The sequence below is a fragment of the Neoaquamicrobium microcysteis genome (assembly GCF_008180155.1).
GTDB lineage: Bacteria > Pseudomonadota > Alphaproteobacteria > Rhizobiales > Rhizobiaceae > Aerobium > Aerobium microcysteis.
Map to the genome: position 1 here is coordinate 56,806 of NZ_VSZS01000055.1, position 98,167 is coordinate 154,972.

The 98,167-nt window shown below is 64.3% G+C and carries 107 protein-coding genes, 1 tRNA gene, 1 other RNA gene and 1 riboswitch (1 of these 110 cut by a window edge); of the genes, 63 read left to right on the forward strand and 46 right to left on the reverse strand.

Annotated features, from left to right (window positions below):
- The 6 genes from tolQ to rcdA all read right to left on the reverse strand — a co-directional run.
- Positions 1-442 carry the 5' portion of a protein TolQ gene (gene tolQ, locus FY036_RS04220; RefSeq protein WP_148913460.1) on the reverse strand. 275 nt of this gene lie to the left of the window's left edge, so 442 of the gene's 717 nt are visible here — the first part of the coding sequence; its start codon is at positions 440-442; its stop codon lies beyond the left edge, outside the window.
- 226 nt (positions 443-668) lie between these two features.
- The gene (gene ybgC / locus FY036_RS04225) at positions 669-1,121 is read right to left on the reverse strand and encodes a tol-pal system-associated acyl-CoA thioesterase (protein WP_148913461.1); all 453 of its coding nucleotides are present in this window, start codon (positions 1,119-1,121) and stop codon (positions 669-671) included.
- Positions 1,122-2,159 carry a Holliday junction branch migration DNA helicase RuvB gene (gene ruvB, locus FY036_RS04230; protein ID WP_148913462.1) on the reverse strand — a complete coding sequence of 346 codons (1,038 nt, stop codon included), beginning with the start codon at positions 2,157-2,159 and terminating at the stop codon, positions 1,122-1,124.
- Positions 2,160-2,200: 41 nt separating this feature from the next.
- The gene (ruvA, locus tag FY036_RS04235) at positions 2,201-2,818 is read right to left on the reverse strand and encodes a Holliday junction branch migration protein RuvA (RefSeq protein WP_148913463.1); all 618 of its coding nucleotides are present in this window, start codon (positions 2,816-2,818) and stop codon (positions 2,201-2,203) included.
- A gap of 15 nt (positions 2,819-2,833) precedes the next feature.
- A complete protein-coding gene (gene ruvC, locus FY036_RS04240; RefSeq protein WP_148913464.1) occupies positions 2,834-3,361 on the reverse strand; it encodes a crossover junction endodeoxyribonuclease RuvC in 528 nt (175 codons plus the stop codon).
- A gap of 91 nt (positions 3,362-3,452) precedes the next feature.
- Entirely contained in the window at positions 3,453-3,986 is a 534-nt protein-coding gene (rcdA, locus tag FY036_RS04245; protein ID WP_148913465.1) for a protease adaptor protein RcdA, read from the reverse strand.
- A gap of 427 nt (positions 3,987-4,413) precedes the next feature.
- On the opposite strand from rcdA, the gene FY036_RS04250 reads away from it, so the two are divergent.
- Positions 4,414-4,815 carry a hypothetical protein gene (locus tag FY036_RS04250; RefSeq protein WP_148913466.1) on the forward strand — a complete coding sequence of 134 codons (402 nt, stop codon included), beginning with the start codon at positions 4,414-4,416 and terminating at the stop codon, positions 4,813-4,815.
- Here FY036_RS04250 and FY036_RS04255 read toward each other — a convergent pair.
- Entirely contained in the window at positions 4,812-5,243 is a 432-nt protein-coding gene (locus tag FY036_RS04255) for a GlcG/HbpS family heme-binding protein (RefSeq protein WP_148913467.1), read from the reverse strand. The two genes, FY036_RS04250 and FY036_RS04255, sit on opposite strands and share 4 nt — an antisense overlap.
- A gap of 111 nt (positions 5,244-5,354) precedes the next feature.
- Between FY036_RS04255 and FY036_RS04260 the strand changes: the two genes are divergently transcribed.
- Positions 5,355-6,941: a gamma-glutamyltransferase family protein gene (locus FY036_RS04260; protein ID WP_235897515.1), complete on the forward strand. Its 1,587-nt coding sequence runs from the start codon at positions 5,355-5,357 to the stop codon at positions 6,939-6,941.
- 30 nt (positions 6,942-6,971) lie between these two features.
- Entirely contained in the window at positions 6,972-7,334 is a 363-nt protein-coding gene (locus tag FY036_RS04265) for an ASCH domain-containing protein (RefSeq protein ID WP_148913468.1), read from the forward strand.
- A 15-nt stretch (positions 7,335-7,349) separates the two neighbouring features.
- Here FY036_RS04265 and phaR read toward each other — a convergent pair whose 3' ends face one another.
- Positions 7,350-7,943 (reverse strand): polyhydroxyalkanoate synthesis repressor PhaR, encoded by a 594-nt coding sequence (phaR, locus tag FY036_RS04270; RefSeq protein WP_148913469.1) that lies wholly within the window; start codon positions 7,941-7,943, stop codon positions 7,350-7,352.
- Positions 7,944-8,156: 213 nt separating this feature from the next.
- Here phaR and FY036_RS04275 point away from each other — a divergent pair, with 213 nt between their 5' ends.
- The 7 genes from FY036_RS04275 (at position 8,157) to FY036_RS04305 (ending at position 16,884) form a co-directional block, all read left to right on the forward strand.
- Positions 8,157-9,341, forward strand: coding sequence for an acetyl-CoA C-acetyltransferase (locus FY036_RS04275; RefSeq protein ID WP_148913470.1), 1,185 nt, complete (start codon positions 8,157-8,159; stop codon positions 9,339-9,341).
- A gap of 77 nt (positions 9,342-9,418) precedes the next feature.
- Positions 9,419-10,144 carry an acetoacetyl-CoA reductase gene (gene phbB, locus FY036_RS04280; RefSeq protein WP_148913471.1) on the forward strand — a complete coding sequence of 242 codons (726 nt, stop codon included), beginning with the start codon at positions 9,419-9,421 and terminating at the stop codon, positions 10,142-10,144.
- A gap of 671 nt (positions 10,145-10,815) precedes the next feature.
- The gene (locus FY036_RS04285) at positions 10,816-13,989 is read left to right on the forward strand and encodes a helicase-related protein (protein WP_148913472.1); all 3,174 of its coding nucleotides are present in this window, start codon (positions 10,816-10,818) and stop codon (positions 13,987-13,989) included.
- Positions 13,990-14,376, forward strand: a complete 387-nt coding sequence (locus tag FY036_RS04290) for an RNA-binding S4 domain-containing protein (RefSeq protein WP_148913473.1) — start codon at positions 13,990-13,992, stop codon at positions 14,374-14,376.
- Positions 14,377-14,506: 130 nt separating this feature from the next.
- A complete protein-coding gene (gene fdxA, locus FY036_RS04295) occupies positions 14,507-14,845 on the forward strand; it encodes a ferredoxin FdxA (RefSeq protein WP_148913474.1) in 339 nt (112 codons plus the stop codon).
- Between the two features lie 360 nt (positions 14,846-15,205).
- A complete protein-coding gene (locus FY036_RS04300) occupies positions 15,206-15,778 on the forward strand; it encodes a CarD family transcriptional regulator (protein ID WP_148913475.1) in 573 nt (190 codons plus the stop codon).
- Positions 15,779-16,020: 242 nt separating this feature from the next.
- On the forward strand, positions 16,021-16,884 hold the full coding sequence (locus tag FY036_RS04305; protein ID WP_148913476.1) for an RNA polymerase factor sigma-32: 864 nt from the start codon (positions 16,021-16,023) through the stop codon (positions 16,882-16,884).
- Between the two features lie 2 nt (positions 16,885-16,886).
- Here FY036_RS04305 and FY036_RS04310 read toward each other — a convergent pair whose 3' ends face one another.
- The 4 genes from FY036_RS04310 to thiB all read right to left on the reverse strand — a co-directional run bounded on the left by FY036_RS04310 (position 16,887) and on the right by thiB (position 21,916).
- Positions 16,887-18,365 (reverse strand): M48 family metalloprotease, encoded by a 1,479-nt coding sequence (locus FY036_RS04310; protein WP_148913477.1) that lies wholly within the window; start codon positions 18,363-18,365, stop codon positions 16,887-16,889.
- A 203-nt stretch (positions 18,366-18,568) separates the two neighbouring features.
- Complete coding sequence (gene thiQ / locus FY036_RS04315; RefSeq protein WP_148913478.1) at positions 18,569-19,279, reverse strand: thiamine ABC transporter ATP-binding protein; 711 nt, start codon at positions 19,277-19,279, stop codon at positions 18,569-18,571.
- The gene (thiP, locus tag FY036_RS04320) at positions 19,276-20,883 is read right to left on the reverse strand and encodes a thiamine/thiamine pyrophosphate ABC transporter permease (protein ID WP_148913479.1); all 1,608 of its coding nucleotides are present in this window, start codon (positions 20,881-20,883) and stop codon (positions 19,276-19,278) included. Before thiP ends, thiQ begins: the two co-directional genes overlap by 4 nt.
- Positions 20,884-20,914: 31 nt before the next feature.
- Positions 20,915-21,916, reverse strand: coding sequence for a thiamine ABC transporter substrate binding subunit (gene thiB / locus FY036_RS04325; RefSeq protein WP_148913480.1), 1,002 nt, complete (start codon positions 21,914-21,916; stop codon positions 20,915-20,917).
- Positions 21,917-21,957: 41 nt separating this feature from the next.
- A riboswitch (TPP riboswitch) is annotated at positions 21,958-22,080 on the reverse strand.
- Positions 22,081-22,154: 74 nt separating this feature from the next.
- Here thiB and FY036_RS04330 point away from each other — a divergent pair.
- The 4 genes from FY036_RS04330 to FY036_RS04345 are packed head-to-tail and all read left to right on the forward strand — an operon-like array spanning position 22,155 to position 25,201.
- Positions 22,155-22,799 (forward strand): thiamine diphosphokinase, encoded by a 645-nt coding sequence (locus FY036_RS04330; protein ID WP_148913481.1) that lies wholly within the window; start codon positions 22,155-22,157, stop codon positions 22,797-22,799.
- Between the two features lie 2 nt (positions 22,800-22,801).
- Complete coding sequence (locus tag FY036_RS04335) at positions 22,802-24,613, forward strand: ABC-F family ATP-binding cassette domain-containing protein (protein WP_148913482.1); 1,812 nt, start codon at positions 22,802-22,804, stop codon at positions 24,611-24,613.
- 49 nt (positions 24,614-24,662) lie between these two features.
- Complete coding sequence (locus FY036_RS04340; protein WP_148913483.1) at positions 24,663-24,899, forward strand: type II toxin-antitoxin system CcdA family antitoxin; 237 nt, start codon at positions 24,663-24,665, stop codon at positions 24,897-24,899.
- Entirely contained in the window at positions 24,899-25,201 is a 303-nt protein-coding gene (locus FY036_RS04345; RefSeq protein ID WP_148913484.1) for a CcdB family protein, read from the forward strand. The genes FY036_RS04340 and FY036_RS04345 overlap by 1 nt, the downstream gene beginning before the upstream one ends.
- 5 nt (positions 25,202-25,206) lie before the next feature.
- Here the strand turns inward: FY036_RS04345 and FY036_RS04350 are convergent, their stop codons facing one another.
- Positions 25,207-25,578, reverse strand: a complete 372-nt coding sequence (locus tag FY036_RS04350; RefSeq protein ID WP_148913485.1) for a cell division protein ZapA — start codon at positions 25,576-25,578, stop codon at positions 25,207-25,209.
- An 11-nt stretch (positions 25,579-25,589) separates the two neighbouring features.
- Positions 25,590-25,862 (reverse strand): DUF4164 domain-containing protein, encoded by a 273-nt coding sequence (locus tag FY036_RS04355; RefSeq protein WP_148913486.1) that lies wholly within the window; start codon positions 25,860-25,862, stop codon positions 25,590-25,592.
- Positions 25,863-26,119: 257 nt separating this feature from the next.
- Between FY036_RS04355 and tkt the strand changes: the two genes are divergently transcribed.
- The 4 genes from tkt to FY036_RS04375 all read left to right on the forward strand — a co-directional run bounded on the left by tkt (position 26,120) and on the right by FY036_RS04375 (position 31,536).
- Positions 26,120-28,111 carry a transketolase gene (gene tkt, locus FY036_RS04360; RefSeq protein ID WP_148913487.1) on the forward strand — a complete coding sequence of 664 codons (1,992 nt, stop codon included), beginning with the start codon at positions 26,120-26,122 and terminating at the stop codon, positions 28,109-28,111.
- A gap of 156 nt (positions 28,112-28,267) precedes the next feature.
- Entirely contained in the window at positions 28,268-29,275 is a 1,008-nt protein-coding gene (gene gap, locus FY036_RS04365; RefSeq protein ID WP_148913488.1) for a type I glyceraldehyde-3-phosphate dehydrogenase, read from the forward strand.
- Between the two features lie 23 nt (positions 29,276-29,298).
- Positions 29,299-30,492 carry a phosphoglycerate kinase gene (locus FY036_RS04370; protein ID WP_148913489.1) on the forward strand — a complete coding sequence of 398 codons (1,194 nt, stop codon included), beginning with the start codon at positions 29,299-29,301 and terminating at the stop codon, positions 30,490-30,492.
- Between the two features lie 132 nt (positions 30,493-30,624).
- Complete coding sequence (locus FY036_RS04375; RefSeq protein WP_268932159.1) at positions 30,625-31,536, forward strand: fructose bisphosphate aldolase; 912 nt, start codon at positions 30,625-30,627, stop codon at positions 31,534-31,536.
- A 38-nt stretch (positions 31,537-31,574) separates the two neighbouring features.
- Here FY036_RS04375 and FY036_RS23880 read toward each other — a convergent pair whose 3' ends face one another.
- A complete protein-coding gene (locus FY036_RS23880) occupies positions 31,575-31,742 on the reverse strand; it encodes a hypothetical protein (RefSeq protein ID WP_201744692.1) in 168 nt (55 codons plus the stop codon).
- Between the two features lie 156 nt (positions 31,743-31,898).
- Here FY036_RS23880 and FY036_RS04380 point away from each other — a divergent pair, with 156 nt between their 5' ends.
- The 5 genes from FY036_RS04380 to FY036_RS04400 all read left to right on the forward strand — a co-directional run bounded on the left by FY036_RS04380 (position 31,899) and on the right by FY036_RS04400 (position 36,552).
- Positions 31,899-33,806 (forward strand): propionyl-CoA synthetase, encoded by a 1,908-nt coding sequence (locus tag FY036_RS04380; protein ID WP_148913490.1) that lies wholly within the window; start codon positions 31,899-31,901, stop codon positions 33,804-33,806.
- Between the two features lie 126 nt (positions 33,807-33,932).
- Positions 33,933-35,192: an Hsp70 family protein gene (locus FY036_RS04385; RefSeq protein WP_148913491.1), complete on the forward strand. Its 1,260-nt coding sequence runs from the start codon at positions 33,933-33,935 to the stop codon at positions 35,190-35,192.
- Positions 35,193-35,280: 88 nt separating this feature from the next.
- The gene (locus FY036_RS04390) at positions 35,281-35,448 is read left to right on the forward strand and encodes a DUF1127 domain-containing protein (protein ID WP_148913492.1); all 168 of its coding nucleotides are present in this window, start codon (positions 35,281-35,283) and stop codon (positions 35,446-35,448) included.
- Positions 35,449-35,565: 117 nt separating this feature from the next.
- Entirely contained in the window at positions 35,566-36,255 is a 690-nt protein-coding gene (locus tag FY036_RS04395; RefSeq protein WP_148913493.1) for a helix-turn-helix transcriptional regulator, read from the forward strand.
- Between the two features lie 69 nt (positions 36,256-36,324).
- Positions 36,325-36,552 carry an NINE protein gene (locus tag FY036_RS04400; protein ID WP_148913494.1) on the forward strand — a complete coding sequence of 76 codons (228 nt, stop codon included), beginning with the start codon at positions 36,325-36,327 and terminating at the stop codon, positions 36,550-36,552.
- Positions 36,553-36,573: 21 nt separating this feature from the next.
- Here FY036_RS04400 and FY036_RS04405 read toward each other — a convergent pair whose 3' ends face one another.
- From FY036_RS04405 to FY036_RS04415, 3 genes are all read right to left on the reverse strand, one after another.
- Entirely contained in the window at positions 36,574-37,269 is a 696-nt protein-coding gene (locus FY036_RS04405; protein ID WP_148913495.1) for a DUF1013 domain-containing protein, read from the reverse strand.
- Positions 37,270-37,415: 146 nt separating this feature from the next.
- Positions 37,416-37,847 (reverse strand): SAM-dependent methyltransferase, encoded by a 432-nt coding sequence (locus FY036_RS04410; RefSeq protein WP_148913496.1) that lies wholly within the window; start codon positions 37,845-37,847, stop codon positions 37,416-37,418.
- Between the two features lie 6 nt (positions 37,848-37,853).
- The gene (locus FY036_RS04415) at positions 37,854-38,861 is read right to left on the reverse strand and encodes an NAD(P)H-quinone oxidoreductase (RefSeq protein ID WP_235897517.1); all 1,008 of its coding nucleotides are present in this window, start codon (positions 38,859-38,861) and stop codon (positions 37,854-37,856) included.
- A 102-nt stretch (positions 38,862-38,963) separates the two neighbouring features.
- Between FY036_RS04415 and FY036_RS04420 the strand changes: the two genes are divergently transcribed.
- From FY036_RS04420 to FY036_RS04430, 3 genes are all read left to right on the forward strand, one after another.
- Positions 38,964-39,158, forward strand: a complete 195-nt coding sequence (locus tag FY036_RS04420; protein ID WP_148913497.1) for a DUF1192 domain-containing protein — start codon at positions 38,964-38,966, stop codon at positions 39,156-39,158.
- A 101-nt stretch (positions 39,159-39,259) separates the two neighbouring features.
- Positions 39,260-40,582, forward strand: coding sequence for an MFS transporter (locus FY036_RS04425; protein WP_148913498.1), 1,323 nt, complete (start codon positions 39,260-39,262; stop codon positions 40,580-40,582).
- Positions 40,583-40,611: 29 nt separating this feature from the next.
- Positions 40,612-40,875 carry an ArsR/SmtB family transcription factor gene (locus tag FY036_RS04430; RefSeq protein ID WP_148913564.1) on the forward strand — a complete coding sequence of 88 codons (264 nt, stop codon included), beginning with the start codon at positions 40,612-40,614 and terminating at the stop codon, positions 40,873-40,875.
- A gap of 64 nt (positions 40,876-40,939) precedes the next feature.
- Here the strand turns inward: FY036_RS04430 and FY036_RS04435 are convergent, their stop codons facing one another.
- Positions 40,940-41,116, reverse strand: a complete 177-nt coding sequence (locus tag FY036_RS04435; RefSeq protein ID WP_148913499.1) for a YdcH family protein — start codon at positions 41,114-41,116, stop codon at positions 40,940-40,942.
- A gap of 232 nt (positions 41,117-41,348) precedes the next feature.
- Between FY036_RS04435 and FY036_RS04440 the strand changes: the two genes are divergently transcribed.
- From FY036_RS04440 to FY036_RS04470, 7 genes are all read left to right on the forward strand, one after another.
- Positions 41,349-41,552: a YdcH family protein gene (locus FY036_RS04440; RefSeq protein WP_148913500.1), complete on the forward strand. Its 204-nt coding sequence runs from the start codon at positions 41,349-41,351 to the stop codon at positions 41,550-41,552.
- A gap of 4 nt (positions 41,553-41,556) precedes the next feature.
- Positions 41,557-42,054: a 5-(carboxyamino)imidazole ribonucleotide mutase gene (gene purE, locus FY036_RS04445; RefSeq protein WP_148913501.1), complete on the forward strand. Its 498-nt coding sequence runs from the start codon at positions 41,557-41,559 to the stop codon at positions 42,052-42,054.
- Positions 42,051-43,127 carry a 5-(carboxyamino)imidazole ribonucleotide synthase gene (locus FY036_RS04450; RefSeq protein WP_148913502.1) on the forward strand — a complete coding sequence of 359 codons (1,077 nt, stop codon included), beginning with the start codon at positions 42,051-42,053 and terminating at the stop codon, positions 43,125-43,127. The genes purE and FY036_RS04450 overlap by 4 nt, the downstream gene beginning before the upstream one ends.
- 26 nt (positions 43,128-43,153) lie before the next feature.
- On the forward strand, positions 43,154-43,771 hold the full coding sequence (locus FY036_RS04455) for a BA14K family protein (protein ID WP_407941125.1): 618 nt from the start codon (positions 43,154-43,156) through the stop codon (positions 43,769-43,771).
- Between the two features lie 190 nt (positions 43,772-43,961).
- Positions 43,962-44,087, forward strand: a complete 126-nt coding sequence (gene ykgO / locus FY036_RS04460; RefSeq protein ID WP_148913503.1) for a type B 50S ribosomal protein L36 — start codon at positions 43,962-43,964, stop codon at positions 44,085-44,087.
- 65 nt (positions 44,088-44,152) lie between these two features.
- Positions 44,153-44,740, forward strand: a complete 588-nt coding sequence (locus FY036_RS04465; RefSeq protein ID WP_148913504.1) for a tetratricopeptide repeat protein — start codon at positions 44,153-44,155, stop codon at positions 44,738-44,740.
- Between the two features lie 54 nt (positions 44,741-44,794).
- A complete protein-coding gene (locus FY036_RS04470; RefSeq protein ID WP_148913505.1) occupies positions 44,795-45,850 on the forward strand; it encodes an alpha/beta fold hydrolase in 1,056 nt (351 codons plus the stop codon).
- A 107-nt stretch (positions 45,851-45,957) separates the two neighbouring features.
- Here the strand turns inward: FY036_RS04470 and pyk are convergent, their stop codons facing one another.
- Positions 45,958-47,394 carry a pyruvate kinase gene (gene pyk, locus FY036_RS04475; RefSeq protein ID WP_148913506.1) on the reverse strand — a complete coding sequence of 479 codons (1,437 nt, stop codon included), beginning with the start codon at positions 47,392-47,394 and terminating at the stop codon, positions 45,958-45,960.
- Positions 47,391-47,876: a DUF1036 domain-containing protein gene (locus FY036_RS04480; protein WP_148913507.1), complete on the reverse strand. Its 486-nt coding sequence runs from the start codon at positions 47,874-47,876 to the stop codon at positions 47,391-47,393. Before FY036_RS04480 ends, pyk begins: the two co-directional genes overlap by 4 nt.
- 222 nt (positions 47,877-48,098) lie before the next feature.
- Between FY036_RS04480 and FY036_RS04485 the strand changes: the two genes are divergently transcribed.
- The 4 genes from FY036_RS04485 (at position 48,099) to FY036_RS04500 (ending at position 50,817) form a co-directional block, all read left to right on the forward strand.
- On the forward strand, positions 48,099-48,896 hold the full coding sequence (locus FY036_RS04485) for an N-formylglutamate amidohydrolase (protein ID WP_148913508.1): 798 nt from the start codon (positions 48,099-48,101) through the stop codon (positions 48,894-48,896).
- Between the two features lie 21 nt (positions 48,897-48,917).
- A complete protein-coding gene (locus FY036_RS04490) occupies positions 48,918-49,226 on the forward strand; it encodes a DUF1244 domain-containing protein (protein WP_148913509.1) in 309 nt (102 codons plus the stop codon).
- A gap of 79 nt (positions 49,227-49,305) precedes the next feature.
- The gene (locus FY036_RS04495; RefSeq protein ID WP_148913510.1) at positions 49,306-49,569 is read left to right on the forward strand and encodes a DUF2312 domain-containing protein; all 264 of its coding nucleotides are present in this window, start codon (positions 49,306-49,308) and stop codon (positions 49,567-49,569) included.
- An 87-nt stretch (positions 49,570-49,656) separates the two neighbouring features.
- Positions 49,657-50,817, forward strand: a complete 1,161-nt coding sequence (locus tag FY036_RS04500) for a M20 aminoacylase family protein (protein ID WP_148913511.1) — start codon at positions 49,657-49,659, stop codon at positions 50,815-50,817.
- A gap of 40 nt (positions 50,818-50,857) precedes the next feature.
- On the opposite strand, the gene msrB is transcribed toward FY036_RS04500, so the two are convergent.
- Both msrB and FY036_RS04510 read right to left on the reverse strand, forming a co-directional pair.
- Positions 50,858-51,259 carry a peptide-methionine (R)-S-oxide reductase MsrB gene (gene msrB / locus FY036_RS04505; RefSeq protein WP_148913512.1) on the reverse strand — a complete coding sequence of 134 codons (402 nt, stop codon included), beginning with the start codon at positions 51,257-51,259 and terminating at the stop codon, positions 50,858-50,860.
- A gap of 54 nt (positions 51,260-51,313) precedes the next feature.
- Positions 51,314-52,504, reverse strand: coding sequence for a vWA domain-containing protein (locus tag FY036_RS04510; RefSeq protein ID WP_148913513.1), 1,191 nt, complete (start codon positions 52,502-52,504; stop codon positions 51,314-51,316).
- Between the two features lie 62 nt (positions 52,505-52,566).
- On the opposite strand from FY036_RS04510, the gene FY036_RS24265 reads away from it, so the two are divergent.
- The gene (locus FY036_RS24265; protein ID WP_148913514.1) at positions 52,567-52,995 is read left to right on the forward strand and encodes an HNH endonuclease; all 429 of its coding nucleotides are present in this window, start codon (positions 52,567-52,569) and stop codon (positions 52,993-52,995) included.
- Here FY036_RS24265 and FY036_RS04520 read toward each other — a convergent pair.
- Genes FY036_RS04520 through FY036_RS04530 form a run of 3 tightly spaced genes read right to left on the reverse strand, consistent with a single transcriptional unit; the run spans position 52,973 to position 54,679 of the window.
- Positions 52,973-53,404, reverse strand: coding sequence for a GNAT family N-acetyltransferase (locus tag FY036_RS04520; protein WP_148913566.1), 432 nt, complete (start codon positions 53,402-53,404; stop codon positions 52,973-52,975). The two genes, FY036_RS24265 and FY036_RS04520, sit on opposite strands and share 23 nt — an antisense overlap.
- Positions 53,405-53,429: 25 nt before the next feature.
- Complete coding sequence (locus FY036_RS04525; RefSeq protein WP_148913515.1) at positions 53,430-53,840, reverse strand: hypothetical protein; 411 nt, start codon at positions 53,838-53,840, stop codon at positions 53,430-53,432.
- Positions 53,841-53,842: 2 nt separating this feature from the next.
- A complete protein-coding gene (locus tag FY036_RS04530) occupies positions 53,843-54,679 on the reverse strand; it encodes an AAA family ATPase (protein WP_148913516.1) in 837 nt (278 codons plus the stop codon).
- 170 nt (positions 54,680-54,849) lie between these two features.
- Here FY036_RS04530 and ssrS point away from each other — a divergent pair.
- The 4 genes from ssrS to FY036_RS04550 all read left to right on the forward strand — a co-directional run bounded on the left by ssrS (position 54,850) and on the right by FY036_RS04550 (position 57,470).
- A non-coding RNA gene (ssrS, locus tag FY036_RS04535) (6S RNA) lies at positions 54,850-55,006 on the forward strand.
- Positions 55,007-55,102: 96 nt separating this feature from the next.
- Positions 55,103-55,675, forward strand: a complete 573-nt coding sequence (locus FY036_RS04540) for a 5-formyltetrahydrofolate cyclo-ligase (protein ID WP_148913517.1) — start codon at positions 55,103-55,105, stop codon at positions 55,673-55,675.
- 61 nt (positions 55,676-55,736) lie between these two features.
- Positions 55,737-56,561: a TIGR00282 family metallophosphoesterase gene (locus FY036_RS04545; protein WP_148913518.1), complete on the forward strand. Its 825-nt coding sequence runs from the start codon at positions 55,737-55,739 to the stop codon at positions 56,559-56,561.
- A 138-nt stretch (positions 56,562-56,699) separates the two neighbouring features.
- Positions 56,700-57,470 carry a TerC family protein gene (locus tag FY036_RS04550; RefSeq protein WP_148913519.1) on the forward strand — a complete coding sequence of 257 codons (771 nt, stop codon included), beginning with the start codon at positions 56,700-56,702 and terminating at the stop codon, positions 57,468-57,470.
- 20 nt (positions 57,471-57,490) lie between these two features.
- Here FY036_RS04550 and FY036_RS04555 read toward each other — a convergent pair whose 3' ends face one another.
- Both FY036_RS04555 and FY036_RS04560 read right to left on the reverse strand, forming a co-directional pair.
- The gene (locus FY036_RS04555; protein ID WP_148913520.1) at positions 57,491-58,330 is read right to left on the reverse strand and encodes an MBL fold metallo-hydrolase; all 840 of its coding nucleotides are present in this window, start codon (positions 58,328-58,330) and stop codon (positions 57,491-57,493) included.
- A 117-nt stretch (positions 58,331-58,447) separates the two neighbouring features.
- On the reverse strand, positions 58,448-59,059 hold the full coding sequence (locus FY036_RS04560; RefSeq protein WP_148913521.1) for a hypothetical protein: 612 nt from the start codon (positions 59,057-59,059) through the stop codon (positions 58,448-58,450).
- A 179-nt stretch (positions 59,060-59,238) separates the two neighbouring features.
- Here FY036_RS04560 and FY036_RS04565 point away from each other — a divergent pair, with 179 nt between their 5' ends.
- Both FY036_RS04565 and FY036_RS04570 read left to right on the forward strand, forming a co-directional pair.
- Positions 59,239-59,988 carry a YebC/PmpR family DNA-binding transcriptional regulator gene (locus FY036_RS04565; protein WP_148913522.1) on the forward strand — a complete coding sequence of 250 codons (750 nt, stop codon included), beginning with the start codon at positions 59,239-59,241 and terminating at the stop codon, positions 59,986-59,988.
- A complete protein-coding gene (locus FY036_RS04570; protein ID WP_148913523.1) occupies positions 59,985-60,275 on the forward strand; it encodes a SelT/SelW/SelH family protein in 291 nt (96 codons plus the stop codon). Before FY036_RS04565 ends, FY036_RS04570 begins: the two co-directional genes overlap by 4 nt.
- Here FY036_RS04570 and FY036_RS23885 read toward each other — a convergent pair.
- Together FY036_RS23885 and rpmE are read right to left on the reverse strand one after the other, a co-directional pair.
- On the reverse strand, positions 60,272-60,430 hold the full coding sequence (locus tag FY036_RS23885) for a hypothetical protein (RefSeq protein WP_201744694.1): 159 nt from the start codon (positions 60,428-60,430) through the stop codon (positions 60,272-60,274). The genes FY036_RS04570 and FY036_RS23885 overlap by 4 nt on opposite strands.
- A gap of 116 nt (positions 60,431-60,546) precedes the next feature.
- Positions 60,547-60,768: a 50S ribosomal protein L31 gene (gene rpmE / locus FY036_RS04575; protein WP_148913524.1), complete on the reverse strand. Its 222-nt coding sequence runs from the start codon at positions 60,766-60,768 to the stop codon at positions 60,547-60,549.
- 197 nt (positions 60,769-60,965) lie between these two features.
- Here rpmE and FY036_RS04580 point away from each other — a divergent pair, with 197 nt between their 5' ends.
- Positions 60,966-62,768 carry an ABC transporter transmembrane domain-containing protein gene (locus FY036_RS04580; RefSeq protein WP_148913525.1) on the forward strand — a complete coding sequence of 601 codons (1,803 nt, stop codon included), beginning with the start codon at positions 60,966-60,968 and terminating at the stop codon, positions 62,766-62,768.
- Between the two features lie 6 nt (positions 62,769-62,774).
- Here FY036_RS04580 and FY036_RS04585 read toward each other — a convergent pair whose 3' ends face one another.
- The 5 genes from FY036_RS04585 to FY036_RS04605 form a co-directional block, all read right to left on the reverse strand.
- A complete protein-coding gene (locus FY036_RS04585) occupies positions 62,775-63,923 on the reverse strand; it encodes an amidohydrolase (RefSeq protein WP_148913526.1) in 1,149 nt (382 codons plus the stop codon).
- A 10-nt stretch (positions 63,924-63,933) separates the two neighbouring features.
- Positions 63,934-65,592 carry an FAD-binding dehydrogenase gene (locus FY036_RS04590; RefSeq protein ID WP_148913527.1) on the reverse strand — a complete coding sequence of 553 codons (1,659 nt, stop codon included), beginning with the start codon at positions 65,590-65,592 and terminating at the stop codon, positions 63,934-63,936.
- 128 nt (positions 65,593-65,720) lie between these two features.
- Positions 65,721-66,131, reverse strand: coding sequence for a hypothetical protein (locus FY036_RS04595; protein ID WP_148913528.1), 411 nt, complete (start codon positions 66,129-66,131; stop codon positions 65,721-65,723).
- Positions 66,132-66,529: 398 nt separating this feature from the next.
- The gene (locus tag FY036_RS04600; RefSeq protein WP_148913529.1) at positions 66,530-66,937 is read right to left on the reverse strand and encodes a hypothetical protein; all 408 of its coding nucleotides are present in this window, start codon (positions 66,935-66,937) and stop codon (positions 66,530-66,532) included.
- 260 nt (positions 66,938-67,197) lie between these two features.
- A complete protein-coding gene (locus FY036_RS04605) occupies positions 67,198-68,682 on the reverse strand; it encodes a carboxypeptidase M32 (RefSeq protein ID WP_148913530.1) in 1,485 nt (494 codons plus the stop codon).
- A gap of 145 nt (positions 68,683-68,827) precedes the next feature.
- Here FY036_RS04605 and FY036_RS04610 point away from each other — a divergent pair, with 145 nt between their 5' ends.
- On the forward strand, positions 68,828-69,181 hold the full coding sequence (locus FY036_RS04610; RefSeq protein WP_148913531.1) for a DUF1304 domain-containing protein: 354 nt from the start codon (positions 68,828-68,830) through the stop codon (positions 69,179-69,181).
- A gap of 41 nt (positions 69,182-69,222) precedes the next feature.
- Here the strand turns inward: FY036_RS04610 and FY036_RS04615 are convergent, their stop codons facing one another.
- The 8 genes from FY036_RS04615 to FY036_RS04650 all read right to left on the reverse strand — a co-directional run bounded on the left by FY036_RS04615 (position 69,223) and on the right by FY036_RS04650 (position 76,042).
- Positions 69,223-70,251 carry a peptidoglycan -binding protein gene (locus FY036_RS04615; RefSeq protein WP_148913532.1) on the reverse strand — a complete coding sequence of 343 codons (1,029 nt, stop codon included), beginning with the start codon at positions 70,249-70,251 and terminating at the stop codon, positions 69,223-69,225.
- A gap of 1 nt (position 70,252) precedes the next feature.
- Positions 70,253-71,278 carry a MotA/TolQ/ExbB proton channel family protein gene (locus FY036_RS04620; RefSeq protein WP_148913533.1) on the reverse strand — a complete coding sequence of 342 codons (1,026 nt, stop codon included), beginning with the start codon at positions 71,276-71,278 and terminating at the stop codon, positions 70,253-70,255.
- A 97-nt stretch (positions 71,279-71,375) separates the two neighbouring features.
- Positions 71,376-72,206, reverse strand: coding sequence for a GNAT family N-acetyltransferase (locus FY036_RS04625; RefSeq protein WP_161601090.1), 831 nt, complete (start codon positions 72,204-72,206; stop codon positions 71,376-71,378).
- Between the two features lie 28 nt (positions 72,207-72,234).
- Positions 72,235-73,026, reverse strand: a complete 792-nt coding sequence (locus tag FY036_RS04630; RefSeq protein ID WP_148913535.1) for an inositol monophosphatase family protein — start codon at positions 73,024-73,026, stop codon at positions 72,235-72,237.
- A gap of 30 nt (positions 73,027-73,056) precedes the next feature.
- On the reverse strand, positions 73,057-73,620 hold the full coding sequence (gene efp / locus FY036_RS04635; RefSeq protein WP_148913536.1) for an elongation factor P: 564 nt from the start codon (positions 73,618-73,620) through the stop codon (positions 73,057-73,059).
- Positions 73,621-73,727: 107 nt separating this feature from the next.
- Positions 73,728-74,684 (reverse strand): tetratricopeptide repeat protein, encoded by a 957-nt coding sequence (locus FY036_RS04640; RefSeq protein WP_148913537.1) that lies wholly within the window; start codon positions 74,682-74,684, stop codon positions 73,728-73,730.
- A 3-nt stretch (positions 74,685-74,687) separates the two neighbouring features.
- Positions 74,688-75,335 carry a thiamine phosphate synthase gene (locus FY036_RS04645; RefSeq protein ID WP_148913538.1) on the reverse strand — a complete coding sequence of 216 codons (648 nt, stop codon included), beginning with the start codon at positions 75,333-75,335 and terminating at the stop codon, positions 74,688-74,690.
- An 89-nt stretch (positions 75,336-75,424) separates the two neighbouring features.
- Entirely contained in the window at positions 75,425-76,042 is a 618-nt protein-coding gene (locus tag FY036_RS04650; RefSeq protein ID WP_161601091.1) for a TetR/AcrR family transcriptional regulator, read from the reverse strand.
- Positions 76,043-76,117: 75 nt separating this feature from the next.
- Between FY036_RS04650 and FY036_RS04655 the strand changes: the two genes are divergently transcribed.
- The 8 genes from FY036_RS04655 to FY036_RS04690 all read left to right on the forward strand — a co-directional run bounded on the left by FY036_RS04655 (position 76,118) and on the right by FY036_RS04690 (position 86,564).
- Positions 76,118-77,353 carry a parallel beta-helix domain-containing protein gene (locus FY036_RS04655; protein ID WP_148913540.1) on the forward strand — a complete coding sequence of 412 codons (1,236 nt, stop codon included), beginning with the start codon at positions 76,118-76,120 and terminating at the stop codon, positions 77,351-77,353.
- On the forward strand, positions 77,350-78,408 hold the full coding sequence (locus FY036_RS04660) for an SO2930 family diheme c-type cytochrome (RefSeq protein ID WP_161601092.1): 1,059 nt from the start codon (positions 77,350-77,352) through the stop codon (positions 78,406-78,408). The genes FY036_RS04655 and FY036_RS04660 overlap by 4 nt, the downstream gene beginning before the upstream one ends.
- Positions 78,409-78,613: 205 nt before the next feature.
- Positions 78,614-79,966 carry a phosphoglucosamine mutase gene (gene glmM, locus FY036_RS04665; RefSeq protein WP_148913542.1) on the forward strand — a complete coding sequence of 451 codons (1,353 nt, stop codon included), beginning with the start codon at positions 78,614-78,616 and terminating at the stop codon, positions 79,964-79,966.
- 192 nt (positions 79,967-80,158) lie between these two features.
- The gene (locus FY036_RS04670; protein ID WP_148913543.1) at positions 80,159-80,956 is read left to right on the forward strand and encodes an outer membrane protein; all 798 of its coding nucleotides are present in this window, start codon (positions 80,159-80,161) and stop codon (positions 80,954-80,956) included.
- A 186-nt stretch (positions 80,957-81,142) separates the two neighbouring features.
- A complete protein-coding gene (locus tag FY036_RS04675) occupies positions 81,143-81,841 on the forward strand; it encodes an outer membrane protein (RefSeq protein WP_235897519.1) in 699 nt (232 codons plus the stop codon).
- 163 nt (positions 81,842-82,004) lie between these two features.
- Positions 82,005-83,180 carry a phosphoserine transaminase gene (locus tag FY036_RS04680; RefSeq protein ID WP_148913544.1) on the forward strand — a complete coding sequence of 392 codons (1,176 nt, stop codon included), beginning with the start codon at positions 82,005-82,007 and terminating at the stop codon, positions 83,178-83,180.
- 71 nt (positions 83,181-83,251) lie between these two features.
- On the forward strand, positions 83,252-84,850 hold the full coding sequence (gene serA / locus FY036_RS04685) for a phosphoglycerate dehydrogenase (RefSeq protein WP_148913545.1): 1,599 nt from the start codon (positions 83,252-83,254) through the stop codon (positions 84,848-84,850).
- 76 nt (positions 84,851-84,926) lie between these two features.
- Positions 84,927-86,564 (forward strand): FAD/NAD(P)-binding protein, encoded by a 1,638-nt coding sequence (locus FY036_RS04690; RefSeq protein ID WP_161601093.1) that lies wholly within the window; start codon positions 84,927-84,929, stop codon positions 86,562-86,564.
- A gap of 2 nt (positions 86,565-86,566) precedes the next feature.
- Here FY036_RS04690 and FY036_RS04695 read toward each other — a convergent pair whose 3' ends face one another.
- Complete coding sequence (locus FY036_RS04695; protein ID WP_148913568.1) at positions 86,567-87,463, reverse strand: DMT family transporter; 897 nt, start codon at positions 87,461-87,463, stop codon at positions 86,567-86,569.
- A 197-nt stretch (positions 87,464-87,660) separates the two neighbouring features.
- Between FY036_RS04695 and FY036_RS04700 the strand changes: the two genes are divergently transcribed.
- Both FY036_RS04700 and FY036_RS04705 read left to right on the forward strand, forming a co-directional pair.
- Positions 87,661-88,959, forward strand: coding sequence for an adenylosuccinate synthase (locus FY036_RS04700; RefSeq protein WP_148913547.1), 1,299 nt, complete (start codon positions 87,661-87,663; stop codon positions 88,957-88,959).
- A gap of 73 nt (positions 88,960-89,032) precedes the next feature.
- Positions 89,033-90,604, forward strand: a complete 1,572-nt coding sequence (locus FY036_RS04705) for a hypothetical protein (protein WP_148913548.1) — start codon at positions 89,033-89,035, stop codon at positions 90,602-90,604.
- Positions 90,605-90,661: 57 nt separating this feature from the next.
- On the opposite strand, the gene rpoH is transcribed toward FY036_RS04705, so the two are convergent.
- Together rpoH and FY036_RS04715 are read right to left on the reverse strand one after the other, a co-directional pair.
- On the reverse strand, positions 90,662-91,573 hold the full coding sequence (rpoH, locus tag FY036_RS04710) for an RNA polymerase sigma factor RpoH (RefSeq protein ID WP_148913549.1): 912 nt from the start codon (positions 91,571-91,573) through the stop codon (positions 90,662-90,664).
- Positions 91,574-91,743: 170 nt separating this feature from the next.
- Positions 91,744-92,793 carry an RluA family pseudouridine synthase gene (locus FY036_RS04715; RefSeq protein WP_148913550.1) on the reverse strand — a complete coding sequence of 350 codons (1,050 nt, stop codon included), beginning with the start codon at positions 92,791-92,793 and terminating at the stop codon, positions 91,744-91,746.
- Positions 92,794-92,816: 23 nt separating this feature from the next.
- Here FY036_RS04715 and FY036_RS04720 point away from each other — a divergent pair, with 23 nt between their 5' ends.
- The 7 genes from FY036_RS04720 to FY036_RS04750 all read left to right on the forward strand — a co-directional run.
- Positions 92,817-93,200 carry a fimbrial protein gene (locus tag FY036_RS04720; protein ID WP_148913551.1) on the forward strand — a complete coding sequence of 128 codons (384 nt, stop codon included), beginning with the start codon at positions 92,817-92,819 and terminating at the stop codon, positions 93,198-93,200.
- Complete coding sequence (locus tag FY036_RS04725) at positions 93,197-93,613, forward strand: VOC family protein (RefSeq protein ID WP_148913552.1); 417 nt, start codon at positions 93,197-93,199, stop codon at positions 93,611-93,613. The genes FY036_RS04720 and FY036_RS04725 overlap by 4 nt, the downstream gene beginning before the upstream one ends.
- Positions 93,614-93,697: 84 nt before the next feature.
- Positions 93,698-93,772: transfer RNA gene (locus FY036_RS04730), tRNA-Glu, on the forward strand.
- Between the two features lie 197 nt (positions 93,773-93,969).
- Positions 93,970-95,292 (forward strand): NAD(P)H-dependent oxidoreductase, encoded by a 1,323-nt coding sequence (locus tag FY036_RS04735; protein ID WP_148913553.1) that lies wholly within the window; start codon positions 93,970-93,972, stop codon positions 95,290-95,292.
- A 2-nt stretch (positions 95,293-95,294) separates the two neighbouring features.
- On the forward strand, positions 95,295-96,332 hold the full coding sequence (locus tag FY036_RS04740) for a thiamine pyrophosphate-dependent dehydrogenase E1 component subunit alpha (protein ID WP_148913554.1): 1,038 nt from the start codon (positions 95,295-95,297) through the stop codon (positions 96,330-96,332).
- Positions 96,332-97,330, forward strand: coding sequence for an alpha-ketoacid dehydrogenase subunit beta (locus FY036_RS04745; protein ID WP_148913555.1), 999 nt, complete (start codon positions 96,332-96,334; stop codon positions 97,328-97,330). Before FY036_RS04740 ends, FY036_RS04745 begins: the two co-directional genes overlap by 1 nt.
- Positions 97,331-97,333: 3 nt before the next feature.
- Positions 97,334-98,167, forward strand: an 834-nt coding sequence (locus FY036_RS04750) for a biotin/lipoyl-containing protein (protein WP_148913556.1), incomplete at its 3' end; no start/stop codon positions are given.

Genomic DNA, 98,167 nt, shown 5'->3' on the forward strand with positions numbered 1-98,167 from the left:
CGATGAACGGAGCGGCCGAGCCAACGGAGGCGAGGAAGCCCAGCCGGGCCTCCAGCCTCTCCATCTCGCGGGTGAGGGCCAGGTCCATGGCCTTGTCGATACGGTTCTGAAGGCCGATCGGCGACTTGACGCCCTTCTCGAAGCTCTTCTTCCATTCGCGCATCGCCGCGACGAAGATGGAGCCCATGCCGCTCGTCTTGCGGTCCGCAAGCGTGCGATAAAGCTCTTCGAGCGACTGTCCGGACCAAAACACTTCCTCGAACCGCGACAGCGAAGAGCGCATGCGGGCATAAGAGAGAAGCTTGTCGACGATGATGGCCCACGTCCATACAGACGCGACGAGCAGGCCGATCATCACAAGCTTGACGACCCAGCCAGCCTGCATGAACAGGCCCCATATCGAGTGGTCGCCGCCGGGCGCGGCAAGAGCGATTTGTTCCATGAATCCTTAGTCCCTAAGAATATCGGGCGTTTGCCATGGCAGCCCGCTCGCGCACATTCCCATCGATCCCGGCCCTGTCGGACCCGAACACGCCCTCAATGCGCTGGTACGGGCCTTTTCAGAGCGAAATTTGGTAAAACGAAGGCGTGTCGGATTCACGCTTTCTTCACCACGATCTTGATGGACCGTTAAGGTTAAGGATCAGTTAGGATGCGTGAGTGCTGGATTAGCGATCGCGCATGAAGGCGGCGATCCATTCGCGGGGGAAGCGACGCGGCTTGCCGCTCTGCGAAATGATGGCCGCCTCGACCCTGGCCTCGACCAGCAATTCGTCACCGCGCTTCAACTGCTGCGCCATGAAAATTCGCGCACCGGACACGCTCTCCGTGCGGGTCTCCACGGTGAGAATGTCGTCTATGCGCGCCGGTGCCCGGAAATCGATCTCCATGCGCCGGACGACCCAGACCAGCTTCTCGCCATGCTTGCCGTCGGCAAGTTCGGTGTGGTGAACGCCGGCCAGCCGCAGGAAATCTGAACGGCCACGCTCGAAGAACTCCAGATAGCGCGCATGGTAGACAACGCCGGAAAAGTCGGTGTCGGCATAGTAGACACGCGCAAGCAGGCGATGGCCGTATGGCGTCAGTTCGCCGGCGAGGGGAGTGCTTTCAGGCGTAGACATTCACTCGTCTTCAAACAAAGCGATCTGCTGCTGCGCGATATCCTTAGGCGCCTCCAGCCCAAGATGCCGCCAGGCATTGGCGGTCAGCACCCGTCCGCGCGGGGTACGCTGGATGAAACCCTGCTGGATCAGATAGGGCTCGATGATGTCCTCGATGGCGTCGCGCGGCTCCGAGAGGCCCGCCGCGATGGTCTCGATGCCGACCGGGCCTCCACCGAAGTTGCGCGCGATCATGTTGAGATAGCGCCGGTCGAGACTGTCCAGTCCCAGCGAGTCCACTTCAAGCCGTGAAAGCGCTGCGTCGGCCACCTTGCGATCGACAATCTCGGCGCTCGCGACGGAGGCGAAGTCGCGCACCCGGCGTAGCAGGCGTCCGGCGATGCGTGGCGTGCCACGCGCACGCCGTGCGATTTCGATCGCGCCATCGTCGCTCATCGGCAAAGAAAGGATGCGCGCGCCGCGCCGCACGATCAGTTCCAGTTCATCGACGGTGTAGAAGTCCAGCCGTGTGGGTATGCCGAAGCGGTCGCGCAGCGGGTTGGTGATGAGGCCGAGGCGCGTGGTGGCGGCAACCAGCGTGAAGCGTGCGAGGTCGATCTTGACCGAGCGCGCAGCCGGCCCCTCGCCGATGATGAGGTCAAGCTGGAAATCCTCCATCGCCGGATAGAGAATTTCTTCCACTGCCGGGTTGAGGCGATGAATCTCGTCAATGAACAGGACGTCGCGGTCTTCGAGGTTGGTCAAGAGGGCGGCCAGATCGCCGGCCTTCGCAATGACCGGGCCGGAGGTCGAGCGGAAGTTGACGCCCAACTCGCGTGCCATGATCTGCGCGAGTGTCGTCTTGCCGAGGCCGGGCGGGCCCACAAACAGAACGTGGTCCAGCGCCTCGCCGCGATTGCGCGCTGCCTCGATGAAGACCTTGAGATTGGCCCGCGCGGCAGCCTGCCCGACGAAATCGTCGAGCGTCTGAGGGCGCAGCGTGACATCGACGTCCTCGCCGCGCTTTTCCGACGAGATGAGACGGGGTGCGGTGCTCATGTGCCGTTCATTTCATGGCCGCGACGCGCTTGCAAGGACGCTCACCGGGCCAGTTCCTTCAGGCCCAGGCGGATAAGCTGGGAGGAATCGGCCTCGCTGCCCGCCGCCTTGAGCGCCGCTGCGACCGCGTTGGCCGCGATGTCACGCGAATAGCCCAGATTGGTGAGCGCGGAGACGGCGTCCGCCACGGGTGCGGGGGCGACACCTTCGCCCAGTTCCTGCTTGAGACCGATCGTGCCGGTCGCCTCGCCCGCGAATGCGGGAGCCTTGGTCTTGAGTTCGGTGACGATGCGCTCGGCGACCTTCTTGCCGACACCGGGGGCACGGGCGACCATGGCGATGTCGCGCAGCGCGATCGCGTTGGCGAGATCGGACGGGGCCAGCGTGGAAAGCACGGCCAGCGCCACCTTCGCGCCGACGCCCTGCACGCTCTGGAGCAGGCGGAACCACTCGCGCTCCAGCGCCGTGCCGAAGCCGTAAAGCCGGATCATGTCCTCGCGCACATAGGTTTCGATGAACAGGACCGCCGCCTCGCCAGGGCCTGAAAGGCCTGCCAGCGTTCGCGCCGGGCAGAAGGCGACATAGCCGACGCCGTGAACGTCGATGACGCAGTGGTCTTCGCCGATCTCGTCAACCGTGCCCTTCAGCTTGCCGATCATGCCAGTCGTCCCCGGTTACAAGGCAGCCGCCGCGATGGCCGCAGCCGCCAGCCGCCCCGTCGCGCTCTGTCGGTGATGCGCGTGGCAGATGGCGATGGCAAGCGCGTCGGCGGCATCGTCGGTGTCGAACGAGGCCTTCGGCATCAGCACCCGCACCATCATGTGGATCTGCTTCTTGTCGCCATGGCCGACGCCGATGACAGCCTTCTTGACCGCGTTCGGCGCATATTCGGCGACCCGCAATCCCGCCAGCGCGGGCACCAGCATGGCGACGCCGCGCGCCTGGCCGAGCTTCAGCGTCGCGGTGGCGTCCTTGTTGACGAATGTCTGCTCGACCGCCGCCTCCTGCGGCATCTGGCCATGCACGACGGCACTCAGGCCGTCATGGATCTGGCAGAGGCGGGATGCGAGGTCGGCCTTGTCGTTGGAGCGCACGGTGCCGGCGGCCACGAAACGCAGCGCGTTGCCCTGCGCTTCCACGATGCCCCAGCCGGTGCGTCGTAGGCCGGGATCGATGCCGATGATGCGAATCGTCTCGTTCATGACCCCACACTATTCAGACGGCAATCAAATGCCATCGAAATGTGAACAAAGCAGAAACGAATTGACAGATCGCTGTCGATGTCGGGGCGGGTCAGCCGCGCGCGAAAGCGGTGTGGAGCAGATTGATCTGGTCGGAAACCGGGTTGCCCGTGCGCAGGTGCGCAGGTGCTCGACGGTCGGCCGTTTCGCCGTAAATCTGGTCGTCCATGCGGCGCACCAGCGACTGCAGGCGGAGCGAATGATCGACGATAGACCGGAAATGCTCAGGCAGTTCGCTCCAGCCGACGGTGTCGCCGGGGGCGGACGCCGTGTCGAGCCGGACCTTGGCTTTTTCGGCCGCGACCTGGTCTCGGGTCATCTCGCCGGAATTGGCAGCGCGCTGCAGCAGCAGCCAGGAGGCGATCTGCATCAGGCGTGTGGTGAGGCGCATCGATTCGGCGGCGTAGAGCGTGGCGCCTATGCGCGAAAGAGATTTGGCAGCGGCACGGCCTTCGCCGTCCAGATATTCCGCAGCCTGCTCAACGAGGCTCATGCCTTCATTATAGAGAGGCTTAAAGGAATTGGAGAATACGCGCCTTTCGGCGAGCTTGATCGTGTTCGTTGCCTCGTGACCCTGCTCGTGCATGCCGCTACCCCGCAAATTACTGACGCCGCTTCGATCGAGACGGGCGCCGGCTCTCGGACGCCGGTGCCTAAACGATGTGGAGCGGACTTTGATCCCTCCGCCTGTCGAAGGCAAGCGCGTGTTTAACGAAAGGTTAACGGCCGAAATTGCGGTGCTCGGGAAGCGCCAGACAAAAAAAGAGCCGCAAACGCGGCTCTCAGGAGTTAAACAGGGAGGCGTCAAACGGAGTGGCCCAGCCACTCGGTAAGAATCCAGATCACTGGATGCACACAGTAATGACATGTAAAGCTTAACCGAAGCTTAACACAGTGGTTAATTTTGCCTGAAATTGTGCCGATACGAGACAGTTTCGGTTCGTGCTATCGCATCGAAAAGCAAAACGAATCAGAACCCGCATCGGATACGGTGCGCCTGCCGGAGGTACTTCATGCTTGCCCACGTCCCGCTGATGATCGTGCCGCTGGCGCTCTACAATCTGGGCCTTGCCGGACTGTTCGGCGACATCGCCGATCCGTGGCAGACGGAACTGTTCTCATTGACCATGCTGTCGGGCGGAACCTGGACGCTTAGCCTTGCGGACCTGCTGGTGCTCGTGGCGCTGCTACTCCTCTTCGCCGAGGTGCTGAAGGCCACGCGCACCTCCAACGCCTCGGTGCTGGATCACCTGCTTTCGACGCTGGTATTCGTGGCGTTTCTGGTCGAGTTCCTGCTGGTGCGGCGCGCGGCAAGCTCGCTGTTCTTCATCCTGATGGCGATTGCGCTGGTGGATGTGCTGGCCGGCTTCGCCGTATCGCTCCGCGCGGCATCGCGCGACGTGAATTTCCGCTAACCGCCGTCGCCGACGAAGCCCGCCGCCTCGATGCCGGCGATCGCGCAGGCTTCGTCGTTGTCGGCGGTGTCGCCGGATATACCTACCGCACCGAGGATGCCGCCTTCGCGCGTTCTCACCAGCGCGCCGCCGGCGACCGGAACCACCTTGCCGCCACTGGCCACGGAAAGGGCTGCGGCGAAATGGGGACGGTCGATAGCCACGCCCTGCAGCCAGCGCGAGCCGGCACCCATGCCCAGAGCGCCGTAGGCCTTGCCGCTGGCCACCTGCAGCCGCAGGAACGAGGCGCCGTCCTGACGCTGATAGGCGATCAGGTGCCCGCCGGCATCCAGCACGGCAACGCCCAAAGGCTTCAATCCGAGTTCGCCCGCTCTTGCGAATGCCGCGTCGATGATGGCGTTGGCCTGTGCCAGTCCCAAAGTCGTCATGAAGGTCGTCCTCCGTTGATTGATCCCTGCCGCAAGCCTATGGCATCAGGTTGCATCTGGTAATAGGCGGCAAGGGCAAGTTGCCCGCTTGCCGAGAGAGGGGAAAAGCCGATGCGCAGATTCGACCTTCCGGGGCGTTCGCCCGTCATCGCCGAAAACGGCATGGCCGCGACATCGCATCCGCTGGCCACCGCTACCGCGCTGTCGGTTCTCAAGGATGGCGGCAATGCGGTCGATGCGGCGATCGCGGCCTCGGCCACGCTCTGTGTCGTCGAACCTCACATGACCGGCATCGGCGGCGACTGCTTCGTCATTCTGGCCGAGCCGGACGGCTCCGTCCACGGGCTCAATGGCTCCGGCCGCGCGCCGGCGGCGGCCGATGCCGCCTGGTATCGCGACAACGGATACGAGACGATGCCGCAAACGGGCGTCCACGCCATCACCGCGCCCGGTGCGGTCGATGCGTGGGCACGGCTGGCCGAGCGCTTCGGCACGCTGGGTTTCGACCGGCTGTTTGCAGATGCTATCCACTATGCCGACGAGGGGTTTGCCGTGCATGCCCGCGTTGCCCGCGACTGGGCGATGCACGGCGAGGCGCTGCGAAAGGACGAGGGTGCGTCAAGGCATTGCCTGATCGGCGGCCATGCGCCAGCGGCTGGAACGCGCTTTCGCTTCCAGGCGCTGGCAAGAACTCTGGAAGCGATCGCCCGGGGCGGAGCGCGCGCCTTCTACGAGGGCGAGATCGCGGCCGAGATGGCGGCCACCGTGCGCGCCGGCGGCGGGTTCCTCACCGAAGCAGACCTCGCCGCCGTGGAAGCTGATTGGGTGACGCCGATTTCCGTGCGCTATGGCGGCCACGACGTGCTGGAAATCCCGCCCAACGGGCAGGGCATCACTGCGTTGATCCTGCTGCGGCTGATGGAGGCGCGCGGGGTGGGCCGGTTCGAGCGTGGCAGTGCGGCGCGCCACCACATGGAGATCGAGGCGGCGCGGCTCGCCTATTCGGTGCGCGACCATCTCGTCGCCGATCCGTCATCCATGACACGCACGCCCGAGGAGCTCCTGTCCGACAGCTTCATCGAGCAGTTGGCGGCGCAGATGCTGGAAGACCGGCGCAACCCGTCGATCCGCATTCCCCCGATGCCCGGCTCCGACACCGTGTACCTCACCGTGGTGGATCGTGATCGCCGCGCCGTGTCGTTCATCAACTCGATCTACAGCGCCTTCGGCTCCAAGGTGGTGACGCCCAAGTCGGGCATCGCGCTGCAAAACCGTGGCGGCTGTTTCACGCTTGAGCAAGGCCACGCCAACGAACTTCGCGGCGGGAGGAAGCCAATGCACACCATCATCCCGGCCATGGCGCTCAAAGACGGCAAGGCGGCCGTCTCGTTCGGCGTCATGGGCGGCGACTACCAGCCCATGGGTCACGCACACGTACTCTCCAATCTCGTGGATCACGGGATGGACGCGCAGGAGGCGATCGACGATGCGCGCTTGTTCTGGGGTGATGACGGGGTGCTGGATGCGGAAATCGGCATCTCGGCGGACGTTCGGGCCCAACTCACCGCCATGGGGCACCAGGTGCGCAACGCGGCTTCCCCGCACGGGGGCGGTCAGATGATCGTCATCGACCATGCCAACGGTTTTCTCGTTGGCGCGTCGGACCCGCGCAAGGACGGCTGCGCGCTGGGGTGGTAAGGCAAGGCGGTCTCGCCTTAGGATAACCGAATGCAAAGCCTTCTGGTCGTCGCCCGCCTGTTTCCGCTGATCGAGAGCGGCGAAAAGCGATCAACGATCCGCTGGCGCGAGCAGCGCATCGAGCCGGGCCTCATGACCTATGTCTGTCAGGGCGATGTGCACAAGACCGCTCTCGTGCATGTCACCAGATGCACGGACATGCCTTTGCGCGAGGCGGCGGCGTTTCTGGGCAAGCAGGACGAATGGCCGAATGCGGTGATGCTGGAAGGCATGCGCGAACACTATCCTGAAATAGAACTCGCCAGCATCGTGCAGATCGTCGAACACCTCTCACCGGCCGAAACGACCGCCTGGCGCGATGCGTGTAACGACTTGAGGCCCGAAGCCTCGTGAATTGGCGCGCTTAAGCTAGCCCTTGCCCATCTGGTCGAGCTTGCGCTGCATGGCGGCGATCTGTTCCTTGAGATCCTGAAGGTCGTCGGCCTTTTCAGCCTTGCCGTCAGGCTCTTCACCTGCGCCTGGCGTCGGGAACGGCGTGAACATGCGCATCGCGTTCTGGAACAGCTCGATATTGCGCTTCGCCTGTTCCTCGATGGCCTTCATCGGCGTGGAAATCTTCATCATGTCCATAGGCGTCTTGCCCATGGCGTCCTTCATCTGCTCGCGAAAGCGCTCCTGCTCCTTGGCGAACGCGATCATCGACTGTTCGAGGAAGCTCGGCACGACCATCTGCATCTGGTCGCCGTAAAACGAGATCAGCTGGCGCAGAAACGGAATGGGCAGCATGTTCTGCCCGTCCTTGTTCTCCAGCTCGAAGATGATCTGGGTGAGCACGGGGTGGGTGATGTCCTCCCCGCTCTTGGCATCCTGGACGGTGAAGTCCTCGCCCTTCTTCACCATTTCGGCCAGGTCCTCCAGCGTCACATAAGTGCTGGTGCCCGTGTTGTAGAGGCGGCGGTTGGCATATTTCTTTATCACCACCGGATCGTCTTTTGCGGGCATTCATGACCTCCCGGAATGCAGCGTATTCAGACGTCGACCATCGGCCAGCTTGCAAGCCGAAACAAGAGGATATGCGCAAAAGCCCGGCAAATGAAAGCGATTTGTGCAGTGCGGGACTGTGGGGCCGCCGGGCACATTCCGGTTTGACTCGCATCATGGAAACGGCAAGAACTTCCACAACCATCATCGCAATGCCTATTCGAGGGAAAGCCCATGTCCGCTTCCGCCATCGTCGTCGCCAGCGCCGCCCGCACCCCGGTCGGGTCGTTCAACGGCGCTTTCGCCAACACCCCGGCCCATGAGCTGGGTGCAGTCGCCATCCGCGAGGCGCTCGCACGCGCCGGTGTCGAAGCCACGGAGGTGGACGAGGTCATTCTGGGGCAGGTGCTGACCGCGGGGCAGGGCCAGAACACGGCCCGGCAGGCCTCGATCAAGGCGGGCCTTCCCAAGGAAACCACCGCCTGGGTGCTCAACCAGGTCTGCGGCTCGGGCCTGCGCACCATCGCCGTGGGCATGCAGCAGATCGCCACCGGCGATGCGCGCATCATCGTTGCCGGTGGCCAGGAATCCATGTCGCTGTCCACGCACTGCGCGCATCTGCGGGCGGGAGTGAAGATGGGCGACTACGCCATGATCGACACGATGATCCGCGACGGCCTTTGGGATGCCTTCAACGGCTACCACATGGGCAACACGGCCGAGAACGTCGCGCGCCAGTGGCAGCTTTCGCGTGAGGAGCAGGACGCCTTCGCCGTCGCCTCGCAGAACAAGGCCGAGGCCGCGCAGAAGGCAGGCCGCTTCAAAGACGAGATCGTGCCGGTGACGATCAAGTCGCGCAAGGGCGAAATCGTCGTCGATGCCGACGAATATATCCGCCACGGCGCGACGCTTGAGGCGATGCAGAAGCTGAAGCCGGCCTTCGACAAGGAAGGCACCGTGACGGCAGCCAACGCATCGGGCATCAATGATGGCGCTGCCGCCGTCGTGCTTATGACCGAGGACGAGGCTGCAAGGCGCGGGATCACGCCTCTGGTGCGCATCGTGTCGTGGGCCACGGCCGGCGTCGACCCGCAGATCATGGGAACGGGGCCGATCCCCGCCTCGCGCAAGGCGCTTGAGAAGGCCGGCTGGAAGGTCGACGACCTCGATCTGGTGGAGGCCAACGAGGCCTTCGCCGCGCAGGCCTGCGCGGTCAACAAGGACATGGGCTGGAATCCGGACATCGTGAACGTCAACGGTGGCGCGATCGCCATCGGCCACCCGATCGGCGCTTCCGGCACGCGCGTCTTCAACACGCTGGTCTTCGAGATGCAGCGGCGCGGCGCGAAGAAGGGGCTCGCAACGCTGTGCATCGGCGGCGGCATGGGTGTCGCCATGTGCGTGGAAGCGATGAACTAGGGCAATCGGCAGTCGGCAATTGGAAGAAGCGCCTGCCGACTGCCGAACTGCCGACTGCCAAAATAGGGAGGACAAGCATGACAAGAACGGCAATCGTCACAGGCGGCTCGCGCGGCATCGGGGCGGCCATATCCGTGGCTCTGAGGGATGCGGGCTACAAGGTCGCGGCCAACTACGCCGGGAATGACGAGGCGGCGGCCCGGTTCAAGGACGAGACCGGCATCCCGGTCTACAAATGGTCGGTGGCGGACTACGATGCATGCGTGGCCGGCATAGCCCAGGTCGAAGCCGATCTCGGCCCCGTCGATGTGGTCGTCAACAATGCCGGCATCACCCGCGACGCCATGTTCCACAAGATGACGCCGCAGCAATGGCGGGAGGTCATCGACACCAACCTGAACGGCGTCTTCAACATGACGCATCCGCTGTGGTCAGGAATGCGCGACCGCAAGTTTGGTCGCGTCATTACGATTTCATCGATCAACGGCCAGAAGGGACAGGCGGGACAGGCCAACTATTCCGCCGCCAAGGCCGGCGACCTCGGCATCACCAAGGCGCTGGCGCAGGAAGGCGCTCGCGCCGGCATAACCGTCAACGCTATCTGTCCCGGCTACATCGCGACCGAGATGGTGAAGGCAATCGACGAGAAAGTGTTGAACGAGCGCATCATCCCGCAAATCCCTGTCGGCCGTCTCGGCGAGCCGGAGGAGATCGCGCGCATCGTGGTGTTCCTCGCCTCCGACGAGGCCGGCTTCATCACCGGCTCCACCATCTCGGCGAACGGCGGCCAGTTCTTCGTCTGACCCGTTCTTAGCTTCGACGTATTGCGGCGGCCCCCTTTGCGGGGCCGTCTCTCGTTCTGCTAGGGCGCGGGCCTTCGATCCGTTTCGGTACGAAAAGGTTAACAGGCCAGTCCACGCCTGTGCCGAATCACTGTTGAAAACCTGTGGGTTTATTGTGGGCAGGCTGTGTACGGCACAACATCTGGTAGAGAACGAAACGGGAAACTGACGCCATGAGTGATTCGTCGCCGATTCGTTCTTCCTTTGAGCGGAAAGTTAATGGCGGCAGGCCGCCCTGCAGTGAAAGATGAAGGGCGCGTAAAGAAAATCCTAATGAAATCTGAATCTTGGCCAGGTATGCAGCGGAGCTCCGACGGGCGTTTTTGGCGGTCGGCAGCCAAAGGTTAACGACGGTGGAGAAAAGAGAGGGGTACGGCTTCTGGTTGATTCAGCATCTGGTGAAATGACTCGGCCTCGTCTCAACATCTAGCCGTGAATGGAACGGGAACATCGCGGAGTCAGTGATTCGTCGCTGATTCGTTCCAGACTCGTTCCAACCATTAACGTCGTTTGCCGGCATCACCGCTCTGGCATCGCCGTCCACGTGGCCTATCTATCGGGTTGCCTGCATCTTCCGCTCCACGTCGCCGCCATGCTACGGGAGCGTTCTCCAAGAGGGCCTGCCTCAGAAGATGAATATCCAGACTAGAGCAGACGAACCCCTCGTCCTTTCCGGGCGGGATGTAACGGCGGCTCTCGGGCCTACCAACACCGGCAAGACGCATCTGGCGATCGAGCGCATGGTTGCGCATGAGAGCGGTGTGATCGGCCTGCCGCTGCGGCTGCTTGCGCGCGAGGTCTACGCCCGCGTTTGCGAGAAGGTGGGTGCCGACAAGGTGGCGCTGGTGACGGGCGAGGAAAAGATCGTGCCGCCCGGCGCGCGCTACTCCGTCTGCACGGTCGAGGCCATGCCGCGCCAGACCGATGCCGCCTTCGTGGCTATCGACGAGGTGCAGCTTGCCGCCGATCTGGAGCGCGGCCACATCTTCACCGATCGCATTCTTCATCTGCGTGGGCGGCAGGAGACGCTGCTTCTGGGCGCGGGCACCATGCGGGGCGTGCTGGAAAGGCTGCTGCGCGGCATATCGGTGGTGACCCGGCCCCGCATGTCGCATCTGGCCTATGCCGGCCAGAAGAAGATGACGCGGCTGCCGCGACGCTCTGCCGTGGTGGCGTTCTCGGCCGACGAGGTCTACGGCATCGCGGAGCTCATCCGCCGCCAGCGGGGTGGTGCGGCGGTCGTTCTTGGCGCGCTGTCTCCTCGCACGCGCAACGCGCAGGTGGATCTCTACCAGTCCGGCGACGTGGACTATCTTGTCGCCACCGACGCCATCGGCATGGGGCTCAATCTCGACGTGGACCACGTCGCCTTCGCGCAGAACAGGAAATTCGACGGCTACCAGTATCGCGACCTGACAGCGGCAGAGCTGGGGCAAATCGCCGGCCGGGCCGGTCGCCATCTGCGCGATGGCACGTTCGGGGTGACGGGGCAGGTCGATCCGCTGGCCGACGAATTGGTCGAGCGTATCGAGTCGCACACCTTCGACCCGGTCAAGGTGTTGCAATGGCGTAGCGCGGCATTCGATTTCTCGTCCATCGACGCTCTCAAGCGCTCGATCGACCGTATCCCGCGTGTCGAAGGCCTTACCCGCGCCCTGCCTTCGGTCGATGCGCGCGCATTGGAGCATCTCTCGCAGGACGAGGATGTGCGCCGGCTGGCGACAGACGCGAAACGGGTTGAATTGTTGTGGGAAGCCTGTGCGCTGCCGGATTACCGCCGCATCGCGCCTGCGCAGCACGCCGACATCATCGGCTCAATCTACCTCGACCTTGCCCGCAAGGGCCATGTCGACGAGGCCTACATGGCCGAGCAGGTGCGCCGCGCCGATTCCACCGAGGGCGACATCGATACCCTGTCGCACCGCATCGCGCAGATACGCACCTGGACTTTCGTTTCCCACCGACCCGGCTGGCTGGCCGATCCGGCACACTGGCAGGAAAAAACGCGCGAGATTGAGGACAGATTGTCCGATGCGCTGCACGAGCGATTGACGAAACGCTTCGTAGACCGCAGGACTTCCGTGCTCATGAGGCGCCTGAGAGAAAATGCGATGCTTGAAGCAGAAATAAACCCGTCGGGTGATGTCGTCGTCGAAGGACACCATGTTGGCGCGCTCCACGGCTTCCGGTTCACGGCGGACCAGTCGGCGGACGGCGAGGATGCAAAGGCGGTGAAGGCTGCGGCGCAAAAGGCGCTGGCGCAGGAATTCGAAACGCGTGCTGAGCGTTTCGCCAATGCCGCCAATGGCGACTTTGCGCTGGCTTCCGACGGGCTGCTGCGCTGGATCGGCGCGCCGGTGGCGACACTCGTGGCCGGCGACGATCCGCTTTCGCCGCGCGTCATCCTCCTGGCCGACGAGCAGTTGACCGGACCTGCGCGCGACCGGGTGGCCGCGCGGGCGGAGCGTTTCGTCCACTACCAGATGGAAACGCTGCTCAAGCCGCTCTTCGATCTCAAGAATGCCGAGCAGCTGGCCGGTATCGCTAAGGGTATCGCCTTCCGTCTGGTCGAGAATTTCGGCCTGCTTAACCGCCGCGACGTTGCCGACGACGTCAAGTCGCTCGACCAGGAGGCGCGCGCCGCGCTGCGCAGGCTGGGCGTGCGGTTCGGCGCGTTCCACGTCTTCGTGCCCGCTCTGCTCAAGCCTGCGCCTGCCGGTCTCGTCACGCTCCTGTGGTCTCTGTCAAACGACGGCAAGGACAAGCCCGGCTTCGGCGACGTGGTGAACGCGCTTGCCTCCGGCCGCACCTCGGTCGTCGTCGATGCAGAGTTCGAGCCGTCCTTCTACAAGCTCGCGGGATACCGCACGCTCGGACGACGCGCGGTGCGCGTCGACATTCTGGAGCGGCTTGCAGACCTCATCCGCCCCGCACTCGCGTGGCGGGCAGGCACAGGCCAGCGTCCCGACGGCGCCTTCGATGGCGCAGCCTTCATCGTCACGCCGGCGATGATGTCGATCCTCGGCGCCACCGCCGACGACATGGAAGAGATCCTCAAGAGTCTCGGATATCGGGCCGAAGCCAAGCCTGTCGCCGAGGTTCAGGCGCGGCTGGATGCGATGGACGCCGCCGAACGCGAGCGCGTCGCTGCAAAGGCCGCTCAGGCGCAGGCGGCCAGCGAGGCGGAGCAGACCGCTGCCGCTGAACCAGTGGCACCGGAAGCCGTACAGGGCAGCGCCGACGAAACTGCAGCCGTTGCCGAACCTGCAGCCGTCGATACGGAGGACGCCTCGGCGCAGGAGGCTGCGGCCGAAGCTGCTGAAGAGCCTGCAACCGCGACCGAGCCGGCGGACGTGCCCGAAGCCACCCCCGTCGCCATGCCGGAAGATGCGGCGCCTGCCGAAGCCGAGGAAGAGCCGAAGCCGATTCTGTTGTGGCGGCCGGCCCGCCACGAAGGTCGCCCGCGTCATGGTCAGCGCCACAATCAGAACCGGGGCGAGAACCGGGGCCAAAACCGTGGCCCGCAGCAGGGCCAGCGTCGCGAGGGCGGTGAGGGCGAGGCCCGGCCGGACGGTCGGCGCGAGCGTTTCGACCGCTCCAAGTCCTTCAAGGGCAAGGGGGATGCCGGCAAGCGCGACGGTGGCAAGGGAAATGCCGGCAAAGGCGAGGGGCGTCCGCCCCGCCGAGACGACCGGCGTGGCAATGATCGTGCCGCCGGCAAGCCGCGCGAGGAGCGGCCGGTGAGGATGGACCCGGATTCGCCTTTCGCGAAACTCGCCGCCCTGCGAGACCAGTTGAAGAAGTAGATGGCGGGTGAAGGACGGCAACGTATCGACAAGTGGCTGTTCTTCGCGCGGGTCGTAAAATCACGCTCGCTGGCAGCGAAGGTGGTGCAGGCCGGCCGAGTGCGTCTCAATCGCGAGAAGATCGACCAGCCTTCACACACGGTGAAGGCCGGCGATGTGCTGACGATCACATTGGATCGCCGGGTGATCGTCTATCGGGTTCTGGAACCGGGCGTTCGGCGCGGCCCCGCCGAGGAGGCGCGGACGCTTTATGAGGACCTGACCCCGCCCGTCGAGAAGACCGCTGACGTGCCGCCCGATGTCATGGTGCCGGTGCGTGAGCAGGGCAGCGGCCGGCCCACAAAGAAGGAACGCCGCCGCACCGATGCTCTGCGCGAGCCGGACTGATCTGGCCTGTAGTTGGAATTTCATTCCCCGGGGCCCGGCTTGTGCGCATTCGTCACCCTTGCGTGGCTGTCGCAAAGGCGCTACCTCACCGCCGGATTGCAAGAGACTGACCGCTCGGCCGGAGCCGCCAATGACCTATATCGTCACGGACAACTGCATCAAGTGCAAGTACATGGATTGCATCGAGGTGTGTCCGGTCGACTGCTTCTATGAAGGCGAGAACATGCTCGTCATCCATCCGGACGAGTGCATCGACTGCGGTGTGTGCGAGCCGGAATGCCCGGCCGACGCGATCAAGCCGGATACCGAGCCCGGCCTCGACAAGTGGCTGCAGGTCAACACCGAATACGCTTCCAAGTGGCCCAACATCACCGCGAAGAAGGAGCCTCCGGCGGACGCCAAGGAGTTCGACGGGGTCGAGGGGAAATTCGAAAAGTATTTTTCCGCGGAGCCCGGCGAGGGCGACTGATTCCGGCTTCGATGACGCTGCGTCAATTTCACGCTGCGGTCCCGCTTGCGTAGCGCATTTGTTCGCGCCTGCGGCAAATTGTTGATTCTTTCCACTTTTTATGTTACATACTTGCAACTTGCCGATGACAGACGTCGATTTATGGCGCGAGCGCTTTAATCATTGAAAGGCTGATACGCATCCGGAACCAGGGCGATCTGGGCCGGGCAAGCGCCATGGCGCTGCATCCGGGCCCGAGGCTTCTTTCGGAATGCTAGGCTTTTGTCCTGTCCTGGCAGTTGGCGGGCCGGCTCGTCGGTCAAAGTCTGCGCGAGCCGCCACGGTTCGCGACACAAGGACATAAAAAGGAGTACAGGGCGTATGGCAACCCAGCAGAAGAAATCCGCGACCAGGCATGGCTTCAAGACCGGCGAGTTCATCGTCTACCCGGCGCACGGCGTCGGCCAGATAGCGGCGATCGAGGAGCAGGAAGTCGCGGGCCACAAGCTGGAACTTTTCGTCATCGATTTCCAGAAGGACAAGATGCGCCTGAAGGTGCCGGTCGCCAAGGCGACTTCCATCGGTATGCGCAAGCTGAGCGAGACCGACTATGTGGATCGCGCGCTGAAGGTCGTTCAGGGACGCGCCCGCGTGAAACGCACCATGTGGTCGCGCCGCGCGCAGGAATATGATGCCAAGATCAATTCGGGCGACCTGATTTCGATTTCCGAGGTGGTGCGTGACCTATACCGTGCCGAAAATCAGCCGGAACAGTCCTACTCGGAGCGCCAGCTCTACGAAGCAGCGCTCGATCGCATGGCGCGCGAGATCGCGGCCGTCAACAAGATGTCGGATACCGAGGCCGTTCGCCTGATCGAGGTCAACCTCAACAAGGGGCCGCGCCGCGGGGCGAAAGCCGACAATGAGGAAGCCGAGCAGGAAGAGGCGGCATAAGCCACTTTCTCGGCAGCGCTTCCAGACTGTTGAAGACCCGGCCTTGCGGCCGGGTCTTTTCGTTTTGGCGATGTTGCCGCGGGGCACCCCGTTCACACGTTTGTGCAGTCCCGCAGGGAACCAATGCCCATCTCCCCACGTATTTGTTTTTCGGGGGTGCGCCGATATTTCGCCTGCTTTCTGGATCGGCCGCCCGGCCTCATCCAACGCGGCAAATGGCGCGGCAGCAGTGGGAGCGCGAGATGGACGATCCGGCTAAGCGAAGCATGATCCGACAGGCGATGAAGGCGCCTTATCTGGAACGTGGCGAAGAGCACGATCTCGCCGTACGGTGGAAAGAGAACGGCGACCAGCAGGCGCTGCACCGCATTACAGTGGCCCATATGCGGCTCGTGATCTCCATGGCCTCCAAGTTCCGCCATTTCGGGCTCTCGATGAACGACCTCATCCAGGAAGGGCATGTCGGTCTGCTGGAAGCGGCAGCCCGGTTCGAGCCTGAGCGCGACGTTCGCTTCTCGACCTACGCCACGTGGTGGATCCGCGCATCCATGCAGGATTTCATCCTCCGCAACTGGTCAATCGTGCGCGGAGGAACATCGTCGGCGCAGAAGGCCCTGTTCTTCAATCTTCGCCGCCTGCGGGCGCGTCTGGCGCAGGATTCGCGGGTGCTGTCCAACGACGCCCTCTATCTCGAAATCTCGCAGGCGCTCGGCGTCTCCACCACGGATGTCGCGACGATGGATGCGCGGCTTTCCGGCCCCGACACCTCGCTGAACGCCTCCGTGGGTGCGGAAGACGGTAATGGTTCCGACCGGATGGATTTCCTCGTATCGGACGATCCCCTGCCGGACGAGGTCGTCGGCAACACGATCGACGACGAGCGCCGCGTGCGCTGGCTGAATCAGGCGCTGGCGACGCTGAATGCGCGCGAGCTGCGCATCATCCGCGAAAGGAGGCTGCGCGAGGAGGGCGCGACGCTGGAGGCGCTGGGTCAGAAACTCGGCATCTCCAAGGAGCGCGTGCGCCAGATCGAAGGTCGTGCGCTGGAAAAACTTCGCGCGGCGCTGATGAGGATCGCGCCGGAGGCCGTGGGCACGGCCGCGTAAGTCTACCGATCCGTGATTATCTTCACCCGTGCACCGGCCGAAACCGTCGCACCGGCGTTCATCGCGTTGATGAGACGGAACATGTCCATCTTGCGATCCACCCCCTGCATCTGCGCCGCCAGCGTCGCGACGGTCTGGCCGGCCTGAACGGTCACCACCCTGATGCGCAGCGGCCGCAGCGTTTCCCTCTCGGCGGCGCTGAGCGTCCGGAAGCTCGCGCCCACGTCGGTCGCGATCGTGTCGAGCGCGGTGCTTGCCGCGGGTGCTGCCGTGAGCAGGCGATAGACCTGTCCCGCGGCGCGAATGACTGTGACATCGAACTGCCAGCCATCGGCGCGGGCTCTGGCGGAAACCGCTTCGTTGCCGTTGATCGTCTGCTGGCGGATGGTATTGGGATCGAGGCCCGCCACCCAGCCGCTGCGAACATAGTCGGCCAGCGAAACGCGCTGGTCGATTGAAACGCCATCGAAGCGGATGGCGACATCGCCGGGGCCGGCTGCGGTGACGGCGGCGGCGGTATTGTCGATCACGAAGCCTTCCGGCACAGCGAAGGCAACGCCCAGCTTTGGATGCAGGAAGGTGCGGCCGCGCACGAAGCCTTCATCGGGCGTGTCGCCGAACAGCATGCCGTCGAGACCATCGAGGAACTGGTTGCGGTCGCGGTTTCCGGTTCCGGGCGGCGCGTACAGGCGGGCGTGCCGCAGTGCCAGTTCGATGCGCTGTGGCGCGGTCGGGTGGCTGGCAAGAAAGTCGAGGTTCTCGTCCACCGCACCGGTCACGCTCCGCGACGCGCTGTAGGCGGCCATCGACTGGAGGAAGCGGGCGGCCGCGAACGGGTCGTAGCCGGCGCGCGCGATCGACCGTATGCCGATGGCGTCCGCCTCGAGTTCCTGATTGCGCGAGAACTGCGCCAGGCGGAGCTTGCCGCGCACCAGCGCCACGCGGGCGGCGGGATCGCTGCCAAGCACGTCGTTGACGACCTGGCTTGCCAGAACCTCTTCGGCTTCCTTCTGCTGACGCTGGATGCCGTGATTGGCGGTCACGTGCGCCATCTCATGCGCAAGCACGGCTGCCAGTTCGGCCGAATCATTGGCGAGCGCCAGCAGGCCGCGGGTGACATAGAGATAGCCGCCGGGCAGCGCGAAAGCATTGATGTTGGGCGAGTTGAGGATCGTGATCTGGTAGGTCTGGTTCGGGTTGTCTGGGTCGAGCGTCAGCGTGCCGACGACCCTTGCGACCATGCGCTCGAGCTTCTGGTCGGAATACTCCCCGCCATAGGTAGCCAAGATGCGCGGATGCTGCTCGCGCGCGATAGCCGCCATGCGGTCATTGCGGGTGACCGTATCGACGATGACCGGGTTGGCGGAGGGGCGGAACGCGTCGCCATTGCCGGCGCTGTCCAGCACCTGGCAACCGGCCAGCCCCAGCGCGAGCACGAGCGACAGCACACCGCGCCGCGGGATGCGGCCCGACGACGACATCGCCCGGTCGATCAGCTTTTCCCGCAGTATGATGGACAGGTCGGCGTCCTCTCGTAGCTCTGGAATCTCAAAAACGAGTTGTAGGATTGAAAGGCTGCAACCGCACTCAGCTCTCTGCGGATACGCCCAGGCCCTCCTCGCAAGTCCGGTTTGGCCGGTAAATGTGTCGGCATCCGGGCGGCAAAGGCACCGAATCGACCCGGTCAAGCCCCAATATAGGCGCTGAAGGCGGCGGGCGCATCCCGCGAGAACATGACTGATGACGGGGCAAGGGCCGAGACGCGACCCTGCTCTATGAACGCCACATGGTCGGCCAGCGCTGCGGCATCGTCGGGGTGATGCGTCACCATCAGGATCGTCATGCCCCGCTCGCCGTGCAGGTCGCGCACCAGTTCGAGCATCTCGCGGCGCAGCGCGGGGCCTAGCGAGGCGAAGGGTTCGTCCAGCAGCAGTATCGGCCGATCGCGCACCAGAACGCGCGACAAGGCCACACGCTGGCGTTCGCCGCCGGAAAGCTCGGCCGGCAGCCGATGCTCCTTGCCGGCAAGGCCAGTGCGGGCGAGCGCCGAGGCGATTTCGGCCCTGTCGGGGGCGTCCAGCCGCAGGGCGGGCGAGCGGCCAAGTCCTACGTTCTTTTCCACGTCGAGATGGGCAAAGAGGTTGTTTTCCTGAAAGATCATCGACACCGGGCGCTCGGCCGGAGCCCGGCGCGCAACGTCGGCGCCGTCGATCATGATCCGCCCGGATGCCGGTGTCTCAAAGCCGGCGACGAGGTTGAGCAGCGTCGACTTCCCCGATCCGCTAGGCCCCATCACGGCGACGATGGAGGACGGCTCGACGGCCAGATCGAACGACATCGCCATATCGCCGTAGCTGAACGCGACGTCCTCCATGCGCAAAGCCGCGCCGCTCATGTCCGGCTCCTCGTACGGTCGACCAGCATCATCAGCATAAGACAGATGATGCCGAGGAAGAGCGCAAGCCCTGCGGCATCGGCAGTCCGATAGCTGCCCATGCGTGCAAGCAGCAGATAGGGCAGCGTCTGCACGGCATCCGAACCGAAAAGCGCGATCACGCCCAGATCGCCGAGCGAGAGCGCCATGGCGAAGGCCAGCGCGGTGCAGAGCGGCCGGCGGATCGACGGCCAGTCCACGAGGCGAAATCGGTTTATGCCCGAGATGCCGAGCGATGCACACAGCTTCTCGTGGCGCGCGCTGGCTGCATCATAGGCGGGGCGGAGGGCGCGGATCGCGAAGGGCATCGCCATCACGGCGTTCACCGTCACGACCATGACGGGGGCGATCGCAAAGACCTGCCCCGTCTGGCGCAGAAGCATGAACCAGCCGGCGCCGACCACGATCGGCGGCACGACCAGCACGAAACCCGCACCCGTATCCAGCATCCGCTCCAGCAGCGAGGGAGCGGCGTTGCGTGGCCTTTTCAGCTCCATCGCGCGGCGCGCCATGGTGAGCGAAAGAGACAACAGCACACAGAGCAGGCCCGCGAGCAGCGCAAGGACGAGACTGGTCGCGGTGGCTGCATGCACCGCGGGGTCGGCGGCCAGCCTTGCGAGGTCGGCCTGAAGACCTGAGATGACGATGGCGGCCAGCGGCCCCGCGACGAACAGCAGGGCCACCAGCATGACAGTGCTATTCAGGATGCGCTCCGCCCTGCCGGCCACGGCAGGAGCCCTCGATGCTACCGGAAGGTTCGCGTCGCCCGCCATGTTCGCGCCCAGCCGCATCAGCAATGCGACGACGATTGCGGTGAGCACGATCTGCGCTCCGGTGAGCGCGACCGCGCGGGCGGGGTCGAAATCGAAGCGCAGCGCCTGGTAGATCGCGACCTCCAGCGTGGTTGCGCGCGGACCTCCACCCAGCGTCAGCACGATGGTGAACGAGGTCACGCACAGCATGAAGACGAGCCCCGCAACGCCCGGAAGGGCTGCGCGCAGCACCGGCCATTCGACGAAGCGGAACGAGGCGCGCGCGCCCATGCCCAGCTGTGCCGCCAGCCTGCGCTGGTCGGTCGGCACGGTTTCAAGCGCATGCAGGAACAGGCGCGTCGCCAGAGGCAGGTTGAAGAACACGTGCGCGACGAGAATGCCCGACAGTCCGTAAATGCCCTGCCAGCGCGTGCCTGTGACGGCCGTTAGCACGTCTGCGAAAAGTCCCGCACGGCCCAGCAGCGCCAGTATGCCGAGAGCCGCCACGATAGCCGGCAGTGCCAGCGGCAGGGCGAACAGCCTGAGGATCAGCGCGCGACCTGCAAAGTGCGGGTGCCGCGCCAGCGCGCGAGCGACCAGCAGCGCCGGCACCACCGAAAGCAGGGTGGAAAGCGCCGCCTGCCACAGCGTGAAGCGCGTGACCCGCAGCATATAGGTGTCGAACGCCGAGACGGCGCCCGACCAGTCGTTGACGGCTTCCCCCAGAAGCCCCGCAAACGCGCCGCCGATGAGAATGCCGACAGCGCCAAGCCCGGCTACACCGGCGATTACGCGGCGGTCTGGCCTAGACATGGGGCGGCTGCCGGCTGCTCATCGAGCGTACTTACCGGCTCATCACGCCGAGCCACTCGTTCACCCATTCCTGCCGGTTGCGGGCGACTTCCTCGGACGAGAACTCCAGCGTTTGAGCCGGCTGGACGAGCGTGTCAAAGACCGGGTTCAGCGGGCCGGAGGTCTCGCCGGCAGGAAACATCCAGTTGGTCTCGGGGATCACGTCCTGAAAGCCCGGGCCGGTCATGAATTCGAGGAAGCGCGGGGTGAGCGGATTGTCGGCTCCCTTCACCGTGGCGGCCGCGACCTCGACCTGAAGATAGTGTCCTTCCTCGAATGAAGCCGCCTTGTAGCGGTCGCTGTCCTCCGCGATCTCGTGGTAGGCGGGCGAGGTGGTGTAGGACAGCACCATCGACGCTTCGCCGTTGGTGAACAGGCCGTAGGCCTCGCTCCACCCCGGCGTGACCGTGAGAATGCGTTGGCTGAGCTTCTCCCATGCCTGCGCGGCCTCGTCGCCGTAGACGGCCTTGACCCACAGCAGAAGGCCGAGGCCGGGCGTCGAGGTGCGCGGGTCCTGGATGACGATCTTTTCTTCAGGGTCGCCCTCGACCAGCTCCTTCAGGCTGGCTGGCGGCGTATCGATCGCCTCGCTGTCATAGACGAACGCGAAGTAGCCGTAGTCGAACGGCACGAACGTGTCGTCGTCCCAGCCGCCCGGCACATCCACCTTGTCGAGCGAGATGCCGTGTGGTGCGAAAAGCCCGGTTTCCTTTGCCTCGTAGGTCAGGTTGGTGTCGAGACCGAGCACGATGTCGGCCTGTGTGCCCGCGCCTTCCAGCTTCAGCCGGTTGAGCAATGCGACGCCGTCGGCCACCGCGACGAATTCAAGTTCGCAGCCGCATTCGGCTTCGAACGCTTTCTCTATGGCCGGGCCGGGGCCCCAGGACGAGGTGAAACTGTCGTAGGTATAGACGGTCAGCTTCTCCTGTGCGGCCGCGGGGATTGCCGCGAAAGCAAGCGAGAAGGCAAAAAGGGAAACGAATTTGTCGCGCATCGGCGCCTCCTTGGTTCGTGTTTCAAGGGAAATCAGGCGCTTCGTGTGCAGCGTCTAATCCCTCCGCCGGTATGAGCCGGATCAGGTTCAGCGGGTTGGCCGGGTTTCCCCGTTATGCCTCTCAGCCGGCCCGCAACATGCGGCCGGCACCCCGTTAGAGCGTTTCGAGACATAGGGCGGCACGGCGGCCGGCGCAAGCGCTTTCGCGAAGGCCGTTCCCCGTGATAGAGGCGGGCCCATGACCCGCTTCGCCATCCTCCTTGGCGGCGACCTCGTCGCCACGCCACGCCTCGCCCGCCAGCTGGACGGTGTGCGGGTGATCGCCGCCGATTCCGGCATGAAGCATGCGGCGGCGCTTGGGCTAACGCCCGAACTGTGGACCGGTGACTTCGACTCGGTCGACGATGCCATGCGTTCCGCCCATGCCGACGTCCCCGTCGAAGCCTTTCCCGCCGAAAAGGATCAGACCGACGGTGAGATCGCCATCGAAGCCGCTCTGGCCCGGGGCGCGCGCGAACTGGTGCTGGTCGGCGCCTTCGGCGGCGCCCGCGCCGACCATGCGTTCCTGCACTTGGCGGCCGCGCTGCGGCTGGCGGAGGCCGGCACGGCCTGCCTGCTCACCAGCGGCCATCAGGAAGGCGTCCCGCTGCTGCCCGGGGCCAGCCGCTTCGACTACGAAGCCGGTACGGTGTTCAGCGTGCTGCCCTTCTCCGACCTCTCGGGCCTTTCGCTTTCCGGGGCGAAATGGCCGCTTGCCGACCGTTTCGTGCCGTTCGGCTCATCGCTGACCCTTTCCAACGAGGTCGCAGGCGAATTGACGGCTACGCTCTTCTTCGGGCGCGCGCTGTTGATCGCCCATCCCGTTTCCTACTATCGCATGTGACCATGGCCCCACCGCTTCTTTCCCTCGACGGCATCAGATTGACCTTTGGCGGCACGCCGCTGCTGGACGGGGCGGAACTTGCCGCGTCCGCCGGCGACAAGATCGCGCTTGTCGGGCGCAATGGCTCGGGCAAGTCCACCCTGCTGAAGATCGCCGCAGGCATGGTCGAGCCGCAGGACGGCGAGATTTTTCGCCAGCCGACGGCGACGGTGCGCTATCTGCCGCAGGAGCCCGACATGGACGGGTTTGCGAGCGTGCGCGCCTATGTCGAGGCAGGGCTGGGTCCGGCCGACGATCCCTACCGCGCCACCTACCTCATCGAAAGCCTCGGCCTCACGGGCGAAGAGAATCCGACGACGCTTTCGGGCGGCGAGGCGCGACGCGCAGCACTGGCGCGGGTGATGGCACCGGAACCCGACATCCTGCTTCTCGACGAGCCGACGAACCATCTCGACCTTGCCGTCATCGAATGGCTCGAAGGCGAGCTCCAGCGCACGAAATCGGCCCTCATCATGATTTCGCACGACCGCCGCTTTCTCGAGCGCGTCTCGCGCGCCGTGGTGTGGCTCGATCGCGGCCAGACGCGGCGGCTGGAAAAAAGCTTCGCGCATTTCGAGGAATGGCGCGACCGGATCCTCGACGAGGAAGAGACCGAACAGCACAAGCTCGGCCGCCAGATCGTGCGGGAAGAGCATTGGCTGCGCTACGGCGTAACCGCGCGCAGAAAGCGCAACATGCGCAGGTTGGGCGAACTGCAGTCGATGCGCGAGCGCTTTCGCACGCGGCGCGGCCCGGAGGGGGCTGCCTCCATGTCGGCTGCCGAAGCCAATGAATCTGGCAAGCTGGTTATTGAGGCGAAGAACATAGCCAAGAGCTTCGGCGACCTGACCGTCGTGAAAGAATTTTCGACACGCATCCAGCGTGGCGACCGCGTCGGTCTCGTCGGGCCGAACGGCGTTGGCAAGACGACGCTGCTGAAGATGCTGATCGGCGAGCTTGCGCCCGACAGCGGCACCGTGCGGCTGGGCGCCAATCTCGAGATAGCCGCGCTGGACCAGAAGCGCGAACTGGACCCTTCGGAAACGCTTGCGCACTACCTGACCGACGGGCGCGGCGACAGCCTGATCGTCAATGGCGAGCAGAAGCATGTTGTGTCCTACATGAAGGATTTCCTGTTCAAGCCGGAGCAGGCACGCACGCCGGTGCGCGAGCTTTCCGGTGGGGAACGCGCGAGGCTGGTGCTTGCGCGCATCCTCTCCCGCCCGGCCAATCTGCTGGTGCTGGACGAGCCCACCAACGACCTCGACATGGAAACGCTCGATCTGCTGCAGGAACTGGTCGCGGGCTATCCCGGCACCGTGCTGCTGGTCAGCCACGACCGCGACTTTCTCGACCGCACCGTCACCAGCGTGATTGCGCCGGAAGGTGGCGGCCGCTGGATCGAATATGCCGGCGGCTATGCAGACATGCTCGCCCAGCGAGGTGGGCAGAAGCTGGACGATCGCGCGCAGCGCGCGAGGAAGGACGAGCCGGCGAAAAAGGATGCCCCGGCGGCTACTGTGAAGGCGGCTTCATCGAAGAAGCTGTCTTACAAACAGAAATTCGCGCTCGAAACCCTGCCAAGGCAGATAGACGACACGCAGAGGAAGATGGCGGCTCATGAGGCCAAAATGGCCGACCCCGCCTTCTACACGCGCGATCCGGCGGGTTTCGCGAAGATCGCCGCCGAACTCGACGCTCTGCGCGAGAGGCTCTCCGCCATGGAAGAAGAATGGCTGGAACTGGAAATGCTTCGCGAGGAAATCGAGGGGTAGTTGCCGCGCGTGAGCCATGCGCATATGTTATGCGCAAGGAGTAGAGCCAATGCTGACAAAGTCGACACAGCGCAAATCCGTCAACCTGTCCATCGACGCGAACCTTTTGGCTGAAGCCAAGGCTTTGAACGTCAATGTGTCTCGCGCCGCCGACGCTGGCGTCGCCAAGGCCATAGCCAGCCGGAAGGCCGAGCTTTGGCTTGAAGAAAATCGCGACGCGATAGAAGAGAACAACAGATATTTCGAGGAGCACGGCCTCCCGTTCGCAGAATATCGCGGGTTCTGATGGCAAGGTACGATGTCTATCGCGATCCGCGCGGAGGCGAGAATCTGCTGGTAAGCATTCAGGCCGACACTTTCGATGGCCTCGACACGCGGATTGCCATCCCGCTGCTGCCCGAAAATCCTCACAGAACACCGCTGAAGAAGCTTAATCCGATGTTCGTCATTGGCGATAAGCGCTACGCTCTCTACACCCAGCACCTGCTTGCGGTTCCCGTGTCGGCTCTCCGGGACCGGGTGGCAAATGTGAGCGACCGGCGCGATGAAATCACCGCCGCTCTCGATCTGCTAGTTCAAGGGTTCTGAGCCGATCAGCCCGGCGCGCGATCGGCGTTGAGTCTGTCAGCCAGCCCTTCCATACGCTCGGCGAGGCTCGCCAGTGCGCCGGTGAGGGCGGCATCGTTCTTGTCGGCCTTGGTCAGCGCGTCGTCGCGGGTCTTGCGCAGCGTCGCGATCTCGCTTTCGAGACCCTTCATGCGCTTCTGCAACTCCGCCAGCTCGTCCATCACCATGATGCCGGCCATCACCGTGAGCCGTTGGTCGCCGATCTCGCCGAACGAGCCCTTGAGGTGGGAGACATAGCGGTCGAAGCGTGCCGCAAGGTCGATCAGGTGCTCTTCCTGCCCTTCGTCGCACGCCATCCGGTAGGCTTTGCCGTCTATGGTTACGGTTACCTGCGCCATCGGTATCGTCCCTATCTGTCGAGCACGGCGCGGATCGTCTCCATCGCCGCCACCAGCCGGCGCGAGACCTCCTTGTTGGCCTCTTCCAGCCGGTCGGCGCGCGCTTCGGAACTGTCGAGCTCCTGCGCCAGCCGGGCGCGGTCGGCGTTCATGCGCTGCACCTCGGCTTCGGCCTCGCCATAGTCCTGCTCGCGCTCGATCCGGGCCGCAACCGCGTCTTCCAGCGTGTCTATCGCCTTGCCCAGGCGGGCTATAACTTCCTTGAGGGTCGCTTCCCCGGTCATCGCTTCCGTCCATCGCGCGGATGGTGCCGAATCGCGCGGTTTCCCAGCGCGTTACAAATAAAACATTAGGCTTCGTGTGAAGCGGGCGTCAACGAGGCCGTTTCCTCTATCCCCCGTCAAAGCGCTCCGAACGTGCGAAAGCCTGCGCACAGAAGTCCCGCCGACGTTGACTCGGGGCGCGCGCCTGCTATGTGTCGCGTCGCCTTTGCGGGCCGGTTTAGGCCCATTTTTCTGCGCTGGACGACAAGCGAGCGATCATGACCACACGCGAAATGCACGACCGCATGGCCAATGCGATCCGCTTCCTTTCCATGGATGCGGTCGAGAAGGCGAATTCGGGCCATCCCGGGCTGCCGATGGGCGCCGCCGACATTGCGACCGTGCTGTTCACCCGGTTCCTGTCCTATGACCCGCACAGCCCCAACTGGGCCGACCGCGACCGCTTCGTGCTGTCTGCCGGCCACGGCTCCATGCTGCTCTATTCGCTGCTCTACCTGACCGGCTACGAGGATATCGACCTCGACCAGATCAAGAATTTCCGCCAGCTCGGCTGGCGCACCGCCGGCCACCCGGAGTGGGGCCATGCAGCCGGCATCGAGACCACCACCGGCCCGCTCGGGCAGGGGCTTGCCAACTCGGTGGGCATGGCGCTGGCCGAACGCATTCTCAATGCCCGCTTTGGCGACGATCTGGTCGATCACCACACCTATGTGCTGGCGGGCGACGGCTGCCTCATGGAAGGTATCAGCCAGGAAGGGATCTCGCTTGCAGGTCACCTGAAGCTCAACAAGCTGGTCGTTATCTGGGACGACAACAACATCTCCATCGACGGTGCGATCTCGCTGTCCGACTCCACCGACCAGTGCAAGCGTTTCGAGGCCTCGGGCTGGAACACGCTGCGCATCGACGGCCATGATCCCGAGGCGATCGCCGACGCGCTGGACGCGGCAAAGAAATCCGACCGCCCGACGCTGATCGCCGCCAAGACGACCATCGGTTTCGGCGCGCCTAGCAAGGCGGGCACCAACAAGGTTCACGGCTCGCCCCTGGGCGCGGAAGAGATCTCCGGCGCGCGCAAGGCGCTGGGCTGGGATTCCGAGCCTTTCGTCGTTCCTTCCGATGTTCTCGACGCCTGGCGCGTGGCCGGCCTGCGCGCAGCGAAGGAGCGCAGGGAGTGGGAAAAGCGTCTGGCCGCGGCCGATGCCGAAACCCGCGGCGAGTTCGAGCGCCGCATGCGCGGCGACCTGCCGGAAGGTTTCGACCAGGCGATCATCGACTACAAGAAGAAGCTTTCGGAAGACAAGCCGAAGGTCGCGACCCGCAAGTCGTCGGAGATGGCGCTCGAGGTCATAAACGCCGTCGTGCCGGAAACAATCGGCGGTTCGGCCGACCTGACGGGATCCAATAATACCAAAACAAGCCAGACCAATCCGATCAAGCCTGGGGATTATACCGGACGCTACGTCTATTACGGGATTCGCGAGCACGGTATGGCGGCTGCGATGAACGGATTGACGCTGCACGGCGGCATCATTCCCTATGGCGGGACGTTCCTGACGTTCTCCGATTATGCACGCCCATCGATGCGTCTCGCGTCGCTGATGGGCATCCGCTCGATCTTCGTCATGACGCACGATTCCATCGGCCTTGGCGAAGACGGCCCTACGCACCAGCCGGTGGAGCATCTGGCGGCGTTGCGCGCGATCCCCAATCACAACGTGATGCGCCCGGCCGACGCGGTCGAAGCCGCCGAATGTTGGCAGATCGCGCTGGAGTCCACCAAGACGCCTTCCACGCTGGCGCTTACCCGCCAAAACCTGCCGGCGCTGCGCGTTCAGCACACGGCCGAAAACCTCTGCGCGAAGGGTGCGTACGAACTGGCGCCCGCCAGCAAGGATGCGCAGGTCAGCATCTTCGCCACCGGATCGGAAGTCGAGATAGCGGTGGCGGCACGCGCGGAGCTAGAAAAGCGCGGCATCGCGACGCGCGTCGTTTCCGTGCCCTGCTTCGAGCTCTTCGAGGCGCAGAGTGCAGAATACCGCGCAGGCATAATCGGAAAAGCGCCCGTCAGGATGGCCATCGAGGCCGGTATCCGTCAGGGCTGGGATGCGATCATCGGATCCGACGGGTTGTTTGTCGGCATGAATGGCTTTGGCGCGAGCGGCCGTATCGAAGACCTCTACAAGCATTTCGGCATCACTGCCGAGGCCGCGGTCGCGGCGGTGGAGAAGCGGCTAACCAAGGCATGACCGTGCGCCGGATGATCCGGTTCGTGTGCTAATCGGTTTTATCGGGTGTGACGCTGGATTCTTGGGCGCAGCGCCGCTATGGAAGCGCTGCCCTGGCGGTGCGCCATGCGCTGCGCCGCGGGAAAACGCTTTTCCAGCCTCTCGGGAGACCGCCCCATGACCGTGAAAGTCGCCATCAACGGATTTGGCCGCATCGGCCGGAACATCGTCCGCGCCATCTATGAGAGCGGGCGCAAGGACATCGACGTCGTCGCCATCAACGACCTCGGCCCGGTCGAGACCAACGCGCATCTGCTGCGCTACGACAGCGTGCATGGACGCTTCCCGAGCGAGGTGAAGGTCGACGGCGACACGATCACGGTCGGCGACGACTCCTTCAAGGTTTTTGCCGAGCGCGACCCGTCCAAGCTGCCCTGGGGCGATCTGGGCGTCGATATCGTCCTGGAGTGCACCGGCATATTCACCTCAAAGGAGAAGGCATCGGCCCATCTGGCAGGCGGCGCCAAGCGCGTCATCGTTTCGGCCCCTGCCGACAATGCCGACCTGACCGTGGTCTATGGCGTCAACCACGACAAGCTCACCAAAGATCACATCGTGATCTCCAACGCCTCGTGCACCACCAACTGCCTCGCGCCGGTGGCCAAGGTGCTCAACGATGCGTTCGGCATCGAGAAGGGCTTCATGACCACGGTTCACGCGTATACGGGCGACCAGCCGACGCTCGATACGATGCACAAGGACCTCTACCGCGCCCGCGCGGCAGCCGTCTCGATGATCCCGACCTCCACCGGTGCCGCCAAGGCCGTCGGCCTCGTGCTGCCGGAACTCAAGGGCAAGCTCGATGGCGTGTCCATCCGCGTGCCGACCCCGAACGTTTCGGTCATCGACTTCAAGTTCGTGCCGAAGAAGAAGGTGACGGTCGAGGAAGTGAACAACGCGCTGATCGCTGCCGCAGACGGCGCACTCAAGGGCATCCTCGCCTACACAAAGGAACCGCTGGTTTCGATCGACCTCAATCACGACGCGCATTCGTCGACCTTCGCGCTCGACCAGACAAAGGTGATCGACGGCGATCTGGTGCGCGTGATGTCGTGGTACGACAACGAATGGGGCTTCTCCAACCGCATGGCCGATACCGCCGTCGCGCTCGGGAAGACCATCTAAGGCAAGAAACTCTGAGGTCGATCATGGCTGGATTTCGCACTCTCGACGACGCTGATGTTGCAGGGAAGCGGGTCTTGGTCCGCGTCGACCTCAACGTTCCTGCCAAGGACGGCGAGGTAACCGACGCGACGCGCATCGAGCGTGTCGCGCCGACCATTGCCGAACTTTCGGACAAGGGCGCGAAGGTGATCCTTCTCGCGCATTTCGGTCGACCGAAGGGCGAGCCGAACGCCGAATATTCGCTGGCGCCGATCGCGAAAGCGACAAGCACGGTTCTTGGCAAGCCGGTCGCCTTTGCACCTGACTGCATCGGCGATGCTGCTGCGTCTGCCATCGCGGCGATGAAGGACGGCGACGTCCTGCTTCTGGAAAACACCCGCTTTCACAAGGGCGAGGAAAAGAACGACCCGGATTTCGTCAAGGCGCTTGCCGCCAATGGCGATCTTTACGTGAACGACGCGTTCTCGGCCGCCCACCGCGCGCATGCCTCCACCGAGGGGCTGGCGCGCGTGCTGCCGGCCTATGCAGGCCGCACCATGCAGGCCGAACTCGAAGCCCTCGAAAAGGGGCTGGGCAAGCCGGTGAAACCAGTCGTCGCCATCGTCGGCGGTGCCAAGGTTTCCACCAAGATCGACCTGCTGACGAACCTCGTGAAGAAGGTGGATGCGCTCGTCATCGGCGGCGGCATGGCCAATACGTTCCTGGCCGCACGCGGCACGGATGTCGGCAAGTCGCTGTGTGAACACGATCTCGCGCCGACCGCAAAGCAGATCATGATCGAGGCGGCGAGCGCGGGCTGCGCAATCGTGCTGCCGTCCGACGCCGTGGTGGCCAAGGAATTCAAGGCCAACGCGGCCAATGAGGTCGTGGCCGTGGATGCCGTGCCGGCGGATGGCATGATCCTCGATGTCGGGCCGAAGACCGTGGAGACGATCAACCACTGGATCGGGCGCGCTGCGACGCTGGTATGGAACGGCCCCCTCGGTGCATTCGAGATCGCACCCTTCGACGCAGCTACCGTGGCCGCTGCGAAGTTTGCGGCCGCACAGACGAAGGCTGGCAAGCTGGTTTCGGTTGCTGGCGGCGGTGACACGGTGGCGGCCCTCAACCATGCCGGCGTGGCCGACGATTTCACCTATGTGTCGACGGCCGGCGGCGCTTTCCTGGAATGGATGGAAGGCAAGGAGCTGCCCGGCGTTGTGGCATTGTCTAGGTAACCCGCAATTCGCTCCCGGCTCGCCGTCTTAAACAATTGAAATCGCTTTCAATCGATTCGAAAATCGCCGTTCCATTCCGTTCAACCGGTGCTTCTGGTAAGCGCGCTATGAAGAACAAACTGGAGACGTGACATGAGCGAACGGCAACAAGACATCGTACCCGCAATGACCCGACAGGCCGCCACCAAGGACGGCTTCATTGCAGCGCTCGATCAGTCGGGCGGCTCGACGCCCAAGGCGCTCAAGCTCTACGGCGTCGAAGAGGGCGCGTGGTCGAACGATGCCGAGATGTTCGATCTCATCCACCAGATGCGCGCGCGCATAATCAAGTCGCCCGCCTTCACGGGCGACAAGGTCATGGGCGCGATCCTGTTCGAGCAGACGATGGACCGCGACATCGACGGCACGCCGACTGCGCAGTATCTGTGGGAAGAGCGTGGCGTCGTCCCGTTCCTGAAGGTCGACAAGGGCCTTGCCGACGAAAAGGACGGCGTCAAGCTGATGAAGCCGATGCCCGATCTCGACGCGCTGCTCGAGCGCGCCGTCGCGAAGGGTGTCTTCGGCACCAAGATGCGTTCGGTGATCGACGCGGCAAACCCCAAGGGCATCGCAGCGGTGGTCGAGCAGCAGTTCGAGGTTGGCAGGCAAATCGTGGCCCATGGCCTCGTCCCGATCATCGAGCCGGAGGTTACGATCTCGATCGCCGACAAGGCAGAGGCGGAAGACATCCTGCTCGCCGAAATCCGCAAGCATCTGGACAGCGTGCCGGTCGGCAAGCAGGTGATGTTGAAGCTGACGCTGCCGACGAAGCCGAACCTCTACAAGCCGCTCATCGACGATCCGCGCGTAATGCGCGTGGTGGCGCTGTCGGGCGGCTATTCCCGCGATGACGCGAACGCGAAGCTGAAGCAGAATGAAGGCATGATCGCCAGCTTCTCACGCGCACTGACCGAAGGGCTTTCGGCCAAGCAGAGCGATGCGGAGTTCGACGCGGCCCTGGGCGAGGCGATCGACAGCATCTTCGAGGCTTCCCGCGCCAACTGACGGAACGGCGTCCCCTGAGCCCGGCTTCGGCCGGGCTTTCAGTTTGAAGGGGAGTGACTGAGGCCTGCCGTCACGACGATCATCGCAAACGCGATCACCGCAAGCTTCCAGAAGTCCGCGCGGCGCTTGAGCCCCGGAAGCCCGAGCGGCTTGATGATCTGGATGACCATGAGGCCCACCATCAGCAGGGACAGTATCTTCGTCATGCCGGCTCCGATGCCGCGCCAGTGCGGCCGGTCTCTTTGAGCAGCATCGCCGGCACCTGTCAAAGACAGCCGATAGCCTTCGTCGTTAGTCAGATGGACGGCGGCGGCCCTTTGCGCCTAAAACTGAGATTGAGGCGGCGCAGCAGGGAGGAGAACTTGGCATCGCGGTATCACGACGTCTATGCGGGCTGGAAGAGCGATCCCGAGGCATTCTGGGCGGAAGCGGCAAGGGGGATAGACTGGATCACCGCGCCGCGGGCTGTTTTCGATCCGGAGGCGGGCGTCTATGGTCGTTGGTTCGTGGACGGCGTGTGCAACACCTGCTTCAACGCCGTCGATCGCCATGTCGAGGGCGGGCGTGCAGACCAGCTTGCGCTTGTCTACGACAGCCCGATCACCGGCGCCAAGAAGAGCTTCACCTACGCGCAGCTGAAGCAGGAAGTGGTGGCGTTGGCAGCCGTGCTCCGCGACCAAGGCGTGGTCAAGGGCGACCGCGTCATCATCTACATGCCGATGGTGCCTGAAGCGGTGTTCGCGATGCTCGCATGCGCCCGGCTGGGTGCGGTGCATTCCGTCGTCTTCGGCGGCTTTGCCGCGCGCGAGCTTGCAACCCGCATCGACGATGCCCGGCCGAAGCTGATCGTGTCCGCGTCCTGCGGCATCGAACCGGGCCGCGTGGTGGCCTACAAGCCGCTGCTCGACGGCGCCATCGACATGGCAAAGCACAAGGTTGAAAGCTGCGTGATCCTGCAGCGCGAACAGCAGGAATGCGATCTCGTCGCCGGCCGCGACATAGACATGGCAGAGGCAGTCGCTGCCGCCAAGGCATCGGGAGCCGAGGTCGAATGCGTGGCCGTCTCCGCCACCGACCCGCTCTACGTGCTCTATACTTCCGGCACGACCGGACAGCCCAAGGGCGTCGTGCGCGACAATGGCGGCCACATGGTCGCGCTCAAATGGTCGATGTGGAACGAGTTCGGCGTCGAGCCGGGAGAAGCGTTCTGGGCCGCATCCGACGTAGGCTGGGTGGTTGGCCATTCCTACATCGTCTACGCCCCGTTGCTGCATGGCTGCACGAGCATTCTCTTCGAGGGAAAGCCGGTCGGCACGCCCGATGCGGGCACGTTCTGGCGCGTGATCGCCGAGCATGGTGTGGTCGCGATGTTTACCGCGCCGACCGCGTTTCGCGCCATCAAGGGGCAGGATTCCAAGGGCGAGTTCGTACGCAAGCACGACCTGTCGAAGTTCCGCACCCTGTTTCTGGCAGGCGAGAGGGCCGACCCCGAGACCATCAAATGGGCGGAGGCGCAGCTCGGCGTGCCGGTGATCGATCACTGGTGGCAGACGGAAACCGGCCACCCGATCAGCCAGAACCCGATCGGGCTCGGGCAGCTTCCGGTCAAGTACGGCTCTCCGGCGGTGCCCATGCCAGGCTACGACGTGCGGGTTCTCGACGATGCGGGGCATCCGGTTCCAAATGGAACGCTCGGCAATGTCGTCATCAAGCTGCCGCTGCCGCCGGGTTGCCTGCCGACGCTGTGGCACGCCGACGAACGCTTCCGGAAAGCCTATCTCTCAGAGTTTCCAGGCTACTACAAGACGGCGGATGCTGGGCTCGTCGATGATGACGGCTACCTCTTCATCATGGCCCGTACGGACGACATCATCAATGTCGCCGGGCATCGGCTTTCGACCGGCGGCATGGAGGAGGTGGTCGCTGAGCATCCCGATGTGGCGGAATGTGCGGTGATAGGCATCGCCGATCCAATGAAGGGGCAGGTGCCCTGCGGGTTCGTCGTGCTGAACGCGGGCGTGGCGCGCGACGGGGCCGAGATCGAGCAGGAAGTCGTGGCGCTGGTGCGCGAACGCATCGGGCCGGTCGCGGCCTTCAAGTCGGTCGTCGCGGTCAAGCGGCTGCCCAAGACGCGCTCCGGCAAGATCCTGCGCGGCACGATGCAGAAGATCGCCGACAGGCAAGACTGGGCTATGCCTGCCACGATCGACGATCCGGCGATCCTCGACGAGATCACGGCTGCGCTGAAAGGCAAAGGCATCGGGATCTAGAGCGGGCAGGGCAGGCGGTTTCGGGGTTCCCTTCACGGTCCCGATGCGGTAGAGGGGCCACCCTTTCCGATCATCCCCGAGCCGCGACGCGCCTGCGTCGGCGGCAACGCCTTGCGAGCCTTTTCCATGACCCGACTTCACTGTGGTGTCGATTTCGGCACCACCAACTCCACCGTCGGCTTGTGCGCGCCGGGTGGCGCGCCCCATCTGATACCCTTGGAAGGGGAGCAGGTGACGATCCCTTCGGCCCTGTTCTTCAGCCTCGAGGACGGCAGCGTCCATTTCGGCCGCTCCGCCGTGCACGAATACATGGACGGCGCGGAGGGGCGCTTCATGCGTGCGCTGAAATCGATTCTCGGCACCAGCCTGATGAAGGAGACGACGCAGGTCGGCCGCGACCGGATGACCTTTCAGGGGCTGATCGCACGCTTCCTGCGCAATCTGCGCGAGAGGCTGGAAACGCAGCACGGCGAGATGCCGGAGCATGTCGTGCTGGGGCGGCCTGTGTTCTTCATCGACGGCAACGAGGAAGCCGACCGAACCGCGCAGGACCAGCTGGAGGCGGCCGCCCGCGCGGAGGGCTTCAAGCATGTCGAGTTCCAGTTCGAGCCGGTGGCGGCCGCGATGAATTTCGAGCGCGAGCTGAATGCAGAGGCGCTGGCTCTGGTAGTCGACATCGGCGGCGGCACGTCGGACTTCTCGGTGCTGCGGCTTTCGCCGGAGCGCAGCCGCGCGGCGGATCGCCGAGACGATATCCTGAGCACGTCGGGCGTTCATGTCGGGGGCACCGATTTCGACCGCCAGCTCAACATCGCCAGGGTAATGCCGAACATGGGGCTGGGCAGCCTGACGAAGGACGGCAAGCGTCATTTGCCGGTCTGGTACTTCAACGACATGGCGACGTGGCACAAGATCAACCAGCTCTATACGCCGCGCACGATGCGCGACATCCAGCAGCTCAAGCGGGAGGCTGCCGAGCCGGAAAAGCTCGACATCTACGAGCATCTGCTTGTGCACCGTTCCGGCCACCGGCTTGCCGCGCAGGTGGAGAAGGCGAAGATCGAGCTGACCGACGCGGCAGAGGCCGAAATCACGCTGAAGGAACCCGGCCTGTCGCTGGCGGTGCCCGTCACGCGGGGCGAGTTCGACGATGCCAGCGCCGAGCTGGTCGGCAGGATCGAAATCGCCATCGACGACGCGCTGGCGGCTGCCGGTGTCGCGGCAGAAGCCATCGACACGGTGGTGATGACGGGCGGCGGCGCGCAGGTGCCCGCCGTGAGGCGCGCAGCCGTGATACGCTTTGCCCACGCCCGCATTGCGCAGACGGACCGCTTCGGGGCAGTGGGGCTCGGGCTGGCGGTGGACGCGGCAAGGCGCTTCGCCTGAGCGTTCGCAGGGTGTTGGAAACCTGCTGACGCAAGGCTGTCGGCAGGGGTGTGGCAAAGTCTCCTTCCAGAACGAAAGGAGAGATCCCATGCACCGCTCGCCCCTCATTTTCGCCCTCGTCGAAGACACGCTCAGCCGCTGGCGCGCCTATCGCCAGAACATGAAGGCGCGCCGCATCATCAGCGATCTGCCGCCGCAACTGCGCAAGGACATCGGTTGGCCGGATGCGCTGCCCGACCGCACGCGCCGGAACTGACGGCGGTCCTTATGACCGCATATGGCTTTCCCTCCCGCCAGCCTCCTGACAGAATGTTGTCAGGAGGCTCCTGCCATAGTCGGCCTCCCACGTTCCGTCGTTCGAGGACCGACTTCCATGCGCCGCGCAGACCGCCTTTTCCAGATCGTCCAGCATCTGCGCGGTGGACGCCTCGTGACCGCGCGCATGCTTGGCGAGCGGCTGGAGGTGTCGGAGCGCACCATCTATCGCGACATTGCCGATCTGCAGTCGACGGGTGTGCCGATCGATGGCGAGGCTGGCGTCGGCTACCTGATGAGGGAAGGCTTCGACCTTCCGCCGCTTATGTTCACCCGTGACGAGATCGTGGCGCTGGTGGCGGGTGCGCGCATGGTTCGCGCCTTCGGCGGTGCTCAGATGGCGCGGGCGGCCGAAGAGGCGCTGGTCAAGATCGGCGCAGTGCTGCCGGACCAGGAAAAGGCGCGCATCGCACGAACCGAAATCCACATGCCCGACTGGGTGGTCAGCGACGAGCAGCGCAAACTGATCGACCTGCTCGAGCGCGCCGTCGATGCGCGCGACGTGCTCGCCATCGACTACAGCGACGAGGCCGGCAAAGCCTCCAAGCGCGAGATTCGTCCGCTCGGCCTCTGGTTCTGGGGAAAGGTTTGGACGCTGGTTGCGTGGTGCGAACTGCGCGACGATTTCCGCGCGTTCCGGATAGACCGCATCGCAGGAACCGTGTCGGCGGGCCGCACCTTTCGCCATGAGCGCGGCAAACAGCTCGCGGACTTCTACCGCACCTGGGAAGTGCGCGGCCACGGCTGACGCATTCCATCTCGCATTGCTCCGTCCGGCTTCCTATCTGAACGGCAACGGACAGGATTGGACATTGCGATGAAATCGGGACCCGTGGCTTTTCTCTTGTGGCTGGTGGGCCTTGCAGGTTTCTGCGGGCTGCACCGCATCTATCTCGGTCGGTTCTGGACCGGGCTCCTCTGGCTTTTCACCCTGGGCCTGCTGGGCATCGGCCAGATCATCGATCTGTTCCTGCTGCCGTCGATGCTGAGGCAGGCAAACCTTGAACGCCGGGTCGAGGAAATCGAAGCGGGCCGTGCGCGTTGACACACAGCCCGCGCCGCAAGCCTACTGATCTTCGTCTTCGTCCGTCGCGGTCGACTTGAGCGACGAAAGCTTGGCGAAGACGGCATCGGCGTCGAGTTCGTCGTCGTCCTTGGCGGGCGTCTTCTCGCGCACCTCCAGCGTCTCGGTCATCGAGGCGGGAAGCAGCGTATCGCCGGTGGGTGCGGCGGCCGGCTGGCCGCGCGAGGCGCGCTGGACTTCCAGATCGAGGTCGATCTGCGAGCACAGGCCCAGCGTCACTGGGTCCATCGGAACGAGGTTGTTCGAGTTCCAGTGGGTGCGGTTGCGGATCTGCTCGATCGTCGACTTCGTCGTACCCACGAGGCGCGAAATCTGCGCATCCTTCAGTTCCGGGTGGTTCTTGACCAGCCATAGGATGGCGTTGGGCCGGTCCTGGCGCTTGGACAGCGGCGTATAGCGCGGCGCGCGGCGCTTGGATTCGGGGACGCGCACCTTCGGGTCGCTGAGCTTGAGCCGGTGCTCCGGATTGGCCTCGCCCTTGGCGATCTCGTCGCGCGAAAGCTGGCCTGTCATTACCGGATCGAGACCCTTGATGCCTTGTGCGGCTTCGCCGTCTGCGATCGCCTTCACTTCCAGCGGATGCAGCTTGCAGAAATTGGCGATCTGGTCGAACGACAGGGCGGTGTTGTCGACAAGCCAGACGGCGGTCGCCTTGGGCATCAGAAGCGTGTTGGCCATGGATAAAATCCTTCTCGTTCGCCCGCGTCCCTGTCGCGGGCGGTGGGCAGAGCCACCAATTTGGGAAATCAGTGACGCATATAGCGGCATTTTGTTCGATCCGCAACGAAAAGCGCGAATCCACGACAGCCGAAGCAGCCGACCGGCTAGCGGGGGATCGGCAATTCTCGCAGCGGGTCACCACCATCGATGAACATCCGGGCCTGCGGTTTCAGGAGCGCTGCTATCCGCGCCATCGCCATTGCGCCGGCCTCCGGGTGCCGCCCATCGAGCGCGCCGACCCGGATCGCAAATGCGAGATCGAACAACGGCTCGCCGGCCGCAAGCTCGAAATCCTCGATGGCCGCGTGGCGCAAGGAAAGCGCACCGGAGGCTATCTCTTCATGGCATGAGACCACCGCCTGCGCGATGGCTTTCTGCGACCGGTCGATGGCAACAACGTGGCCGCCGCCGATCCTCCGTGCTATCTCGCGGGCTGCCGAACCGGGGCCGCAGCCGATCTCCAGCACCCGCATGCCGAGCAAAAGCGGCAGGGCATCGACGATCGTCAGAAGGCGGGTCGAGATATGCCCGGTCATTGCCTTTTAGGCTACGTCCAGCACGATCTTGCCGATGTGCTCGCCTTCCTCCATCCGCTCATGGGCGCGCCAGGCTTCCTTGAGCGGGAAGATCATATCCATCACAGGCGCGATCCTGCGATCGGCCAGAAGCGGCCATACCTGCGCCTCAAGCTCCGAGGCGATCCTGCCCTTGAACTCGACCGAACGGGGCCGCAGCGTCGAGCCGGTGTGGGTCAGGCGCTTGACCATCAGCCGCGCGAAATTGGCGGTAGACTTCGGGCCTCCCAGCGTGGCGATCTGCACGATGCGACCCTCAACGGCCGCTGCCTCGTAGTTGCGGTCGACATAGTCGCCGCCGACCATGTCGAGGATCACATCGACGCCCTTGCCGCCCGTCTCGTCCTTCACGGCGGCGACGAAGTCCTGCTCGCGATAGTTGATCGCGCGGTGTGCGCCGAGCCTTACGCAGGCTTCGCATTTTTCCGCCGAGCCGGCGGTCGTGAACACCCTTGCGCCGAGCGCTCTGGCAAGCTGGATCGCCGTCGTCCCGATGCCGGAAGACCCGCCATGGACGAGGAAGCTCTCGCCCTTCGTCAGCCCGCCGCGCTGGAAGACGTTGTGCCACACGGTGAAGAAGGTTTCGGGAATGGCCGCTGCCTCGGTGAAGGTGAAGCCGTGGGGAATGGGCAGCGCATTCGTCTCATGCACCGCTACATATTCGGCGTAGCCGCCACCCGGGGTCAGCGCCGTAACCGTCTCGCCGACACGCCAGCGCCTCACCCCTTCGCCAATGGCGGCCACCTCGCCAGCAGCTTCCAGACCCGGCAGGTCGGACGCGCCGGGAGGCGGCGGATAGGCGCCCTTGCGCTGCAGGATGTCGGGACGGTTCACGCCCGCCGCACGCACGCGGATAAGGATTTCGCCTGCAGCCGGGGTGGGTACGTCACGCCTCTCCGGCTTCAGCACGAGCGGCCCGCCGGGCTCGGTGATCGCGATCGCGGTCATCTTGTCGGGAATGCTGTGCGCGGCCATGCTGTCCTCATGCGTCATTCGCTTGGGCGTGAGGCAATTTGCCACCACCCGCCTCACTTATGTAGACTTATCGCCCGTAAGGCAAAGCGGAGGAACAGCAGAATGGCACTGTTCGACGAGGAACCGGTCAAGCCAAAGCGCGCCCACGAGATCGGGCAGGATTTGTCGATGCTTTCGGTCGGCGACCTGGAGGAGCGGATCGGTCAGCTCAAGGCCGAGATAGGCCGCCTCGAAAGCGAGCTCCAAGCCAAGGGCTCGACACGGCTTGCAGCCGAAGCGCTCTTTCGTCGCGAATAGGAGTGGATCGCAGGCGATCCGTCGCATATGGGCACGGTATCGCCAGAATATGCGTTAGGTTCGAATCACCCACCGACGCGAGATACGGATAGCCCGCCGACATGCTTGCCACATACCGCCCGATCTTTTCGCTTCTGCGCGGCACGGCCTTTCTGCTTGCCGCCTCGGGCCTGCACGGACTGCTCCTGCCGCTGCGCGGGCAGGCGGAAGGCTTCTCCACCGCCTCGCTGGGACTTTTCGGAACGGCTTGGGCGGGCGGCTTCATCGCCGGCTGCTATTTCGCGCCGCGCCTCGTGCGCAAGGTCGGGCATGTGCGCGCGTTCGGCGCATTTGCCGCTTCGGGAGCCATAATCGCGCTGCTCACCGGCCTGTGGATCGACGAATATGTCTGGATCGTGCTCAGGGCGGGCACCGGCTTCACCATGGCCGGGGCGTTCATGATCATCGAGAGCTGGCTGAATGAAAAGGCGACCAACGAAAACCGTGGCACCGTCTTCGGCCTCTATATGATGGTCACCTACGCCTCGATCATGGGCGGCCAGATGATCGTGGCGTTCGCGGACGTGAACACCGCAGCGCTCTTCATGGTGGCGGGCATCTTCTTCTGTGCGTCGCTCATCCCAACCGCCGTTTCGTCAGCGGCGACGCCGAAACCGCTTGCAGACGTGACGCTCGACCTGCGCGGACTCTATTCCAACTCTCCGGTGGCGGCTGTAGGCTGCGTGCTCGTGGGTGTGGCCAACGGCGCATGGGGCACGCTCGGCGCGGTTTACGGCGCTCGAGTGGGCATCTCCACGGCCGAGATCGCCCTGATGATGAGCCTCGTCGTGGTGGCCGGGGCGGTGACGCAGCTGCCCATCGGCCGCGTTTCGGACATCACCGACCGACGCTATGTGCTCGCGGCCGCAGCGTTCGGTGCGGCGATCTTCGCGCTTGTCTTGTTCTTCTTCGCGCCACGTTCGGGCACTGCGATCCTCATTCTCACCGCATCTTACGGCTCGCTTGCCTACACGCTCTATTCGATAGCCGTCGCGCATGCCAACGACCACGCCAGCACGGAGGATTTCGTCAAGGTTTCCGGCGGCCTGTTGCTGCTCTACGGGTTCGGCACGATGATAGGGCCTCTTGTCGGCGCGTTCCTGATGGCGCGGATGCGACCCGAAAGCCTGTTTCTGGCGACGGCCGCAGCCCACTTCGTGCTTGCCGGTTATGCGATGCTGCGCACGAGGCAGCGCGCGGCGGTGCCGGTCGAGGATCGCGAGGCCTTCAAGACACTGCCGGCAGAGCGTGCGGTTACTCCACAGGCAGTGCTGCTCGATCCGCGCAGCGACACCGACAGCCATGCCGCGCCCGACGCGCCCCCGACCGACATGCCTTCGCCCGATGACGGCAAGTCGGCAGACGAGGCGCGACAACCCGATTGAGTTTCCGCAACGTCGGGTTACAAATGGCCATGACACAGCCCGATGCGTTCATGGCCATAGCAGACGCCAATCGCCGCCATCTGCTCGAGGAGCTGAGGCGCGGGCCGAAGACCGTCAACGAACTGGCCAGCGGCCTGCCGGTCTCCCGCCCTGCGGTTTCGCAGCATCTCAAGGTCTTGCTGGATACGGGTCTCGTCAGCGCGCGCAACGAGGGGACGAAACGCATTTATGCGCTGAGCCAGCAGGGATTCCTGAAACTCAACATATGGCTGGATCAGTTCTGGGAAGAATGAGGCGGGTTTCGCCGGATGCAAAAAGGGCGGCATGCGCCGCCCTTCAAGTCCAAACCGAAGTTCGTCAATGCCGTGTCGGCGACTTCAGTTTTTCTATCTCGTCCTTGATGGCCAGCTTGCGCCGCTTGAGTTTCACGATATCCAAGCCATCGACCGATGGATGTGCCAAGGCTTCGTCGATCTCACGCTCGATATCACCGTGTTTACGCTGCAGCTCTGCAAGATGGGATGCAAGAGACATGATAGGCTCTCCCTTCATGGTTCCTCGATCGCACTGTCGCAGGCGTCCACCGCAGGGCGTCTGTGCATGACAGCGCGATGACACTGTGGCACCGAAATGTGGCAGTGTCGAATAGTGAGTAGTATTATTTCCCGACACGTCGAAATGTGGTATTAGGCGCGCGCCGGTCGCGGAAGCCCCGGAGCCCGCCCGCACAGGCGTTCAGTCGCCCAGATTCTTCAGACGGTAGAGCATGTCGGAACAGGAACAAGCCGAGATTCGTCTCGAGTTTGCAAAGGTCAAGCAGGAACACACGGACTTCGACGCCGCGATCAACGCCATGATCGCAATGGGCTGCGACGCGCTCCAGGTCCAGCGGATGAAAAAGAAAAAGCTGGCGCTGAAGGATCGGCTTCAGGAGCTGGAAGACCGCATCATCCCCGACATCATCGCGTGAGGACATGACGACAACCAAAGCCGACGTGGCCATCATCATGGGCAGCCAGTCCGACTGGGCCACGATGCGCCACGCCGCGGAAACGCTCGATGCGCTGGGCGTGCCGCATGAAAGCCTCATCGTTTCCGCGCACCGCACGCCCAAGCGGCTCTACGACTTCGCCACCGGTGCGAAAGCGGCCGGCTTCAAGGTGATCGTCGCGGGAGCCGGCGGTGCGGCGCATCTGCCGGGCATGGCCGCCGCGCTGACGCCGTTGCCGGTCTTCGGCGTGCCGGTCGAATCGAAGGCGCTGTCGGGGCAAGATTCGCTTCTCTCCATCGTGCAGATGCCGGCGGGCATCCCGGTCGGTACGCTGGCCATCGGCAAGGCCGGCGCCGTCAATGCCGCGCTGCTGGCAGCCGCGGTGCTCGCATTGTCGGATGACGGGCTGGCGCGCCGCCTCGATGCTTGGCGCACCGCCCAGACGGACAGGGTCGCGGAGCGGCCTTCGGACGAAGCATGACCCTGCCGCTTTCGCCCGGCTCGACCATCGGCATCATCGGCGGCGGCCAGCTGGGCCGCATGCTTGCCATGGCTGCCGCGCGGCTGGGCTATCGCATCACCGTGCTGGAGCCGCAGGGCGATTGCCCCGCAGCCCAGGTTGCCAACCGGCAGATCGTGGCGGCCTATGACGATGCGCACGCGCTGGCCGAGCTTGCCCGCGAATGCGCGGTCGTCACCTACGAGTTCGAGAATGTTCCCGTCGAGGCCGCTCTGGCGCTTGCCGCCGACGTGCCGGTGTTTCCGCCGCCACACGCGCTCGAGGTCGCTCAGGACAGGCTAACGGAGAAGACCGCGCTCAACGACATGGGCATATTGACCGCCCGTTTCCGCGCCGTCGACAGCGAGGCCGACCTTGACGCAGCGCTTGCGGAGTTCGGCGGTGAGGGCGTGCTGAAAACGCGGCGGCTTGGCTATGACGGGAAGGGTCAGCGTGTGTTCCGCCACGGAAGCCCCGAACCGGCGACGGGCGTCTTTGCGGCTATGGGCGGCGTCCCGCTCATCCTGGAGGCGCTGGTGCCCTTCGAGCGCGAAATCTCGGTGATCGCCGCACGCGGACGCGACGGGCGTCTGGCCGTGTACGAACCCGCCGAGAACGTGCACCGCGACGGCATCCTCCATACATCGACCGTGCCAGCAGAGGCCTCCGCGCAGACGATGGATGCTGCACGCGACGCCGCAAGAGCCATCCTCGAAGGCCTCGACTATGTCGGCGTTATCGGGGTCGAGTTCTTCGTGCTTGGCGACGGCTCGGTGGTGGCGAACGAAATCGCACCGCGCGTTCACAATTCCGGCCACTGGACCGAGGCCGCCTGTTCGATCTCGCAGTTCGAGCAGCACATCCGCGCCGTGGCTGGATTGCCGCTGGGCGAAACCGAGCGTCACTCCGACTGCGTGATGGAGAACCTGATCGGAGACGACGTAGCGCGCGTGCCGGTGCTTCTGGGCGAGCGCGACCTCGTCCTGCATCTGTACGGCAAGGCAGAGGCGAGGCCCGGCCGCAAGATGGGCCATTTCACGAAGCTGGTGCGGTAACCCGTCTGCCAGGACGCGCGCCAAGATTGACCGACCGCAACATCGCCTCGCGCAAAGATTGCGATTTTGTAACGAAACAAAATTGCGTGCGCGCCGTTCTTCCTGCGACAGGGACTCAGCAGGAGGCTTACATAATGTTCAAATTCTCATCCGCCATGTGCCACGCGCTGGCGTTGACATTCATGGTCGGCACGGTCGCTCCGGCTGCCGCTGTGCCGGTAGTCGTGCCGAACGCGCCGATCGCTTCACCGGATGTTTCCAACGTGCAGCTGGAATTTCGACGGGATCGCGAGATGCGCCGAGATCGCGAGGTTCTTCGCGACAACTGGAGAGGCCGAGACAGGGATCGCGGGCGCGATCGTTTCGAACGTCGCGGCCAGAGCGCCTACTGGCGTGGACACCGAGGTTACCGGGATCATCGTCCGGGCTATCGCCAGCACAATGGCTGGTGGTTCCCGCCCGCAGCGTTCATCGCCGGCGCCATCATCGGCGGCGCGATGAACCAGGCGCCCGCGGCACGTCCCGGCGGCGGCTCCGCGCATGTGCAGTGGTGCTATGATCGCTGGCGTTCATACCGTGCGTCGGACAACACGTATCAGCCCTATAACGGTCCGCGCCGTCAGTGCACGTCGCCTTACGGCTGAGTCCGAACTTCAGGCGGGCTCGCATACGGTGCGAGCCCGCTCCCGTCGTCTGAAAAGGGCGGTCCCACGACCGCTCGAAGGTTGACAGCCCTACGCCATCTCGTCTAAGAGCCAGCGCAGATTTGCGGCGCGCCTTGAGCGCGCCTTTATGTTCGGCCCGTCAGGGCATCAGGAAAAACGGGCTAGACCGATGAAGATCAAGAACTCGCTCAAGGCGCTGAAGAGCCGTCACCGCGACAACCGCATGGTTCGCCGCAAGGGCCGCGTCTACATCATCAACAAGACCGCGCCGCGCTTCAAGGCTCGCCAGGGCTGAGCCCCGGCGGCTTCTCACGCGAATTTCAGTTTGACGTTCCGCGATGCGAGGGTAGATTCCGTCGCATGCGGAACGTTTTTGCCATTGCGCTCGCGATTCTCCTTGCTTTGCCGGCCGGGGCGGTGGCCCAGACCACCGGGCGCGCCAACGCCAGCCTCAGCGTGGAGGAGCCGCAGGCGCGGGTGGACCAGTTGTTCGTCGAGCTCAAGCGCGCGCGCAGCGAGCAGGCGGCCGAACGGCTCGCCAATCGCATCCGGCAGGAATGGATGCGCTCCGGCAGCGCTTCCATCGATCTTCTGATGCGATGGTCGCAAAAGGCCATCGAGGACAAGAAGAACGACGCGGCGATGGATTTCCTCGATCAGGTCGTCACGCTCGCTCCCGACTATGCGGAGGGCTGGAATCGCCGCGCAACGCTGCATTTCGCGATGGACAACTATGCCAAGTCGATGGCCGATATCGGCCGGACGCTACAGCTTGAGCCGCGTCATTTCGGTGCGTTGGGCGGGATGGCCACCATCCTGAAAAATTCGGGGCGAAAGGAAGCCGCGATGCACGCTTATGAGCGCGTGCTGGACGTCTATCCAATGATGCGAAGCGCCCAGACAGAACTCGGCACGCTGGCTGACGAACTGGCAGGCGAAGGTATTTGACAGGCCATCCGGATCGCCTGAAACTGCCCGCAACCTCATAGCGTATTCCTCCGCATGAACCTGATTACCGCCGCCGTCTGCTTTCTGCTCGCGCTTCTGCTCGTGTTCGCCGGTGCAAGCAGGGCAGGCGCATGGCTGATCGAGCGGAGAAACCTGCCCGTCGGCACGTTCGCCGATGTCAACGGCACGCGGCTTCACCATGTGCATGTGCCTGCCGCACCCAGCGCCGACCTGCCGCCGGTGCTCTTCATCCATGGGGCAAGCGGAAACCTGCTCGACCAGATGATCCCGCTTCGTGCGGCGCTCGGCGAGCGTGCCGAGATGCTTTTCCTCGACAGGCCAGGCCACGGCTGGTCCGAGCGAGGGTCCGGCAACGGAAATCCTTACGAGCAGGCCGCGACAATCGCCGCCCTGATGGATCGCTACGAAATTGAGAACGCCATCGTCGTCGGGCACTCGTTCGGTGGGGCGGTAGCTGCGGCGCTGGCGCTCAATCACCCTGAAAAGATTCGCGGTCTGGTTTTTCTGGCCGCCGCCACCCATCCGTGGCCCGGCGGGGCGACGTCCTGGTATTACAAGCTTTCGACCGTTCCCCTGGTTGGCCGTCTCTTTACCGAGACGCTTGCATGGCCCGGCGGCATGCTGCGCATGGGAGCCGCGTCGGCCTGCGTCTTCGCGCCCAACCCCATGCCGGAAGCCTATCTGCAAGAGGCGGCTATACCGCTGGTGCTGCGCCCCGGCGCGTTCCGGTGGAATGCGGTCGATGTGGCGGGGCTCTATGACCACGTGGTCGAGGCTGCGAAACGATATGGCGAGATCGATGCGCCGACAGTGGTGATCTCGGGCAATCGCGACACGGTCGTCTACGAGGAAATCCACTCGGTAGGGCTTGCCCGCGATATTCCGGGTGCGGAACTGGTCTGGGTCGACAATCTCGGCCACAAGCCGGACTGGATCGCGAGCGACCTGGTCGTAGCAGCCATCGAAAAGGTGGCGGGCAGGGCGGTCGATCTAGACGCTGCCGCGCGTATCGTCGAAGCCAGGATCGCTGATGACGCCTTCGGGGCCGGCTGCGCGGACGAAAAGCCCGAGCTCGCACCAACGGGCTGAGCGTTCGAGCCGCGGCCATTCTGACGAACGCCGTTTCGGTGCTCAACTTCACTTTCCCGGTCGCATTTTTGCGGACGTCAGACGATTCCGTCTGGCTGCAAAATGCTCTAAAGCCCGCTCAGCCCATCCGAGCCGATATAGGCGATGCGGAGCATGTTGGTCGCGCCGGGCGTGCCGAGCGGAACGCCTGCGGTGATGATGACCCTGTCGCCGGACTTGCCGAAGCCCTCGCGGTAGGCGATGCGACAGGCGCGATCGACCATATCGTCCAGAGTGCTTGCGTCTTCCGTCAGAACGCAGTGCATCCCCCATACGAGAGCCAGCCGGCGGGTCGTCTCTATCACCGGCGACAGCGCGATGATGGGAAGTTGCGGACGCTCGCGGGCGGCGCGAAGTCCGGTCGTGCCCGACGAGGTGTAGGTAACGATCGCGGATAGCTTCAGCGTCTCGCCGATCTGCCGCGCGGCAAGCGAGATGGCGTCCGCTCCGGTGGCTTCAGGCTCCGAGCGCTGGGCATTGATGATGCCGGGATAGAGCGGGTCCTTCTCCACCTGCGTGGCGATGGCGTCCATGGTGGCGACCGCCTCGACGGGATAGTCACCCGCAGCAGATTCGGCCGACAGCATGATGGCATCGGCACCCTCGAACACCGCGATCGAAACGTCGGACACTTCGGCGCGCGTCGGCACCGGCGCCGAAATCATGGACTCAAGCATCTGCGTGGCGACGACGACCGGCTTGCCGGCGCGCCGGGCCGCGCGCGTGATCTGCTTCTGGATGCCGGGCACGGCTTCCAGCGGCATCTCGACGCCGAGATCGCCGCGGGCCACCATCAGGGCATCCGACAGCTCGATGATTTCTGCAAGCCTTGAAACCGCTTGCGGCTTTTCGATCTTCGACATCAGCGCCGCGCGGCCGCGGGCCACCTTGCGCACTTCGGCGAGATCCTCGGGCCGCTGCACGAAGGAAAGCGCAACCCAGTCGACGCCGGTGGCCAGCACTGCGTCCAGGTCCTTGCGGTCCTTTTCGGTCAGCGCGCCGATCGGCAGGTCGGTATCGGGAAGGCTCACGCCCTTGCGATTGGAAATCTTCGTGCCGGAGATGACCTTGCAAACGATCTTCTTGCCGGTGGTCTTTTCGGCCTTGAGGTGCAGCTTGCCGTCGTCGATCAGCAGTCGGTGGCCGGGCTTTACCGACTGGAGGATTTCCGGATGGGGAAGATGCACGCGCTTCGCGTCGCCAGGGGCGGGGTTGTCGTCCAGCGTAAAAGTCTGGCCCGGTGTCAGTTCGGCCGAACCATCGGCAAACGAGCCGACGCGCAGCTTCGGTCCCTGAAGGTCTGCCAGGATGGCGATCGGGCGCCCGACCTCGCTCTCGACCTTTCGGATGCGCGCCACGAGCGTGCGCATGCCTTCGTGGTCGGTATGGCTCATGTTGATGCGGAAGACGTCGGCGCCCGCCTCGAAGAGCCGCTTTATCATGACTTCTTCAGATGAGGCCGGACCCAGCGTTGCGAGTATCTTGACCTTGCGGCTGCGTCTCATTGATCGCCTGTTCCCGTGACGGCAGGGCCGCCCGTGGCGGGATCGTCGGTGAGCTGGACCATCCAGCTTGCCTGTTCCCGCGTATCGTATTCCTGGAAGCCGGCGCGCTGGAAACCGCGCGCAAAACAGTCACCCGCGCCGGCGATCTTGAACTCGCGCTCGGCCACGCACATGTTGACCGGCCCGTCCCAGCGACCGCCGCGTTCGGCATCCTCGGCATAGAGATAGTAGTAGCGCGAAGACAGCGCGCCCTCGATCAGCGTCTTGCAGGTGGAGCCTTCGACATGCCACCAGCCTTCGGTCACCCAGCCCGCCTGCGCCCGGTAGCCTATCGCCACGCCGACGAGGCTCTGCGTGGCGTTGCAGACGCGGAAATCGGCCAGTGCCGGTGTTGCCGCGACGAGGCCAGCCGATGCCACCGCCAGCGCCGAAAGCCCTGCCAGAAGGCAGGTGCGTCCAGCCGTCGCCAACACCTTGTTCATGACCCTCGCCGATGGAATCGTCATCTCTCTAGCCCCTTTTCGGAGAAGTGCAGGCGCGTGTCAACGCATGGATTCTGCCGGACCGAACCGATTTAGATCGTCAGTTCGCGACCTTCGCGGCCCGTGTGCCGATGTTGCGCCAAAGGTTGTCGAAACGGCGGCATTGCACGAGGCACGACTTCGTGAAAAACAGACGGCTCCCGCCAACAACCGGACGTTCACATGACCCGCGACGCACTTTTCGCTCCTTTCGAGGTCATAGAAGGCGACCGGACGCGTGGACTGGTGCTGCTGGCTGACCATGCCGGGCGCGAGCTGCCAGAGGAATATGGCGATCTCGGACTGCCTGCCTCGGAGTTCGAGCGTCACATCGCATACGACATCGGTGTGGAGATGGTCATGCGCGCGCTTGCCGCACAGCTGGGCGTGCCGGGCGTCATGGCGCGTTTCTCGCGCCTGCTGATCGACGCCAATCGCGGCGAGGACGATCCCACGCTCATCCGCCAGCTCTATGACGGCACCATCGTGCCCGCCAACTATCCCATGAGCGCCGCCGAACGCGAAAGGCGGCTCGACCGCTATTACCGGCCGTATCACGACGCGGTCGGCTCGATGGTGGCATCGGTTGCGGATGCGACCGGTGCCGCGCCGTTCATCTTTTCCATACATTCGTTCACGCCGACGATGCAGGGCCGCGCGCGACCGTGGCAGGTGGGCGTCCTTTGGGATTCCGACGAGCGCGCCGTGCGACCCCTGCTCGACATGCTGGCGGCCGATCCCGCGCTGACGGTGGGCGACAACGAGCCATACGACGGCGCGCTGCGGGGCGATACGATGTTTCGACACGCCATCGTCAATGGCTACGCGCATGCGCTGATCGAAATCCGTCAGGACCTGATTGCAAAGCAGGAAAGCGCGGACGAATGGGCGCTGCGGCTGGCACCCATCCTTGAAGCGATCAACGCCGTGCCCGATATGCACGAGGTGAAGCAGTACGGCTCGCGCACCGGGCCGATCTAGGGACAAAGAAGGAGGCGTGCGATGACCGAACTGAGCGAGGACCAGAAGCGCGATTTCGAAGCGGCCGCCTTTCGCAGGCTGGTCCAGCACCTGCGCGAGCGGACCGACGTGCAGAATATCGACATGATGAATCTCGCGGGTTTCTGTCGCAACTGCCTGTCGAACTGGTATCGCGACGCGGCGAACGAAACGGGTGTGGCGATGGACAAGGAGCAGTCGCGCGAGATCATCTACGGCATGCCCTATGACGAGTGGCGCGCGAAACACCAGACCGAGGCGCCGGCCGACAAGCAGGCCGCCTTCGAACAGAACCGCCCGAAAGACCATTGATTATTGTGCCCGTGTCGGGCAACCAAGCGCCGATCTTTTGCGCCTCCGAGTCGCGGCGCGCCCAATCCGGAGACCCGACATGGCTGACGACATCACCGCAGAATCCGCCCAGACCGTAGCTGCCGGCCAGCTGCGCGCCTTCATCGAGCGCATCGAGCGTCTGGAAGAAGAAAAGCAGACCATCGCAGATGACATCAAGGAAGTCTTCGCCGAGGCCAAGGGCACCGGCTTCGACACCAAGGCGCTGCGCACCATCATTCGCCTGCGCAAGAAGGACGCAGCGGAACGGCAGGAGGAAGAGGCGATCCTCGACCTCTACAAAGCCGCGCTCGGGATGGAATAATCCGCCACGTCTCTGGCGATCCGTTTCTTCACCTTCTAGGGTTGGGTCTCTAACGGCGCGGTTGCGCGCCGCAACGAAGGAGACCTCATGCCGATTCTCAACCGCGCCAGCGAAATGCAGGACGAGATCGCAGGCTGGCGCAGGCGGCTGCACGAGACGCCGGAGATCGGTTTCGATCTGCCATTCACTTCCGGTTTCGTGGCGGACAGGCTGACCGAGTTCGGCTGCGACGAGGTCGTTCGCGGGGTAGGGCGCTCGGGCGTCGTCGCGGTTATCCATGGCCGTCTCGGCGAGGGCCCGACGATAGGGCTTCGCGCCGACATGGACGCGCTGCCCATGTCAGAGGATAGCGGCGTCGCGCATGCCTCGCGGGTGGAAGGGCGCATGCACGCCTGCGGCCATGACGGCCACACGGCGATGCTCCTCGGCGCTGCGAGATATCTGGCCGAAACGCGCAATTTCGCAGGCTCCACCGTCCTGATCTTCCAGCCCGCCGAGGAAATAGGACAGGGCGCGCTTGGGATGCTGGGCGACGGGCTGATGGAGCGCTTCGGCATCGAGCGCGTTTTCGGCATGCACAACATGCCGGGGTTGCCGACGGGCCAGTTCGCGGTGAGGGCCGGGGCGATGATGGCGGCGGTGGCGAAATTCACCATCCGTATCAAGGGGCGCGGCGGCCATGCCGCGCGTCCTCACACCACAATCGACCCGATCATCGCCGGGGCGCAGATCGTGAACGCGCTTCAGACCATCGTGGCGCGGGGGACCGACCCGGTCGCCTCGCTGGTTGTGACGGTGACGCGCATAATCGCAGGAACCGCCTACAACATCATTCCTGAAACGATCGAGATCTGGGGTACGACGCGCGCGCTCGACATGGATAACGCAGCCATGGCGGAGCGGCGCATAGGCGACATCTGCGATGGCATCGCGATGGCGACCGGCGCGGAGATAGTCATGGAGTACGACCAGGCCCATCCCGTCACTTTCAACCGTCCAGAAGAGGCCGAGTTCGTCGCAGGGGTCGCTCGGGACGTGGGTGGAACGGTCGATCTGACGGTGCGGCCGGTGATGGCAGGCGAGGATTTCTCACACATGCTGACGGCGCGTCCGGGCGCTTTCGTCTTCATCGGCAATGGCGACACGGCGGGGCTGCATCACCCCGCATACGACTTCGATGATGAGGCCATTCCCGCCGGCGTCAGCTACTGGATAAAGCTGGCGGAGACGGCGCTGGGTAAGCGTTAAACTCTATAGTGCGACCCTCGAAGGACGCACCATCTCGCAATCAGGCCGGCTCGAATTCCAGCGCGACGCCATTGATGCAGTAGCGCAGGCCGGTGGGCGGAGGGCCGTCGGGGAAGACGTGGCCGAGATGGCTGCCGCAGGTCGCGCAATGCACTTCGGTGCGGACCATGCCGTAGCTGCGGTCCTCAGTGGTCTCGACCGAACCGGGAACCGGATCGTTGAAGCTCGGCCAGCCAGTACCGCTCTCGAACTTCAGCGTTGCCTCGAACAGAGGCTGGTCGCAGCCGACGCATTTGAACGTACCGGGCCGCTTCTCGTAGAGCAGTGCACAGCTTCCCGGGCGCTCGGTGCCGTGCTGGCGCATCACCTGATACTGTTCCGGCGTCAGCAGTGCGCGCCACTCCGCGTCGGTGCGGGTAACGGGATAGGTGTGAGTGTCCATGCGATAGCTCCTGAAAGGGGATCGTCGCATATGTAATGCGGGCGGGGGCGGTCCTCAATGCTTCCTTGAAAGCTCGCGCGTAGCCTGTTCCAGCCCTTTCAGGGTGAGCGGGTACATGCGTGCGGAGAACAGTTCGCGGATCATGGCGATGGAGTGCGTGTAGCTCCAGTGCTTTTCGCGCACGGGGTTGAGCCAGACTGCATTCGGCCACTGCGCGAGCACGCGCGACAGCCACACGTTTCCGGCTTCCTCGTTCCAGTGTTCGACCGAGCCGCCGGGATAGGCGATCTCGTATGGGCTCATGGAGGCATCGCCGACAAAGATGACCTTGTAGTCGGGGCCATATTTGTGAAGCACGTCGAAGGTGGGGACCACTTCCGCGTGGCGGCGGCGATTGTCCTTCCAGACGCCTTCGTACAGACAGTTGTGGAAGTAGAAATACTCCATGTGCTTGAACTCGACGCGGGCTGCTGAAAACAGCTCCTCGACAACCTTGATGTGATCGTCCATCGAGCCGCCCACGTCGAAGAACATCAGCAGCTTCACGGCATTGCGCCGCTCGGGCCGCGTCTGCACATCGAGATAGCCGTGCTCGGCGGTTGCGTGGATGGTGCCGGGCAGATCGAGTTCCTCCACCGCGCCCTCGCGCACCCAGCGCCGCAGCCGCTTGAGCGCGACCTTGATGTTGCGGGTACCGAGCTCGACGGAATCGTCGAAGTTCTTGAACTCGCGCCGGTCCCACACCTTGACCGCGCGGCGATGGCGGCTCTCGTGCTGGCCGATACGCACACCTTCAGGATTGTAGCCATAGGCGCCGAAGGGCGAAGTTCCGGCGGTGCCGATCCATTTAGACCCGCCCTGGTGGCGGCCCTTCTGCTCTTCGAGGCGCTGCTTCAACGTCTCCATCAGCTTCTCGAAGCCGCCCAGCGACTCGACCAGCTTCTTTTCCTCGTCTGTCAGGTGCTTTTCGGCGAGCCGGCGCAGCCATTCTTCCGGCAGGTTGGCAACGTCGATGGCGCCCTCACCCGACACCGCCTCGACGCCTTTGAAGACATGACTGAAAACCTGATCGAAGCGGTCGATATGGCGCTCGTCCTTCACCAGCGCCGCGCGTGACATGTAATAAAAGCCTTCCACGTCGTAGTCGACCAGCCCCGCCTCCATGCCTTCCAGCATGGTCAGGTATTCGCGCAGGGAAACCGGCACCCGGGCTGCTTTGAGTTCAAGGAAGAAGGGGAGAAACATGTGCTAAAATTCTAGCTTCCTGCGTTACGGGTCTTTAGCGGGGCAAGCATACACTTCTTGTCATGCAACTGGATCAAATAAGCGATCTCCATCTGGCCGCTACGCGTTTGCTGGGCGCGTGGTGGAAGTATGATCGTCGCAACTGGTGCGCCTATTGCGGTATTCCAATGCGAAAGCGCGGAGCCAAAGGAAAGCCACTTCCGCCCAACAAGGCTACGCGAGATCACATTATACCAAAGGCTCACAAGGGAGGTGGCGTGACGATTCCCGCTTGCCTGGGATGCAACGCTGCAAAGGGGAAGTTGTCGTTGCCCGAGTTTCTTGAGAGCAAGCATTTCGGCACGATACGCCTTAAAAAACATCGAAAGAAGTGGCCTATCCATGACCTCTGGGTTGTGAGCGTACTTGCCGCTCTCAAATGCGCCGAAACCTCCTACGAACCCGCTGCCCTCCATGCCGTCGCCGAGATTAAAGCAGATCATACTCGATGAAGCCGGTTTTGCGGGCAACGCGATCGTAGAGGCGGCGGGCGGTGGCGTTGGTTTCGTGCGTCATCCAATAGACATTGGTGACACCGCGTTCTGCTGCTGCCTTGCGCACCGCTTCTATCAGCGCCTCGCCCGCGCCCATGCCGCGCGCCTCCGGCGCCGTGTATAAATCCTGCAGGTAACAATTCCCCTCGATCGACCAGCAGGAACGGTGGAACAGATAGTGCACCAGTCCGACAGGCCGGCCATTGATCAGCGCCAACAGCCCGCGGGGCTCGAAATCACCTTCGGAAAACAGCCGCTGCCATGTCGTCAGATAGACCGTCTCCGGGACCGTCGTTTCGTAGAACGTCAGATAATCCGTCCACAGACGCCGCCACGCGTCGTGATCGGATGCTTGCAGCGGGCGCATAGAGACTGAAGCCGTCGACACCCCGTCACCTTGTCGCCTGATAGGAATAGGATGCACACATGGACTCGTCGCTCTCCGGCGGCATGTCCCCTGTGAAGACCGCGAGCGAGGTCAGTCCATAGCTTCCTTCCCATGCGGCGATGAACGTGACGTCGCCATTGCCGCATAGTTCGTTGCCGCTCTCGAGTGTCGGATCGTCGGGGTTCTCGACCCTGTAGACTGACGCCTGCCTTGCTCGTCCGTCGATCGTGAGATTGTCGGCCGCCTTTTCCGAGAAGGCCATCGTCTTGCCGTTGGCGAAGGTGATGCCGGTTTCGTCGAGCTCTATGTCGCCGGTGATGCTCATCGCCGTGTTGCTCACGGCGGTGTAGCTTTCGGCGAAGGCCGGCGCGGCCGAAAACAAGAGGGCCGCAAGCGTCGCGATGGTCTGGCGCATGATCATTGTCTCCTTGCCATGAAGGCGAGCCGCTCGAACAGGTGCACGTCCTGTTCGTTCTTCAACAGCGCGCCGTGCAGCTTCGGCAGCGCGTTCTTCGGGTCGGCGCGCAGGTCGGCCGGGTCGATGTCGTCGGCCACGAGCAGTCGTATCCAGTCCAGCGCCTCGGAGGTGGACGGCTTCTTCTTCAAGCCCGGCACGTCGCGCACCTCGTAGAACTGGGTGAGGGCGGCGCGTACGAGGTTCTGCTTGATGCCCGGATAGTGCACATCGACGATGCGCTGCAGCGTCTCCACGTCGGGGAAGCGGATATAGTGAAAGAAGCAGCGGCGCAGGAAGGCGTCCGGCAGCTCCTTCTCGTTGTTCGAGGTGATGATGACGATCGGGCGATGCTTAGCGCGCACCGTCTCGCCGGTCTCGTAGACGTGGAACTCCATGCGGTCGAGTTCCTGCAGGAGATCGTTGGGGAACTCGATGTCGGCCTTGTCGATCTCGTCGATAAGCAGCACCACCTTGCGGTCGGCGGTGAACGCCTCCCACAGCTTGCCGTGGCGGATATAGTTGGAGATATCGTTGAAGCGCTCGTCGCCGAGTTGGCTGTCGCGGAGGCGCGACACGGCGTCATACTCGTAGAGCCCCTGCTGCGCACGGGTGGTGGACTTGACGTTCCATTCGATCAGATCGAGGGCGAGCGCCTGCGCGATCTGCCGGGCCAGCTCGGTCTTGCCGGTGCCCGGCTCGCCCTTGACCAGCAACGGCCGCTCCAGCGCGATCGCCGCGTTGACGGCCACCATCAAATCCTTGTCGGCAACATAAGCCGCCGTTCCTTCAAAGCGCATCCATGCTCTCCTGTTCGTCGACGCGACAGTAGGGGCCGGCCGTGGAGAGAGCAAGGCGACCTCGCTCCGACGCCTCATCCCGCTGCCAACGGCGTTGGCCGCGCGCGTGGAGGCCGGGGAAACGTCTCATTTCACTGGCGGCAAGGCTCCGAGAAGCCTATATTGGCGGTGACGATCTGCGCTTCCCGACAGGAACAACTTATCCCCGGGGCCTTATTGATCCTTAGGGAGCTGTCCCTGGCCGGGCCCGTGGGCTCGGACATACGGCGCCCACCTACTTTGTAGGCACCCGGGATCAACCGTTCCATCGGCTGTCGTGGATCGTCACCCTTCCTTTCCTTCATCTCTTTCGCTGACGCGCCGATTTCCCGATAGTGGCCGCGCGCCTTAAATCCTATCCGGAGGGGCGCGGACGGAGGATCGATGCACGCTCAACTCAAGAAGCAACTGCGCCAGCAGGCACTTGCAAGGCGCGACGCGCTGGACCCGCAATGGCGCATCGAAGCGTCGCTGGACATGGCGCAGGTCGCGCGCGATATCGAGATCGCTCCAGGCATGGTGGTCTCCGGGTTCTGGCCGATGCGTTCCGAGGTGGACGTCCGGCCGCTCATGTTTGCGCTGCGCGAGCAGGGCGCGCGACTGTGCCTGCCCGCCATCCTCGACCGGACGACCATAGTGTTTCGGGAGCTCGTGCGCGGTGCGCCCCTGGTGGACATGGGTTTCGGCACGGCGGGACCCGGCGAAGAGGCCGAGGTGCTAGACCCCGCGCTGATGCTGGTGCCGCTGGCCGCCTTCGACGCGCGCGGCCATCGCATCGGGTACGGCGCGGGATACTACGACCGCGCGATAGACAGCCTGCATGGAAAAGGGCTGTCGCCGCGCCTGATCGGCATCGCCTTCGATTGCCAGCAGGTGGAGGAGGTGCCGAACCAGGACCACGACGTGGAACTGGGTGAAATTCTCACCGAAAGCGGGTTGCGCCGGTTTCCGATCTAGCTGGCGGCCGCGAACGGAAAACCGCTTCACACTTTTCCTGCATCTGCTTTATAGAGCCGGCATGAGGCTTCTTTTTCTTGGCGACATGGTGGGCCGTACCGGCCGGACGGCGGTATGGGAACGGCTCCCCGGGCTGATTTCCGATCTTCGGCTCGATTTCGTGATCGTCAACGGCGAGAACGCGGCGGGCGGTTTCGGCATCACCGAGGACATCTACCTCCAGACGCTGGAGGCCGGCGCCGACGTGGTGACGACAGGCAACCACGTATGGGACCAGCGCGAGGCTCTGGAATTCGCCTCGCGCTCGGATCGGTTCATCAGGCCCGCCAACTTTCCCATCGGTACTCCGGGCAGGGGTACGGGCCTTTACGAGGCGAAAAACGGTGCGCGCGTCTTCGTGACCAACATCATGGGCCGTGTGTTCATGCACCCTGAACTGGACGACCCGTTCCAGGCGGCGGAACGCGAGCTGGAAGCCTGCCCGCTGGGCGAGGTGGCAGACGCGGTAGTGATCGACTTCCACGCCGAAGCCACTTCGGAAAAGATGTGCATGGGCCATTTCGTCGATGGGCGAGCGAGCCTCGTCGTCGGCACGCATACCCACCAGCCCACAGCCGACCACCAGATTCTCGACGGGGGAACCGGCTACCTGACCGATGCCGGAATGTGCGGCGACTACAACTCCTCTCTCGGCATGGACAAGGAAGAGCCGCTCAACCGGTTTCTATCCAAGGTGCCGAAAGGTCGTTTCGAGGCGGCAGGCGGGCCGGCTACAATTTGCGGCGTCGGCGTGGACATTTCCGACCGAACCGGCCTTTGCGAAAAGATCGCGCCGTTGCGGCTCGGGCCGCGACTGGAAGAGACCGTGCCGGCGTTCTGGCTGTAGGCCAAGGCGAAAAATTCTTGCGTAGAGCCGCGGAACCGAAACAGCCGTCGCGCATTTAAAGTCGCTGCCGGTCTCGTTGACGATGTCACGGCGCAGCCTTAGCTTTTATCCGCTCTTCTTCTTCCGGGGACATCCGACATGGAATTTCTGGCGAGCCATTTCGACTGGCTGAACGATCCTACCGCCTGGGTCGCTTTGGTAACGCTTATCGCGCTCGAGGTCGTGCTCGGCATCGACAACCTCATCTTCATCTCGATCCTGTCAAACAAGCTGCCCGAACATCAGCGCGAGCGGGCCCGCCGTCTTGGCATCGGGGCGGCACTCATCATGCGCCTGGTCCTGCTGGCAACCATCGCATTCATCGTGCAGCTTACGCAGCCGGTGTTCACGCTCTTCGGCGAGCCCTTTTCCTGGAAGGACATCATACTGCTGGTCGGTGGCCTGTTCCTGGTATGGAAGGCGACGAAGGAAATTCACCACACCGTCGATCCTGTCGACCACAAGGAGGACGTGGTCTCCCGCGCCGCGACCGTCACGATGGGTGGCGCCATATTCCAGATTCTCCTGCTCGACCTCGTCTTCTCGGTGGATTCGATCATCACCGCGGTCGGAATGACCGAGCATATCGCGATCATGTACATCGCGGTCATCATAACGGTAGCTGTGATGCTGATCGCCGCCACTCCTCTCGCCAACTTCATCGGCAAGAATCCAACGATCGTGATGCTGGCGCTGGCGTTCCTGCTGATGATCGGCATGACGCTTATCGCGGAAGGCATGGGCTTCCACGTGCCCAAGGGGTACATCTACGCGGCGATGGGTTTCTCCGCCCTGGTGGAGAGCCTGAACATGCTGGCACGCCGCAAGAAGACGATAGACAAGTCGGCCGGGATCGAGCCCGGCCACTGAAATCTAGACCTCATCTCGGTCTAGACGCCGCGCAGGACGAGTATGGTTGGCCTGCGCGGCAGGTCACGCAGCGAGACCGAGAAGGAGCGCTCCTCCGAGAGCCTGACGTCGAAGGTCTCGCCCATGCGACCGGTGAACTCGCCAAGCGGCGTCGCATGGCGGTGCATGGGCAGGATGATCGACGAGAACAGCCGCTTTGCAATGTCGCTCATCGCGCCGACCGACAATGTCATGCCTCCGTCTATCGGCACCATGAGGATATCGAGCCGGCCGATCGCGCCGTAGTGCTCGTCTTCCAGATGATGGTGCAGGTGGCCGAGGTGCCCGATGCAGAGGCCGGCCACCTCGAAGATGAAGATCGAGTTGCCGTCGGGCTCGAGCCCACCCCAGTTGCGGATGTCGGTCGGGACGTTGCGGATATAGACATCCTCAACGACGACCGCGTGCTTCGCCGGACCGCCGTCCGGGTTCCAGCCGCGCAATACATGCTCGATGCCGGGATCGGGAGTGTCGGTGAAGTGGGTGCGATGCGCCTTGTTCATGGTGACAACGCGCGGCAGCGGTTCGGCGCCGTAGTGTCCTGAAAAGTCTGTGGCGATGCGCACGCCGCTGGGCGTCTCGATCACGTAGGTGGAGTGACCCGCATAGGTGATGGTAACGTCGCCGTCGACGAAGGTCTGAACGGCGAGCGGCCCGGCTGGAGCGAAATTCGCGTAGGTAACCTGTGGCAGGCCCTCGGCGATCGCCACGCAGCGACTGGGAACGGGCTCTTCCTGCGGTGATTGAGCCTGCGCGAATGATGCGGGAAGCGCGAGCGTCAGCAACGCGGCGGCGAAGGCGAGGCGGCGGGCGTGGCGCATGGCATGGCTCCGGAACGGCGGGCGTCTCCGGCAGGTTAAGCCAAGCGTCACATATCGCCACCCGGCTCGGGCGCACGCCGCTTCACGATTGTGCGAGCTCTGCGCCCGGCGTTGCGCTCAGCCGGCGGAGGCCGGTTCCTTTTGCGGCTGGTGGTGCGGCGTGTAGCCGAGCGCGCGGGCGAGGGTGGCGGCAACCCCAAGCATGAGCCGCTGGGCTGTCTGCGGGCGGCCGTCCAGCCATGTCGGATCGAGCAGGGTTTCCCTGATGGTCAGGGCCGACTGTAGCGGGTTCTTGATGTTGCCCTCGCGGTCGACCTTGCCCTGCTGTGCTAGGGCCGTCAGCGTCTCGAAGAAGCGCTGAGCCCGCTGCAGGTTGTGCATGTCCGGTTCGCGCGAGGTTACCGTCTGCCGCACGTGCATCTCGCCCGTCCCGACATTGCGGGGATGGACATGGGCGGTGTTGCAGGGAACTTCGAATATATGCGGCGCATCGCGGCGATGCTCGGTTTCCCCGACCCGGCAGACAGTGCTTCCCGCTATGAGATCGAAGCGCTCGGAGACGTAGCCCTTCGGCCCGGCGTGATAGTGCCGCGCGCTGGTGAGCGTCTCGCCCGGCGCAACGAACCAGTCCATCACCAGCCGCGTGCCGCCATTGTCGGCGGGCAGTTCGGTAAAAACGAGACGCGTCCTGCTCACCGGATTGAAATAGCTGTCCCCCTGCGCGGTCATGGCTGCAGCCTCCCGTTGCTCCCCACCCAGTTTCCAGCCCGAAAACGGCTGCCGCAAGCAGAATCTGCGCGGGAAGAACGATGAACCTCCCCGACAGCCGGCTTCTGGACGCGGCGGGGCGTTTTCTCTATATAGCCCGCCATTCAACGACATCGCGAAGAAGTGCGCATAGGGGTGTTATGGCAGGTCATTCACAGTTCAAGAACATCATGCATCGCAAGGGCCGGCAGGACGCGGTTCGATCCAAGATGTTTTCCAAGCTCGCACGCGAAATCACGGTCGCGGCAAAGACCGGACTGCCAGATCCCGACATGAACCCCCGCCTGCGTCTCGCCGTGCAGAACGCCAAGGCGCAGTCGATGCCGAAGGACAACATCCAGCGCGCCATCAACAAGGCGGCGGGCGGCGATGCGGAGAACTACGAGGAAGTGCGCTACGAAGGCTACGGCCCCGGCGGTATCGCCGTCATCGTCGAGGCGCTGACCGACAACCGCAACCGTACCGCATCCAACGTGCGCGCAGCCTTTACCAAGGCCGGCGGGGCGCTGGGCGAAACCGGCTCGGTATCCTTCATGTGGGACCGCGTTGGCGAGATCGTCTACAAGCCCGAGGCCGGCGACGCCGACAAGGTGATGGAGGCGGCGATCGAGGCCGGAGCCGACGACGTGCAGTCGGACGAGGACGGCCACGTGATCCTGTGTGCCTTCGAGAGCATTGGCGAGGTGACTTCCGCGCTGGAGGCCTCGCTGGGCGAGGCTGAATCGGTCAAGACGATCTGGAAGCCCCAGACCACGACGCCTGTTGACGAAGATCGCGCGCAGTCGATCCTCAAGCTCATCGGTACTCTGGACGACGACGACGACGTACAGAACGTCTACGCGAACTTCGAGGTCGACGACGAGACGATGGCCAAGTTGAGCGCTGCGTGAGCGATGCCCGCCCGGCCATCCGCATAACCTACTGCACGCAGTGCCAGTGGCTCCTGCGTGCGGCGTGGATGGCGCAGGAACTGCTCTCCACATTCGGGGCCGATCTGGGCGAGGTGACGCTGGTGCCCGGCACGGGCGGCGTGTTCACGATAGAGATCGATGGCGAGACGGTCTGGGAGCGCAAGCGCGACGGCGGCTTCCCCGAAGCCAAGGTGCTCAAGCAATTGGTGCGCGACCGGGTCTGGCCGGATCGCGACCTCGGCCACTCCGACAGAAAAAGCGACTAGTCGCGATTCTTGTGATGGGCCCAGGTGCCGCCGAGCGCTGCGCCAAGGCAAAGGCCAATGGCGATGCCGATCGGCAGGTTCTCCATCGTCACGCCGATGGCGACGCCTACCGCGATACCTATGGCAATGCCCGCGCCCATGTCGGAATACTTCATCACACGTCTCCGAACGTTTCAGCTTCACAACTTCCGAGCGTGCGACGCGTTCCGCCTGCAACAAAAAACCCGCCTTGCGGCGGGTTCTTCGAAATCACTTGATCGAGCGCAAGGCCTCAGAGGCCGAGACCCGAGAACTTGTTCTTGAACTTCGACAGGCGGCCGCCACGGTCGAGCAGCGTCTGCGAGCCGCCGGTCCAGGCCGGGTGCGTCGTCGGGTCGATATCGAGGTTCATCGTATCGCCTTCCTTGCCCCAAGTGGAGCGCGTTGTGTACTCGGTGCCATCGGTCATGACGACCTTGATGGTGTGGTAATTGGGATGGATATCGGCTTTCATCGGTGTCGTCCTGGCTTTAAGGGCTTTCGCGCGGCGCTGCGCTGCGGCGATGCGCCCACTGTCAAAACCTGAAGCCGCAGCTATTGAAAAGCCGCGGCTCCAAAAACGGTCGGCTGGCCTATACAGGAGCCGGCGGAGAATCACAAGGCCAACGGCAGCGCAATTTCGCAGCGGCCGACGGCAACGGGAAGGGGCGGATGGCGGAACTGGTTCTGGAAGGCGAAGCCGGCAGAAAGTCGCTCAACCCGTTGCGGCGGCTTTTTCCCTACATGCTGCCCTATCGCAGGCTGGTTATAGGCGCGGTGCTGTCGCTGATGGCGGCCGCGCTGACGACGCTGACGCTGCCCATCGCCGTGCGGCGGATGATCGACCATGGCTTCAGCGATTCCGATTCCATCCTGATCGCGAACTATTTCACCATGCTCATCGTGCTGGCGGCGGTGCTGGCGGTCGCTTCGGCGTGCCGGTACTATTTCGTCATCACGCTGGGAGAGCGCGTGGTATCCGATGTGCGGCGTGATGTTTTCGCCCATGTCACGCGGCTGTCGCCGGGCTTCTTCGACACCGTGCAGTCCGGCGAAATCGTCTCGCGGCTGACGGCCGACACGACGCAGATCAAGTCGGCCGTTGGTGCGACCGCGTCGGTGGCATTGCGCAACCTCATCATGGGGTTCGGCGCGCTCGGCATGATGGTGGTGACGAGCCCAAAACTCTCCGCGCTCGTCATCGCGGCCATACCCGTCGTGGTTCTGCCGCTCGTTGCCTTCGGCCGTTCGGTTCGCCGCAAGTCGCGCTTCGCCCAGGATACGCTGGCCGAAGCCACGGCCTATGCCAGCGAGCAGATCGGCGCCGTGCGCACCTTACAGGCATTCACCAATGAAAGGCTGGTCACGGGCCGCTTCGCCGGGGCCGTGGAAACGGCGTTCGCGGCGGCGCGCGCATCCGTCTTCGCGCGCGCGTTCCTCACCTTCTTCGCCATCTTCACCATCTTCGCTTCTGTCGTGGCAGTGTTGTGGATCGGCTCGCACGACGTTCTTTCGGGCACGCTGTCGCCAGGCACGCTCGGCCAGTTCCTGCTCTATGCCGTGTTTGCGGCCGGCGCGCTGGGCGCGCTTTCGGAAGTGTGGGGCGAGCTGAGCCAGGCGGCGGGTGCCGCCGAGCGGCTGACCGAACTGCTGGCCGAGGAGCCGACGGTGCGCGCACCCGCCAACCCACAGCGGATGCCGGAGCCTGCCCGTGGCGCGGTAGAGTTTCGCGAAGTATGTTTCGCCTATCCGGTCCGGCCCGGCCAGTCGGCCCTGCAAGGGCTGTCATTCACCATCAGCCCGGGAGAAACCGTCGCCGTCGTCGGCCCTTCGGGGGCAGGCAAGAGCACGATCTTTTCGCTGCTGATGCGCTTCTACGACCCCGATACGGGCGCGGTTCTCATCGATGGCGTGGATGTGCGTAGGGCCGATCCCGAAGCGGTGCGCAGCCGCATCGCCATCGTGCCGCAGGATGTGACGGTGTTTGCCGCAAGCGCCGCTGAAAACATCTCCTTCGGCCGTCCGGGCGCCTCGGTCGGGGAAATCGAGGCGGCAGCCCGCGCGGCCCATGCCGACGAGTTCATCGGGCGCTTGGCCGAGGGCTACGACACACAGCTCGGCGAGCGCGGCGTCACCCTTTCAGGCGGGCAGCGCCAGCGTATCGCCATCGCCCGCGCCATCCTGCGCGACGCGCCCATCCTGTTGCTGGACGAGGCGACATCGGCGCTGGACGCACAGAGCGAAACACTGGTGCAGACCGCTCTGGAACGGCTGATGGAGGGTCGCACCACCATCGTCGTGGCACACCGGCTGGCGACAGTGCTCAAGGCCGACCGTATCCTCGTGATGGATCAGGGCCGGATCGTGGAAGAGGGAACGCATCGCAGCCTCGTCGCAAAACGCGGTGTTTATGCGCGGCTGGCAAAGCTGCAGTTCGACCACGGCGCCGGCGCGTTCGAGAGCGCCGCGGAATAGGCCGCATTATCCCAGCAGGTCGCGGGCCGTGCGCATGAAGATGCCTGAGCCGATAGCGATGAGATCGTCGGGGAAGTCGTAATCGGGATTATGTAGAGCCGGGAGATCGGTGCCTGCGCCGAGGAAGAACATCGCCGATTTCGACGTGTGGCCGAAGATCCCGAAATCTTCCGAGGCGCGCATGGGAAGCTCCTCCTCATCGTGCCTAACGCCTTCTGCGTCGAGCGCGGCGCGCAGACGGTCGACGGCTTCAGGCGCATTGAGGCTGGCGAGGAAAATCTCGTGATAGTCGATGGCAACTCGTAGTCCGTCTTCGGCCGCCGCCTTTTGCGCCAGCGCTTCCGCGGCCGCGCACAAGTCCGCCATCCGCCCGTCGAGGCGGGTACGCAGTGTCGCCCACAGCTCGGCACGGCCGGGGGCGATGCCGAAGACGGCCTCGCCCATTGCGGCGTGGGTGACGGTGACCATGGCGAAATCGTCGTCGTGGAAGCTGCCGCCGCCGAGCTTCGCCAGCGCCGGCATCAGCCGGCTGACGGCCAGCATCGGCGAGAAACCGGTCTCTGGCATCGACGAGTGGGCGGTCTTGCCTTCCAGCACGATGCGAAGCCCACGCGATGCGCAGTTGACCACGCCGGGCTTCAGCCGCACGTGACCGAGCGGCGTGCCCGGCAGGTTGTGCAGTGAGAAGGCGAAGTCCGGCCGGATCGTGTCATAGCGAGGGTCGGCGACCACGCCGGCAGCACCGTTGCCGGTTTCCTCCGCCGGCTGGAACATAAGAACCACGCGGCCCTGCGCGGGACGCCTGCGGCCAAGCTGGCGGCCCATGGCTGCAAGGATGGCGGTGTGACCGTCATGCCCGCACATATGCGACTTGCCTTGTAGGGCGGAGCGGTGCGGGGCATCCGACAATTCCTCGATCGGCAGCGCGTCGAGCTCGGAGCGAAACAGCACGGTCGGTCCGGGCTTGCCGCTGTCGTAGACGACGGCCACGCCGTGGCCGCCCATGTGCTCCAGAACCTCGTCAGGGCCGGTTTCGGACAGAAAGGCAACGACGCGCCGGGCTGTCTGCTCTTCCTCGTTGGAAATCTCGGGAAAGCGGTGCAGCTCGCGCCGGAAGGCGACGAGATCGGCGATGTCCTGATTGGTCAGTTCCATAATGATCCGTCTAGCTGTTTGCGGCCGCGTGACGGCCGGCATTGCGGCCCGAGAAGATGCAGCCGCCGAGGAAGGTGCCTTCGAGCGCGTTGTAGCCGTGGTAGCCGCCGCCACCGAAACCCGCAACCTCGCCCGCCGCGTAGAGGCCGGGGACGGGATCGCCCGCCGCGCTGAGTACCTGCCCATCGAGATTGGTATGCAGGCCGCCCAGCGTCTTGCGGGTGAGCACATGGAGGCGCACGGCGATCAAGGGGCCGTGGGCGGGGTCCAGAATCTTGTGCGGCTTTGCAGTGCGGATCAGCCTGTCGCCCAGATAGGAGCGCGCGCCGCGAATGGCGGTGACCTGCGCGTCCTTGGAGAACGGATTGTCGATCTCGCGGTCACGGGCCTCGATCTGGGCGGACAGGCGGCCATGGTCGATCAGGTTTTCGCCGGTCATGACGTTCATCGCGGAAACGAGTTCGGGCAAGGTGTCGCGCACGATGAAGTCCGCGCCGTGCTTCTTGAACGCCTCGACAGGGGGTGGCGCGCCCGCGCCGCGGCGGCTCCTGAGAACATTGAGCCATTTGCGCGAGGTGATGTCCGGGTTCTGCTCGGAACCGGACAGCGCGAACTCCTTCTTGATGATGCTTTGCGTGAGCACGAACCAGGAATAGTCGTAGCCGGTGGCAAGGATATGGCGCAGCGTCGACAGCGTGTCGAAGCCCGGCAGGCAGGGCGCGGGCAGGCGGCGACCCAGCGCGTCGAACCACATGGACGAGGGGCCGGGCAGGATGCGGATGCCGTGGTCGGGCCAGATCGGCGCCCAGTTTTGCACGCCTTCGGTATAGTGCCACATGCGGTCGGCGTTGATGACGGCACCGCCGGCCTCCTGTGCGATGGCGACCATGCGTCCATCGACATGGTGCGGAACGCCCGCGACCATGGTCTTCGGCGGCTGGCCCAGCCTTTCGACCGGCCAGTTGCTGCGTACGAGATCGAAATTGCCGCCGATCCCGCCGGAGGTGACCAGCACGCAGCCCGCGGAAATTTCGAAACCTCCCACCACTCCGCGACCCGAGCGCTGGCCGCGCTCGACGGTGGAGGGTTCCAGCACTTCGCCGGCAACGCCGGTCACTGCCCCGGCGGTGCGTATAAGGCGGCTTGCTTGATGGCGGAACTTGAGCGTAATTCGACCGGAGGCCCGATGCTCGCCGACGCGGCGGATGAAGGGCTCCAGCACACCGGGCCCGGTGCCCCACGTCAGGTGAAAGCGCGGCACCGAGTTGCCGTGGCCATGCGCCATCGCGCCGCCGCGCTCGGCCCAGCCGACGACGGGAAACCAGCGCATGCCCATAGCGTGCAGCCACGCACGCATCTCGCCGGCCGCGAAGTCGACATAGGCCTTGGCGACCCGGCGCGGCCAGTAATCCTCGTCACGGTCGAACTGGGCGGAACCCATCCAGTCCTGCAGCGCCAGATCGCGGCTGTCGCGGATGCGCATGCGACGCTGCTCGGGACTGTCGACGAAAAACAGGCCGCCTAGCGACCAGAAGGCCTGGCCGCCTAGCGAGTTCTCGCCTTCCTGCTCCAGTACGATGACGGACCGGCCCGCATCGGCCAGTTCCGCAGCAGCGACCAGCCCAGCCAGACCGCCGCCGATGACGATCGCATCCGCCCCCTGCGCCATTGTTCCTCCCGGCTTTCTTGTTGTTTGGAAAAGGAGATTGCCGCTGTTTGCGGCGTTCGGTCAATCGCCCTCAACAGAAAGGCCGCCCCGTGGGGCGGCCCTTCATGCGGGAGGCAGATGTGATGGCGTCAGCCATTATGCATCATGTAGATTTCCTGCTGGATGGTGCGAAGCTGCGCCGACAGCGTCTGGTAGGCCTCAGCGCTCAACTCGCCGCCATTGGCGCCGGCGTCACGGGCCGCTTCGGCACGCACTGCGGCGATCTGCGCACGGATGGCGTTGACCGGGCCAGAGTCATACTCGCCGCTCATTGAGGGGGCGACGTTGGTTTCGGCGGCGGCGATCTGCGCATCCAGGGTCTGCATGCGCGACCACTCGCCCGTCGACGCAGTCATCATCGTATCGACGGCGGGTACCGTCGCGATGTCGGCGATATGAACATCCTCGTTCACGCCGGCATACGGGAGTGCCGAAGCACCGGCGAAGGGGGCGGCGACAAAGAGGGCGGCGAGGGCAGTCCTGATCATGAGCTTGTTCATTTTCCTGTTCCATTTCGACTTTGAGGACCGGCGTTGGGGAGCCGTCGGTCCGGGTTCCGCCGTCAGGTCGAACAGGGAGCGTTCTCACCACACGCTGTGTCCGGCCTCGGCGTTCATAAGGACGTATGAAAGGGGCTAACGGTTTCAACGTTGTGTAAAAAGATGCAGCTCGAAACTGGCTGCAAGAGGCGCAAAGCCAGCGAATCTGCGATCTGCGGCGCATCACAAATGTTAGTGATCCAATCGCGAGCTTTTTCCTGAAACTCTTTAGGCGGCATTTCGTCCGCGGGAAGGTTTCGCGGCGGCCGTGACGAAGTGTCTTTGTTTGTTGGTGTCTGGCAAAAAAGAAGGCCGCCTCAATGGGCGGCCTTCGAATGTCTCGGGCGTTCTGAACGGGATCAGCTACCGTTCTGGAGGCCATAGATCGACTGCTGGATCGAGCGGAGCTGACCCGACAGGTTCTGGTACGACGCCGCGCTCAGCTCGCCGCCATTGGCGTTCTTCTCCTGAGCCGCGGCTTGGCGCACGGCGTTGATCTCGCCGCGCAACTGCGCCGCCGCGCCGTTGCCGACGACATTGTCGCGGCCGCCCGGACGCAGGTTGGTCTCGGCGGCATTCAGGGCCGCGTCGAGCTGGCGTGCATAGGAGGTCGAGGCAGAGCCGATTGAGGAGGTATAGGTCACGTCCACCGGCGCGGTGACGCGGTCGGCGAAGTGATTGTCGCGGTCCGTCTGCGCAAAGGCACCTGCCAGCGGCAGCGAAACCAGAAAAGCGGAGAGGGTCGTCTTGAGAGCAATGTTGTTCATTTTCTTTCGTCCACTTCCATGATCGCCGTTGGGAGCCAGCGATCAGATGGCGGCCGTCAAAACCTGCCTTGTCACAGCGTCCTCACCAAAACGCCGCCGGCAGGCTCCGGCCACAACGAAGGATAGGTGTACCGTCTGGACGGTTCAAACTTACGCAAGGTAAGGTGATGACGCGAATGTCGTTCGCCGGCGCGTGAAAGCCCAGAAAATCCGGGCTTTCACGTCATGGTTGAATTTTTTTGAACGTCATTTTTTATACGTCAGGCACCGTAGCGGGCTTGCAGGTGCCGCCGGAAATGATCGGCGTTGAGGGGCTCGCCGGTGGCGCGCTCGATGAGTTCCGGCGTCGACCAGCGCGAGCCCTGCGACCAGACATGCGCGCGCCGCCAGTCGTTGACATGATCGAAATGACCGCGGGTGAAATCTTCGGACGCGCCGGGATGTTCGCGCTCTATGGCGGCCCATTGCTGCGCGGCAATCATGGCGCCGAGCGTGTAGGAGGGGAAATAGCCGAAGGCGGCAGCCGGCCAGTGCACATCCTGCATCGGGCCGTCGGCAGGGGTGTCGATGGTGGAGAGGCCGAGATAGGCCTGCATCTTCGCATCCCACGCCTCCGGTAGATCGGCCACTTCGAGGCGACCAGCAACCATGTCCTGTTCCAGTTCGAAACGCAGGATGACGTGCAGCGGATAAGTGACTTCGTCGGCATCGACGCGGATCAGGCCGCGCTCAACCCGGTGAACGTGGGGCAGGATGTCGTCCAGGGTCCAGCTTTCTCCCAGATGGCGCTCGACCACGGGGAGCGCCCATGTCCAGAAGGCCGGGTTGCGCCCGATCTGCTTTTCCACGAACAGGCTCTGGCTTTCGTGGATCGCCATGCCGCGCGCCTTGCCGAGCGGCCAGTGCGACCACGCGCGCGGCAGGCCCTGCTCGTAGAGCGCGTGCCCCGTCTCATGCAGCACGCCCATCAGCGAGGACAGGAACTCGGTCGAGCGATATCGCGTGGTGATGCGCACGTCGGTCGGCACGCCGCCGCAGAACGGATGATGGGAGACGGAAAGGCTGCCATGGGTGATGTCGAAGCCAACGGCGGCCATCATCGCCAGGCCGAGGTCTCTTTGCTTTTCGACCGGGTAAGAGCCAGAGAGAGGCTTGAGCGGCGTCTTTGCCAGACGTTCTTCCTGCACGGCCAGCGCCTGCGGCACGAAATCGACGAGAAAGCCTTTCAGCTCCTCCAGAACCGGGCTGACATCCGCGAGGCGGTTGCCCGGGTCGTACTGCTCCATCAGAGCGTCGTAGGGATCGAGGCCAAGGGCGCCGGCGCGCATGGCGGCTTCCTCGCGCACCATGGTCACCACGCCCTCAAGCGCCGGCTGGAAGCCCGCCCAGTCGTTCCTCGTGCGCAGCTCGCGCCAGAGCTGCTCGCAGCGCATGCGCGTGCGTGTCTGGCGCTCCACGAACTCGGGCGGCAGGCAGGTGAGGTTGACGTGGTCGCGGCGAAACTCGCGCAGGGCGGCAGCCTGCTCCTCGTTCAATGCTTCGGCTTCGGCCGCGACGATCCAATCGCCGATTTCGGGCGCGGTCGCCATGCGGTGGCGCATGCCGGCAAGACTTGCCATCGCCTCCGCGCGCGCCTCGCCGCCGCCGACTGCCATGTGGGTCGCCTCGTCGGCACCGAGTATTGCCAGCGCGTGATCGAGCGCTTCGATGCGACGGCCCAGTTGGTCAAGTTTCTCGAAGGACATTCCTGCTCTTTCTCTGCTGTTCCGCGTGCGGGCGCAGGGCAAGCTACGCACCGGCATGGCCCTGTCAACGGCGACCCCGGATTTCCCTTGCGGGTATCGGCAAGGCGGTGCTCAATGCCACTGCTGTCGTGATACGAGGTATGCCATGATCGCCACCGTCCTGATCTCGCTCGTTGCCCTGATCCATGTCTACATCGTGCTGCTGGAAATGGTCTGGTGGGACACGCCGCGAGGGCGCAAGGCTTTCGGCACAACTGCCGAGTTCGCGGCCGCAACGAAGGTGCTGGCGGCCAATCAGGGCCTCTACAACGGGTTTCTGGTCGCCGGTCTGGTGTGGGGGCTATGGCTTGGTGAGGCGGGCTTTGCGGTGAAGGTGTTCTTCCTCGCATGCGTGATCGTCGCCGGCCTTTACGGCGCGGCTACCGCAAGCACCAGGATACTCTATGTGCAGGCGCTGCCCGCCGCGCTGGCGCTGGCGGCGCTGATAGCGCGGATCTGAAGCGCGTCGCGAAACCGGTTTCCACTTTTCGGCATCTTGGTCTAGCGCTCGGTGAGCTTCAGCTCGATGCGGCGGTTGCGGTCGCGTGCCTCCTGCGTATCGGCAGGATCGAGCGGCTGGAACTCACCGAAGCCGGCGGCCACTAGCCGCTCCGGCGGAACGCCGTTTTCGATCAGGTACTTCACCACCGACGTCGCGCGGGCCGAGGACAGCTCCCAGTTGTCGCGGTAGCGGCCAGTGCCCGACAGCGGAATGTTGTCGGTGTGGCCGTCGACGCGCAGCACCCATTCGATCTCTGGCGGGATCTCGCGCTGCAGCTCGAGAATCGCCTGCGCCAGACGCGCCATTTCCTCGCGGCCCGCGTCGTTGATGACCTCGGACCCGACTGGAAACAGCACTTCCGACTGGAACACGAAACGGTCACCGACGATGCGAATGCCTTCGCGGTCCGACAGGATTTCGCGCAGGCGGCCGAAGAAATCAGAACGGTAGCGGTTCAGCTCCTGCACACGCTGGGCAAGAGCCACATTGAGGCGGCGGCCGAGATCGGCGATCTTGGTGTTGGACTCGCGGTCGCGCGCCTCCGACGCTTCGAGGGCCGCTTCCAGCGCGCCTATCTGGCTACGCAGCGCGGCGATCTGCTGGTTGAGCAACTCGACCTGGCTGAGCGCGCGCTGGCTGAGTTGGCGTTCGGTATCGAGTTCGCCGGAAAGTTGGGATGCCCGCTCCTCGGCCGCCGCGCCCGCGCCGGCGCCCTGCGACAGCAGCTGCTCCAGCCGCGAGCGTTCGCCCTCGGCTTCGGCCAGCGAGGCGCGCATGTTGGACAGCATGTCCTCCAGATCCTGCGTGTTGGACTGTTCGAGCGCGAGGAGCTGGGTGAGCTCGTTGATCTGCGAGTTGAGGCGGTTGAGCACTTGGTCGCGGCCGGTGATCTCCTGGCTGAGCAGGAACTGCGCCAGCACGAAGACCGACAGCAGGAACATGATCGCCAGCAGCAGCGTCGACAGCACGTCGACGAAGCCGGGCCAGTAGTCGATGCCGCGCTGGACGCGTCTGCGCGCCAGGGCCATGTCAGCCCTTCTCCTGCTTGCGGATAGCGTCCGCCAGCTTGTCGAGCGTCACGCGCATGGCCTTCTGCTCATTGGCCTGCGCCTCCACCCAGTCGCGCATGAGCTGCTGTTCGGAGCGCATGTTCTTGACCAGTCCCGAGATGCCGTCGGCGAGGCTGGCCATGGAAGCCGCGATGCGCGGATTGGACGTGCCGTCCCCTTCCTGCATGGTGCGCAGACGCTCGGACAGCAGCTTCAGTTCCTCGGAATTGTCCGCCTTGTCCGGACCGACAACAAAGTCGGATCCCAGGTCCGTGACAGAGGAAAGCCAGTTTTCGAGCTCGGTGTAGAAGCGCGTCTGGGCACGCCCCGCCTGAAGGTCGAGGAAGCCCAGCACCAGCGAGCCGGAGAGGCCGAAAAGCGAGGACGAAAACGCCGTGCCCATGCCACCGAGCGGCGCGGAAAGGCCGGCCTTCAGGGTCTCAAGCACATCGTTGACGTCGCCCGAGCCCGGATCGAGCGTCTGGATCGTCGTGCCGATAGAGCCGATCGTCTGCAGGAGGCCCCAGAACGTGCCGAGCAGGCCTAGAAAGATCAACAGGCCGGTAAGATAGCGCGAAATGTCGCGGCTTTCGTCCAGCCGCGTCGCGATCGAATCGAGGATCGAGCGCATCGAGCTGGTGGAAAGCGACATGGCCGACGAGCGGCCGATCAGAGCCTTCATCGGCGCGAGCAGGACCGGGTCGTGCGTGGGCGTTCCGGCCCGGAACGAGTTGACCCACCGCACCTCGCGAAAGAGCCGCACCACCTGGCCGAAGACGAGAACGATGCCGACGGCGAGCACGCCGAGGATCAGGCCGTTGAGGCCCGGATTAGTTTGAAAGGCGCTGGAAATCTGCCGGTATAGGATAGCTGCCACGAAGCCGACGATGGCCAGAAAGATCAGCATCGAAAGCAGGAAGACCTGGGGGCTCGACAGGTTGCGCGGGTCGTATTCCGCGTCGTCGGTCAGGCCGTCATCCGCTCCCAGAGTTCTCAAGAATGCCATTCGCGCGCCTCTGAATCGATTGCCGGCAGGAAGGTGTCACGACTCTAGACGGAATTGTGACTAAATTGAAAGACGAGGTGACCATTGCATAGGCAACCTACCGCACCATCCGCCATTGGCAATGCTGCAGCGGCGCAAAGCCGAGCGCCTTTGCGAGTGCCTGGTGACGCGATGGGATGAGCTGGGGAACGCGGATCGGCCTCTCGCCGGCGCTGGCCTCTATGGCGGTCAGCAGAGCCCGCGCCTTGCCCTTGCCACGCAGATGCGGCGCGACGTGGAGCAGGCGCAGATCGACGACGGCTTCCTTTGACAGGTCGACAAGCGCACACGCGCCGTCACCGTCATGCGCCACCTGCCAGGGCGCCGACAGACGCGCGAGGGTTTCCGGCTGCAATTGCCATGGCAGGTCGAGTTCACCCTCCGCTGCGATGCGCTCGGCAAAAGCTTCCGGTGTCGAGAACTGCAAGTCCCGACCGGCGGCAGATGATTGCGACGGCTTCTCGAAACCCATCAAGCGGTCTTTCCGCGTGAATCCGAAGCGCTCGTAAAGCTTCACCGCCGGTGTGTTGTGCTCGAAAACCTCAAGCTCCATCGTCCCGTCGCCATGCGCTGCGTTGGCGTTGACGATGCGCTGAAGCATGGCGGATGCCAAACCTTTGCCGCGAAACGATGGCGCGACGCCGAATGCAGCCAGACGCGCGGCTCGGCCACGGCGTGCGACAAGGCCTATCCCCGCGAGTTCGCCATCTACATAGCCGATGCCGCTTTGCGCCATTGAGAGGTCTTCCGCGGCGAAACGGGTCTCCATCTGCTGCGCGGTGAGACGGATGGGGATGACGTAGCCTTCGTAGCTGCGCCGGAACGCTTCGGCGATCGCGTCCCATGAGAAGGAGGTGAGCGGTCGCCAGTCGAAGGAGGGTGCGTTCATGGGTTGGCTCACGCCCGCACCGCCGGGCTCAGCCCTTGCGCTGGATCGTCTTGACGAGCGCCTTGTGTATCGCCTCGTTGCCGGCGACGATCGTGCCGTTCTCGAACATATGCGGCCCGCCCGTCCCATCGGAGCAGAAGCCGCCGGCCTCGCGCACCATCAGGATGCCTGCCGCAATGTCCCAGGGCGAAAGCCAGTTCTCCCAGAAGCCGTCCATGCGGCCGGCCGCAACATAGGCGAGGTCGAGAGCGGCCGAGCCGAGCCGGCGGATGCCTGCCGTCTCGCCCATGACGTTCTTCAACTCGATGAGCGCCATACCGTGATGGCCGCGGCCCAGATGCGGCACGCCGGTGCCGATCACCGCGTCGGAAAGCTTGGAACGCGCAGCCACGCGCAGGCGGCGGTCGTTCATGAAGGCGCCGCCACCGCGCTCGGCGGTGTAAAGCTCGTCCATCGCCGGGTTGTAGATGACGCCCGCGACGATCTGGCCCTGACGCTCAAGCGCGATCGAGATCGAGAAGATCGGGATGCCGTGCAGGAAGTTGGTAGTACCGTCCAGCGGATCGACGATCCAGCGATGCTGGGGATCGTCACCCTCCACCGCGCCTCGCTCTTCCATCAGGAAGGAATAGCCGGGCCGCGCCTTGGACAGCTCGGCGTAGATTATCTCTTCGGCCTTGCGGTCGGCCTGGCTGACATAGTCACCAGGGCCCTTGAGCGAGACCTGGAGGTTCTGGACCTCGCCGAAATCACGCGCCAGCGAGCGTCCCGCCTTCATGGCGGCCTGCACCATGACGTTGATGATCGCTGAACGCGCCATTCATAGTCTCCGAAGTTCGGGGTCAGCCGCTCAGGCGCGGCTGATGTAGGTGATCTCGTTGGTGTCGACGATGATCTTCTCGCCCGACGAGATGAAGGGCGGGACCATGACGCGGATGCCGTTTTCCAGTACGGCCGGCTTGTAGGACGACGCAGCCGTCTGGCCCTTAACGACCGGATCGGCCTCGGTGATGCTGAGCGTGACCTGATCGGGAAGCTTGATGCCGATCGGGCGTTCCTCGTGAAGTTCCACCGTGACCTTCATGCCGTCCTGGAGGAAGGCCGCACGCTCGCCGACGAAATCCTTGTCGAGCTCAAGCTGCTCGTAGCTTTCGTCGTCCATGAACACAAGCGCTTCGCCCTGCTCGTAGAGAAACGTGAAATCCTTCTGTTCGAGGCGCACGCGCTCCACCGTTTCGGCGGCGCGGAAGCGCTCGTTCAACTTGGTGCCGTTGATGAGGTTCTTGAGTTCGACCTGATTGTAGGCGCCGCCCTTTCCGGGCTTCACCGCGTTGGTCTTGACCGCCACCCAGAGGCCGCCATCGTGCTCGATGACGTTGCCGGGACGGATTTCGTTGCCGTTGATCTTAGCCATTGCCTGTTTCCGGAATTTTTCGCCGCCGCGCCGCGAGGGGCGCGTTCATCGGGGCCTCCAAGACCACAAAACGGCCGGAGAGGCAAGAGAGGCGCCCTACCGCCGGGTCACAGAATGGCGGCCCGGCGGTTGGCGAGTTCCAGCTCTTCCTCGGTCAGGCCCTGCAGCTGGTCTTCCATCACCTGGTCGATCAGGCCTGCGCGGCGGGCACGCAGGTACCATGCGGCGGCCGTCACGCGGTCGGGCTCGACCCCGACGCCGGCGCGATAGAGCAGGGCGACGCGGTTCTGTGCTGCGGGGTTGCCGGCGGCAGCCGCGCGCAGCAGCCAGGAAAAGCCCGCCTGCTGGTCACGATCGCCGCCCTTGCCCTCTACCAGCCATGCACCGAGGTCGATCTGCGCGGTATCGAAATTCTGGCTCGCCGCCTTCTCGAGCCAGCTGCGGGCCTCAGCGAGATCGACCTGCCTGCCGCCGATGCCCAACTCGTAGGCCTGCGCCATGGCGTATTGCGCATCGGCAAGGCCCGCGTGCGCTGCCTTTTCATAGTAGGAGATGGCCTTCTCCATGCCGGCAGCCGAGGGGTCGCGGCTGACGGTCATCTGCGCGAAGTTGAACTGTGCCATGCGGTTGCCGGCATCGGCCGCTTCCTGCATCAGCGTGTAGGCCCGTTCCTGGTCGCCCAGTTCCTCGCCACCGTCCAGCAGGATCATCGCAAGCTGGAACAGCGCTTCGGGGACCTTCTGCTCGGCCGCCTTCTCGTACCACTCCATCGCGGTCACCATGTCACGGCGCACACCGAAGCCGCGCGAGTAAAGTTCGGCGACGAGGGTCTGCGCAGCCGGATCGCCCTGAAGTGCCAGCGGCGTGGCGAGGTTCAGGGCAGTGATATAGAGGCCGCGCTGGTATGCGCCGTAGGCGAGGTCGGCCGGCCGTTCCGAGAAACGTTCCGGCGAGACGGAATCGGGCGCTGGCGTGGTGACGCGCCCGCCGTCAGGCCCGCTCGACTGTGAAAATGCCGGCACGGCCAGCAGCGTCGATGCAAGGACAAGGGCAGCGCGGCGCATCGATCAGCCCTCGAAGCGCGCGGCTTCGGCGTCGAGCAGGCCGTTTGCTTCGGCGACTGCCTTCGCCGGATCAAGGCCGTCGGCAAAAACCGCCTCCGACAGGGCGACGAACTCGACACCGGTGGCTGCGACGGGGATGACGCTCTGCATGTCGGAGCCGGCTGCCACGATGCACGGAATCTGAACCATCTCAGCCCACCACTGGCCCAGCTTGAGGTTGCGGGGGTGGGGCTCGGGCTTCATGTCGTAGCCGAAGCGGCCGAAGAAGATGTAGTCGGGCCGCGCCTCGCCGAGTTCCAGCGCGTCGTCGCGGGTGGTTGCGCCGCCGACGCCAATCATCAGCTTCGACTGGTGCTTGCCGATGACCTCCTCGAGAGCCGCCTTGTTACCGTCTACGTGCAGCCCGTCCGCATGGGCGCGCATCGCTATGCGCGGATCGCCGGCAATCACCACGGCCACGCCGTTGTGCTGCGCTTCCGGCACGACCGCTTCCGCGTCGCGCTGGAAGGTGTCGTCATCCATCTCCCATGCAGGCAGGATGAGCGAGGCGACATCTCCTCCCGCCAGCGCCGAAAGCAGCCGCTTCGGCTCGATGCGCGGCGGAGCGATGAGGACGATGCGGCAGCGATTGGGCGCTTCGGTCGGGTTCATTTTGTTCCTGCAGGCTGGGGCCTACATGGCCGCCGATGATGGTTGGAATGCGGCATAAACCAAGCCGGCCCGCTTGAACAGCGGGCGGCTCATGCCGCTCTCCCCAGCATGAACACCAGATGCGCCTCGATCTCCTCGCGCAACGCGTCGCGGTCGCCGCCCATTGGCATCACGAGATAGAGATCGACGAGCGTGCCAAGGACGTTGCTCATCAGGCGCAGGCGCAGCGGATCGACGGCGGTGGCGGGCATGAGATGCTGAAAAAAGGGGGCGATCAGCTCGATGATGATCCTGTCCTGGTTGGCAGGCTGGTCCACTGCGATCGGTCGCAGGCTGCGCATGGCGGCAAGCAGACCTGCATGCGCTGGAATGGCCTCGGCCGCGGTGAGATAGATGGCGAGCAGGTGGCGCGCTGCCTTCTCGACCGCGGCATCCTCCGGCAGTTCCTCAAGCGCATCGTGGCAGATGCCGATAACGCGGCCGACCGTCTCGTCGTAGGCAGCAAGAAGCATGGCTTCGCGATCTGCGAAATAGCGGTAGATGGTGCCGACGGCGACATCCGTCTCGCTCGCAACGCGGGTTGTGGTGACGGCCGCTATCCCTTCCTCGGCCACGATCTTTTCAACGGCGGCCAGCAGTGCGGCCCGGGTGGCGATGGCGCGCCGCTGCTGCGGCTCGACGGTATTCACGGCGGCATTCGCCTTCATATCTGAAATGCTTTCATCTTTATTGACACCGGTTGGTGGCGGGCGCATCGTAGCAGGCAAACGGGAGGATTTGCCATGCAACGTGTCGAACGAGGTCTTGTCGCGGCCGTTGCGCTGCTCTGGTCTTCGGTATCGGCGCTTGCCGCCGACCATCGAGTCGAGCCGGGAGAGGATGCGAACGAGCGGCTTATGGAGGCGCTGATCCTGGCCGAACCGGGCGATACGGTCACCATCTCAGCCGGCCGCTATGACCTGACCGAGGGCCTCTCGCTGGACGTGGACGACGTGACGGTGCGCGGCGAGGGAGCCGGGCGCACTGTCCTTTCTTTCGCGGGACAGACCGGCTCCGGCGAAGGGTTCCTTGTGACGTCGGACCGCGTCGTCATGGAAGATTTCGCTGTCGAGGACACCAGGGGCGACGGCATCAAATCCAAAGGGTCGGACCAGATCACGTTCCGCAGGCTGCGGGTGGAATGGACAGGCGGCCCAAAGGCTGAGAACGGCGCTTACGGGGTCTATCCGGTATCCTCGAAAAACGTGCTAATCGAGGACGTGACGGTTCGCGGCGCATCGGATGCCGGCATCTATGTAGGCCAGAGCGAGGACATCATCGTCCGCAACTCAGTTGCCGAGTACAACGTCGCTGGTATCGAGATCGAGAACTCGTATCGCGCCGATGTATACGGCAACGTCGCCCGGCACAACACCGGCGGCATTCTCATTTTCGACCTGCCCAACCTGCCGGTGCAGGGCGGGCATGACATCCGCGTCTTCGACAACGACATCACGGACAACGACACGCCGAACTTCGCGCCTGAAGGCAACATCGTCGGCATCGTGCCCAAGGGCATGGGTGTGATGGTGATGGCCAACCGCAACGTGCATGTCTTCAACAACCGGTTCGACCGCAACGGCACGACGCATGTGCTGATAAACGCCTATCCGAACGAGTATGAGGACGACCAGTACATGTTCGTTCCGCGCGGCGTATACGTGCACGGCAACACCTATGGCGAAGGCGGGTGGGAGCCAGACGGCGAGGTCGGCAAGATCATCTCCGACATTTCAGGAACGCCGGTGCCGGACATCGTATGGGACGGCGTGACGCGCATACCGGAGTATTTCTCGTGGGTCGCTTCCGGCGACCGCATCTATATCGACGAGGCCGACGGCACGACCTTCGCAAATCTCAAGATGATCTCGCAAATGCTTCTGCCGTGGGGCTGGTGGCCGGATACCGACATTACAGGTTACAAGGGGTCGCTGCCGGAGCCCGCCCAGGTGAAACTGCCGCAGGACGAAGGCGTGTGATCCGCAAGGTTCCATGGCTGATCGCCGGAACGGTCGCTTTTTTTGCTACGACCGTGCCGGTTTTCGCCGTTTCAGACGAGGCCATCCTGGCGAAGCGGCCGCCGGCGCTGCTTTCGGAGTTCGGGTTTTTCGAGGATGCGCGCGCGCAGAACCCCTCCGACCGCGTAATGCCCTTTGCCCCGCGCACCGCGCTGTTTTCGGACGGCGCGCAGAAAGACCGCTTCGTCTATGTCCCGCTGGGCACGGCCGCAACGTATGTGGCCGACGAGGCTTTCGAGTTCCCTACCGGTTCCGCGCTCATCAAGAGCTTTTCCTTCCCCGCGGATCGGCGCGATCCCGAGGCGAATGTGAGGCTGATCGAGACGCGTGTGATGCTGAAGCACGAGGATGGCTGGCACGCCTGGGCCTATCTGTGGAACGACGAGCAGACGGACGCCGAGCTGAAGATCGCCGGTGCGCGGGTTGAGATAGACACCATCGACGAGGCAGGAACGGCGCTGTCCTTCACCTACTCCGTTCCCAACAAGAACCAGTGCAAGGCGTGCCACGCGCTGGGCGGCGAAATCGTCCCTTTGGGTCCGAAGGCGCGCAACCTCAATTTCGAGCACGAATATCACGACGGTGGAGCGAGCCAGCTCGAACGCTGGCGCGAGGCGGGCATCCTGAAGGGGCTGCCCGATGATCTGGCCTCACTGGACACCGTTCCGGACTGGCGCGACGAGGATGCGCAGCTGGATGCCCGGGCGCGGACATGGCTGGACGTTAACTGCGCGCACTGCCATCGACGCGAGGGGCCGGCCAGCAATTCCGGCCTGTACCTGACCTGGCAGGAGCCATCCGGCCCCGCACTGGGCATCAACAAGCGGCCCGTGGCGGCCGGGCGGGGCTCGGGTGGCCGGCTGTTCGACATCAAGCCTGGCGATCCGGAAGGCTCGATCCTCAACTATCGCGTCGAGAGCACCGAGCCCGGCATCATGATGCCGGAGCTGGGCCGCGCGCTGGAGGACCACGCGGCGGCGGAATTGCTGCGAAAGTGGGTAGCTAGCCTCCGATGAGGTAGCTTGCCGTCTAACGGCCACAATCGGCTAGCATCGGGAGCGGCCGAAATAGTGTCGCAAACAGGCATGTCGCCTTGCCGTCAGCGGTTTACCAAGCGCACAGCATTTCGTAACGGATACTAATATATTGTGATACCAACAGTGTTTCGCCTCGTGGCAAATCTTGCCCGGGCGAAAGTTGAGTGGGGAATCAAGAGCGAACATGACCAGACGGTATTTCGGAACGGACGGTATTCGGGGCCGCGCCAACAGGCTGCCCATGACCGCCGAGGTCGCAATGCGCGTGGGCATGGCCGTGGGCATGTCCTTCCAGCGCGGCAACCATCGTCACCGCGTGGTGCTGGGCAAGGATACGCGCCTTTCGGGCTACATGATCGAGAACGCCATGGTTGCGGGCTTCTGCGCGGCCGGCATGGATGTCTTCCTGCTCGGTCCCATTCCCACGCCGGGAGTGGCCATGCTGGTTCGTTCGCTGCGCGCCGACATCGGCGTAATGATCTCGGCCTCGCACAACCCCTATTACGATAACGGCATCAAGCTGTTCGGTCCGGACGGCTACAAGCTGTCCGACGAGATCGAGGCTCGCATCGAGCAACTGCTCGATCGTGACGTCGATATCGCGCTTGCCGATGCCGAGGCGCTGGGCCGCGCCAAGCGCGTGGACGGCGTGCACGACCGCTACATCGAATTCGCCAAGCGCACGCTGCCGCGTTCGATGTCTCTTTCGGGCCTGCGCATAGTGGTCGATTGCGCAAACGGCGCCGGCTACAAGGTCGCGCCCGCCGCGCTTTGGGAACTCGGCGCGGAGGTCATCGCGATCAACGACGAGCCGAACGGCCTCAACATCAACGAGGATTGCGGCTCGACCCATCCGCTCGGCCTTGCCAAAAAGGTGCACGAGGTGCGCGCCGACATCGGCATCGCGCTCGACGGCGACGCCGACCGCGTGGTGATCGTGGATGAGACTGGCGCGATCGTCGACGGCGACCAGCTCATGGCTCTGATCGCCGAATCGTGGCACCGCAGCGGCCGCCTCTCAGGTGGCGGCCTGGTTGCCACCATCATGTCCAATCTCGGCCTCGAGCGTTTCATGGGCGATATCGGCCTGTCGCTTCACCGCACCAAGGTGGGCGACCGCTACGTTGTGGAACACATGCGGGCGCACGGCTTCAACGTCGGCGGCGAGCAGTCGGGCCACGTCGTTCTGTCGGACTTCTCCACCACCGGCGACGGCCTCGTGTCGGCGCTGCAGGTTCTGGCCTGCATCAAGCGTGCAGACAGGCCCGTCAGCGAGGTATGCCGCAAGTTCGAGCCGGTGCCGCAGGTGCTGAAGAACGTGCGCTTCGCGGGATCCGCGCCGCTGGAGCACAAGACCGTCAAGGAGGCCATCGCTGAAGCGCAGGCGCGGCTGGGCGAAAAGGGAAGGCTCGTCATCCGCCCGTCGGGCACGGAGCCGCTTATCCGCGTGATGGCCGAAGCCGACGACCGCTCGTTGGTCGAGCAGGTGGTCGATGACATCATCGGCGTGATCTCGGAGCAAAAGAGCGCTGCCTGACATCCCAGTGACAGCACAGTATTCGAGGGCCCGCGAAAGCGGGCCTTTGTGATTCTGCGAACGACTATTGCGCCGAACGTGGTTAATTCGCAGGGTTAAGCAGCACTTAACCTTTACCAAGCATTATCCGTGCCGAGTTCAATCGATGCCGGGTGTGCTGTGCGCTCCCGGATTCTCCGGAGGGCGGGTCCCATGCAGAAATTCCTGATGCCACTCGCGGCGGGAGCCGCTTTGCTTGTCGCGGCGGCGATGCCCGCTGCGGCCGCGGACCTCTACGAGCCGCCGATCATCGAATACGAGCCGGAGCCGATCCCGTCTTTCGGCGGCTGGTATCTGCGCGGCCACATCGGCATGTCCAACCAGCGCGTCGACAGCCTCTACAACGTGCTGTTCGACAATTTCGGTCCCGACAACGAGTTCACCATCGTCGACAAGAATTTCGAAGCCGGCCCCACCTTCGGTATCGGCGCGGGCTATCAGGTGAGCAGACACCTGCGTGTGGACGGCATCGTCGAATATCGCGGCGAGACGGGCTTCCACGGCCTCGACACCTGGATCGACGATGCAGGCAACAACCGCTTCAACAACTACACCGGCAAGAAGTCGGAATGGCTGCTCATGGCCAACGCCTATGCCGACCTGGGCGATTTCCATGGCTTCGTGCCGTATGTCGGCGCCGGTATCGGTGCCAGCCGGGTGACGATCCACTCCTTCCGCGACGCGGGCATCGATCCCTCGGGCGCGCCGACGCTGGCCTATGCCGATGCGGCTTCCAAGTGGAACCTCGCCTGGGCGCTCCATGCAGGTGTCGGCTTCAAGGCTACCGACCGCATGACGATCGACCTTGGCTACAGCTTCCTGCACCTTGGTGACGGCCGCACCGGCGACATCATTACCTATGACGGCCAGAACGACATCGACAATCCGATGCACTTCCGCGACATCACCTCGCACGACTTCAAGCTTGGCGTTCGCTACGCGCTCAACTAGCCCGTCGCACCGAAAAGAAATGATTGAAGAAGCCCGGCAATGCCGGGCTTCTTCGCATCTGAGTCCTGCGTCAAGCCGATTGTGCTAACCGATTGTTATCCTTAACCGGGGCTTAACCAAGATGGTTAAGAATGGCTCCTGAAGACAAGTGCGGCTGGGGTGCCGCGTCTCCCGGAGTGGATTTTCATGAGCAACAAGTTCCGCCTGCTTGCCGCCTGCGCGGCCCTTGCGACGCCAGCCGCGCTGCCTGCGGTGGCCGCCGACTACGACCCGCCGATCTTCATCGAGGAAGCGCCCGAATGGGTGCCGGTCGAGATCGGCTCGGGCTGGTACCTGCGCGGCGATGTCAGCTACGACCTCGGCAGCCGGGTCTACGATTTCGAGCTGTTCGGCGAGGATGTCTCGCATCGCCGGTTCGGCGGCAGTGTCGGCGTCGGCTACCACTTCACCGACAATTTCCGCGCCGACGCGACGCTCGCCTATATAGGCGGCGACAAGTACTATTACGATGACGGGCTGGACCTGTTCAGTGCCCAGCACGAGGTGTGGAGCGGTCTCGTCAACGGCTATTTCGATATCGCGACCGTAATGGGCGTAACGCCCTATGTCGGCGCGGGCATCGGCGCGACCTACTCGAAGCACAACATACTCGTCGATTCGCCCACCCTGGGCGCCTTCGAGGATTGGTCCGACCGCCAGTACAACTTCGCCTACGCGCTGATGGCCGGCGCGAGCTACAAGGTATCGGAAAACGTCTCGATCGACATGGGCTACCAGTTCCTGCACACGCCGGGCATGCAGTATCTCAACACGGATACCTTCAGCGTCGAGGAAGGCGTCAAGCATCACCAGATCAGGGTTGGCCTGCGCTACGATCTCTGGTAGGCAGGCGGCATCTCAGGCAACGCGGCGGGCTTCGGCCCGCCGTTTTTCTTTTGCGGCCGGTGTTGTCAGTTTGCCCCTTGCACTTTTAAGCGCGCAGGCGTAATGCCCGCAGCGGGCCACCTCTCCCCAACGAGAGGCGTGCTATCTGAAAGGGTAGAAACAGATGACGACTATCTCCAGGCCGGACGTGCGTCCGGCGAACCCCAATTTTTCTTCAGGTCCCTGTGCCAAGCGTCCCGGCTGGTCGCTTGAAGCGCTTTGCGATGCCCCGCTCGGTCGTTCGCACCGCGCCAAGGTCGGCAAGGCCAAGCTCGAACGGGCCATCAACCTTACCCGCGAAATTCTTCAGGTTCCCGCCGACTGGCGCATCGGCATCGTGCCGGCGTCCGACACCGGCGCTGTCGAGATGGCGCTGTGGTCGCTGCTGGGCGAGCGCGGCGTCGACATGGTCGCGTGGGAATCCTTCGGCTCCGGCTGGGTTACCGACGTGGTCAAGCAGCTGAAGCTGCCAGACGTGCGCAGGATCGAGGCCGAATACGGCACGCTTCCGGATCTGGATCAGCTCGATTTCGACCGCGACGTGGTCTTCACCTGGAACGGCACCACCTCCGGCGTGCGTGTGCCAAACGGCGACTTTATTCCAGCCGACCGCAAGGGCCTGACGATCTGCGATGCGACGTCGGCCGCATTCGCGCAGCGCCTGCCGTTCGAAAAGCTCGATGTCGTTACCTTCTCCTGGCAGAAGGTGCTGGGCGGCGAGGCTGCACACGGCATGTTGATCCTCTCGCCGCGTGCGGTCGAGCGGCTTGAGACTTACAGACCGGCATGGCCGCTGCCGAAGATTTTCCGCCTGACCTCGGGCGGGAAGCTGATCGAAGGCATCTTCAAGGGCGAGACGATCAACACGCCTTCCATGCTGTGCGTCGAGGATTACATCGACGCGCTCGAATGGGCGCAGTCGGTAGGCGGGCTCGAAGGGCTGATCGGTCGGGCCGACGCCAACTTCGCCGCCATTGACGCGTTCGTCGAAAAGAGCGGATGGCTCGGCCATCTGGCGGTCGAGCCGGCGACCCGATCCAACACCTCCGTGTGCCTGTCGATCATCGATCCCGACATAACGGCGCTGGACGCCGAAGCGCAGGCGGCATTCGCCAAGGGGCTGGCATCAGCTCTCGAGAAGGAAGGCGTCGCCTACGACATCGGCGCCTATCGCGACGCACCCCCCGGCCTGCGCATCTGGGCCGGAGCGACGGTCGAGACTTCCGATCTGGAACGGCTGATGCCCTGGCTCGACTGGGCGTTCGCCAGTCAGAAAGCCGCGCTCAAGGCTGCGGCCTGATTTCACGTTCGGGCCGCCTGCGAGGCGGCCCTTCCTCGCATCCCAGAAAAGACATGACGAAGGAGGCCACAATGGCGCCCCGCGTACTCGTATCCGACAAGCTTTCTCCCACCGCCGTGCAGATTTTCAAGGATCGCGGCGTTGAAGTCGACTACCTGCCCGACCTCGGCAAGGACAAGGAAAAGCTGCTCGAAGTCATCGGCCAGTATGATGGCCTCGCCATCCGCTCGGCCACCAAAGTCACCGAGAAGCTGATCGCAGCCGCGACCAACCTCAAGGTCGTCGGCCGTGCCGGTATCGGCGTCGACAATGTCGACATCCCCGCCGCCTCGCGTCGCGGCATCATTGTGATGAACACGCCCTTCGGCAACTCGATCACGACGGCCGAGCACGCCATTGCGTTGATGTTCGCGGTCGCGCGCCAGCTTCCCGAGGCGAATGCCTCGACCCACGCCGGCAAGTGGGAGAAGAACCGCTTCATGGGTGTCGAGATCACCGGCAAGACGCTGGGTGTGATCGGCTGCGGCAATATCGGGTCGATCGTGGCCATGCGTGGCGTCGGTCTGAAGATGCACGTGATCGCCTATGACCCGTTCCTATCGGAAAATCGCGCGCAGGAGTTGGGTGTCGAGAAGGTGGAACTGGACGAAATCTTCACCCGTTCCGACTTCATCACGCTCCACACGCCGATGACCGACCGCACCCGCGGCATCATCAACAAGGAGGCGTTTTCGAAGATGAAGGACGGCGTGCGCATCATCAATTGCGCGCGCGGCGGCCTGATCGTCGAGGCCGACCTGATCGAGGCGCTGAAGAGCGGCAAGGTGGCGGGTGCCGGCATCGACGTGTTCGAGGTGGAGCCTGCGACCGACAGCCCGCTGTTCGGCATGGAGAACGTGGTGGCGACCCCGCATCTGGGCGCATCGACCTCCGAGGCGCAGGAAAACGTCGCGCTGCAGGTGGCCGAGCAGATGGCGGACTATCTGATGAAGGGCGCGGTCTCCAACGCGATCAACATGCCGTCGATCACGGCGGAGGAAGCACCCCGGCTCAAGCCGTTCATAAAGCTGGCCGAGGTGCTGGGCGCGTTCGTGGGCCAGGTGACGGAAGAGCCGATCCAGGAAGTCGAAATCCTTTTCGACGGCGCGACGGCCGAGATGAATACGCGTGCGCTCATCAGTGCCGCGCTTGCCGGACTGATCCGTCCGCAGGTGGCCGACGTCAACATGGTGTCCGCCCCAATCATGGCCAAGGAGCGTGGGGTGATCCTGTCGGAGGTCAAGCGGGACAAGTCCGGCGTGTTCGACGGCTACATCAAGCTCAAGGTCAAAACGGCGAACCGCACGCGCTCGATCGCCGGCACGTGCTTCTCCGACGGCAAGCCACGCTTCATCCAGATAAAAGGCATCAACCTCGATGCCGAGGTGGGCGAGCACATGCTCTACACGACCAATGCCGACGTGCCGGGCATCATCGGTTTGCTGGGCACCATTTGCGGCTCGAAGGGCGTCAACATCGCCAACTTCCAGCTCGGCCGCAACCGGCCGGGCGGCGACGCGATCGCGCTGCTCTATCTCGATGCGCCGTTCCCGCAGGACGTGCTTGCCGAACTGCGCGCCGACCCGAAGATCGACTCGGCCAAGCCGCTGCATTTCGACGTGGCAGCCTAGGAACCAACCTGCCTCCCAGGCCTTATCCGGGACGCCCGCGCCAATGCGCCGGCGTTCCGGTTCGTATGGGGGCACAGTGTCGGTTCAAGCAACAGCATCGTCGCCGCTTCGCGTCGCGATCGTCGGCGGCGGCCCGCGCGGGCTCTCCGCACTGGAGGTGCTGGCGCGCCATGCGGGATGCCGGTCGGTCAACGTTACCCTGTTTGAGCGCACCGACGAGATCGGCTGCGGGCCGAACTATGCGCCCGGCCAGAGCGACCTCAACCTTCTGAACATTCCTGTCCGTGCCATCGACCTGCCCCCGCCGCCGCAGGGAGCCTCTTTCGAGGACTGGCTGGCGGCGCAGCGCAGTGCGCCGGGCGAGGACGGTTATCCGCCGCGCGCGATGCTGGGCGCATACCTCCACGCACGCCTGCAAACACTTCTTGAAAGCAAACGCGATGGCCTGACGGTGGAGATCGTGGCGCAGGAGGTCGTCCATTGCCGCCGCGCGCAGAGCGGCTGGCTGCTGTGGACGCGCGACATGCACGACAAGGGGCCTTTCGACGAAGTGCTGCTGTGCGCGGGGCACCAGCCGGTTGAGGACAGCCAAATCGAGCGCTGGCGCGACCATGCGCGAAAGAGCGACGCTGTGCTCGCGCCTGCCTACCCAGCCGATGGGCTGCTGGAAGCTGCCGATTGGTCCGGACGGACGGTCGCGATACGCGGTTTCGGCCTTGCGATGATCGATACGACGCGGATGCTCACGGAAGGGCTCGGCGGGCGTTTCGAAACCGATCGTGAAGGCGGCCTCGTCTACCGCGCCAGCGGCCGCGAACCGGCGCGGCTAGTGCCGTTCTCGCTCAACGGAATGCCGCCCGCGCCCAAGCCGGCCACGGGCGCGATCGACAGCGCCTTTGCCGTCACGGACGCGCAGCAGGCGGAATTTCGCGAGGCGGTGGCGGCCGCGATCGATGCCGGCGATGGCAGTCTGGAGCCGATCTTCCGCGTGCTTGGCGAGATCGCAGGCCCAAAGCTCGACAAGGATGGCAGCGACAGGGTGCACGACTGGCTTTGCGAGGGCGCTGAAGACGACCCTGATGTGCCGGACGACCAGCACCCGGCCGAGGCGATGAGGCTGTATCTTGCGATGGCGCACGGCGAGGCCGCGCTGTCCGTGGGATATGCGACCGGGCAGGTCTGGCGGCATCTCCAGAACGATCTGCGCAAGGCCTACAATCCGGCGGAAAAGTCGGCCGCGACGGCCGGCGCGCTGATCGCGTTCGACGACGGCATGAAGCGGTTTTCCTATGGACCGCCGGCCGAAGCCACCGCGCGGCTTCTGGCGCTGATAGATGCTGGGACGCTGACGCTGCGCCGCGTGGACGATCCCGACATCGAACTCGTCGGGAGTGGCTGGCGGATCGCGGAGAATGGTGGGGCCGATATCGCCACGGCGATGGTCGATTCCGTGCTTGCCGGTCCGGACCTCGCAAACGTTTCCTCGCCGCTTGTCTCCGGTCTTCGCGATGACGGATATCTGGTGCCGCTGGACGAAAAGCTCGGCGCGAGAACATCCGCCGGCGGGCAGGTGGTCGATGCCGACGGCCGGCCCGTCGACGGGCTTTCGCTGTTGGGCAGGCTCGCAAACGGCTCGGTGATCGCTACTGATTCGGTGCACGACTGTTTCGGCGCGGCGGTGGAGCGCTGGGCCGCGCGAGTGCTCTGCGGTTGAGCTTATTGCGCTGCCGCCCGCTTGCGGCCGCTATGCTCGGCAAGCCAGATGCCGCCCAGCACCATCGCCAGCGCGACGGCGTGGTAAAGGTGGAAATCCTCGCCCAGTATCACGATGGACAGCAGTGTGCCGAAGATCGGCACGAGGTTGATGAACAGGCTCGCGCGGTTGGCGCCGATCAGCTCGACGCCGCGGATGTAGAAAGCCTGCGCCGCTATGGAGGGCAGGATCGCGGTATAGGCGACGATGACCCAGCCGCGCATGTCGGGCCAGATCGCCCTGTCGGTTGCGATTTCCCACGCCGCAAAGGGCAGGGACGATACCAGCGCCGCTGCGCTCAGCGCCAGCATCACGCTCTTCCAGTGGATCGCGGGCTTGTAGCGCAGCGCCACCGTGTAGCCGGCATAGAGAAGGATGGCGGCCAGCATGAGCGCATCGCCGAAGTTGACGTCGAGCTGGGCAAGGCGCGTCAGGTCGCCATGCGCGGCTGTGAGTGCGACGCCGACCACCGAGATGGTGAAGCCGACGATCTGCCCGAGCGAGACGCCCATGCGGTAGAGCAGGAAATTGGCCAGGAAGATGAACATCGGCATGCCGGCCTGCTCGATCGACACGTTGATAGCCGTCGTGAAGGTCAGCGCGGAATAGAGCGCTGCGTTGAACAGCGTGAAACCGGCGGTGCCCAGCGCGAACAGGAAAAGCAGGTTGGGCCTGACGACCGGCCAGTCGCGGCGCAGTTGCGGCAGGCCGATCGCCACCATGATCGCAAGCGCCATCGCCCAGCGTAGCGTCGTCAGCAGCATCGGGGTGATGTGGCCGACCGCCAGCTTGCCGGCAATGGCGTTGCCGCCCCAGAACAGGGTGGTCAGCAGGAGAAGCACATAGGCGTTGCGGAACATGGATGCGGCCGGAGGCGAGAGGGACGTCTGGCGCGCGTACCCCTCGTATCCGTGGGCGTCAATGAGCCAGCGGCAACAATCGTCGGTCGTGCGGACCGGGCATGCGTTTGCGGGGTCGCGCATTGGAACACTTGACGCTATAGAGGCCTGTCATTTTGCCCGGCCGCCCGCCGGGCGCAGCGAGAAGGGAAGTTTCCATGGCCAATGTGGTGGTCGTCGGTTCGCAGTGGGGCGACGAAGGCAAGGGCAAGATCGTCGACTGGCTGTCGCAGCGCGCCGACGTGGTCGTGCGCTTCCAGGGCGGGCACAATGCCGGCCACACGCTGGTGGTGGACGGCAAGGTCTACAAGCTGTCTCTGCTTCCCTCCGGCGTGGTGCGTCCCGGCAAGCTTTCGGTCATCGGCAACGGTGTCGTGTTCGACCCGCACGCCTTTGTGGCCGAAATGTCGCGAATCAGGGAGCTGGGCGTGGATATCGGCCCGGACCGCCTGAAAATAGCCGAAAACACCGCGCTTATCCTGTCCCTTCACAGGGAGCTCGACGGCTTCCGCGAGGACGCCGCGTCAAATTCGGGCACGAAGATCGGTACCACGCGGCGCGGCATCGGCCCGGCATACGAGGACAAGGTCGGGCGCAGGGCAATCAGGGTCATGGATCTGGCTGACATGGAAACCTTGCCGGCGAAGGTCGACCGGTTGCTCACGCACCACAACGCGCTGCGGCGTGGGCTGGGCCATGGCGAGGTTGCGCACGAGACGATCATGCAGGAGCTGACCTCGGTGGCCGACCAGATCCTGCCCTACATGGACCGGGTGTGGAAGATACTCGACGATGCGCGCCGCGCGGGCGAGCGCATCCTGTTCGAAGGCGCGCAGGGTACGCTTCTGGACATCGACCACGGAACCTACCCGTTCGTGACCTCGTCGAACACCATCGCCGGGCAGGCGGCGACCGGCTCGGGCGTCGGCCCTGGCGCCATCGGCTACGTGCTGGGCATCACCAAGGCCTACACCACTCGCGTGGGCGAAGGCCCGTTCCCCACCGAGCAGGACAACGAGGTCGGCGAGTTCCTCGGCACGCGCGGCCATGAGTTCGGCACCGTAACGGGGCGCAAGCGCCGCTGCGGCTGGTTCGACGCCGTGCTGGTGCGGCAGGCGGTTGCTGTCAACGGCATCGACGGCATCGCGCTTACCAAGCTGGACGTGCTGGATGGGCTGGACGAGATCAAGGTGTGCACCGGCTATCGCCTCGACGGGGAGACGATCGACTATCTGCCGGCTAGTCAGGGCGCTCAGGCGCGCGTCGAGCCGATCTACGAGACGCTCGAAGGCTGGAAGGGCACGACCGCCGGCGCGAGGAGCTGGAACGACCTGCCCGCGCAGGCGGTGAAATATGTGCGCTATATCGAGGAACTGATCGGCGCGCCGGTGGCGCTTTTGTCGACCAGCCCCGAGCGCGAGGACACGATACTTGTTACGGACCCGTTTCAAGACTAGGTTCGGCAACCTTTCCGAAGCGGCTGATTTGGTCCTCCCGCCGCTCCGGAGCCATGCGAGGACAGGTTAGATAATGGCGGATTTCGTAGCGGTTCTGAGAAAGACGATCGGCGCGCTCGGCGACAACACGCCCGAGATGCGTGAGAAAGTCTATGACAAGGCCCGCACCACCATCGACGCCAAGCTGGCCGCCATAAACCCGGCGCCGCCGCAGGCCGTGATCGACCGGCAGAAGAAGGCGCTGGAAGACGCGATCGCTGTCGTGCGCGCCGACTACGCGGAAGCAGAGGCGGAGGAGGACGATGGTCTCGAGGATGCGTTCGCAGCGCTGGAATCCGTTGCCACCACGCCCCCGTCGCCTCCCGTTGCGCCCGCTCCCGTTGCGCCGAAGCCGGATTTGACGAACCCGGCGGGGCAAACGGAGGAGGCAACCTCGCCTGCTCCCATCCCTGTGCGCGCGGCGGACGATGCTCCGCGTCAGGCGGCGGCTTCGCGGGCCTTCGACCCCGCCCGTGACGATGTCGAACCCGAGGAACGGCAGGACGCGCCGGCAGCAGATGCCGTGGTCGCAGACCGCCGCGAGCGTAGGGAACCGGCAAGGAAGACGGGTACGAACCGTCGCTTCGGGCTGATTGCAGCGCTCGTCGCGCTGCTGGTCGTCGCCGGCGGCGGCTATGCGCTTTGGATGAACAGGGGCGACCTGTCTGCGCCTGTGGCTCTCGATACCACTCCGCCGGCTTCCGAAACGGCTGCAGACGGCGCCACCGAGCCGTCCGGGGAAGTGGCCGAAACCGAGCCTCCCGCCGAGGAACCGGCGGCGCAGGAAGAGGAAGTGGCAGCGCTGCCGCCTCCTGCCGAAGAAGGCGCCGAGCAGGCCGCCCCGACGGATGCCGAGAAATTCACGCAGCGGTTGATGCCCGACGGCACCGAAGTCGACGAAGGCCCGGCGGGCGGGGAGCGAAGCGTAGGCGAGGGCACGTCGGTAGCCGCCGTCGCCCAGCCGGGCGAAGCCCAGACCGATGCACAGCCGGGCGGCGAGGAAGCCGCCGAGGCCGGGCAGGAAGGTGCCGACCCGACCACGCCCGGCGTGGCGGTGGGGCAGCGCGCGATCTTCTACGAGGAGCGCACCAGCGCTGCGCAGGGCTCGGCCGAGATGGGCTCCATCGTCTGGTCGACGGTGCAGGAATCACCCGGCGGCGACCTGCCCCCGGAACCGGCGATCCGTGCTGAGGCGACCATCCCCGGCAAGGACGTGCAGCTTCGCATGACGATCCGTCGCAACGGCGACGATACGCTGCCGGCCAGCCACATCATTGAAATGATCTTCCTGACGCCGGACGGCTTTTCGGGCGGTGCGATTTCCAACGTCTCGCGCATCTCCTTCAAGGAGACCGAGCAGGCGGCGGGCAACCCGCTCATCGGCATTCCGGCAAAGATCGCCGATGGCTTTTTCCTGATCGCGCTGGGCGACGCGCCGGCCGAGATCGAAGCCAACATGACCCTGCTACGCCGCCAGAGCTGGGTGGATATCCCGATCGTCTACCAGTCGGGCCGCCGCGCGCTGCTTTCGATGGAAAAGGGTATCCCCGGCGACCGGGTCTTCCAGGAAGTCATGCAGGCCTGGGACGCGGCAACGAGCGGATAAGAAAAAGCCGTCGCGTCCTGCGACGCGACGGCTTCGATTTCAAACAGTTCTTTAAATTCAGTGCGCCGGTTCGGCGTCGATGGTGCGCAGCGACTGTGCCTGGCGACGGGCGGCCGCCTTCACCGCATCCTGAACCTTCTCGAATGCGCGCACCTCGATCTGGCGCACACGCTCGCGGCTGATGTCGAACTCGGCCGAAAGCTCTTCCAGCGTCATCGGTTCGTCCGAGAGGCGACGCGCCTCGAAGATGCGGCGCTCGCGCTCGTTGAGCACCGATATGGCATCCGAGAGCATTCCCCGGCGGTTCTCCAGTTCGTCCTGCTCGATGAGCATGGCTTCCTGGCTCTCGTGGTCGTCCACGAGCCAATCCTGCCATTCGCCGGATTCGCCTTCCGAGGCACGGATCGGCGCGTTCAGCGATGCGTCGCCGGAGAGGCGGCGGTTCATCGAAACGACCTCCTCCTCCGACACGTTGAGGCGGGTCGCGATCTCCGCGATCTGGTCGGGCTTCAGGTCGCCGTCGTCGAGGGCCTGAATCTTGCCCTTCACCTTGCGCAGGTTGAAGAACAGGCGCTTCTGGTTCGCGGTGGTGCCCATCTTCACGAGGCTCCACGAGCGCAGAATGTATTCCTGGATAGCGGCCTTGATCCACCACATGGCATAGGTGGCGAGGCGGAAACCGCGCTCGGGCTCGAACTTCTTCACCGCCTGCATCAGGCCGACATTGCCCTCGGAAATCACTTCGCCGATGGGCAGGCCGTAGCCGCGATAGCCCATGGCGATCTTCGCCACGAGACGCAGATGGCTTGTTACGAGCTTGTGTGCAGCGCCGGTATCTTCATGCTCATGATAGCGCTTGGCGAGCATGTACTCTTCCTGCGGCTGGAGCATGGGAAAACGTCTGATTTCCTCGAGATAGCGCGAAAGGCCGCCTTCTCCGGAAACGATGCTGGGTAGTGACTGGGCCATAAATGCGCCCTCCCTCTCTTGAGCGTGTCATGCCCCCGGTATCGGCGGGCAAGCGGAGAGGCCGCGCCCCGGGCGCACCTCACCGTGGGTGTTATATAGGTACGTTTGCGGCGATTGCACGGCACGTAACGAGCCGAAACACTTTGTCACGCCAAAGTGAACAATCGCACTCAGCTTTTGCTGTCGTGACCCCAACGACGGAAGCCCGTCACGAGTTCCGCGAAATCGTCGGGATAAGGCGCCTCGAAGCGCATCAACTCGCCCGTGCGGGGATGCCTGAACGCCAGCAGGCGGGCGTGCAGCGCCTGCCGCGGAAAACCACGCACCAGCGACGCCAGCGGGTCGCCGAGCTTGTTCGCCTTGGTGAAGAAGGCTCGGCCATATTCCTGGTCGCCGACCAGCGGGTGGCCGATATGCGCCATGTGGACACGTATCTGGTGGGTGCGGCCCGTCTCCAGCCGGCACTCGACAAGTGAGGCCATGGCCGTGGCGTCGGGCCGTTCGCCGAAGCGTTCAAGGATCGTGAAGTGCGTGACAGCATGGCGGGCATCGGCCGCCGTTTCACGCACCACCGCTTGTCTCGTCCTGTCGGTGCCGGACCGGCCGAGATAGGCATCGACCGAGCCCGACACGCGCGCCGGCGTGCCCCACACAAGCGCATCGTAGGCGCGTTCGAGATCGCCGGTACGGCCATGGTCGGCAAAGGCTTCCGAGAGTGCCCGGTGGGTGCGGTCGTTCTTGGCGACCACGAGAACGCCGCTGGTGTCCTTGTCGAGGCGGTGGACGATGCCCGGCCGCCTGACGCCGCCGATGCCCGACAACGTGTCTCCGCAGTGATGAATGAGCGCGTTGACCAGCGTGCCCGTCCAGTTGCCCGCGCCGGGATGGACGACGAGGCCGGCCGGCTTGTTGATGACGATGAGGTCGGCGTCCTCGAAGAGGATATCGAGCGCGATATCCTCGCCTTCTGGGGCGGCCGGTTCGGGCTCGGGCAGGGTGATGGTAACGACATCCCCGGCGGCAAGCTTGCGCTTGGTCTCGCCTGCCGGCGCGCCGTTGACGCTGACCGCACCCTCGCGGATGAGCGCCTGGATGCGGCTGCGCGACAGGTCCGGGCCGACCTTGCCCGCCAGCCACTGATCGAGGCGGCTGCCTGCGGCCTCGTCGTCGGCTGCGAACTCTTTCAATGCGGCGTCGGCTTCGTTATCAGGGTCGCTCATCGATCAATCGGACCGGACATTTCATGACGCATCACGACGAAGAGGAAGAAAAACCGCTCGACCCGGCGGTGGAAAGGGTCAGGCGCAAGCTTGTCCGCTTCGTCGCGATCAATCTGGGGATATTGTTCCTGGCCCTTATGGCTGTGGTGGTGGCGCTTGTCTACCGCGCGACGCGGGTGGGCGATACGCCGCCGGTGGCCGTGAGTGACCTGCCCCTGCCTGCCGAGGGCGAGATGCTGACGGGCGAGATCGTGTTGCCGGCCGGCGCGCGCATCGCCAGCCAGGCGCTCTCTGGCAGCGTGCTCAGCCTGCAGGTGGAACTTGCCGGCGGCGAACGCGCGATCATGCTCTACGACACCGCGCAGGGGCGGATGATCGGGCGCTTTTCCGTGCAGGAAGAACAGTGACCGACAGTCCAGCACCCCGGATTGGCCGGCTGGCCACAGTCTCCATCGTCGTTCGCGACTATGATGAGGCCGTCGCCTGGTATCGCGACAGGCTGGGCTTTCGCCTCGTGGAAGATCTCGACCTCGGCGGCGGCAAGCGCTGGGTGGTGATGGCGCCGGCTGGTGAGGATGGCGCGCAAATCCTGTTAGCCCGCGCTTCGGGCGAGCGGCAGGAAGCGCGCATCGGCGACCAGACCGGCGGGCGCGTCGGCTTCTTCCTCGAGACCGACGATTTCGAGCGCGACCACGCGCGCATGGTTGCCTTGGGGGTGACCTTTCACGAAGAACCCCGCCTCGAAGCCTACGGCACGGTCGCCGTGTTCGCCGACCTGTACGGCAATCTCTTCGACCTGATACAGCCCCGCCGCGACTAGGGGGACCTCGGCCCAGCGCTAGGAAAAAGCTGTCGTCACGGTTGCAATCACCGAAATTCCCCTCTATATCGCCGGTTCTGGCAAGCGCCCATCGTCTAGCGGTCAGGACGGCGCCCTCTCACGGCGCAAACAGGGGTTCGATTCCCCTTGGGCGTACCAGCAATTCCTCCACAAGCCCAATCTCCTTCACAAACCCATCGTTGGGCTCGATTTGCGTCGCCTCGCGTGCAACCTCTTGCGCGTCGAGCACAATCGCTCATTCTTTGGTCGGAAATTGAACATTCGCCTTGATTGAAGAACAGATGTTCAATATTGATGATGGAAAGCGGCTGCGAAGCCGTTCGGAGGAACATGTCATGAGCATTAACGTCGCCCCCACCGGGCTTGCCCGCGACCTGCAGGAACGCGCCAAGTCCGGCAAGCCGATCCGCATCGGCCTCATCGGCTCCGGCGAGATGGGGACCGACATCGTCACCCGCGTCGCGCATATGCAGGGGATCGAGATCGGGGCGATCTGCGAGCTGAACCTGCCCAATGCAGTCAAGGCGGTCGATGTGGCCTTTCAGGAAAAGGGCCACGCCCGCGAGGCGTCCAATGCCGCCGCAGTCACGCAAGCGATGGAAGCCGGCAAGATCGCGGTGACCGGGGATGCCGAACTCGTCTACGGCAACGACCTGATCGACGTCGTCATCGACGCGACAGGCGTTCCGGCCGTGGGCGCCGAGATCGGCCTCCACGCGATGGAACACGGCAAGCATCTGGTGATGATGAACGTCGAGGCCGACGTCACCATCGGCGCTTACCTCAAGAGCGAGGCGGACCGGCTGGGCGTCGTCTATTCGCTTGGCGCCGGCGACGAGCCTTCGTCGTGCATGGAGCTGATCGAGTTCGTTTCGGCCATGGGCCATCCGATCGTGGCCGCAGGCAAGGGCAAGAACAACCCGCTCAACATCGACGCGACCCCGCCGGAATATGAGGAAGAAGCCGCCCGCCGGCACATGAACGTGCGCATGCTGGTGGAGTTCGTGGACGGCTCCAAGACCATGGTGGAGATGGCGGCGATCGCCAATGCGACCGGGCTGGTGCCCGACAGGCCCGGCATGCACGGTCCTGCCGCGACGCTGGGCGAGCTTTCGAAGGTGCTGGTGCCGGAAAAGGACGGCGGCGTGCTCTCCAGGGTCGGCGTGGTGGACTACTCCATAGGCAAGGGTGTCGCACCCGGTGTCTTCGTGGTCGCCGACATGTCGCATCCACGCATCAGCGAGCGCATGGAAGACCTGAAAATGGGCAAGGGTCCCTACTTCACCTTCCATCGCCCGTATCACCTGACTTCCCTGGAAGTGCCGCTGACCTGCGCCCGCGCCGTCCTTTACGGCAAGGCCGACATGGTGCCGCTGGCAACGCCCGTGGCGGAGGTCTGCGCCGTGGCCAAGAAGGATTTGAAGCCCGGCGACAAGCTCGATGCCATCGGCGAGTACTGCTATCGCGCGTGGATCATGACCGCTCCTGAAGCGCACACGGCGCGCGCCATCCCGTGCGGGATGCTGCAGGGCGGCTCGGTCACCGCCCCGATCGCCAAGGGCGAACTCATCACCTACGCAAACGCCGCGACGGCTCCGGGCTCGAAGCTCGCCGAGCTTCGCGCGCGTCAGGACAGACTGGTTTACGGCGAGGCTTGAACATGGGCGCTGCGCGCAAACGAACGGCAAGCGGTGATGCGCTGGCAAACCTGCCTTTCGCATTCCGGCAATACGACGCTGCCACGCTGCGCGATGTGCTGCGCAAGATGTATCTGATCCGCCGCTTCGAGGAAGGGGCGGAGGATTCCTATACGCGTGGGCTGATCCACGGCACGATGCACCTGTCCATCGGGCAGGAGGCGAGCGCCATGGGCATCTGCATGCCGCTGCAGCCGGCTGACCAGATCACGTCGACCCATCGCGGCCACGGCCATTGCATCGCCAAGGGCGCGGATGTGAAGCGCATGTTCGCCGAGTTCTTCGGCAAGACGACGGGCTACTGCAAGGGGCGCGGCGGTTCCATGCACATCGCCGACGTGGCGGGCGGCAATCTGGGCGCCAACGGCATCGTCGGCGGTGGCATTCCCATCGCCGTCGGGGCCGCCCTGTCGGCCAAGAAGATGAAGACCGGCAAGGTGGTCGTCTCCTTCTTCGGCGACGGAGCCAACAACGAGGGCGCGTTCCACGAGGCGCTCAACATGGCTTCCGTCTGGAAGCTGCCGGTTATCTTCGTGTGCGAGAACAACGGCTACGGCATGTCGACCTCGACCGAGCGGTCTACTGCGGTGAAGAACATCGCCGACCGCGCGGTCGCCTATTCGATGCCTGGCGTGATCGTGGACGGCAACAATTTCAGCGAGGTTGCGGAAGCCTCGCATGCCGCCGTCGAGCGCGCGCGCGCCGGCGAGGGGCCGACGCTGATCGAATCCAAGACCTACCGCTATCGCGGCCATTCCAAGAGCGATCGCAACCGTTATCGCACCAAGGAAGAGATCGACGACTGGATGACCAATCGCGATCCCATTCTCGCCTTCGAGACCGAGCTCAAGGAGTTCGGCATCATCGACGACGCGGGCATCGAGGCGATCCGCGAGGATGTGAAACGCGAGATCGAGGAAGGCATCGAGTTCGCCAAGGTGAGCCCTTCGCCGGATGTGCGCGACGTGGCCCAGTTCGTATATACCGAGGAGCCCGCCTGATGGACGCGACGCCGCGTGAACTGAGCTATGCGCAGGCCATCCAGGAGGCGATGGCGCTTGCCATGGAAGCCGACGAGCGTGTCTTCCTTATGGGCGAGGATATCGGTGTCTATGGCGGTGCGTTTCAGGTGACGGGCGATCTGGTCGAGCGCTTCGGTGCCGACCGCGTGATGGACACGCCGATTTCCGAACTTGGCGGCGCGGGCGTGGCGGTGGGTGCTGCCATGACCGGCATGCGGCCGATCTTCGAGTTCCAGTTTTCCGATTTCGCGACGCTGGCGATGGAGCAGATCGTCAACCAGGCGGCCAAGATGCGCTACATGCTGGGCGGCGAGGTGTCGGTGCCTGTCGTGATGCGCTTTCCCGCAGGCTCCGGCACGGGCGCGGCCGCACAGCACAGCCAGAGCCTCGAAGCGTGGCTCGGCCACGTGCCGGGACTGAAGGTCATCCAGCCCGCGACCCCGCATGACGCCAAGGGCATGCTGCTTGCTGCCATCGAAGACCCCGATCCGGTGATGATCTTCGAGCACAAGCTGCTCTACAAGATGAAGGGCCCGGTGCCCGAAGGCCACTACACTGTGCCGATCGGCAAGGCCGAGGTGCGGCGCGAAGGGCGCGACGTAACCGTGGTGGCGACCTCGATCATGGTGCACAAGGCGTTGGATGCCGCCGAGACGCTCGCCGGCGAGGGTATCGACGTCGAGGTGATCGATCTCAAGACGGTGCGGCCCCTCGACCGTCAGACCATCATCGAAAGCGTGCGCAAGACCTCGCGTCTCGTCAGCGTGCATGAGTCGGTCAAGACGCTCGGCATCGGTGCCGAGATCAGCGCCACCATCGCCGAGAGCGACGCCTTCGATTATCTGGACGCGCCGATCGTGCGGCTGGGCGGGGCCGAAACCCCTATTCCCTACAATCCCGAACTCGAGAAGGCGGTGGTGCCGCAGGTGCCCGATATCGTTGCGGCTATCCGCGACCTCGTCTCGGGAAGGCGCTGAACCGTGCCGGTCGAGGTCATCCTTCCAAAAGTCGATATGGACATGACGACGGGCCAGATCTCGCGCTGGTATGTCCAGGAAGGCGCAACCGTCAAACAGGGCGACGTGCTTTTCGAGATCGAAACCGACAAGGCCGCGATGGAAATCGACGCGCCGGCAAGCGGCATCTTGCGCAACATCACCGGACAGCCGGGAGTGGACATACCGGTCGGCGAGGCCGTCGCGTGGATTTATGCCGAGGGTGAAAAGCACGAGGCAAAGGCGGGAGCCCAGCCCGTGCAGGCACCCGAGGCCGCGCAACCGACGCAAGCTTCCGCATCCGTATCGTCCTCCCAGGACAGGCCCGCGCTGACAGCGCCTGCTGCTTCGGAAACGCCCGAGCCGGCAGGCGCCGTCCGCGCAACCCCTCTCGCCCGTCGCTTGGCACGTGGCGCCGGCATCGACATTTCCGCCGTTTCCGGTTCGGGGCCGAAGGGCAGGGTGGTGAAGGTCGATGTAGACGCGGCGATTGCCGGGAGCGGCAAGGCAGCACCTGCGTCGAAGGCTGCCGATGCCGCGGCGGCTCCGGCAGCAGGCGCGCCTGCACCGAAGCCGATGTCCGACGATGCGGTGCTCAAGCTGTTCGAGGAGGGCTCCTACGAGCTCATCCCGCACGACAGCATGCGCAAGACCATCGCGCGCAGGCTGGTGGAAGCCAAGAGCACCATCCCGCATTTCTACCTCACCCTCGACTGCGAGATCGACGCGCTTCTGGCGCTGCGCAAGCAGCTGAATGACGCAGCCCCCACCCTCAAGGGCGAGAAGGGCGAAGAGCCGGCCTACAAGCTGTCGGTCAAC

What these genes read in the sequence shown, in the direction of transcription:
- ykgO (WP_148913503.1), top strand. Translation starts at nt 43,962, where the DNA reads ATGAAGATCAAGAACTCGCTCAAGGCGCTGAAGAGCCGTCACCGCGAC.
- FY036_RS04300 (WP_148913475.1), top strand. Translation starts at nt 15,206, where the DNA reads ATGGCAACCCAGCAGAAGAAATCCGCGACCAGGCATGGCTTCAAGACC.
- FY036_RS04700 (WP_148913547.1), top strand. Translation starts at nt 87,661, where the DNA reads ATGGCCAATGTGGTGGTCGTCGGTTCGCAGTGGGGCGACGAAGGCAAG.
- FY036_RS04555 (WP_148913520.1), bottom strand. Translation starts at nt 58,330, where the DNA reads ATGCGCCACGCCCGCCGCCTCGCCTTCGCCGCCGCGTTGCTGACGCTC.
- FY036_RS04560 (WP_148913521.1), bottom strand. Translation starts at nt 59,059, where the DNA reads ATGACCGCGCAGGGGGACAGCTATTTCAATCCGGTGAGCAGGACGCGT.
- FY036_RS04545 (WP_148913518.1), top strand. Translation starts at nt 55,737, where the DNA reads ATGAGGCTTCTTTTTCTTGGCGACATGGTGGGCCGTACCGGCCGGACG.
- phbB (WP_148913471.1), top strand. Translation starts at nt 9,419, where the DNA reads ATGACAAGAACGGCAATCGTCACAGGCGGCTCGCGCGGCATCGGGGCG.
- rpoH (WP_148913549.1), bottom strand. Translation starts at nt 91,573, where the DNA reads ATGGCCCAGTCACTACCCAGCATCGTTTCCGGAGAAGGCGGCCTTTCG.
- FY036_RS04500 (WP_148913511.1), top strand. Translation starts at nt 49,657, where the DNA reads ATGCCGATTCTCAACCGCGCCAGCGAAATGCAGGACGAGATCGCAGGC.
- FY036_RS04410 (WP_148913496.1), bottom strand. Translation starts at nt 37,847, where the DNA reads ATGACCGGGCATATCTCGACCCGCCTTCTGACGATCGTCGATGCCCTG.
- FY036_RS04335 (WP_148913482.1), top strand. Translation starts at nt 22,802, where the DNA reads ATGGCCCCACCGCTTCTTTCCCTCGACGGCATCAGATTGACCTTTGGC.
- FY036_RS04630 (WP_148913535.1), bottom strand. Translation starts at nt 73,026, where the DNA reads ATGGCGCGTTCAGCGATCATCAACGTCATGGTGCAGGCCGCCATGAAG.
- FY036_RS04525 (WP_148913515.1), bottom strand. Translation starts at nt 53,840, where the DNA reads ATGCGCCAGACCATCGCGACGCTTGCGGCCCTCTTGTTTTCGGCCGCG.
- FY036_RS23885 (WP_201744694.1), bottom strand. Translation starts at nt 60,430, where the DNA reads ATGAAGTATTCCGACATGGGCGCGGGCATTGCCATAGGTATCGCGGTA.
- FY036_RS04680 (WP_148913544.1), top strand. Translation starts at nt 82,005, where the DNA reads ATGACGACTATCTCCAGGCCGGACGTGCGTCCGGCGAACCCCAATTTT.
- FY036_RS04385 (WP_148913491.1), top strand. Translation starts at nt 33,933, where the DNA reads ATGACCCGACTTCACTGTGGTGTCGATTTCGGCACCACCAACTCCACC.
- FY036_RS04275 (WP_148913470.1), top strand. Translation starts at nt 8,157, where the DNA reads ATGTCCGCTTCCGCCATCGTCGTCGCCAGCGCCGCCCGCACCCCGGTC.
- serA (WP_148913545.1), top strand. Translation starts at nt 83,252, where the DNA reads ATGGCGCCCCGCGTACTCGTATCCGACAAGCTTTCTCCCACCGCCGTG.
- FY036_RS04655 (WP_148913540.1), top strand. Translation starts at nt 76,118, where the DNA reads ATGCAACGTGTCGAACGAGGTCTTGTCGCGGCCGTTGCGCTGCTCTGG.
- FY036_RS04585 (WP_148913526.1), bottom strand. Translation starts at nt 63,923, where the DNA reads ATGGAACTGACCAATCAGGACATCGCCGATCTCGTCGCCTTCCGGCGC.
- FY036_RS04675 (WP_235897519.1), top strand. Translation starts at nt 81,143, where the DNA reads ATGAGCAACAAGTTCCGCCTGCTTGCCGCCTGCGCGGCCCTTGCGACG.
- FY036_RS04425 (WP_148913498.1), top strand. Translation starts at nt 39,260, where the DNA reads ATGCTTGCCACATACCGCCCGATCTTTTCGCTTCTGCGCGGCACGGCC.
- ybgC (WP_148913461.1), bottom strand. Translation starts at nt 1,121, where the DNA reads ATGTCTACGCCTGAAAGCACTCCCCTCGCCGGCGAACTGACGCCATAC.
- FY036_RS04305 (WP_148913476.1), top strand. Translation starts at nt 16,021, where the DNA reads ATGGACGATCCGGCTAAGCGAAGCATGATCCGACAGGCGATGAAGGCG.
- FY036_RS24265 (WP_148913514.1), top strand. Translation starts at nt 52,567, where the DNA reads ATGCAACTGGATCAAATAAGCGATCTCCATCTGGCCGCTACGCGTTTG.
- FY036_RS04605 (WP_148913530.1), bottom strand. Translation starts at nt 68,682, where the DNA reads ATGTCCTTCGAGAAACTTGACCAACTGGGCCGTCGCATCGAAGCGCTC.
- FY036_RS04650 (WP_161601091.1), bottom strand. Translation starts at nt 76,042, where the DNA reads ATGAAGGCGAATGCCGCCGTGAATACCGTCGAGCCGCAGCAGCGGCGC.
- FY036_RS04340 (WP_148913483.1), top strand. Translation starts at nt 24,663, where the DNA reads ATGCTGACAAAGTCGACACAGCGCAAATCCGTCAACCTGTCCATCGAC.
- glmM (WP_148913542.1), top strand. Translation starts at nt 78,614, where the DNA reads ATGACCAGACGGTATTTCGGAACGGACGGTATTCGGGGCCGCGCCAAC.
- ruvC (WP_148913464.1), bottom strand. Translation starts at nt 3,361, where the DNA reads ATGAACGAGACGATTCGCATCATCGGCATCGATCCCGGCCTACGACGC.
- FY036_RS04440 (WP_148913500.1), top strand. Translation starts at nt 41,349, where the DNA reads ATGTCGGAACAGGAACAAGCCGAGATTCGTCTCGAGTTTGCAAAGGTC.
- FY036_RS04705 (WP_148913548.1), top strand. Translation starts at nt 89,033, where the DNA reads ATGGCGGATTTCGTAGCGGTTCTGAGAAAGACGATCGGCGCGCTCGGC.
- FY036_RS04265 (WP_148913468.1), top strand. Translation starts at nt 6,972, where the DNA reads ATGCAAAGCCTTCTGGTCGTCGCCCGCCTGTTTCCGCTGATCGAGAGC.
- FY036_RS04695 (WP_148913568.1), bottom strand. Translation starts at nt 87,463, where the DNA reads ATGTTCCGCAACGCCTATGTGCTTCTCCTGCTGACCACCCTGTTCTGG.
- FY036_RS04285 (WP_148913472.1), top strand. Translation starts at nt 10,816, where the DNA reads ATGAATATCCAGACTAGAGCAGACGAACCCCTCGTCCTTTCCGGGCGG.
- FY036_RS04615 (WP_148913532.1), bottom strand. Translation starts at nt 70,251, where the DNA reads ATGGCCCTGGCGCGCAGACGCGTCCAGCGCGGCATCGACTACTGGCCC.
- FY036_RS04400 (WP_148913494.1), top strand. Translation starts at nt 36,325, where the DNA reads ATGAAATCGGGACCCGTGGCTTTTCTCTTGTGGCTGGTGGGCCTTGCA.
- FY036_RS04620 (WP_148913533.1), bottom strand. Translation starts at nt 71,278, where the DNA reads ATGGCATTCTTGAGAACTCTGGGAGCGGATGACGGCCTGACCGACGAC.
- FY036_RS04715 (WP_148913550.1), bottom strand. Translation starts at nt 92,793, where the DNA reads ATGAGCGACCCTGATAACGAAGCCGACGCCGCATTGAAAGAGTTCGCA.
- pyk (WP_148913506.1), bottom strand. Translation starts at nt 47,394, where the DNA reads ATGAGACGCAGCCGCAAGGTCAAGATACTCGCAACGCTGGGTCCGGCC.
- FY036_RS04395 (WP_148913493.1), top strand. Translation starts at nt 35,566, where the DNA reads ATGCGCCGCGCAGACCGCCTTTTCCAGATCGTCCAGCATCTGCGCGGT.
- FY036_RS04470 (WP_148913505.1), top strand. Translation starts at nt 44,795, where the DNA reads ATGAACCTGATTACCGCCGCCGTCTGCTTTCTGCTCGCGCTTCTGCTC.
- FY036_RS04465 (WP_148913504.1), top strand. Translation starts at nt 44,153, where the DNA reads ATGCGGAACGTTTTTGCCATTGCGCTCGCGATTCTCCTTGCTTTGCCG.
- FY036_RS23880 (WP_201744692.1), bottom strand. Translation starts at nt 31,742, where the DNA reads ATGACGAAGATACTGTCCCTGCTGATGGTGGGCCTCATGGTCATCCAG.
- fdxA (WP_148913474.1), top strand. Translation starts at nt 14,507, where the DNA reads ATGACCTATATCGTCACGGACAACTGCATCAAGTGCAAGTACATGGAT.
- FY036_RS04590 (WP_148913527.1), bottom strand. Translation starts at nt 65,592, where the DNA reads ATGGCGCAGGGGGCGGATGCGATCGTCATCGGCGGCGGTCTGGCTGGG.
- FY036_RS04480 (WP_148913507.1), bottom strand. Translation starts at nt 47,876, where the DNA reads ATGAACAAGGTGTTGGCGACGGCTGGACGCACCTGCCTTCTGGCAGGG.
- rpmE (WP_148913524.1), bottom strand. Translation starts at nt 60,768, where the DNA reads ATGAAAGCCGATATCCATCCCAATTACCACACCATCAAGGTCGTCATG.
- FY036_RS04735 (WP_148913553.1), top strand. Translation starts at nt 93,970, where the DNA reads ATGAGCATTAACGTCGCCCCCACCGGGCTTGCCCGCGACCTGCAGGAA.
- FY036_RS04595 (WP_148913528.1), bottom strand. Translation starts at nt 66,131, where the DNA reads ATGAACAAGCTCATGATCAGGACTGCCCTCGCCGCCCTCTTTGTCGCC.
- FY036_RS04490 (WP_148913509.1), top strand. Translation starts at nt 48,918, where the DNA reads ATGACCGAACTGAGCGAGGACCAGAAGCGCGATTTCGAAGCGGCCGCC.
- FY036_RS04645 (WP_148913538.1), bottom strand. Translation starts at nt 75,335, where the DNA reads ATGAACCCGACCGAAGCGCCCAATCGCTGCCGCATCGTCCTCATCGCT.
- FY036_RS04640 (WP_148913537.1), bottom strand. Translation starts at nt 74,684, where the DNA reads ATGCGCCGCGCTGCCCTTGTCCTTGCATCGACGCTGCTGGCCGTGCCG.
- FY036_RS04355 (WP_148913486.1), bottom strand. Translation starts at nt 25,862, where the DNA reads ATGACCGGGGAAGCGACCCTCAAGGAAGTTATAGCCCGCCTGGGCAAG.
- ruvB (WP_148913462.1), bottom strand. Translation starts at nt 2,159, where the DNA reads ATGAGCACCGCACCCCGTCTCATCTCGTCGGAAAAGCGCGGCGAGGAC.
- FY036_RS04530 (WP_148913516.1), bottom strand. Translation starts at nt 54,679, where the DNA reads ATGCGCTTTGAAGGAACGGCGGCTTATGTTGCCGACAAGGATTTGATG.
- FY036_RS04290 (WP_148913473.1), top strand. Translation starts at nt 13,990, where the DNA reads ATGGCGGGTGAAGGACGGCAACGTATCGACAAGTGGCTGTTCTTCGCG.
- FY036_RS04415 (WP_235897517.1), bottom strand. Translation starts at nt 38,861, where the DNA reads ATGGCCGCGCACAGCATTCCCGACAAGATGACCGCGATCGCGATCACC.
- FY036_RS04390 (WP_148913492.1), top strand. Translation starts at nt 35,281, where the DNA reads ATGCACCGCTCGCCCCTCATTTTCGCCCTCGTCGAAGACACGCTCAGC.
- thiB (WP_148913480.1), bottom strand. Translation starts at nt 21,916, where the DNA reads ATGCGCGACAAATTCGTTTCCCTTTTTGCCTTCTCGCTTGCTTTCGCG.
- FY036_RS04745 (WP_148913555.1), top strand. Translation starts at nt 96,332, where the DNA reads ATGGACGCGACGCCGCGTGAACTGAGCTATGCGCAGGCCATCCAGGAG.
- thiP (WP_148913479.1), bottom strand. Translation starts at nt 20,883, where the DNA reads ATGTCTAGGCCAGACCGCCGCGTAATCGCCGGTGTAGCCGGGCTTGGC.
- ruvA (WP_148913463.1), bottom strand. Translation starts at nt 2,818, where the DNA reads ATGATCGGCAAGCTGAAGGGCACGGTTGACGAGATCGGCGAAGACCAC.
- FY036_RS04450 (WP_148913502.1), top strand. Translation starts at nt 42,051, where the DNA reads ATGACCCTGCCGCTTTCGCCCGGCTCGACCATCGGCATCATCGGCGGC.
- FY036_RS04260 (WP_235897515.1), top strand. Translation starts at nt 5,355, where the DNA reads ATGCGCAGATTCGACCTTCCGGGGCGTTCGCCCGTCATCGCCGAAAAC.
- FY036_RS04510 (WP_148913513.1), bottom strand. Translation starts at nt 52,504, where the DNA reads ATGTTTCTCCCCTTCTTCCTTGAACTCAAAGCAGCCCGGGTGCCGGTT.
- rcdA (WP_148913465.1), bottom strand. Translation starts at nt 3,986, where the DNA reads ATGCACGAGCAGGGTCACGAGGCAACGAACACGATCAAGCTCGCCGAA.
- FY036_RS04405 (WP_148913495.1), bottom strand. Translation starts at nt 37,269, where the DNA reads ATGGCCAACACGCTTCTGATGCCCAAGGCGACCGCCGTCTGGCTTGTC.
- efp (WP_148913536.1), bottom strand. Translation starts at nt 73,620, where the DNA reads ATGGCTAAGATCAACGGCAACGAAATCCGTCCCGGCAACGTCATCGAG.
- FY036_RS04350 (WP_148913485.1), bottom strand. Translation starts at nt 25,578, where the DNA reads ATGGCGCAGGTAACCGTAACCATAGACGGCAAAGCCTACCGGATGGCG.
- FY036_RS04625 (WP_161601090.1), bottom strand. Translation starts at nt 72,206, where the DNA reads ATGAACGCACCCTCCTTCGACTGGCGACCGCTCACCTCCTTCTCATGG.
- msrB (WP_148913512.1), bottom strand. Translation starts at nt 51,259, where the DNA reads ATGGACACTCACACCTATCCCGTTACCCGCACCGACGCGGAGTGGCGC.
- purE (WP_148913501.1), top strand. Translation starts at nt 41,557, where the DNA reads ATGACGACAACCAAAGCCGACGTGGCCATCATCATGGGCAGCCAGTCC.
- FY036_RS04370 (WP_148913489.1), top strand. Translation starts at nt 29,299, where the DNA reads ATGGCTGGATTTCGCACTCTCGACGACGCTGATGTTGCAGGGAAGCGG.
- FY036_RS04550 (WP_148913519.1), top strand. Translation starts at nt 56,700, where the DNA reads ATGGAATTTCTGGCGAGCCATTTCGACTGGCTGAACGATCCTACCGCC.
- FY036_RS04250 (WP_148913466.1), top strand. Translation starts at nt 4,414, where the DNA reads ATGCTTGCCCACGTCCCGCTGATGATCGTGCCGCTGGCGCTCTACAAT.
- FY036_RS04670 (WP_148913543.1), top strand. Translation starts at nt 80,159, where the DNA reads ATGCAGAAATTCCTGATGCCACTCGCGGCGGGAGCCGCTTTGCTTGTC.
- FY036_RS04580 (WP_148913525.1), top strand. Translation starts at nt 60,966, where the DNA reads ATGGCGGAACTGGTTCTGGAAGGCGAAGCCGGCAGAAAGTCGCTCAAC.
- FY036_RS04540 (WP_148913517.1), top strand. Translation starts at nt 55,103, where the DNA reads ATGCACGCTCAACTCAAGAAGCAACTGCGCCAGCAGGCACTTGCAAGG.
- FY036_RS04255 (WP_148913467.1), bottom strand. Translation starts at nt 5,243, where the DNA reads ATGACGACTTTGGGACTGGCACAGGCCAACGCCATCATCGACGCGGCA.
- FY036_RS04495 (WP_148913510.1), top strand. Translation starts at nt 49,306, where the DNA reads ATGGCTGACGACATCACCGCAGAATCCGCCCAGACCGTAGCTGCCGGC.
- FY036_RS04330 (WP_148913481.1), top strand. Translation starts at nt 22,155, where the DNA reads ATGACCCGCTTCGCCATCCTCCTTGGCGGCGACCTCGTCGCCACGCCA.
- FY036_RS04345 (WP_148913484.1), top strand. Translation starts at nt 24,899, where the DNA reads ATGGCAAGGTACGATGTCTATCGCGATCCGCGCGGAGGCGAGAATCTG.
- tkt (WP_148913487.1), top strand. Translation starts at nt 26,120, where the DNA reads ATGACCACACGCGAAATGCACGACCGCATGGCCAATGCGATCCGCTTC.
- phaR (WP_148913469.1), bottom strand. Translation starts at nt 7,943, where the DNA reads ATGCCCGCAAAAGACGATCCGGTGGTGATAAAGAAATATGCCAACCGC.
- thiQ (WP_148913478.1), bottom strand. Translation starts at nt 19,279, where the DNA reads ATGAGCGGCGCGGCTTTGCGCATGGAGGACGTCGCGTTCAGCTACGGC.
- FY036_RS04600 (WP_148913529.1), bottom strand. Translation starts at nt 66,937, where the DNA reads ATGAACAACATTGCTCTCAAGACGACCCTCTCCGCTTTTCTGGTTTCG.
- FY036_RS04435 (WP_148913499.1), bottom strand. Translation starts at nt 41,116, where the DNA reads ATGTCTCTTGCATCCCATCTTGCAGAGCTGCAGCGTAAACACGGTGAT.
- FY036_RS04565 (WP_148913522.1), top strand. Translation starts at nt 59,239, where the DNA reads ATGGCAGGTCATTCACAGTTCAAGAACATCATGCATCGCAAGGGCCGG.
- FY036_RS04375 (WP_268932159.1), top strand. Translation starts at nt 30,625, where the DNA reads ATGAGCGAACGGCAACAAGACATCGTACCCGCAATGACCCGACAGGCC.
- FY036_RS04720 (WP_148913551.1), top strand. Translation starts at nt 92,817, where the DNA reads ATGACGCATCACGACGAAGAGGAAGAAAAACCGCTCGACCCGGCGGTG.
- FY036_RS04740 (WP_148913554.1), top strand. Translation starts at nt 95,295, where the DNA reads ATGGGCGCTGCGCGCAAACGAACGGCAAGCGGTGATGCGCTGGCAAAC.
- FY036_RS04520 (WP_148913566.1), bottom strand. Translation starts at nt 53,404, where the DNA reads ATGCGCCCGCTGCAAGCATCCGATCACGACGCGTGGCGGCGTCTGTGG.
- FY036_RS04485 (WP_148913508.1), top strand. Translation starts at nt 48,099, where the DNA reads ATGACCCGCGACGCACTTTTCGCTCCTTTCGAGGTCATAGAAGGCGAC.
- FY036_RS04420 (WP_148913497.1), top strand. Translation starts at nt 38,964, where the DNA reads ATGGCACTGTTCGACGAGGAACCGGTCAAGCCAAAGCGCGCCCACGAG.
- FY036_RS04310 (WP_148913477.1), bottom strand. Translation starts at nt 18,365, where the DNA reads ATGTCGTCGTCGGGCCGCATCCCGCGGCGCGGTGTGCTGTCGCTCGTG.
- FY036_RS04610 (WP_148913531.1), top strand. Translation starts at nt 68,828, where the DNA reads ATGATCGCCACCGTCCTGATCTCGCTCGTTGCCCTGATCCATGTCTAC.
- FY036_RS04430 (WP_148913564.1), top strand. Translation starts at nt 40,612, where the DNA reads ATGACACAGCCCGATGCGTTCATGGCCATAGCAGACGCCAATCGCCGC.
- gap (WP_148913488.1), top strand. Translation starts at nt 28,268, where the DNA reads ATGACCGTGAAAGTCGCCATCAACGGATTTGGCCGCATCGGCCGGAAC.